Origin of the sequence: Sphingomonas sp. SORGH_AS_0870 (genome assembly GCF_031453175.1) — a bacterium.
In the GTDB taxonomy this organism is placed as follows: domain Bacteria; phylum Pseudomonadota; class Alphaproteobacteria; order Sphingomonadales; family Sphingomonadaceae; genus Sphingomonas.
Genome location: NZ_JAVIYW010000002.1, coordinates 1263591 through 1376594 on the forward strand (window position 1 = coordinate 1263591; position 113004 = coordinate 1376594).

Here is a 113004-nt window from a genome sequence, read left to right on the forward strand (position 1 = left end):
TCGCGACCAAGGGCGCCAAGCCCGCGCCGATCGCGACCGTGCGCACCGTTGCCGCCGTTGCGAAGGTCCGGCCGCAGGCGGTGGCGATGCTCGACCGCCAGCTGCTGTCCGACACGACGCTGGGCGACATTCTGAAGGGGGCCAAGTCCGAATCGCGGCGGCCGCGTTGAGCGTACTCGTCGCACGTCCCACCGGCACGCAGCGTACCGCCGGCCAGCGCCATGCGCTGGTCGCGACGACGCATATGCGGCTGATGATGCTGATGATGCTGTTCGGCGCGGCGGTGCTCGTCGTGATCGGGCGGCTGATGATGCTGGCGATCTTCGCCGGCCCGGCCGACGCGGCGGCGCGCACCGCGACGCTGGCCGCGCGCGGCGACATCGTCGACCGCAACGGCGCGCCGCTCGCGCGCACGATCGACAGCTGGACGATCGCGGTCCATCCCAAGAAGCTGATCGGCGACCCGATGGAGATCGCCGCGCGCCTCGCCGCGCTGATGCCCGATCGCGGCGATCAGGCCTGGTTCTACAACCAGCTGACCCGCAAGGCGAATTTCGTCTATCTGCAACGCCGCGCCAGCCCCGCGCTGGTTGAGCAGGTGAACGCGATCGGCGAGCCGGGGCTGGTCTTCGACCGCGAGACGCAGCGCCTCTATCCGCAATCCAACCTGGCCGCGCACGCGCTGGGCTTCCTGTCGACCGACGGGCACGGGATGAGCGGCATGGAGCGCGTCCTCGACCAGCGGCTGCTCGACCCGGCCCAGGCGGGCAAGCCGGTCGCGCTGTCGATCGACACGCGCGTCCAGGCGGCGATGGAGAGCGAGCTGGGCCGCGCCATGACGACCTTCTCGGCGCGCGGCGGCGGCGGCATCGTGCTCGACGTGGCGACGGGCGAGGTGATCGCGATGGTCTCGCTGCCCACCTTCAACCCCAACCGGGTCGGCATGGCGGGGTCCGAACAGCTGCGCAACATCACGACGCAGAGCGTGTTCGAGCTGGGTTCGACCTTCAAGCCGATCACCATGGCGACCGCGATGGAGAATGGCGTCGTCACCTCGATGGCGCGACGCTTCGACGCGACCCATCCGCTCAAGGTCGGCGGCTATACCATCCATGACGAGGCGGGCGATCCGAAGCGCTGGCTGAACATGGCCGAGACGCTGATCTATTCCTCCAACATCGCCACCGCGCGCGTCGCCGACGAGATCGGGCCGCAGCGGATGCAGGCGATGTTCAAGAAGCTGGGCTTCGATACCAAGCCCGATATCGAGCTGCGCGAAAAGGGCCGCCCGCTGCTGCCCACCTATTGGGCGCGGACGACGACGATGACGACCGCCTATGGCCATGGCATCGCGGTGACGCCGCTGCACCTCGCCTCGGCCTATGCCGCGCTGGTCAATGGCGGCATCTGGCGGCCCGCGACGCTGTTGAAGGTGGCGCCCGGCCATGCGCCCGAGGGACGCCGCGTGCTGAGCGAGGCGACGAGCGCGCGGATGCGCCAGATGCTGCGGCTGGTCGTGATGCGCGGCACGGGGCGCAAGGGCGATGCGCCGGGCTATCGCGTCGGGGGCAAGACTGGTACGGCCGAGGCGGCGGTGGCGGGCGGTTATGACCGTTCGCGCAACGTGGCGACCTTTGCGGCGGCCTTTCCGATGGATGCGCCGCGCTATGTCGTGCTGGCGATGCTCGACTCGCCAAAGGGGACGAAGGAGACGTTCGGGTGGAAGACCGCAGCCTGGAACGCCGCGCCGGTGGTCGGGCGGACGATCACGCGGGTCGGTGCGATGCTGGGCGTCGTGCCGGACGCCAACAAGGATGTGGACGTGTCGGACATTCTGCCGACCCTGTGGCAGGACCCCAAGGCGCCGCCCGTGGATGGACGATGAGGCGCGCGGCATGAAGCTGAACCAACTGGACCATGACATCACGGGCGAGGGCGGCGACGCCCTCGTCTCCGGTTTCGCGATCGACCATCGCAAGGTCGCGCCGGGCACGATCTTCGGCGCGTTCCAGGGCGCGCGGGTGAATGGCGAGGATTTCATCGCCGATGCGGTGCGCAGCGGCGCGGTGGCGGTCGTCGCCCGGCCGGGCGTGGCCGTGGAGGGAGCGGTGCACATCGCCTCCGACGAACCGCGCGCGGCCTTTGCCCGGCTGGCGGCGGCGTTCTTCGCGCCCTTCCCGGCGACCGCGGTGGCGGTGACCGGCACCAACGGCAAGACCTCGACGGTCGAGATGACGCGCCAGCTCTGGCGGATGGCGGGGCATCATGCCGCCTCGATCGGCACGCTGGGCGTGACCACCGCCGACGAGCGGACCTATACCGGCCTCACCACGCCCGACGTCGTGACCTTCCTGTCCAATGTCGCGGGGCTGGCGCGCGAGGGCGTGACCCATCTGGCGTTCGAGGCGTCGAGCCATGGCCTGACCCAGTATCGGACCGAGGGGCTGGAGGTGTCGGCGGCGGCCTTCACCAATTTGTCGCGCGACCATCTCGACTATCATGGCGACATGGGGGCCTATCTGGCGGCCAAGATGCGGCTGTTCTCCGAGGTGCTGTCGCCCGAGGGCACGGCGGTCGTGTGGGCCGATGACGTGGAAAGCGGCCGGGTGATCGACCTGGCGCGCGCGCGCGGCAACAGGCTGGTCACGGTCGGCACGCGCGGATCGACGCTGAAGCTGGTCGAGCGGCATCCGACCCTGCTGGGCCAGGGGCTGGTGATCGAGGACGAACAAGGCGCGGTGCACAAGGTGCAGCTGCCGCTGATCGGGGCCTATCAGGCGGCCAATGCGCTGGTTTCGGCTGGGCTCGTCATCGCGACCGGCGGCGACGTTGCGCGGACGGTCGCCGATCTGGCCCGATTGCAGCCGGTGCGCGGGCGGCTGGAACGCGCCGCCATCGCGCGGAGCGGCGCGCCGGTCTATGTCGACTATGCCCATACCCCCGATGCGCTGGAGGCGGCGATCGCCGCGCTCAAGCCGCATGCGGGCGGGCGCCTGATCGTGGTGTTCGGCGCGGGCGGCGACCGCGATCCGGGCAAGCGCGAGGTGATGGGACAGGTCGCCTCGCTCCATGCCGACCGGGTGATCGTGACCGACGACAATCCCCGGACCGAGGACCCCGCCGCGATCCGCGCGCAGGTGATGCGCGGTGCGACCGGCGCGATCGAGATCGGCGACCGGCGCGAGGCCATCGCCGCCGCCATCGCCGAGGCGGGCGAGCAGGACATCGTGCTGATCGCGGGCAAGGGGCATGAACAGGGCCAGATCGTCGGCGACCTCGTCCTGCCCTTCGACGATGTGTCGGTGGCGCGGGAGTGCGCGGCATGACGTCCCAGGCCCCCACCAAGACGCCGCCGGTCGACAAGACCGATTCCGTTCAGCCGGACGCGCCCGCACGCGTGCGCCCCAAGCTGTCGCTGCATTATGGTGCCAAGACGCCCGAGGAGCGCAAATGACCCTGTGGACCGCGCAGGAGATCGCGGCGGCGACCGGCGGGCAGGCATCGGGCGATTTCGCCGTGTCGGGCGTCGCCTTCGACAGTCGCGAGGTCGGGCCGGGCGACCTGTTCGTCGCGATGGCGGGTGAGGCGACCGATGGCCATCGCTTTCTGGACCAGGCCTTTGCGCAGGGCGCGGCGGGCGCGCTGGTCAGCCGGCCGACCGATCATCCGCATGTCCGCGTCGCCGACAGCTTCCACGCGCTGGAGGACCTCGCGCGCGCCAGCCGGGCCCGGACGCAGGCAACGATCATCGGCGTCACCGGCTCGGTCGGCAAGACCAGCGCCAAGGAGGCGCTCTATGCCGCGCTCGAGCGGGGCTGGCGGGGGGCGGTGCACCGTTCGGTCAAGAGCTACAACAACCATACCGGCGTTCCGCTCAGCCTGGCCCGCATGCCGCAGGGCGTCCGCGCGGGCGTGTTCGAGATGGGGATGAACCATGCGGGCGAGCTGTCCGCGCTGACCGCGATGGTCCGCCCTCACATCGCCATCGTCACCGCCATCGCGCCCGCACATACCGAATTCTTCCCCGACGAATCCGCCATCGCGGATGCCAAGGGCGAGATTTTCCAGGGGCTCCAGCCCGGCGGCACCGCCATCGTCCCCTATGACAGCCCGCATCGCGATCGCCTGATCGCGGCGGCCAAGCCCTATGCCGACCGGATCGTGACCTTCGGTTTCGATCCCGCCGCCGATGTCCGCGCGGTCGAGGCGATGCGCGGGCCCAATGGCGGCAGCTTCGTGACCGCCCGGCTGGGCGACAAGGAACTGAACTTCACCCTGTCGCAGCCGGGGCAGCATTGGGTGTCCAACGCGCTGGCGGTGCTGGCGGCGGTGGATGCGGCGGGCGGCGATCTGGGGCTAGCGGGGCTTGCGCTGGCCGAGATGGGCGGGCTGGCCGGGCGCGGCGCGCGGTTCCGCATGGCGAACGGCGCGCTGGTGATCGACGAAAGCTACAACGCCAACCCCGCCTCGATGCGCGCCACGCTGGCGGTGCTGGCCGAGGAGCCTGGACGCCACGTCGCGGTGCTGGGCGAGATGCGCGAGCTGGGCGAGGATTCGGCCGCCTATCATGCGGGCCTGGCCGAGCCGATCCTGGCCGCGCGCGTCGAACGGGCGCTGCTGGTCGGTGAATCGATGGTGCCGCTGGCCGCCGCGCTTGAGGGGCGGGTCGATTTCGTCCATGTGGCCGATGCTAAGGCCGCGCAAGCCGCGCTGGCCTCGATCATCGCGCCCGACGACGTGGTGCTGATCAAGGGTTCCAACGGGGTCGGGCTGTCGCGGGTCGTCGCCGCTCTGGGACGCGAATCTCGACTGGGCGGGGCGCAGGGTTAATGTTGTACTGGATCGCGGAGCATCTGGGTTTTCCGGGGCTTTTCAACCTTATCCGCTATCAGTCCTTTCGCACCGGCGCGACGGTGGCGACCGCGCTGTTCATCGGCCTGATCATCGGCCCGCGCTTTATCGGCTGGCTGCGCGTCCGCCAGGGCAAGGGGCAGCCGATCCGCGCCGACGGGCCGCAGACCCATCTCGCCAAGCGGGGCACACCGACCATGGGCGGGCTGATGATCCTGACCAGCATGGCGCTGGCGATCATCATCTGGATGAACGTCTTCAACCCCTATGTCTGGGCGTGCCTGTTCGTCACGCTGGGCTTCGGGGCGATTGGGTTCCTCGACGACTATGACAAGGTGCGCAAGGCCTCGACGGCGGGCGTGTCGGGGCGGACCCGGCTGCTGCTGGAATTCGCCATCGCGGGCATCGCGGCATGGATCATCATGGGGCAGAACGGGCCGCACCTCTATCTACCCTTCACCTCGCGCATGTATATCGACCTCGGCTATTTCTATCCGTTGTTCGCCGCCTTCACGATCGTGGCGTTCGGCAATGCGGTGAACCTGACCGATGGGCTCGACGGCCTCGCCACCATGCCGGTCATCATTGCCAGCGTCGCGTTCATGGTCATCGTCTATCTGGCGGGCAATGCGAAGTTCGCCGACTATCTGGGCATTCCGCATGTGCCGGGCGCGGGCGAGCTGGCGATCTTCTGCGGCGCGGTGGTCGGCGCGGGGCTGGCCTTCCTGTGGTTCAACGCCCCCCCGGCGGCGGTGTTCATGGGCGATACCGGCAGCCTGGCGCTGGGCGGGGCGCTGGGCACCATCGCGGTCGTCGCGCATCACGAGATCGTGCTGGGCATCATCGGCGGCCTGTTCGTGGTCGAGGCGATGTCGGTCATCATCCAGGTCTTCTTCTACAAGCGGACCGGCAAGCGGGTGTTCCGCATGGCGCCGATCCACCATCATTTCGAACAGCTCGGCTGGTCGGAGCCGACGGTCGTGATCCGCTTCTGGATCATCGCTTTCGTGCTGGCGCTGGCGGGCCTGTCGACGTTGAAGCTGCGATGATCGTTTCGCGGGACTGGGCGGGAAAACGTTACGCGGTGCTGGGGCTTGCACGCTCCGGCGCCGCGACCGTTTCGGCGCTGCTGGCGGGCGGGGCGAGGGTCGTGGCGTGGGATAGCGATCCTGCGAAGCGTGAAGCCTTGGCTCCCCTCCCCTTCAGGGGAGGGGCTGGGGGTGGGGCCTTGCCGCAGGATGCCGCGCTTGAGGAACCGCCCCACCCCAACCCCTCCCCTGAAGGGGAGGGGCTCACGATCGCACCGCTCGACGACCTGTCGGGCTTCGACGCGCTGGTCGTGTCGCCGGGCGTGCCGCTGAATACCCATCCGCTCGCCGCTTCCGCGCGCGCGGCGGGGGTGCCGGTCATCGGCGACATCGAGCTGTTCGCGCAGGCGCGGCACGACCTGCCGCCGCACAAGGTCGTCGGCATTACCGGGACGAACGGTAAGTCAACCACGACAGCGCTGGTCCACCACATCCTGAAGACGGCGGGCGTGCCGACCCTGATGGGCGGCAATATCGGCCTGCCGATCCTGGGGCAGGAGCCCCTACCTGCGGGCGGGGTCTATGTGCTGGAGCTGTCCAGCTATCAGATCGATCTGACGCGGAGCCTGGATTGCGACGTGGCGGTCCTGCTCAACATCACGCCCGACCATCTCGATCGCTATGACGGATTTGCGGGCTATGCCGCGTCGAAGGCCCGGCTGTTCGCGATGCAATCGGCCGGGCATGTCGCGGTGGTCGGCACGGGCGACGAGGCGTCGGCCAATATCGCGCAGGGGCTTGCCGGGCGGACCGACGATCTCGTCACCATCGCGTCGGACCCGATCGACCAGAGTCGCTGGCCCGCCTTGCAGGGGCCGCACAATGCCCAGAATGCGCGCGCCGCCATCGCGGTCGCGCGCGCCCTGGGTATTGCCGAGGATGCGATCGAGGCGGGGCTGGCCAGCTATGCCAGCCTGCCGCACCGGATGCAGCAGGTCGCGACGCGAAACGGCGTGGCCTTCGTCAATGATTCCAAGGCGACCAATCCCGAATCCACCGCGCCCGCCCTCGGGGCTTTCCCGCGCGTGCACTGGATCGTCGGCGGCAAGCGCAAGGGCGACGATCTCGACGCGTGCGCCCAGCATCTGGGCCATGTCGTCGCGGCCTATACCATCGGCGAGGCCGCGCCGCTCTTCTTCGATCTGCTGAAGGACAAGGTGCCCGTGGTCGAGCAGTCGGGCACGCTGGAGGCGGCGGTCGCGCATGCGGCGGCGGCGGCGCGGCCCGGTGACACGGTGCTGCTGTCGCCTGCCTGCGCCAGCTTCGACCAGTTTCGCGATTATGAAGCGCGGGGCGACGCCTTCCGCGCGGCGGTGGAGGCTCTGGCGTGACCGACCGCGCTCCCAAGCCAGGCCCGCGTCCCGGCCTGATCGGATCGATGAAGGGTCGGGGCGGGCGCGGCGATCGTTCGCCGCTGGGCACCTGGTTCTGGGATATCGACCGGGTGCTGCTGCTGCTCACCCTGTTCCTGATCGCCATCGGCCTGGTCGCGGTCGCGGCCGCCAGCCCGGCGACCGCGATGCGCTATTCGGGCGAGCACCGCAAATTCGCCCCGCTTTACTATTTCTGGCGACAGGTGATGTGGGTAGGCGTCTCGCTGCCCGTGCTGTTCGGCGTCTCGATGCTGCCGGTCGTCACCGCGCGGCGCATGGCGGTGCTGGGGACGGGGATCCTGATCGCGATCCTGGCGGTGACGCCCTTTATCGGGGTGGAGATCAACGGCGCGCGGCGCTGGATCGGCTTCGGCATCGCACAGTTCCAGCCGTCCGAATTCCTGAAGCCGATGTTCATCGTGACGACCGCCTGGCTGTTGTCGCTGAAGGCCAAGGAGCGCGACCTGCCCGCCACGCTCATCACCATGGGGATGACGGGACTGGTCGCGGGCCTGCTGATGCTGCAACCCGATTTCGGGCAGACCATCGTCTTCTGCCTGGTCTGGGTGGCGCTGCTGATGATTTCGGGCACGCCGCTCAAGGTGATGCTGGCGATCGGGGCGATGGCGCCGGTCGGGCTGGTCACCGCCTATATGTTCTACAGCGTGGCGCGGAACCGCATCAACGCCTTCCTCTTCCCCGATGTCGACGGCGAGGGCGCGGCCGACCATTTCCAGGTCAATGCCGCGCACAACACGCTGACCGCGGGCGGCTGGACCGGCACCGGCCCCGGCGGCGGCACGGCCAAGTTCGGGCTGCCCGAAGCGCATACCGACTATATCTTCTCGGTGATCGGCGAGGAGTTCGGGCTGATCGCCTGTTCGATCATCGCGCTGGTCTTCCTGGCGATCGTGGTGCGGGTGTTCGTGAAGCTGCTTGACGAACAGGACGAGTTCAAGCTCTACGCCGCATCGGGCCTTGCCGTGCAGTTCGGCGCGCAGGCGCTGATCTCGATGGCGGTGAATACGGGGCTGGCCCCGTCCAAGGGGATGACCCTGCCGTTCATCAGCTATGGCGGCTCGTCGATGATCGCGCTGTCGATCGGGATGGGGTTGTTGCTGGCATTCACCCGGCGCAATCCGTTCCTGACGCGCAGCCCCTATGTAGTCAGGTGGAGCGGGCAATGAGCCGTCACTTCGTCCTCGCCGCCGGGGGTACCGGCGGCCATATGGTCCCCGCCGCCGCGCTGGCGGCCGAACTGACCCGGCGCGGCCACCGTGTCGCGCTGGTATCGGATGCGCGCGGGGTGCGCTTTCCGGGGCTGTTCGAGGATATCCAGACCCATGTCCTGCCCGCCGGGCGCTTTGCGGGCGGACCGGTCGGCTGGGCCAAGGCGCTGCGCGAGATGTGGCGCGGCCGGGCGATGGCGCGCGAGCTGTACAGCACCTTCCGCCCCGCCGCCGTCATCGGCTTTGGCGGCTATCCGGCGATGCCCGCCCTGCTGGCGGCGTTCGCGGAGGGCATCCCCACCGCGATCCACGAGCAGAACGCCGTGCTGGGCCGGGTCAACCGGCTGGTCGCAGGGAAGGTCGATGCGATCGCGCTGTCCTATGAGGACACCCAGCGGCTGAGCGCCAAGCACGCGGCCAAGACCCGGCTGATCGGCAATCCGGTGCGCAACCAGGTTCTCGCGCTCCGCTCGCGGCCCTATCCGCTGCTGGAGGAGGATGGCATCTTCCGCGTCCTCGTCACCGGCGGCAGCCAGGGGGCGAGCATCCTGTCCAAGGTGGTGCCCGATGGCCTGGCCATGCTGCCCGTCACCTTCCGGCGGCGGTTGCAGGTGACGCATCAGGCGCGGATCGAGGATATCGACGCGGTGCGCGCCAAATATGCCGAGCATGAGATTCCGGCCGAACTCGCCACCTATCTGCCCGACCTGCCCGAGCAACTCGCCTGGGCGCATCTGGTGATCGCGCGGGCAGGCGCCTCGACGCTGGCCGAGCTGACGGTCGCGGGTCGTCCGGCGATCCTGGTGCCGCTACCCTCCGCGACCGACGATCACCAGACGGTGAATGCCCGCGAGATGACCAGGGCGGGCGGCGCGCGGACGATCGCGCAGAAGGATTTCACGCCGGTCGAACTGGCCAAGCAGATGCAGAAGCTGGGCCTCGACCCGGCGGCGCTGGAGAATGCGGCGGGGCGGGCGCGGGGCTGTGGCCGACCGCAAGCGGCGAGCGATCTCGCCGATCTGGTCGAAAGCCTCGACGCGCCGCGCATGGTCTTGCCGGTGGGCAAATCGCAAAGGACACGGAATTTGGCAGGGATGGGCGCATGAAGGGCGTCGCCACGGATATCGGCACGATCCACTTCGTCGGCATCGGCGGCATCGGCATGTCGGGCATTGCCGAGGTGATGAAGAATCTCGGCTACCGGGTGCAGGGCTCTGACGTGGCCGAGGGCTATGTGGTGCAGGGGCTGCGGACCAAGGGAATCCCGGTCGCGATCGGCCATGCCGCCGACAATCTGGGCGATGCGGCGGTGGTGGTGACCTCGACGGCGATCACCCGATCGAACCCCGAGGTCGAAGCCGCGCTGGAACGCCGCATCCCCGTGGTGCGCCGCGCCGAGATGCTGGCCGAGCTGATGCGGCTGAAGTCCACCGTCGCGGTGGCGGGCACGCATGGCAAGACGACGACCACCTCGATGGTCGCGGCGCTGCTCGATGCGGGCGGGGTGGACCCGACCGTCATCAATGGTGGCATCATCAACAGCTATGGCTCGAACGCGCGTCTGGGCGCCAGCGACTGGATGGTGGTCGAGGCGGACGAGAGCGACGGCAGCTTCCTGCGGCTGGACGGCACGATCGCGGTCGTGACCAATATCGATCCCGAGCATCTCGACCATTACGGCTCGTTCGACCGGGTGAAGGACGCTTTCGTCGAGTTTGTAGAAAACGTCCCCTTCTACGGCGCGGCGTTGCTTTGCCTCGACCACCCGGAGGTGCAGAACATCTTGCCGCGCGTGCGCGACCGGCGCGTCGTGACCTATGGCTTTTCGGCGCAGGCCGACGTGCGCGGCGTCAATGTCACGCCGATCCCCGGCGGCAACCGGTTCGAGGCGATCATCCGCAACCGCGACGGCTCCAGCCGCTCGATCGAGGGGATCGAGCTGCCCATGCCCGGCCGCCACAATGTCCAGAACGCGCTGGCCGCGATCGGCGTCGCGCTGGAGCTGGGCATCGAGGACGCGACCATCCAGCAGGGCTTCGGCCAGTTCGGCGGCGTGAAGCGGCGCTTCACCAAGGTCGGCGAGATCGCGGTGGACGGTGGCACCGTGACCGTCATCGACGATTACGGCCACCACCCGGTCGAGATCCGCGCGGTGCTGGCCGCCGCCCGCGAGGGCGCGCGGGGCCGTGTCATCGCGGTGGTGCAGCCGCACCGCTTCACCCGGCTCGGCAATCTGATGGAGGAGTTCCAGACCGCCTTCAACGATGCCGACCGCGTGCTGGTGACGCCGGTCTTCGCGGCGGGCGAACAGCCGATCGAGGGCGTCGACGCCTCCGCGCTGGTCGAGGGACTGAAGCGGCGCGGGCATCGTTCGACCGCGACCGTCGCCGATGCCGATGCACTGGCAGAGGAACTGGCGGGCTCGATCCGTGCGGACGACATGGTCGTCTGCCTGGGGGCGGGCGACATCACCAAATGGGCGGCGGGCCTCGCGGCAGCGGTCGAGGCGCGTCGATGAACCTGCCCGACACCGCCGGCCGATTGACCCCCGGAGCGCCGCTGGCGCCGCTGGTGTGGTTCAAGGCGGGCGGAGCGGCCGAATATCTGCTGGAGCCCAGGGACGTCGATGACCTGTCGGCGTTTCTCAGCGCGCTTGCGCCGGACGTGCCGGTAATGGCGCTGGGCCTCGGCTCCAACCTGATCGTGCGCGATGGCGGCGTTCCGGGTGTCGTGATCCGTCTGGGTAAGCCGTTCAGCTATGCGCGGGCAGGGGAGGGGCAGCGCGTCACCTGTGGCGGCGGCACGTCGGGCATCCTCGTCTCGTCCAATGCGCGCGATGCAGGCATTGGAGGGCTGGAATTCCTGCGATCGATCCCCGGCACGGTCGGCGGCTTCGTGCGGATGAACGGCGGGGCCTATGGGCGCGAGGTCGCCGACGTGCTGGTTTCCGCCACGGTCGTTCGTCGCGACGGCACGGTCGAGACGCTGGGCGTCGCGGACCTCGAATATACCTATCGCCACTCCAACCTGACCGATGGGACGGTGGTGGTCGAGGCGGTCTTCCAGGGCCATGCCGCCGAGCCGGAGGCGATCCAGGCGGAGATGGACCGCATCGCCGCCGCGCGCGAGGCGTCGCAGCCGCTGCGTTCCAAGACCGGCGGCTCGACCTTCAAAAATCCGGACGGGCACAAGGCTTGGGCGCTGGTCGATGCGGCGGGCTGTCGCGGGCTGACCCTGGGCGATGCGCAGGTGTCGGAGAAGCACTGCAACTTCCTGCTCAACCTCGGCGGCGCCACGGCGGCGGAGATCGAGGCGCTGGGCGAGGAAGTCCGGACCAGGGTGAAGGCACAATCGGGCGTTACGCTCGAATGGGAAATACAAAGAGTGGGAATCGCGAAGTGACCTATCATCTCCATATCGCGGTTCTGATGGGCGGCTGGTCGGCGGAGCGGCCGGTGTCGCTGATGTCGGGGGCGGGCGTCGCCGATGCGCTGGAGCGGAACGGCCACCGCGTCACCCGGATCGACATGGGCCGCGATGTTGCGGCGAAACTGGTCGACGCCAAGCCCGACCTCGTCTTCAACGCGCTGCACGGCTCGCCCGGCGAGGACGGCACGGTGCAGGGGATGCTCGACCTGATGGGCATTCCGTACACCCATTCGGGCCTCGCCACCTCGGTCATCGCGATCGACAAGGTGCTGACCAAGCAGGCGCTGGTCCCGCACGGCATCCCCATGCCCGGCGGCCGGATCGTGAAGTCGCAGGAACTGTTTGCGGGCGATCCCCTGCCGCGCCCCTATGTGCTGAAGCCGGTCAATGAAGGCTCGTCGGTCGGCGTCGCGATCGTCACCGACACCAGCAACCACGGCAACCCGATCGCCCGTGATGGGGCGGGGCCCTGGGCCGAGTTCGAGGAACTGTTGGCCGAGCCCTATATCCGGGGCCGCGAGCTGACCACCGCCGTGCTGGGCGGCCGCGCGCTGGGCGTGACCGAGCTGAAGCCCAAGAATGGCTGGTACGATTTCGACGCCAAATATACCGACGGCCTGACCGAGCATGTCTGCCCCGCGCAGATTCCGGACGAGATCGCCGAGGCGTGTAAGTCGCTGGCGCTGGAGGCGCACCGCATCCTGGGCTGTCGCGGGGCCTCGCGCTCCGACTTCCGCTGGGACGACGAACGCGGCGTCGACGGGCTGTTCCTGCTGGAGGTCAACACCCAGCCGGGCATGACCCCGCTCAGCCTGGTGCCCGAACAGGGCCGCCATGTCGGCATGGATTACGACGCGGTGGTCCAGGCGATCGTCGATGAGGCGGTCCACTGGTACAAGGACCAGGCGGGATGAGCCGGACGATCAAGCGCGGCACCTCGCCCCGCCGCCCGGCGCCGCGTCGTCGCCAGCCGGTCAAGCGCGCGACGCTCTCCGAACGGTTGCTGGCGAAGCTGCCGGTCAGCGAGGAGACGGTCAAGAAGGCCGTGACCTGGACGATCCTGGGCGGTGCGGGCGCGGCGGCGCTGGCGCTGGCGACCTGGGTCGGGGTGCCCGGCATGATCGGCACCGCCATCGCCGAACAGGCGGGCCATGCGGGGTTCCGCGTCCAGCAGATCGAGGTCACGGGCCTGAAGCGGATGGACCGGATGACGGTCTATGCCGTCGCGCTCGACCAGCAGAGCCGGGCCATGCCGCTCGTCAATCTGGAGGATGTCCGCGCCAAGCTGCTCCGTTACGGCTGGATCAAGGACGCGCATGTCTCGCGCCGACTGCCCGACACGCTGCTCGTCGATATCGAGGAGCGGAGTCCGGCGGCGGTGTGGCAGGACAATGGCCAGCTGACCCTGATCGATGCGGGCGGCGTGCTGCTGGAACCGGTGCGGCCCGAGGCGATGCCCGACCTGCCGCTGATCATCGGGCCGGGCGCGAATTTGCAGGAGCCGGGCTATCAGGCACTGCTGTCCGCCGCACCTGCGCTGAAGCCGCGCGTGAAGGCCGCGACCTGGATCGGCAATCGCCGCTGGGACCTGACCTTCGACAGCGGCGAGACGCTGGCCTTGCCCGAGGACGGCGCACCGGCCGCGCTGATGAAGTTCGCGGCGATGGACGGATCGCGGCCGCTGCTGGGGCGCGGCTGGTTGCGGTTCGACATGCGCGACCCTGCAAAGCTGGTTGCGCGCAGGCCCGGTTTGAATCAGAATCACGCTTTGGCCGATCCGGCGAAGGCCGGGGGCATGGCGGGCGACGTCGGACCGGGGAACGGCGCGGATGCGGCGGCGGTCGACGGGACATCACAGGGGTAACAGGGGCATGGCGAAGATCGCACCCGAGGGACTGATTACCGCACTGGACATCGGATCGTCCAAGGTGTCCGCCCTGATCGCGCGGAAGGGCGATGGCGGCGAGTTGATCGTGCTGGGCACCGGCCAGCGCGAGAGCCGGGGCGTCAAGCGCGGCTATATCGCCGATATGGGCGCGACCGAGGCGGCGGTGCGCGAGGCGGTCGAACAGGCTGAACGCATTGCGGGGCTGAATATCGAGAATGTCTGGGTCGGCTTCTCGGCCGGGGGGCTGGTGTCCGACGTGGCCGAGGTCGAGTTCGAGCTGGGCGGCCATCAGGTCGAACAGGGCGATATCGACGCGCTGCTGGCGGCCGGGCGCAACTCGATCGATCCGCAGGGGCGGATGGTGCTGCACGCGCAGCCCGCGCTCTACACGCTGGACGGGCTGACCGGGGTGAAGAAGCCGCTGGGGCTGCATGCCGACCGGCTGGGCGTGCATATCCATGTCGTCGCCGCCGACGGTTCGCCGGTGCGCAACCTCGACCTGTGCGTCCGCTCGGCGCATCTGGAGGTGAAGTCGATCATCGCCGCGCCCGGTCGCGACGGGGCTGGCCTGTCTGTCCGACGAGGAGCGCGAGCTGGGCGTTGCGCTGGTCGAGATGGGGGCGGGGATCACCAATGTCTCGCTGTTCGCGGGCGGGATGCTGGTCGGGCTCTGTTCGCTGCCGATGGGCGCCGCAGACATCACCGATGATGTGGCCTCGGCCTTCGGCACGCGCCGCCAGATGGCCGAGCGGATGAAGTGCTTCCACGGCTCGGCCAATGCCTCCCCGCGCGACAATCACGACATGATCCAGGTCACGCCGATTTCCGCCGAAGATGGCGGCGACACGATGCAGATCACCAAGGCGCAGCTGATCGGCGTGATCCGCCAGCGGCTGGAGCATCAGATGGGCGAGATCCGCAAGGCGCTCCAGCATCTGAAGTTCGAGGGGCCGGTGGGGCGCCAGGTCGTGCTGACCGGCGGCGGCGCGGAGCTGAAGGGCATCGCCGACTATGCGCAGCAGGCGCTGGGCCGCTCGGTCCGCATCGGCCGACCGCGCGGGCTGGCCGGTCTGCCCGATGCGCATGGCGGCCCGGCTTTCGCGACGCTCGCGGGTCTGGCTTTCTATGCCGCGACCGATCCGATCGACCTGCGCAGCATCGCTCCGGTCAACCAGACGGTGCACCGGCCGAGCGGCATGGGGCTGTTCCGGCGGTTAATTCAGGCGGCAAAGGCCAATTATTAACGAAAAGCCTTCCAAACTGGACGGTTTTATGTTGGCACCGGGCAGTCCTCTGGTGCACTAACGATCAATCAGGGGCCCGGTCTTAGCGTATCGACCGGGAACGGCGGAGTAATATTGGGATGAGCATCGAATTCATCGCACCCGAGGTCGACGAACTGACGCCGCGCATCGCGGTGATCGGTGTCGGCGGTGCCGGCGGCAACGCGATCGCGAACATGATGCGCGCCGAGGTGCAGGGCGTGGATTTCCTCGTCGCCAACACCGACGCGCAGGCTTTGAAGCAGTCGATCGCGCCGCAGCGTATCCAGCTGGGCGCCAAGATCACGCAAGGGTTGGGTGCCGGTAGCCGTCCCGAGATCGGCCGCGCGGCCGCCGAAGAGACGATCGACGACCTGTCGAAGCTGCTCGAGGGCAGCCATATGTGCTTCATCGCGGCGGGCATGGGCGGCGGCACCGGCACCGGTGCGGCCCCGGTCATCGCCAAGGCGGCGCGCGACATGGGCATCCTGACCGTCGGCGTGGTGACCAAGCCCTTCGCCTTCGAGGGTAATCGTCGCGCCAAGTCGGCCGATGGCGGCATCGAGGAGCTGCAGAAGTACGTCGATACGCTGATCGTCATCCCCAACCAAAATCTGTTCCTGATCGCCAATGCCAACACCACCTTCAAGGAAGCGTTCGCGATGGCGGACGAGGTGTTGCAGCAGGGTGTGCGCGGCATCACCGACCTGATGGTCATGCCGGGCCTCATCAACCTCGACTTCGCCGACGTCCGCTCGGTGATGCAGGAGATGGGCAAGGCGATGATGGGCACCGGTGAGGCGACCGGCGACAATCGCGCGATCGAGGCGGCGCAGAAGGCGATTGCCAACCCGCTGCTCGACGGCGTGTCGATGCAGGGGGCCAAGGGCGTCATCATCTCGATCACTGGCGGCGACGACATGCGCCTGCTCGAGGTCGACGAGGCCGCGAACCATATCCGCGAGCTGGTCGATCCGGACGCGAACATCATCTGGGGCTCGGCCTTCAACCCCGAGCTGGAAGGCCGCATCCGCGTGTCGGTGGTCGCCACCGGCATCGACGCCGAGGTGAAGGTCGCTCCGTCGCCCAGCGAGTCGAACCGCAGCGGCTTCAGCATGGGCGGCATGGCACGCAAGACCGACGACACGCCCAGCTATCGCCCCAGCGAACCCGCCGCCCCGGCTCCCGCGCCGCAGGCGAGCGTGACCCCGCCCGCGCCGGTCGAACCGCCCGTCGCCGCCGCGCCGCCACCCGCCCCGGTGGCACAGCCCGCCCCGGCGCCCGCCGCCGCTGCGCCTGCAGCCCCCAAGGCGACCGAGGAAGACGAACTGGTGCTGGGCGCGGACACGATGGTCCCGGCGCCGTCCGCAGCGCCCGCCACGCCCGCGACCCCGGCCGCCCCGGCGGCGGGTGGCGACGATGCCCGTCGCCGCTGGCTGGCCCCGGGCAGCGAAGCCGGCGAGGCTCCGGCCCAGCCCGCGCCGCGCGTGAAGCTGGGCGGCACGCTGTTCGAGCGCATGTCCAACGCCGCGCGGGGTGCGCAGCGTGACGAGAATGCGCAGGGCGGCGACTCGTCGCTCGACATTCCGCGTTTCCTGCATCGGCAGAACAACCAGTAATCCCGTCCCGCAAGGGATGAACGAGAGGCCCGCGCGATCCGTTCGCGCGGGCCTTTTTCGTTGGGCGGCGGTCCCACGTCGCCATTTCCATCCGTCATCCCCGTGAGGCGGGAATCTTTCCCGAACCCTGACCCCGCCGCGAAAGGCCGGGCCTTTGTCGGGGCGACGGCGCTGGGGTGTCTCGTGCCGAGTATTCGAGATGTCACGCCTCGACCCGACGCCGCAAAAGGCCCCAGCCTTGGCCGGGGCGGCGGTCGGTCGCCGCGCCTGTTGGTCGACGGCGTGGAGCGATCGGGCGCGTCGGGGGCGGGAAGGGCATTGCCGTGCACGGCAAAACGCGCTTTATGCGGATCGGTCCCATGACGTTCCCCTATCTTTCCCGCGCTTCGCTGGCGCTCGCCCTGATGCTCGCATCGGCCCCCGTTCCGCTTCTGGCACAGGCCATGGTCCAGCCGCTTCCCGGCACGACCGATGCCGACCGGCTGGGCGATGTGATGCGCCGCGTCGCGCAGAACCCGCGCGACATTGACGCGCTGATCGAGGCGGGCGAGCTGTCCATCCGCCTCGATGATCTGTCGGGCGCGGCGTCGCTGTTCGCCCGCGCCGAAAAGGTCGATGCGCGCGATCCCCGGATCAAGGCGGGGATGGGATCGATCCTGGTCCGATCCGAGCGACCGGGCGAGGCGCTGCGCTATTTCGCGCAGGCCGAGGCGGCGGGACTGGCCCCGGCGAAGTTCGCCGCCGATCGCGGTCTGGCCTATGATCTGGTCGGCGATCAGGTGCGGGCGCAGCGCGATTATCGGCTGGCCCTGGCAAGCGAGCCGAATGACGAGATCGTCCGCCGCTATGCGCTGTCGCTGGGCATTTCGGGCCAGCGCGAGCGGGCGTTGCAGGAACTCGATCCGCTGCTCCGCAAGACCGACCGCGCGGCGTGGCGCGCCCGCGCCTTCATCCTGGCGATGGCGGGCGACCTGCCCGAAGCGACGCGCATCGCGGGAACGATGATGCCCGCCCAGCTGGCGCAGGGGCTGCAACCCTTTTTCCAGCGCCTGCCGACGCTGCCCGCCACCGACCGCGCCTTCGCCGTCCATTTCGGCGAGACGCGCGCCACGCCCGAGCGGCTGGCGGACGCCCGGCTGGCCCCCAGCCTGCCGGTGCTGACCCCGGATGCGCCCGTCGCGTTGGCCTCCGCGACGGTGGCGACGCCCGCGCCAGTGCAGCAGGCGACGGCACGCGACGAGCGCCGTCGTGGCGGTCGCGGTTCGTCGCGCCGCGATCCCGGCGTTGCGACGGCGGCGCTTCCCGCTCCGGTCCGGACCGCGTCGACCGCGATGATCCAGCCCTTGCCCGACACGAACCGGGTCGTGGCCGCCGCCTCGCCGATGCGCCCGGTCCAGCCGCAGCCGGGCTTCACCTCCGCGCTGCCGACCGCGCCCGCCGCGCGCCCGGCGGAACCGGCCGCCGCGCCCACGGCCCCCGTCGCGCTGGCCGCCGCCGAGCCCGCACGGGCGATGATCCAGCCCTTGCCCGCGCCCGCCACGGCGCCGGTCGCCCCAGCACCGGTCACCACGCCGCCGGTCCAGATGGTCCAGGCGGTTCCGACCACGCCCGAGCCGACGCCCGCCGCCCCGCCGGTCCAGCTCGCCAAGGCCGAGGCCACCCCGATGGTCCAGCCGATCCCGGTCGAAACCAGCGAACCGACGCCTCCGTCGCGCCCGGCCCGCACGGCGTCGCGTCGCCCCTCGCTCGCCGCCTCGCACGCCTTGCGCGAGGATTCGGTGCTGGCACGGATCGTCGCCAATCTCTCCATCCCCGCCTCCGAGCTGGGGGTCGAAGGGCCGGAGCGTCCGGCGGTGGTCGCCGCCAACACGCCGGTATCGGGCGGGGCACAGCGCGTCCTGGCCGAAGCCCGCGCCAAGGCCGACCGCGATCACCAGGCGCGCGAAAAGGCGAGCGAGGCCGCCGAGCCCGCCGCGAAGGAAAGCAAGAGGCCGACCGCCGCCGAGCGCAAGGCTGCTGCGGCCAAGGCGGCCGCCGAGAAGAAGGCGCTCGCCGCCAAAAAGGCCGAGGCGGAGAAGAAGGCGGCCGAAGCCAAGGAAGCCGCCGAGGAAAAGAAGCGCGCCAGGGCCAATCCCGAGCGCATCTGGGTCCAGGTCGCGGGCGGCGCGAACGAGGACGATCTGCCCAAGGCCTGGGCGGCGACCAAGGCGAAGGCCCCCGAGCTGTTCGCCGCGCGCAAGGGCTACAAGACTCCGCTGCGCGCGACCCACCGGGTCCTGACCGGCCCGTTCAAGACCGAGGCGGAGGCGCGCGCCTTCGTCAACCAGCTGGCTAAGAAGGGGGTTTCGGCCTTCCCCGTGACCAGCGACGCAGGGCAGGCGGTGACGCGGCTCGACGCGAAGTGAGCCGCTTCGCCCCCTGGGCTTCTTATCCCGACCGGAGCCGGGGCCGCCGCCATGACGAGGCCAAGGGGCTGGAGCGCGGCCCGCGCGACGCGTTCCAGCGCGACCGCGACCGGATCATCCATTCGATCAGCTTCCGACGGCTGCGGCACAAGACGCAGGTGTTCATGGCGCCCGATGGCGACCATTTCCGCGTCCGCCTGACTCACAGCCTGGAAGTGGCGCAGATCGGCCGGACGATCGCGCGGACGCTGGGGCTGAACGAGGATCTGACCGAGGCGCTGTGCCTGGCGCATGACATCGGCCACCCGCCCTTCGGCCATGCGGGCGAGGATGCGCTGAAGGCGGCGCTGACCGATCATGGCGGGTTCGATCACAACGGCCACACGCTGCGCACCCTGACCGCGATCGAGCGGCCCTATCCCCGCTGGGATGGGCTGAACCTCAGCTGGGAGACGCTGGAGGGGCTGGCCAAGCATAACGGCCCGGTCCGCCACCCCGGCTGGGCGCTGCGCGAGGCGGATGCGGGCTTTCCGCTCGACCTGGACAGCCATGCCTCGTTGGAGGCGCAGGTCGCGGCGCTGGCGGACGATATCGCCTATGACAATCACGATATCGACGACGGCCTGCGCGCGGGGCTGTTGACGCTCGACCAGTTGCTGAGCGTGCCGCTGGTCGCGCGCGGGTGGGACGTGGCGCGGGCGCAGTTCCCCGATGTCGCACCCAAGAGGCTGGCGAGCGAGCTGATCCGCTCGCAGATCGGGGTGATGGTCAACGACCTCGTCGCCGAGACGCGGGTGCGCATCGCCGATAGCGGGGTGGGGGACGTCGCCGATGTCCGCGCGGCGGGCCGGGCGCTGGTCGGCTTCTCGGACGCGATGCGGGCCGAGGAGCGCGACCTGAAGCGTTTCATGTACGCCAATCTCTACCACCACCCGCGTCAGCTGGCGGCGGCGGATGCGGCGCACGGCATCGTCCAGGGCCTGTTCGCCGCCTATCGCGCCGACCCCGCGCAACTGCCTGAGGAATGGCGTGAGCGCTTGCCCGAGGACGAACCGGCGCGGAGTCGGCATATCGCCGACTTCATCGCGGGGATGACGGACCGTTATGCGGTGCGGTGCTATCGCGAGGTGATCGGCGCGATCGACCTGCCGGACGGCTTCTGACTGGAAGGCGGTGTCCGGGATTGGCGGCAATCAAGGCCCGACAAGCGCTATCGTGCCGTCATGCGGCAGCGCTCGACCAGTTGGTTGCGATCTCGAAGACCTGCACATGGTCCGGCCGCCGAAGCGAGCAGTCCAGAACCGCCGCCATTCCGGTCCGATCACGATCTCTATCGGCGGCGAATATGGATTCGCATCGCCTTCCCCTTGACGCTTCTCAGCTATGCGGGACTGTGCGATTTGGGACTGCCCCTGGTCTATGCTCCATTGGCCGTGGTCCCGGCGATCCTGGTCTACCTCATGATGAAGCTGCAGGCATGGCGTGATCGCCGAGCGGGGCGACGGTTCAGCCACTATGATGTACGCGACTTTCCCCGATAAGGGGCGCACCAGCCCGATGTGATCTAAGTAACTGAATTTAAATGGAACGTGCTGGGGTTCAGTCCTGTTCTTGATCGGTTGCACAGGAGATCGATCATGGCACAGAAGGGCGCAGGCGGTAATCCCGGAGCGGTTACGGCCAAAGGCGGAGACGGCGCGCGTGGCAGCTTGGGGACCGGGCGAGGCGGTGGCACGGGCACCGGCGCGAAGAAGACCGCTTCCGGAAAATCGGACAAGGAGGGCGGGCATTCGGGACAGAAGATCAGCGGTGCATGATCACGCCTGTCGGTCGCCCGGAATAGGAAACGGCCCGCTCTTCCCACCGGAAGAACGAGCCGTTTCTCTCAAGCCGTAAGGCGGAGATCAGCGAGCGCTGGTCTCGACGCCTGCGCCCAGTGCGCCACGGGCTTCGTCGGTCGTGAAGGCGACCTGGGTGGTGCCGGTCGTGCCGGTCACGCGGTGGCCCTTCACCACGAAGCGGAACGGCTCGCCGCCCGGATAGCGACGGCCCTGGATCACCGGATTGCCGTTTTCGGTCGACCGGGTGTAGACATAGGTCTGGCCTTCGTGAACGAAGCGCTGCTCGCCCTCGGCGGCGATCGCGCCGACGGTGGGGATGGCGGCGACGGCCGCGGCCAGGATCAGAATGGTCTTGCGCATGATCGAAACTCCCGCTTTTTGCGTTGAGCCGGATCAGGTCCTCTCGCGCTTTAACTTTCGTATACCGAGTTATTGCGGCGCAGCATGAACGGCAACTGCAAAGGGCTGGGGCATGGATGCACTGCGCGCAATCGCTCGCCGGGCCCGCCCGCCAAGCATGATTTGAAGCGCGCGCCCGATTTCGCTAGAGCGCAACGCTTTCCTACCCCCGATCGGACGATGCGATGACCCTCTACACCCGCTTTGCCGCGCATATCGATGCGGCGCTGGACACGCTGGTTGCCGCCGGCACGTTGCCCGGCGGGCTGGATCGCCGCAACGTCACGGTCGAGCCGCCGCGCGACGCGTCGCATGGCGACCTCGCCACCAACGCCGCGATGGTGCTGGCCAAGCCCGCCGGGACCAACCCGCGCACGCTGGCCGAGGCGCTGGCCGCCGAGCTGGGCAAGCTGGACGAGGTGGACAGCGTCGCGGTCGCCGGGCCGGGCTTCCTCAACATGCGGCTGACCGACGCCGCCTGGCGCGACGAGCTGGCCGCGATCCCGCAGGCGGGGGGCGATTATGGTCGCTCGGCGCGCGGGAACGGTGTGACGGTCAACATCGAATATGTCTCGGCCAATCCGACCGGCCCGATGCATATGGGCCATTGCCGGGGCGCGGTGGTGGGCGATGCGCTCGCCACGCTGCTGGAATTTGCCGGCCATAAGGTCATCCGCGAATATTATGTCAACGATGCGGGCGGCCAGGTCGACGTGCTCGCCCGCTCGGCGCATCTGCGCTACCGCGAGGCGCTGGGCGCGACGATCGAAATCCCCGAGGGGCTCTATCCGGGCGAATATCTGAAGCCCGTGGGCGAGGCGCTGGCCGCCGAGTTCGGCGACGCCTATGTCGACGCGCCCGAGGGCGAATGGCTGATCCTGTTCCGCACCCGCGCGGTGGCAGCGATGATGGCGATGATCCGCGAGGATCTGGCGCTGCTCGGCATCCATCACGACCTGTTCTCCTCCGAGGCCGAGCTGCAGGCGGCGGGCAAGCCCGAGGCGGCCGAGGCCGAGCTGCGCTCGCGCGGCCTGGTCTATGACGGCGTGCTGGAGGCCCCCAAGGGCGAGACGCCCGAGGATTGGGAGCCGGTCGAGCTGCCGCTGTTCCGCTCCAGCCAGTTCGGCGACGATCAGGATCGCCCGATCAAGAAGTCGAACGGCAGCTGGACCTATTTCGGCGCCGACCTGGCCTATCACTATCAGAAGGCGCAGTCCGCCGATCAGCTGATCGACATCTGGGGCGCCGACCATGCGGGCACCGTCAAGCGGATCGTCGCGGCGGTCGAGGCGCTGACCGGCGGCAAGACCAAGTTCGACGTCAAGCTGGTCCAGATGGTCCGCCTGCTGCGCGGTGGCGAGCCGGTGAAGATGTCGAAGCGCGCGGGCAATTTCGTCACGCTGGCCGATGTCGTACGCGAGGTCGGCAAGGACGTGGTCCGCTTCACCATGCTGACCCGCCGCGCCGATGCGCAGATGGACTTCGACTTCGCCAAGGTGGTCGAGGCGTCGAAGGACAATCCCGTCTTCTACGTCCAGTACGCCCATGCCCGCATCGCCTCGCTGAAGCGCCGCGCGGCCGAGGCGGGGATCGAGGGCGGCACCGCCGACCTGTCGCTGCTCGATACCGAGGATCTGGCGCTGGTGAAGCTGGCCGCGCAATTCCCGCGCATCGTCGAGACGGCGGCGGCGGCGCGCGAGCCGCATCGCATCGCCTTCTATCTCTATGACCTGGCGGCGGCCTTCCATGCCGCGTGGAATGTCGGCAACGACCGGGTCGATCGCCGCTTCCTGATCGCGGAGAATCCCGATGTCACGCGCGCGCGGCTTTTCCTGAGCGAAGGGATCGGGCAGATTATCCGCAACGGCCTGGCGCTGATGGGCGTCGAGGCCGTGTCGGAGATGAAGTGATGGCGAACGAGATGGACCTGCGCGGCTATGACCAACAGGAGGACGATCGTCTTCCCTGGCTGGAAACCGTCGAGGCGGACGAGCCCGAGGGCGTCGGCATCGGCAAGGTCGTGGCGCTGGTCATCCTGGGCCTCGCCATTCTCGCCTTTATCGGCTTCGCGCTGTACAAGTGGCAGGCGCACACCGCCGCCGCCGATGGCGACGGCGCGATCATTGCCGCGCCCGAGGGCGACTATAAGGTGCGTCCGGCCGATCCGGGCGGGCTGAAGGTCAAGGGCGAGGGCAATACCGCGATCGCGACCAGCGCGGGCAAGCCCGGCGGCACCGGCGCGATCGATCTGCGCGCCGTGCCCGAGGCGCCGATGAACGGCACCCGCGTCGTCCAGAAGCCTGCCGAGCCGAATGGCGGCCGCAACGCCGTGGCGCAGGTGCCCGAATCGGGCGGCAAGCTGGTCGCGCCCGCGCCCGTAGCGGCAGCGCGTCCCGCCCCCGCTGCCGCGACCGGCAGCGGGTCGATGGTCCAGCTGGGCGCCTATCCCAGCGAATCCTCGGCCAATGCCGCATGGGACCGCTTCTCCAAGCGCTTTTCCTATGTCGGCGCGCTGGGCAAGGTGGTCCAGCCGGTCGCCTCGAACGGCAAGACCCTCTACCGCCTGCGGGTGAATGCCGGGTCGGCCAACCAGGCCGCCGATATCTGCGGTCGCCTGCGCGTGGCGGGCGAGAGCTGCTTCGTCGCCAGCTGATCCATCACGCCCCTTTCCCGCCCATGCGGGGAAGGGGCCGGAGTGTGCGTTCATGATCCCCGTCATTTTCGGCCTGTCGGGCCCGGTGCTGACCCCCGACGAGCGGGCGTTCTTCGCCGCGGTCGAACCGGCGGGCTATATCCTGTTCAAGCGCAACATCGTCGACCGGGCACAGGTCCGCGCCCTAACCGACAGCTTGCGCGACTTGGCGGGGCGCGACGATCTGGCGATCCTGATCGACCAGGAAGGCGGCCGGGTCGCGCGCATGGGGCCGCCCGAATGGCCTGCTTTCCCCGCCGGGCCGGTCTTTGCCCGGTTGTACCAGACCGCGCCGATGTCGGCGATCCAGGCGATGCGCGCCAATGGCCAGGCGCTGGGCCTGATGCTGCGCGAGGTCGGGATCAGCGTCGACTGCGCGCCGCTGCTCGACGTGGTGCAGCCGGATACGACCGAGGCGATCGCCTGCCGCGCTTACGGTGCCGAGCCGATGCAGGTCGCCGCGCTCGGCCGCGCGATGCTGGAGGGGCTGGCGGCGGCGGGCGTCGTCGGCGTGGTCAAGCATATGCCCGGCCATGGCCGCGCGCTGGTCGACTCGCATCACCTCCTGCCCACCGTCACCGCGAGCGAGGCCGAGCTGGCGGTCGATCTCGAACCCTTCCGGACGCTGGCTGCCGCGCCGATGGGCATGACCAGCCATATCGTGTTCGAGGCCTGGGACGCCGAGCGCCCCGCGACGCTGTCGCCGATGGTGATCGAGCGGATCATCCGGGGGCGGATCGGGTTCGACGGGCTGCTGATGACCGACGATATCGACATGAAGGCGCTGAGCGGTACGGCGGGCGAGAAGGCGGCAGGCGCGCTGGCGGCGGGATGCGACCTCGTGCTCGATTGCTGGGCACGGATGGACGAGATGGTCGAGATTGCGGGCCGGGTGCCCGCCATCACCGACGCGGCTCGCGCTCGGCTCGACCGCGCGATGGCGAGTGTCGGTCCGGGGGAGGGCGACTTCGCCGAACTGATCGCCCGCCGCGACGCGCTGTTGGCGCTGGCGGAATAAGAGCCCCCCAATTCCTCCCCATCGAGGATGGGGAGGGGGACCGCGCCCGCAGGGCGTGGTGGAGGGGTGGCGGCGTCAGCCGCCGTCTGCGACGGCGCCCCTCCACCATCGCTACGCGATGGTCCCCCTCCCCAAGCAGGCTTGGGGAGGATCGGAGTGGTGATCGGCCGGTTTCCCAATTCCTTTTCAAGCGATGCACGGGGCCGCACTTCGCGAAAGGTGGGTGCTCGCCCCCCTTTCTCTCCGGAAAGATAAACCCCGCCCGTCTCGCCATGGCTTCGCATCGCCGCTAAGCTGGCGCATGATGACGGGGGAACAGCTGACGCTTGATCTGGACGGGTGGGAAGGGCCGCTCGACCTGTTGCTGTCGCTGGCGCGTTCGCAAAAGGTCGATCTGCGGCAGATTTCGATCCTGGCGCTGGTCGAGCAATATCTGCGTTTCATCGACCGGGCGGGGCGGATGCAGCTGGAACTGGCCGCCGATTATCTGGTGATGGCGGCATGGCTCGCCTATCTCAAATCCTCGCTGCTGCTGCCCCGCCAGCCCGAGGAGGAGCCGGACCCCGAGGATCTGGCGCTGCGGCTGCAACTCCGGCTGGAGCGGCTGGCGGCGATGCGCGAGGTGGGGGCGCGGCTGATGGCGCGCGACCGGCTGGGCCGCGACGTCTTCGCGCGCGGCGCGCCCGAGGGGCTGGCGGTGCAGCGCAAGGCGCAGTGGCAGGCCGGGCTCTATGACCTGATCGCCGCCTATGGCCGGATCAACGCGCGCACCCGCCCGGTCATGCATGTCGTCGCCGACCGGCAGGTGATGACGCTGGAGGCGGCGCTGGACCGCGTGTCGATGCTGGTCGGGAGCCGGATCGACTGGTCGGCGATCGAGACGTTCCTGCCCGACGGCAGCGAGCGGCTGCGGCGTTCGGCGCTGGCGTCCAGCTTCCTCGCGGTCCTCGAACTGGCGCGGCAGGGGAAGGTCGAGCTGCGCCAGGCCGCGCCCTTCGCGCCGCTTCTGGTACGCCAGCCGCGATGAGCGCCATCGACCCGACCGTCCGCGCGGTGGAGGCCGTGCTGTTCGCCTCGCCCGAGCCGATGAGCGTGGATTCGATCCGCGCCCATGTCGGCGTGACGAAGGGGGCGGCCGACATCCGCGCCGCGCTGGACACGCTGGAGGCGCATTATGCCGGGCGCGGGATCGCGCTGGTCCGGCGCGGCGACCGCTGGCATTTCCAGACCGCGCCCGATCTCGCCCATCTGCTGCGCCGCGACCGCGAGGAGATGCGCCGCCTGTCGCGCGCGGGCATCGAGACGCTGGCGATCATCGCCTATCACGAACCCGTCAGCCGCGCCGAGATCGAGGCGATCCGCGGCGTCGCCATTTCCAAGGGGACGCTGGACGTGCTGATGGAGGCGGGCTGGGTGCGGCCCGCGGGGCGGCGCGAGGTGCCCGGACGGCCGCTGATCTATGCGACGACGCCCGCCTTTCTCCAGCATTTCGGGCTGACCAGCCGGCGCGATCTGCCCGGCCTGGAGGATCTGCGCGCGGCCGGGCTGCTCGATCCCGTCGATCTGGCGCTGGAGCGGCTGGAGGATGAGGAGGAGGCCGCATCCGATGCGTCGCCGGAGGGCGATTGAGCTTTTCTTTGCGTCACGCCCACGTCACAATGAGGCGGCACGGCTCCTTGCTCCCCGTTCGGGGCTTTGCACGCATCGCTGAACCATTGCCGCTGGCGATGCCAAGGCCTAGATAGACCATGAATTCCCAGGAGACGTGCCATGGGCAGCTTTAGCCCGATTCACCTTCTCGTCCTCGCGATCGTCGCCATCCTTCTGCTCGGCGGCGGCCGCTTCTCCAACCTGATGGGCGATGTCGCCAAGGGTGTGAAGAACTTCAAGAAGGGCATGGCCGAAGAGGACGAAAAGCCCGCCAAGCCGTCCGCCCGGATCGAGGCGCAGAAGTCGGCCGAGCCCGCCTTCGACCGTGATGGCGAGCGCGTGCGCGACGATCGCTGATCGCGTCCGCCAGCTGATACCGGACGTCCATGTTCAATATCGACTCCAGCGAGTTCCTGCTCGTCGCCATCGTCGCGCTGGTCGTGATCGGTCCCAAGGATCTGCCCAAGGCGATGCGCGTCGTCGGCTATTGGGTCGGCAAGGCGCGCGGCGTCTCGCGCCAGTTCCGGCAGGGCTTCGACAATATGGTCCGCGAGGCCGAGCTGGAGGAAATGGAAAAGCGCTGGGCGGCGGAGAATGAGCGGATCATGCGCGAGCATGCCGCCGAGGTGCCGCCGGTCGTCGATCCCGCGCCCGATCACACGGCGCCGGATCACGCCGCGCCCGTCCCCCCCCTGGCCGACCCCGCCTTGCCCGACGCCCAGGCGCCCGCGCACGAGGATCAGAGCGATCGGCCGGTGATGGTCGAGAAGCCCGTCGTCGCCCCCGCGCCCGCCGATCCCGCCGCGCATCCGGCCCCGCGCCCTAATGAAGGGGCGGCGTCGTGACCGACCATGACGAGATCGACGCCAGCCGCGCGCCCCTGCTCGACCATCTGATCGAGCTTCGTCGTCGGCTGCTCTACTGTATCGTCGCGATCGCGCTGGGCTTCGGCGTGTCGATGTATTTCTCGGAGTCGATCTTCGGCTTCCTCGCCAAGCCGCTGCTGGCGGCCGGGCAGGGCAAGCTGGTCTATACCGAGATTTTCGAGGCGTTTTTCGTCCAGGTGAAGGTCGCCTTCTTCGCCGCGATGATGATCGCCTTTCCGGTGATCGCCAACCAGCTGTGGCAGTTCGTCGCGCCGGGCCTGTACCGCAAGGAAAAGCGCGCGCTGCTGCCTTTCCTGCTGGCGACGCCGGTGCTGTTCCTGATGGGCGCGGCGATGGCCTATTATATCGCCATCCCGATGGCGCTGCACTTCCTGCTGGGCTTTGACGGGGTCGTCGGCGGCGTGCGGCGTGAGGCCTTGCCCGCCATCGGCAATTACCTGTCCTTCATCATGCAGTTCCTGTTCGCCTTTGGCCTGGCGTTCCTGTTGCCGGTGCTGCTGATGCTGCTGGAGCGGGCGGGGATCGTGACGCGCAAGCAACTGATTGGGGCTCGGCGCTATGCGATCGTCGCGGCGACCGCGATCGCGGCGGTGCTGACCCCGCCCGACCTGATGTCGCAGGTGCTGCTCGCGGTGCCGCTCATCATCCTCTACGAACTGGCGATCATCGGCATCTGGTTCACCGAACGGAGCCGGGCCAGACAGGCGCCCGAAGAGGAAGCCGACGCGGCGGCGTGATGTCGGTGTGGATGGTTCTGGAAAGGCCTCGGTGAGAACCGGGGCCTTTTTCTTTGGTGCTCGCTTGGCCTTCGACTTCGCTCAGGCTGAACGGAGCGAGGGAAGGGCTCCAAGGCCCCAAACGCCGTTCAGCCTGAGCGAAGCCGAAGGCCACGGACTGAACCCCAACAAAAAAGGCCCCGGCGAAACCGCCAGGGCCTTTCCTGTCTTCAGCCGGGTGAAGGGCTTACTTGGCGTCGTCCGCCGTTTTGGCGACGGTGTTGCCCGCCGAGCTCACGTCGCGACCCACGCCCTCGACGGTGTTGCATGCGCTGACCAGCAACGCACCGGCGACGATTGCCAGACCCATGAGCTTACGCATTCTCAGTCTCCTTTGTGAAATCCTTGCGCGTCCAATGCGTCAACACGGCATTCGTTCCGGCCCTGTCACGGGTGGCGACACGGGCGGCGAAGCGGCGGAGTCTCGGACTGCGGAAAAGATTAAGGCCTGGAAGCGTCACCGGGGGGGGGGGAGGGTGGACGCTTCCAGGCCTATGGCTTGGATAGCGAGAGCGGGGGGGCATAAGTTCGCTATCCGAAGAGCAGAACCCTCTGCCGGGGCAAGGGTTCCCGGCTTTTTCGCAGTTGCGAATCTTTTTCGCCGATTTTTCAGTCGCACCCGACGATCGCGATGGAAATCTCATAGGCGCCGGTCAGCGGATCATGGTGCAACGGCGCACGAAGCTGCCGCGCCAGCCCCTCCATGACCCGGCCATAGCGCTTGCCGATCAGGTGGCGCAGCTCGTCGGTCTCGACCAGCGCGCGCGAAACGACGCGGACGACCGCGCGGCCTTCCTGCTCGGCGGGCTTGACCGCGACGCGGATCTGCGCGGCGGGGTCGCAATTCATCGCCAGCTCGATCGTCTCGGTGACGAGGAAGGCCACCGCGACCGCCACGTCCTGGTTGACCAGAAGCGGCGCGACGTCGAGCGAGATGCCGATCCCGGCGGCGTTCTCCGGCGCGGTGGCGCGGATGTTCGCCGCCAGCTCGCCGATCATCGTCCGCAGGTTCAGCCCGCGATTTTCCTCCAGCTCGGCGAAGTGATGGCGATGCACCACCGCCAGCGCATCGACGCGCCGCTGGATCGAGGAATAGGCGGCCATCGCCTCCGGCCCCGTCGCACCGCGCGCGTGGAAGTTGATCAGGCTGGAGATGACCTGAAGATTGTTCTTCACCCGGTGATGGACTTCGCGGGTCAGCTTGGTCTGGCGGACCAGCCCTTCTGCCAGTCCGGCCTCGTGGGTGGCGACCGTCTGGGTGATCGCCTCGAACGTATCGGCCAGGTCGCGGATCTCCTGCGCGGGCGCGGCCTCCACCTGCGAAATGTCGAGCGTCTCGCCCGGCTGATAGGCGGCGACGATCCCGCGCAGCTGGCGCAGGGGGCGGATGAGCAGGCGGTCGACGATGAACCAGCCCAGCACCACGGCGGCCAGCCACATCAGCAGCGGCAGCGCGAGCGCCACGATCAGCGAGGAGGTGATCGGCGCGCTGGGGGCCGAGGTCCGCAGCACCAGGCCGCCAATGCCCAGTTCGGTCCGGATCGACTTCATCCGCCCGAGCGCGCCCCGGCCGGGCAGGCTGGCCAGCGGCAGGGATTCGCCGTCCAGCTCGATCACCGATGCAACCGCGCTGGTGTGATTGCTCTGGTCGATCAGCGTGCGCAGGAAGGGCAGGGGGAAGAAGGCGCGCGCCTGGGTCCGGCCGTCCTGATGCACGACCGACAGGACCAGGCCCTGTCCGGCCAGGATATCGGCGCCGATCGGCGATCCGTCGGCCAGCACCGGCAATGCGGCGGGCAGCGGGTCGCCGCACAGCGTCTTGCCCGTCCGGTCGGTGATGAGGAAGCGCGCGCCGGTCATCGACTGTTGCGCGAACACGCCCTGGGCGCGGGCGCAGCTGGGCATGTCGAGCGGGTCCTGGCCCAGCGCGCGGACTGCAACGCGCAAAGCGGTCATGTCGCCGACCAGTTCGGTGGCGATGGCGCGCGCATCCTCGTTCGCGGCGATGCGCAGGCGGCCGCTCGCCTCGCTGTCGGCCAGCCGGGTCGTCTGCAACGTGGCGAAGACCGCGATGGCCGCCAGGATCAGCAGCGTGCTGCCCAGCACCAGAACGAGCTTCGCGCCCGTGGTCAGGCGCGGTGCCGGGACCGGGGGGCGTTCGACGGGGTCAGCCGGGGCGGGAATGATGGGGGCGTTGGCCATGCGGCCGGATCGTCAGTCCAGCTTGCTGAGAAGGTCAAGCATCTCGTCAGGAATCTTTTCGTCGACAGTCTTCTGATATGCCTGGCGCAGGGCCGAGCCGGCATCCTTCTCGCCACCGTTTTCGGGCGTCGAGGAAGGCGTCTTCTTGGTCTTGTTGCCCAAACTCAAAATATCCCCCTGCACGACCCACTAGCGGGGCAACCGACGCAATGGCGACCCAATCGCGCCGCCGGTCGGCGTTACGCCAGAGCCATAGTTGATGTGGCGATGAAACCAAATTCGATCTTGTTGGTTCCCGATGCGATACGAAAAAACCGGACGGACGTCCATGCGGCGCGTCGATCGGGGATTTCGGAGAAAACGGCATTGAAAACACGCGCGGTGGCCAGCACATCAGGCTTTCGCGAATACCTCAGGGAGTGATCATTACCCATGTCGCTTGGACAGCAGCTTGCGCCCCATCTTCCCTTCCTGCGGCGCTATGGCCGGGCCCTGACCGGCAGCCAGATGCACGGCGACAAATATGTCCGCGCCACGCTGGAGGCGATTGTCGCGGCCCCCGACCAGTTTCCGCGCGACGTCGATCCGCGCCTGGGCCTTTACCGCATGTTCCAGGGCATCTGGTCGTCGGCCAATTACGACGAACTGGACAATGACGGCGTCGATGCCGACGGCAATGAGGGCGTGGCGCGCGCCCGGCTGGCGCGGATGACCCCGCTGTCGCGCCAGGCGCTGCTGCTGACCGCGATGGAGGGCTTCACGCCCGAGGACGCCGCCTATCTGATCGATGTCGAGCCGAGCGAGGTCGAGAACCTCGTCTCCGAGGCGCTGGCCGAGATCGAGAAGCAGACCCGCGCCCGCGTCCTCATCATCGAGGACGAGCCGATCATCGCGATGGATATCGAGACGATCGTCCGCGACCTGGGGCATGAGGTGACCGGTGTCGCCGTGACCCGCGACGAGGCGGTGGCACTGGCGATGGAGGACCGGCCCGGCCTGGTGCTGGCCGACATCCAGCTGGCCGACGACAGCTCGGGCATCGACGCGGTCAAGGACATCCTGGCCGAGTTCGAGGTGCCGGTGATCTTCATCACCGCCTTCCCCGAGCGTCTGCTGACCGGCGAGCGGCCCGAGCCGACCTTCCTCATCACCAAGCCGTTCCAGCGGTCGACGGTGAAGGCGGCGATCAGCCAGGCGCTGTTCTTCGACCAGAGCACCGTTCCGGCCGAATAAGGCCGTCGGGACGAAAGATCATCGGTTACGGACCCAAAACGGTCGACAGGCGTTGAGGTGGACATGGCTGATCCCGAACATCCCATCCATGTCTCCAAGGAAGACGCACGGGCAGGATCGACCCCGCATGTGACGCGGTACATCCTGCCCATATCGCTGGTGCTGGTCATCGCGATCTTTGCCTGGCTGGTGCTCCGCTGATCGCGATACGGCCTTCGGGCGGGTCCATTATGGCTTTGGACCGGCTGGCAATTTTGGGCCCCCAACCCTATATTTCGAAACGGTCGCACATGCGGCCGCTTCCGACGATCGGATTTTCATGACGCAGCCACTGATGCAGGACGATATCGAGGTCGACGCCCCCGTCGAGCACGTCGCCCTGCCCGATTCCGAGTTCAAGACCGAGCTGGCGCGCGTGATTCCCCATCTTCGCGCATTCGGGCGCTCGCTGTCGGGCAGCCGCGACCTGGCCGACGATCTGGTGCAGGAAACGCTGCTCAAGGCCTGGGCGGCGCGCAAGCGGTTCCAGGCGGGCACCAATATGCGGGCCTGGACCTTCATCATCCTGCGCAATCTCTATCTCTCGCAGATGCGCCGCGCGCGCTTCAAGGGCGAGTGGGACGATCTGGTTGCCGACCGCATCCTTGCGGCCCCCGCCAGCCAGGACCGCCATGTCGAACTGGGCGATATGCAGCGTGCGCTGATGCACCTGCCGCAGCCGCAGCGCGAGGCGCTGATCCTCGTCGGCGCGGGTGGCTTCGCCTATGAGGAAGCGGCGGAAATCTGCAACGTCGCGGTCGGCACGATCAAGAGCCGGGTCGCCCGGGGGCGCGTCGCGCTGGAGGCGATCCTGAGCGAAGGCGCATTGCCCTCGCGTCGCCTGCACGAGACCGACAGCAGCAAGACCGCGCTCGACAGCATCATGGGCGATGTCGACCAGCTGAGCGGCGGCCGCTAAGCTAGCCCGACGAATTTTTCTCGGCCGCTCTGCCCGATGGGGTGGGGCGGCCGTTTTCATGACTTGGGGCCGGGCCGACATGGCATACCGGCCCGAGCATCGGGACCGGATCAGTGGCGCTGGGCGGGTTCGTCCAGTCGCGCGAGCAGGCGGACCCAATGGTCGGGCAGGCGCAGCGGATCGGAAAAGGCGGCGCGCAACGCGCAGCCGATATCGTCCACCCGCCGGGGGGCGGGGACGATATGGATAGGTCCGGTCCATGCTTCTGTGCTCGTCATGCCATCATAACGGATGAGGGCTTGACAGGTTGCAAAAATTGTGAAGCTGCTTCGTTAACCTCCGGGAAAGCCTTTTGCGGTGCGCGCGCAAGAGGGTAGAAGCGGCGGCATGAATGTCCCCGCCTGTCCGCAACTGCCCGATGCCCTCGACCGGGCGCGGCGTCATTCCCCCTTTCTGGCAATGCTGCTCGACCGCGAGCCGGAAATCGCAGCGATGGCTAGCGAAGGGCGGCTGGCTGATCTGCCGATGCTCGACCCCACGCTGCCGGTCGGCACCGCGCTGCGCCGGCGGCGGCGCGCGGTGGCGCTGACCGTCGCGCTGGGGGATTTGGCGGGCATCTATGACCTGACCGAAGTGACCCGCCGGCTGACCGACTTTGCCGACGAGGCGCTGTCTCACGCGATCCGCGCGGCGATCCTGGAGCGGACGCCGGATGCCGAGCCGGTCGGCTTCGCCGCCATCGCGCTGGGGAAACAGGGCAGCCGCGAACTCAACTATTCCTCCGATATCGACCCCATCCTGATCTTCGACCCCGAGACATTGCCCCGCCGCCCGCGCGAGGAACCCGAAGAGGCGGCGGTGCGGATCGGCAAGCGGGTGGTCGAACTGCTCCAGGCGCGCGACGGCGATGGCTATGTCCTGCGCGTCGATCTGCGGCTGCGGCCCTCGCCCGAGGCGACGCCGATCGCGATTCCCGTCGAGGGGGCGATCGCCTATTATGAAAGCCAGGCGCTGACCTGGGAGCGCGCGGCGTTCATCCGAGCGCGCGCGGCGGCGGGGGACATGGCGCTGGGCCAGCGTTTCCTCGACGCGATCCGGCCCTTCGTCTGGCGTCGCGCGCTGGATTTCGGTGCGGTGGGCGAAATCCGCGACCTGACCCGGCGGATCCGCGATCACCATGCGCAGGGACAGGCGCTGGGCCCCGGCTATGACCTGAAGCGCGGGCGCGGCGGGATTCGCGAGATCGAGTTCTTCGCGCAGATCCACCAGCTGATCCATGGCGGCCGCGACCCGTCGCTGCGCGCGCCCGCCACCCGCGACGCGCTGGCGCGGCTGGCCGAGGCGGGGCGGATCGATCCGGGCGAAGCGGCGGCGCTGTCCGACGCCTATGTCCTGCTGCGCACCATCGAACACCGGGTGCAGATGATCGACGATCGCCAGACGCACCAACTGCCCAAAGGCGAGGCGCTCGACCGGGTGGCGCATCTGCACGGGCTGGCGGACGGCGCGACGCTGGTCGCGACGCTGGCCCCGGTCACCGCGCGGGTCGGGCAATGCTATGATGCGCTGGACGCCGACGAGCGGCCGCGGCTGCCGCACGACCCGGTGCTGCTGAGCGAACGGCTGGTCGCGGCGGGCCTGCGCGATATCGAGGCGGCGGCGCGGCGGATCGCGGCCTGGCGTGGCGGCGACTATCCCGCGCTGCGCAGCCCGGCGGCGCGCGAGGCGCTCGACGCGGTGCTGCCGACCCTGGTCGAGGCGCTGGGCGAGGCGCCCGACCCGGACGCCGCGCTGCTCAAGCTCGATTCGCTGTTCGAGCGGATGACGAGCGCGATCAACATCTTCCGCCTGCTGGAGGCGCGGCCGGGGCTCGCCAGCCTGACCGTCGCGATCCTCAGCCATGCCGCGCCGCTGGCGACCGAACTGGCGCGGCGACCCGCCTTGCTCGACGGGCTGATCGACGCTTCGGCCTTCGAGCCGCTGCCGGCGATCGCGGTCCTCGAACACGCGATGCGGGGCGGCGAGGCGGGGCAGGATTATCAGGACCGGCTGGACCATGTCCGCCGCGTCGTCGGCGAGTTGCGGTTCGCGCTGGGCGCGCAGATCGTGGCGGGGCGTGCCGATCCGCTGGAGGTGGCGGGCGGCTATGCCCGCGTCGCCGAGGCGGCGGTCGGGGTGCTGGCGCAGGCGACGGTGGACGCATTCGTCGCGGCGCATGGCCGAGTGCCGGATAGCGAGCTGGTGATATTGGCGCTGGGCCGGATGGGCGGGGCGGCGCTGACCCATGCCTCGGACCTCGACCTCGTCTATCTGTTCACCGGCGATTTCGCGGCCGAGTCCGACGGTCCCAAGCCGCTGGGCGCGACGCTCTATTACAACCGGCTGGCGCAGCGGGTGACGGCGGCCCTGTCGGTGCCGACCCAGGCGGGGCCGCTCTATCCGGTCGACACCCGGCTGCGTCCCTCGGGCACGCAGGGACCGCTGGTCGTCTCGGTCGACAGTTTCGCGCGTTACCAGAGCGAAGATGCCTGGACCTGGGAGCATATGGCGCTGACCCGCGCGCGGCCGATCTTCGGATCGGCCGCGGCGCGCGCGCATGTCGCGGCGATCATCGCCGACGTGCTGGGCGGCCACCGCCCGCCGCGCGACGTGCAGGCCGAGGCGGGCGAGATGCGCCGCGAGATGGCGCGGCACAAGCCGCCGCAGGGTCCTTTCGACGTGAAGCTGCTGCCCGGCGGTCTGGTCGATCTGGAGTTCGCGGTGCATCGGACCCAGCTGGCCGAGCGGACCGGCTTTGCCCCCGATCTTGCGCAGGCGATCGCGGCGCTGGTTGGGCAGGGGCTGATGCCGCCCGCCATGGCGCAGGCGCATGACGTGCTGACCCGCGCGCTGGTCGCCTTCCGCCTGCTGGTCCCCGATGGGCAGGAGCCGCCCGTCGCCACCCGCCCGCTGATCGCGCGCGCCATGGGGCTGGCCGATTGGGCGGCGGTGGTTGCCACGCTGGAGGCGACGCGGCAGGAGGTGCTCCACGTCTGGCAAGGAGAATGAGGCGATGGACAAGGGCGATCCGATTCCGGGGGTCACGGTGACCACGGCCGAGGGACAGCCGCTGGCGCTGGGCGAGGTGGCGGGGCCGCTGGTCGTCTATTTCTACCCCAAAGACGATACGAGCGGCTGCACCCGTGAGGCGCAGGACTTCACCGCGCTGGCCGAGGCTTTCCGGGCGGCGGGCGTGCGGGTGATCGGCATCTCCAAGGACAGCCCCGCCAAGCATCAGAAATTCGCGGCGAAATACGAGCTGGCCGTCGAACTCGCCAGCGACGAGGACGGCACCGCGTGCGAGGCGTTCGGCGTGTGGGGCGAGAAGAAGCTGTACGGCAAGACCTATATGGGGATCGAGCGCGCGACCTTCCTGTTCGACCGCGAGGGGCGGCTGGCGACCAGCTGGCGCAAGGTAAAGGTGCCCGGACATGCCGAGGCCGTGCTGGAGGCGGCGCGCGCGCTTTGACCATGACCAGCCTGGCCGATGCGTGCGCAGCGGTGCTGCGCGAGAGCGACCCGCTGACCAAGGTGCGGCTGGCCCGTGCGGCGGCGCGCGCGTGGCGGCGCGGCGATCTGGCGCATCGGTTCGACGCGGCAATGCCCGACGCGCCGGGGCGGCCCGCGCGTCCCGAATTGCTGCCGCCCAACCGCATGCCCAAGCGCGGGCGCGGCGGATCGGAAAAGGGGCGGATCGCGCTGCTCCATGCGCTGGCGCATATCGAGTTCGCGGCGATCGACCTGGCCTTCGATGCGGCGGGTCGCTTCGGCGCGCAGTTTCCGCGCAGCTTCGCCGACGACTGGATCTCGGTCGGCGCGGACGAAGCGATGCACTTCGCGGTGCTGTATCGGCGGCTGCGGGCGCTGGGCTCGGGTTATGGCGAGCTGCCCGCCCATGCCGGATTGTGGGAGGCGGCGGAGGAGACCGCGCATGACGCGATGGCGCGGCTGGCGGTCGTGCCGCTGGTGCTGGAGGCGCGCGGGCTGGACGTCACGCCGGAGACGGTCGCGCGGGTTCGCGCCGGGGGCGACGAGGTGTCCGCGCGCATCCTCCAGCGCATCTATACCGACGAGATCCGCCATGTCGGATTCGGTGCCAAATGGTTCGGCTATCTCGCCGCGAACCATGACATCGCGCCCGCCGAGCATTGGCGGATGCTGGTCCGCCGCCACTTTCGCGGGGTCGTTAAGCCACCGTTCAACGACTCGGCGCGCGCCGCTGCCGGTCTGACGCGCGACTTCTATGCGCCCCTTGCGGACGAGGAACCTTCGACGGCACAAGCTGACCGTCTGTAACGCGGTGGGGCTGCGAAACAGCATTGGATGGACGAAAGCCGGGCGATCCCGACAATGGGTGCGCTCGGCCGGAAAATTGCCGGGGTTCGATGAAGCAGCGTCATACGTGGGGTAAATCGATTGCGGCACTCGTCGGAATCCTGACTGTCACCCTTTCCGGCCAGGGCGCCATCGCCGCCACCGGCCGTGCCGCCGCCACCCACAGCCCCGCAGGCCATGCCGCTCCCGCCAAGGCGGTCGGCGGCGAGTATATCCCCGCCAACAGCGCCGAAGCCTCCGCCGACCTGCGCACCGACCAGCAGTTCCGCACCCTGTTCCAGACCTGGAAGAAGATGGACTCGGTCCAGAAGGGCGTGATCGCCATTCCGTCGGTCCAGCCGGTCGAACAGCTCAAGTTCACCAGCAATTTCGGCATCCGTTCCGACCCGTTCCGTGGCACCGCCGCGATGCATGCCGGGGTCGATATTCCTGGCCCGGTCGGCACCCCCATCTATGCCACCGCCGACGGCATCGTCGATCATGCCGGTTGGCAGGGCGGCTATGGCAATCTGGTCGAGATCAACCATGGCAAGGGTATCGCCACCCGCTATGGCCATTTGTCCAAGATCCTGGTCGCCGACGGCGCGCGGGTGACCCGCGGCCAGCTGATCGCGCTGATGGGCTCGACCGGCCGCTCGACCGGCCCGCACCTCCATTATGAAGTCCGCATGGACGGCCATGCGGTCAACCCGGTGCCCTTCCTGACCACCGGCGACTATCTGATGGCGTCGCAGGATCATGCGATCCACCAGATTCCGGTGTCGACCGACGGTCCCGCCGCGCAGGACTGATCGATATTCCTTCCTCGCAAGGGGAGGGGGACCATGCTCGACATGGTGGAGGGGTGTCTCGCTGGCCGGGACACCCCTTCGTCAGTCCTAAGGACGGCCACCTTCCCTTGCAGGGGAGGAATAGTGCGATCGGGATTGTTCACCCGGCCCCCTGCGCCTATCTGATCCCCATGGCCACCCAGATTTCCGACATCGCGCTGACTCCGTCCGCCGCCGCCCGCGTCGCGGCGATCGCCGAGCGGCAGAACAAGCCCGCCATCCTGCGCCTTTCGGTCGAAGGGGGCGGCTGTTCGGGCTTCCAGTACAAGTTCGGGCTGGCCGACAGCCCGGCCGAGGACGACACGGTCGCCGAGACGAACGGCGTCCGGCTGGTCGTCGACAGCATCAGCCTGGACCTCGTGCGCGGGGCGGAGGTCGATTATGTCGAATCGCTGGGCGGCGCGGCGTTTCGCGTGACCAATCCCAACGCGGCTTCGGGCTGCGGCTGCGGCACCAGCTTCGCGGTCTGACGTGAAGATCACCACCTACAATATCAACGGGATCAAAGCCCGTTTGCCCCGCCTGCTCGAATATCTGGCCGAGGCGGACGCCGATATCGTCTGTCTTCAGGAGCTGAAGACCAGCGACGAGACCTTTCCCGCCGCGGAGATCGAGGCGGCGGGGTACGGCGCGGTCTGGCACGGGCAGAAGAGCTGGAACGGCGTCGCAGTGCTGGCGCGCGGCACCCAGCCGGTCGAGCGGCAGCGCGGGCTGGCGGGCGAGCCCGAGGACGAGCATAGCCGCTATCTGGAATGCCAGGTCGGCGATCTGGTCGTCGCCTCGCTCTATCTGCCCAACGGCAATCCGCAGCCGGGGCCGAAATTCGATTACAAGCTGCGCTGGATGGAGCGGCTGGCCGCGCGCGCTCGGGCCCTGCTGGCCGAGGAAGTGCCTGCGGTGCTGGCGGGGGATTACAACGTCATCCCGAATGACGACGACACCTTCTCGGTGCCCGCCATGGCCAGCGATGCGCTGATGCAGCCGGAGAGCCGCGCGGCCTATCGCCGGTTGCTGGCGCAGGGCTGGACCGACTCGCTGCGCACCCGCGCGCCCAAGGGCGGGGTGTGGACCTTCTGGGACTATCAGGCCGGGTCGTGGCAGCGCGATGCGGGTTTCCGCATCGACCATCTGCTGCTCAGCCCGCAGGCGGCGGACCGGCTGGTCGATGCCGGGGTCGACAAAAGCTATCGCGGCCGGGAAAAGGCCAGCGACCACGCCCCGACCTGGGTGCGGCTGCGCGGCGACTGACGCCGGGCCGGGCCATCCCGGCAAAGGCTGGCCCCCTGCGCGCCGTCCCCGTTTCCAAGGTCTCCGGCATTTGCCGGGGCCATTGGATCTGGGGCCTATCGATAGTCAGCGATGCCCTTCCTTCCCTCGCCCCTCGCAGAGGGGAGAGGGTTGCGCAGACTTGGCCTTTGCGAAAGCAAAGGCTTAGTCGGAGCTGGGTGAGGGGTGGGCGCTCGCGAAGCGAGCGCGCGAGCCCTTGGGCTCGCTCAACCCCTCACCCAAGCTGCGCTAGCCAGCAGGCTGGCAAGCTTCGCTAACCCTCTCCCCTGTCCAGGGGAGAGGGAATAAGAGGCAATAGGCCGGGCGCGTCGGTGAAGTTTGCCAACTCTATTGGTATAAGTCCCCGGCATTTGGCGGTTTATGCCATATCCGAAAATGAAAAATCCGGGTTTTTCAACGTTTCCACTGTATGGCACGCATAATGCAGTAACTCACCCGTCGGAGCCGATCCGACGCCAAAGGGAGTTACCACCATGTTCGCTTCGCTGCTGATCGCCTCCGCCCTCTCCGCCGCCCCTGCACCGGCCGCGACGCCGTCGCCCTCCTCGGCCCGGACGGCGGTGTCGGACACCACCCGCTATTGCATCATCGCGAACATCACCGGCTCGCGCATCCCTCGCAAGATCTGCCGCACTGCGGCCGACTGGATCGCGGTCGAGGGCGAGGTCCCCGGCGTCCCGGTCAAGACCCGCTGATCGCCGCCCCGAGGAACGGAGAGAAACGATGCTGTTCGCCCTGATCGCCGCTGCCGCCGCCAGCCTGACCGCAGTCCCCTCGCACGAGGCCGAGGTCAAGCCCGTGCCCGTCGCGGCGGCCGTCCCGCCCGCCCAGGCGCCCGGCCTGGCCCCGGCCAAGACGGTTCGCTACTGCTTCCGCAACGTGCAGGAAGACCATATCGTCGTCGGCAAGCTCTGCCGCACCCGTGCCCAGTGGATGTGGCACGGCGTCGACCCGCTCGACTATATCGGCCGACGCAAGTGACCGTGAAGGGCAGGGGCCGCCGCGACCGGGCGGCCCCGCCCGCCGCGATCAGCCCAGATCGCGGGCATAGACATTGTAGGTCTTGTTCACCCGGCTGTTGATCGTCTCGGCGATCGAGCGCATCCCCTGATTGTCGTCGAGGATCCAGCCGATCTCGCCTCGCGAGGCGCCATATTTCGTCACCGAGGCGCGGCGGATATATTCGATCATCATGAAAGCCAGCTGGCTCGCCATGCGCGACGACTGAAGCTCCTTGACCACTCCCATCAACGGCACGCGCATCGTCCGCACCCTGGGCGCGCGCAGCCACAGCAGCAGCTTGGCCCAGCCGAAGGGCAGCAGGCTGCCCTTGAGCGGCTTGATCGCCTCGTTCAGGTCGGGGAGGGTGATCATGAAGGCGACCGGCTTGCCGTCCAGTTCGGCGATGCGGATCAGGTCGTTGAACACGATCGGCTTCAGCTTGACGCCGACATCCTTGATCTCGGGCGGGGTCAGCGGGATGAAGCCCCAATTGTCCGACCATGCATCGTTCAGGATGCTCAGGATGATCGCGGCCTCTTCCTCGAACCTGGCCTTGTTCACCTCGCGGACGCGGATGCGCTCGTTTTTCTCGCCCGACTTGATGATCCGCTGGACGATCGGCGGAAATTCCTGCGTAATGTCCAGCTCATAGGTGAAGAGCTGCTTGATCGTCGTGTAACCCGCCGCCTCGATCCAGCCCTGATATTCGGGGCGGGCATGGCCCATCATGATCGTCGGGTCCTGGTCGAAACCCTGGACCAGCAGGCCCGGCTCTTCCCAGACCGACTGCGACACGGGGCCGATCGCGCGAGTCATGCCCTGTTCGCGCAGCCAGCCCTCGGCCGTGGCCAGCAGCGCGGTGAACACCTCCTGCCGCTCGGCATCCATCAGGCCCCAGAAGCCGGTGCCCGGCCCGAACCCCTTGGACGGATCCATCTCGAGCGCCAGCGTGTCGAGATGCGCGGAGATGCGTCCGACGACGCGGCCATTCTCTTCCGCCAGGAACAGCTGTGCCTTGGCATGGCTGTACCACCCGTTCTTCTCCGGGGTGATCAGGCCCAGCGCCTCGCCCTTCAGCGGCGGCACCCAGTGCGGATCGTTCGCGTACAGACCGAAGGGAAAGTCCACGAAGGTCTTGCGGTCGCGCTTGGTGGCGACGGGGCGGATCGAAAGGGCCATGTCTGATCGGGTCCAGCGGAAACGGGAAAACCATGTCCTAACCGTCTGGTTCGATCATGGCGAGTGAGGATTCCGTCATTGCCGGACGTGGGAATGCCACCGTGTCGCCACTATGTGGGGGCAAAGGATAGAGCTATGGAATCGACGCTTTCTTTCGAACGGGCCGTCTCCGCCGCTGCGGCGACGCCCGCCGCGCGTGTCCCGATCGCGGACGACAAGGCGATGCTGCGCGCCGCCGCCGAACTGACCCGCGACCTGATCGCGCCGCGTCCCCGGCTCTATTGGGCCGACATGGTGGGCAGCGCGCTGGTCGGTTATGCCGCGCTGGCGGTGGCGGTCACCGCCTCGTCGACCGGGGTGATCGTCGCGGCATCGGTCGTGTCGGTGCTGGCGCTGTACCGCGCGCTGCTGTTCATCCACGAAGTCAGCCATATGAAGCACTCGGCGCTGCCGCGTTTTCGCGAGGGCTGGAACGCGCTGGTCGGCGTGCCGCTGCTGACGCCCGCCTTCATGTATGAGGGCGTGCACAATCTGCACCATGCCAAGACCCGCTATGGCACGGCCGACGATCCCGAATATCTGCCGCTGGCGCTGATGAAGCCGTGGACGCTGCCGATGTTCGTCCTGGTGTCCGCGCTGGCGCCGCTGGGGTTGCTGATCCGTTTCGCGATCCTGTCGCCCTTGTCCTGGGTCGTGCCGGGGCTCCGCCGGATCGTGGTCGAGCGTTATTCGGCGCTGGCGATCAATCCGCAGTTCCGCCGTCGCATGCCCGAGGGTGAGGCGCTGGTCCGCTTCAACCGGACCGATGCGGCGGCCTCGATCTGGGCGATCGCGCTGGTGGCGCTGGTCGCGACGGGGGTGATCCCGGTGCGCGGCTTTGCGATCGGTTTCGCGATCGGCTCGGCGGTGGCGGTGCTGAACCAGGTCCGGACGCTCGTCGCCCATCTTTGGGAGAATGAGGGCGAGCCGATGACCGTGACCGCGCAATATCTGGACTCGGTCAACGTGCCGCCGCCCGCCTTGCTGCCCGGCCTGTGGGCGCCGGTGGGGCTGCGCTATCACGCGCTGCACCACCTGCTGCCGTCGCTGCCCTATCATGCGCTGGGCGAGGCGCATCGCCGGATCAGCGCGGCGCTGGAGCCGAACTCGCCCTATCACAAGGCCAGCTACAAGGGCCTGCCGGGGCTGGTCGCGAAGATTGGCCTAAGCACCTTCCACCGGGGGAAGTGAGCGAAAGGTGCCGGGCGAGGGATGGGGCGTGCGCTTAGACTTGGCTCGGCGCGAACGGCCTTCCCGGTAATCCCATCATCCGTTCAGCCTGAGCACAGTCGAAGGCCAAGGGAAATCCCTGTCCAGCTGCTATCCCTAGCCCGCGCTTCTGACGAAGCTGGGTTGGATCAACATTCAGTATTGCTTCTTCTTCCCTCTCCCCTCTGCGAGGGGCAAGGGAAGGAAAGGCATGGCCGAATGTCGATCCTATCTGGCCCCTATTCCTCGGTCCGGAACAGGACCGCTTCGCCGATCAGCAGGAACAACAGGATCGGCGCCCATGCCGCGAGGAAGGGCGGGTACGCCCCCAGGTCGCCCATCGCCATCGAGAAATTGTCCGCCACGAAATAGGCGAAGCCCAGCGCCATGCCGATCACCGCGCGGACGAACAGCTTGCCCGAGCGTGCGATGCCGAAGGCGGCGACCGCGCCCAGCAGCGGCATCAGCATGGCCGACATCGGCGCGGACAGCTTATGCCACAGCGATCCCTCCAGCGAGGTGGTCGGCCGTCCCGCTTCGCGCAGATCGTCGATCGCGCTCGACAATGCGTCGAAGGACATGTTGTCGGCGCTGACGCTGGCCAGGGTCAGCTGTTCGGGCGTCACGCCCCGGCCGACGATCAGCGAGGGGAAGGTGGTGACCTTGCCCGACGCCACCTGGAACCGGGTAGCGGGGCCGATCCGCCAGCCATCGCCGTCACGCTGCCCGCGTGGCGCACGCACGATCGCCACCAGGCTGCCGCCCGTCCGGTCATAGAGCGTCACGCCGCCCAGCTGGGTCCTGGCGCCGCGCCCCTGGATCAGATCGACCGAGATCAGGTCGTCGCCGTCGCGCACCCAGACATTGGACCGGTCGCCGCTGTCGATGGGCAGCGGGCCATATTGGACCTTCTGCCAGGCGCTGAGCGTCGCGCTGGCGCGCGGTACGATGCGGTCGTTGAACACGAAGCTGACCACCGCCACGCCCGCGCTGGCGATCAGCAGCGGGGCAAGCACCTGATGCGCCGACATGCCCGCCGCCTTCAGCGCAATGACTTCCGAATTCTGGTTCATCGTGAAGAAGGTCAGGATGGTGCCGAGCAGCACCGAGAAGGGCAGCAGGAACGAGATGATCTGCGGCGCACGCAGCGACACGTAACGCCACACCTGCGCCTGGCCGTTGCCGGGCGCGGCCAGCACCGCGCCGGACTCGCTCAGCACGTCCAGCGTCTGGAGCACCAGCGCCACCGCGAACAGGATGGCGAAGGTGCGGATCAGGAACATCTTCGCCATGTAGATGGCGATCGTCCTGGACGGGAAAATGTTGGACAGGCTCATGCCGTATAGGCCTTTTTCCGGCGGCGGCCGGGCAGCCAGCGGCCGATCGCCTTGGCGATCTTGGCCACGCCGCGCTCCAGCGCCCCGATCGGCTGGCCGCCTGGGACATAGGCGGTCACATAATACATCCAGAGGACCAGCCCCGCAAAGACCGCGAACGGCCCCCATAGCGCCAGCAGCGGATCGACCTTGCCCAGCGCGCCGATATCGGCGGCATATTGGTTCACCTTGAAATAGGTGACGAGCATGACGATCGACAGGAAGACGCCCAGCGCCGAGGTCGATCGCTTGGGCGGAATGCCCAGCGACACCGCGAGCAGCGGCAACAGGAACATCGTCACCACCTCGACCACGCGGAAATGGAATTCCGCCCGGCTACCCGCGCGCGCCTCGGCGCTTTGGGCATCCTGGCCGTGGCGGGCCAGTTCGGGAAGGGTGAACTCCAAGTCGCGGCCGCCGCGCTGGCGGAAATTGTCGAACTTGGGCAGGTCGATCGGCAGGTCGTGGCTGGAGAAGCTCAGCACGCGCGGCGCCTTGAACTCGGGCCGGTTGTGGATCAGCGTGCCGTTGGTCAGCCGGAAGATGATGACATTGGGATCGTCGGTCGCCAGGAACCGCCCGCGCTGCGCCGTCACGCCGATCCAGTCGCCCTTGGAGGTGTTGGCGTGGACGAAGATGCCCGACAGGTCGCGGCCATTTTCGCGGCTCTCCTCGATGCGCAGCGTCATGCGGTCGCCCAGATGGGTGAACTCGCCGACCTTGATCGAGGCGCCCAGCGCGCCGGTGCGCAGCTCGTAGCGCAGCCCCTCATAATAATAGCGCGCGATCGGCTGGATATAGCCGACGATCGCCAGGTTCAGCGCGGCGAGCACGATCGCGTACATATAGGGGACGCGCAGCAGCCGGGTATAGCTCATGCCGACGCCGCGCATCACGTCCAGCTCGGACGAGGTGGCCAGGCGACGAAAGGCCAGCAGGATGCCCAGCATCAGCCCGATCGGAATGCCCAGCCCCAGATATTCGGGCAGCAGGTTGGCGAGCATCCGCCACACCACGCTGATCGGCCCGCCTTCGGTCGCGACGAATTCGAACAGGCGGCGGATGCGATCGAGCACCAGCAGCATCGCCGAGATGATCAGCGTCGCGAACAGCGGCAACGCGATCAGCCGGGCCATGTAGCGATCGATGGACTTCATGCGGGGGACATCACTCGCGCGATAAAACGGCCATGGCTATACGATCGGGGGAAGGGCGCGTCACCCCTTGTTTGCGATGGATCGGCGTGGCCTTCGACTTCGCCCGGACCGAACCGAGGTCGTATGCGGGACGGGGCAGCAAAAGTCGTTCAGTCCGAGTGACATCGAGGGCCATGCCTCGACCCCGGCTCAAGCCGCCGCGCTGACCGACCCGTCCCCGACATTGCGCGCCAGCGCCGCCGCCACCGCCCGCTCCAGTCCTACCAGGGTAAAGGGCTTGCGCAGCACCTCATAGCCCTCGAACCCGGTCGCCTGCGCATCGCCCGCAAAGCCGGTGACGAACAATACCGCGACCTCGGGGTAGCGGGGGCGGAGCGCGGCGATCATCTCCGGTCCGGTCTGGTGCGGCATCAGCACGTCCGACACGATCAGCCTGATGTCGGCCTGGCGCGCCAGCATCCCCTCGGCCTCGCGCGGATCGCCGCAGGGCAGGGGATCGTGCCCCAGCTCGGTCAGCGCGGCCATCGTCGCCGACAGCACGCGCGGATCGTCCTCGACCACCAGGATGCGCATGCCGCCGGTGTCCTCGGCGTCCGGCGCGGGGGCGACCGGCTCGGCCACGGGGGCGGGGGCGGTCGCGGCGTGGTGGCGCGGGAAATAGAGATGGACCGTGGTCCCCGCACCGGGCGCGGTGCGGATGGTGACGTCGCCGTCCATCTGGCCGACCAGCCCGAAAATCTGGCTGAGCCCCAGTCCGGTGCCCTTGCCCGCGGGCTTGGTGGTGAAGAAGGGCTCGAACACCCGCTCGGCGACCTCGGGCGACATGCCCGCGCCGGTGTCGGTCACCGACAACAGGATATAGTCACCCGCCGCCGCGCGCGGCAGCTCGTTTGCCATCACATGCGCCTCGGCGGTGCGGATGGTCAGCTCGCCGCGCCCGTCCATCGCGTCGCGGGCATTCACCGCGAGGTTCAGGATCGCATTCTCCATCTGCGTCCGGTCGCCGAACAGCATCCAGCCGGTCGTCCGGTCCTCGACCGTCACCTTCACCCCGTCGCCCAGCGTCCGGTCGAGCAGGTCGCGCATCCCCGCCACCAGTTGCCGGGGCACGAGCGGCTCGGGGGTCAGCGCCTCCTCGCGGCTGAACATCAGCAATCGCCGGGTCAGCGCGGCGGCGCGGTGCGCGCCCTCGGTCGCGCTGTCGAGATGGCGGCGGACATCCTCCACCCCGTCCGCCCGGCGCGCCAGTTCCAGTCCGCCCAGAACGACTGCCAGCATATTGTTGAAATCATGCGCGATCCCGCCGGTCAGCTGGCCCAGCGCGTCCATCTTCTGCACCTGGCGCAGCTTGGCTTCCTGGAGCTTCAGCTCCTCGGTCGCGGCATCGACCGCGTCCGCCAGTTCCTCGGCACGGGCGCGTTCGGCATGCGCCTCGGCGCGCGCCTCCGCCCGCTCGCCGACGGCATGGACGATCATCCAAGCCAGCAGGATCGCGCCGAGCGCCAGCGCCAGCCCGAACAGGCCCAGCCCGCTGGCGATCCTGTTGGAATGCAGCACCGTGTCGCGCGCTGCGGCGGTGCGTTGTTCGAGCAGGCGGCGCTCGCCCGCGATCAGGACGTTGAGCGTCCGGTTGATCTGCAACAGCGCCTCGGCCCGCCGCGCCTGGTGATAGAGCGCATAGGCCTGGCGATCGCGGTGATAGGTGGTCGACAGGGCGATGGCCGACAGCTCGCGCCCGCGTGCCTCATAGGCGGCGCGCAGCTGGTCGACCAGCCGCTGCTGCCGGGAATCCTCGACCAGCATGTCCAGCCGGTCGAGCTGCGCCGCCGCCAGCGACCATTCTTCCGAATAGATCTGCCCGATCTTGTTGTCGCCCGAGATGACGTACCGCCCGAGCGACGCCTCCGACCGGGCGATCGTGCCCTCCACGGTGCGGGCCAGGATCATCACGTCATAGCTGCGGCTTTGCAGGTCGAGCGCGCGGTCCCGCTCGCGATTGGCATGGCCCAGCGTGACGATGAGCAGGACCAGCGTCGCCGCGCCGGTCAGCGCCATGGCGATCAGCGCAAAGGTCCGCCACCGGCCGACCCTTCCCTGGTCCTCCTGTTCGATCACGGTCGCCACGCTATCGCAAGCATGGGATATTGCAAAGCCGCCAGGGGCATAGGCCGATCAGGCGAGAACGCCGACCGCCTGCCCCGCCGCCCGGAACATGCCCAGCACCGTTTCGATCTGTTCGGGCGTATGCTCGGCGCAGATCGAGCAGCGCAGCAGGAAGGTCCCCGCCGGGGTCGCGGGCGGGCGCGCCATGTTGACGTAGAGACCGCCGTCGAGCAGCGCCTGCCACATGATGACCGCCTGTTCCTGGTCGTCCAGGATCACCGCGACGATCGCGCTGTCGCAGTTTTCGGTGCCCAGGCGGAACCCCATCGCCTTCAGCCCGCCATGCAGCGCGCGCGCGTTCGACCACAGCCGCTCGCGCTTTTCGTGCGCAGTCATCAGCTTGCGGATCGAGGTCGTCGCGGTCGCCACCACCGAGGGAGGCAGCGAGGCGGTGAAGATATAGGGGCGGCAGGCCAGGCGCACCGCCTCGAACTTCGGATGGTTGGACACGACGAAGCCGCCGACCGTGCCGACCGACTTGGAGAAGGTGCCGACGACGAAATCGACCTGGCCTTCCAGTCCCTGCGCCTCGTACACGCCGCGCCCGTTGGGGCCGAAAAAGCCCATCGAATGCGCCTCGTCGACCAGCACCATGCAGCCGTGCTTCTTGGCGACCGCGACCATTTCCTTCAGCGGGGCGATGTCGCCCAGCATCGAATAGACGCCCTCCAGCACGACCAGCTTGGCGGGCTCCTTGGGCAGTCGGCCCAGCCGCTTGTCGAGATCCTCGACCGAATTGTGGCGGAAGCGGACGATCTCGGCATTGCCCTGCTGGCAGCCGTCATAGATCGAGGCATGGCTGTCGGCGTCGAGGATGACATATTCCCCCTTGCCCGCCAGCGTCGAGATGATGCCGAGGTTCGCCATATAGCCGGTCGAGAAGACGATCGCGCCGGTCGTGCCGTAGAAATCGCGAAGCGCCTGTTCGACTTCCATATGGTCGTGGAAGGTGCCGTTGAGCATCCGGCTGCCGTTCGTGCCCGAGCCGAACTGTTCGAGCGCCGTCTTGCCCGCCGCGATCACGTCCGCGTCGAAGGTCATGCCCATATAATTATAGGTGCCGAGCAGGATCGTGTCCTTGCCCCGGATCACGGCCTCGGTGGGCGACTTCACCTGTTCCATCACGATCGCGAAGGGATCGGTGACGCCCGAGTCGAGCAGCTTCTGCCGCTCGGCGATCAGGCCGTCGAACTTGGACAGCAGGTCATGCTCGGGGGCGACCGTCTCGGGGTCGGCGGGCAGGGCGTGGGGCTGGGCGGCGGCTTCGGTCATGTCGGTGTCCGTTTGGAGGCGATCAGGCTTGCTTCAGCTTTTCGACCGCGTCGACCAGCTGGCCGACATTCTCGATCTCGGCCTGCATGTTCATCGTGATGATGATGTCGAATTCGTCCTCGATCGCGGCGACGAAATCCATCACCGTCAGGCTGTCCCACTCCAGGTCGCCCTGGAAGGTCGTCGCCTCGGTCAGTTCGACACCCTTTTTGTTGAAGGGCGCGATCTGGGCCGCGACGGTGTCGAAAATGGCTTGGCGGTCGCTCATGATGATCCTTTCGAGGGGGCCAGTGGCACCCAAATGCGGCGGCTTTTCGACCGCGTGATGGCGTTCGCTATAGCAAGCCGTTGGCGCGATACCACCGTGCCGTATCCGCCAGCCCCTTGGAAAGCGCGATGGCCGGTTCCCAAAGTGCGGGGTCGGGGCGGCGCGCGGGGTCGGCGGTCCAGTCGGGATGGCAGAGATAGCCGACCCGGTCGGGGGTCAGCTTGGCGCCATTGCCGCGCAGCTTGCGGTCGATCTTCGCGCCCAGGCTCAGCAAGGTCTTGGGCAGATGGAAGGTCATCACACGCTGCCCCACCGCCGCCCCGATCGCGGCGGCCAGGTCGGCATGGGTCAGGACCTGTCCGTCATCCACCTCCAGCACCGCGCGCGGGCCGTCGGTGGCGATCAAGGTGGTCAACAGTCGCGCGAAATCCTCGACCGCGATCAGCGACAGCTTGCCCGGCGGCGGCATCAGCGCGAGGCCCAGCCTGGCGGCGCGGAACATGTCGCGCATCTCCATGTCGCCGGGGCCATAGATGCCGCTCGGCCGGACGATGGTCCAGTCGAGGCCGCTATCCGTCACCACATCCTCGGCCTGGCGCTTGGACCAGCCATAGACCGACAGGTCGGGCTCGCGCGCCGACAGCGAGGATACATGGACGAAGCGCTTGATGCCCGCCGCCTTGGCCGCCTCGACCATCGCGCGGGTGCCGTCGATATTGCCCGCCACAAAGCCCTCGCGGTTGGGCGCGTTGACCACGCCCGCAATGTGCAGCACTGCGTCGGCGCCCTCGACCAGCGTGGCGAGACTCTCCGGCTTGTCGAGCGCGCCTGCGATCCAGGTGATGCCGGCGCGCGACGGCTGGGCGCGCCGGGTCAGCGCGCGCAGGGACAGCCCCGAACCGGCGGCGCGATCCACCACCGCGCGACCGACGAAACCGGTCGCTCCCGTCACCGCGACGATCATAGCAGCGCGAGGTGGTTGCGATGGATCAGCGCGGCGCGCGGGGCATGGCCCAATATCCGCGCCTGCTGGTCCGACCGCGTGCCGATCAGCGCGCGCGCCTCGGTCGAATCATATTCGCTGAGGCCCCGCGCGATGGTGCCGCCCGGCCCCTCGACGGTCACGAGATCGCCGCGCGCGAAATGGCCCTGCACCCCGGTCGCGCCCGCCGCGAGCAGGCTGCCGCCCTCGGTCAACGCCCTGGCCGCACCCGCATCGACGATGATGGCCCCGCGCGCGGTCAGCCCGCCCGCCAGCCACGCCTTGCGCGCGGGCGCGCTCTTCTCGGCGACGAAGATGGTGTGGCGCGCAGGGGTCGACAGCGGATGCTCGATCCGCCCCGAGGCGATGGCGAGGTGGGCACCCGCGCTGACCGCGATGCGCGCGGCGGCGATCTTGGACACCATGCCGCCCGAGCCCATGCCCGAGGCGGAGCCGCCATCGGCCATGCCGCTGACCGCGTCGATCCGATCGACCCGTTCGATATGGCGTGCCTCCGGATTGGTGTGCGGATTGCTGTCGTACAGCCCGTCCACGTCGGAGAGCAGCAGCACGCCGTTGGCCCCCGCCGCCTGACCTACCCGCGCGGCGAGCCGGTCATTGTCGCCGAACCGGATTTCCTCGGTCGCGACGCTGTCATTCTCGTTGATGACCGGCACCACACCCAGCCCGAGCAACCTCCCCAGCGTCGCGGCCGCATTCAGATAGCGGCGGCGATCCTCCAGATCGTCCAGCGTCACCAGCATCTGGGCGGCGGTCAGCCCTTGCGCCTGGAGCAGCTCGGCCCAGGCCTGGCTGAGCGCGATCTGCCCGGTCGCGGCGGCGGCCTGCGCATCCTCCAGGCTGGCGCGGCCGCCCTTGGGCAGGCCGAGGCGGCGTGCGCCAAGCGCGATCGCGCCCGAGGAGACGATCGCGATCTGCTGGCCTGCACGGACGCGCACGGCGATGTCGGCGACCAGCCCGGTCAGCCAGTCGCGACGGACTTCGCCCTCTGGCGTGACGAGCAGCGCGGAGCCAACCTTGACGATCAGCCGCTGGCAGGTGGTGGGGGGGAAGATCATGGGAACGTCAGGCCCCGCCGCACGCGGCCCTCCCCCATCCCCTCCCGCTTGCGGGAGGGGCGTGCTTTGGGAAAGCCTTGGCGACAATCGCGAAGGTTGATCTCTGGGCAAACCGATATGGAGGATATTACCCAGCTGCCAAGCAACCTCTCCCCTCCCGCAAGCGGGAGGGGATGGGGGAGGGCAGGGTGTCTCACCGAGCCAGCCGCCCGCACCGTCAGGCCAGCGGCGACCACGTGATCTCGTCCTCGCCTTCGTCGCCCTCCGGCACCGAATCGGGCCCCGGCCCGATCGCCTCGAGCAGCTTGTCGAGCACCCAGTCGACGCCGATCCCGGCCGCGCCCGACAAGGGGATCACGTCCGCGCCGCTCGCCTCGGCCAGTTCGGCCGACAGCGCCTCGATCAGCTCGTCGTCCAGCGTGTCGATCTTGTTGAGCGCGATGATGTGCGGCTTTTCCGCAAGCCCGCCGCCATAGGCTTCCAGCTCGTCGCGGACGATGCGATAGCTTTGCGCGACATCCGCGTCATTGGCGTCGACCAGATGCAGCAGCACGCGGCACCGCTCGATATGGCCCAGGAAGCGGTCGCCGATCCCGGCGCCGTCCGCCGCGCCTTCGATCAGGCCGGGAATATCGGCGACGACGAACTCGCGCTGGTGATGCCGCACCACGCCCAGCTGCGGCCGGGTGGTGGTGAAGGCATAGGCGCCGACCTTGGCCTGCGCGTTCGTCACCGCGTTGATAAAGGTCGACTTGCCCGCATTGGGCATGCCCACCAGACCCGCATCGGCCAGCAGCTTCAGCCGCAGCCAGACCCATGCCTCCTCGGACGGCCAGCCGGTGCCGTGCTGGCGCGGCGCGCGGTTGGTCGAGGTCTTGTAGCTGGCATTGCCGCGTCCGCCGTCGCCGCCGCGCAGGAACACCTCGCGCTGGCCGACCTTGGTGAAGTCGAGCAGCACCTCGTCCTTGTCCTCGGACAGGACCTGGGTGCCGACCGGCACCTTGATGACCAGATCGTCGCCGCCGCCGCCGGTGCGGTTCGACCCCGACCCGCCATGGCCGCGCGGCGCGCGGAAATGCTGGGTATAGCGGAAGTCGATCAGCGTGTTCAGTCCGGCGACCGCCTCGAAGATGATGTCGCCGCCCTTGCCGCCATTGCCGCCATCGGGGCCGCCATATTCCATGAACTTCTCGCGCCGGAAGGAAACGGCGCCGGGGCCGCCCGCGCCGGAGCGGACGAAGATTTTGGCCTGATCGAGAAAATGCATGGCTGCGCTCTTAGTCCGGGCCGCGCCAAGAGGCCAGCCCGCCCGTCATCCTGCCCGCCATTCAGGCCACCAGCACGGCCCCGCCGCACCGCACGCCGTTGATCGTCACATCGGCCTGCCCGACATGCAGGCCCATCAGGTCGCTCAGATTGCCGATCAGCAGGTCCAGCGTCGGGGCGACCGGCAACAGCGCCGCGCCGACCGCGCCGGTCAGTCCGCCCAGCCCGATCGGGATGCCCAGCGGCACCAGTTGCAGGTCGACCTGCCGGATCAGCGACTGGGCGATGCCACGGACCGCCGAATTGGCGGTGACCGTCCTGGTCGTTGCATTGGCGATATCGGTCTGATCGAAACGGATATGCTGCCACGCGGTGTCGCTGGCCAGGTCGATCCGCGCATGGCCCATGACCTTGGCGAGCGGAATCTGGAGCAGGGTCGCCGCGCCGGTGATCGGCGCGCGGTTCATGTCGTCGAACAGCGTCCGGTCGACCTGCGCGACCGCCAGCGTGCCGGGCGAGGGGAGGCTGTCGACCGTCACCGCCGGGGTCGTGCCCGTGCAGCGCACCGCGTTCAGCCGCGCCTGGGCCGAGGCGGTCTCGACGAACAGCGGCAGCTGGATATTGGCGAGAAACGGCACCCCGATCTGGGTGTCTACCAGCAAACGCTGCTGCGCGGTGCGGACGGTCGTCGACCCGTCGCGCGTCACCGCCAGCCACGGCGAGGCGGCGGGCCGCTCGCCGATCGCCAGCAGCACCCTGGTCGACACCAGTCCGGGCACCGACGCGCCCAGGTCCAGCGCGACCTGCCGCCGTCCATTGGCGATGGCCAGCGATTCGCGCAGCATCGAATAGGCGTCGACCCCGATCAGGTCGCGCGACGTCGCCGATGTCGCATCGCCCAGCGGCCCCAGGTCGATCAGCCGGGTCAGCGGCACCGGCGATCCCGGCACCCGCAAGGCCAGGCGGCGCAGCAGCGTGGCCGTGCCCGCCTGGCCCGCCGTGTCGGCCATGGCGTTCAACAAGGCGGGCAGGGTGACGTCGGCGGCCAGTATCTCGTTATAGCTGGCGCCGGTCAGGTTCAGCCGCGTGCCGAGCGCCTTGATCATGGGCAGCAGCTCGATTCGCGTATCGACCAGCGCCCGATAATCGAGCAGCGACAGCGACAGGTTGCTGCCCGCCAAGCCGCTGAGCAGCGCGCCGGGCAGCCCGTCCTGAACCTGCGCCAGCCGGGTGCCGAGCGAGAAGGCGGCAAGATCGACTCGCCGCGCCACCGCGCTGGCCGCGACGGGGCGCTCGGCATCGCCGGTCAGCACCCGCCCGAAGAACAGCCGCACCGGCTGGCGCAGCACGACCCGGATCGCCCCGCCATCCGCGCCCGTCGCGAAGCGGTTTTCCGGCGCGATCGAGCGGTCGGCGCGATAGGTGCCGATCGCCAGCGTGCTCGACACATGGACCAGGCCGTTCGCCGCGAGCAGGCGCTGCACCGCCTCGGCGCGCCGCTCGGGGCTGGAGGCGACGGCGGCGAGCGCGGCCTGGTCCGCCACCCCCTGCAATTTGCGCTGCGACAGGGTCAGCATGCCGATATCGACGCCCAGTGCCGCACAGCCGATCAGCGCCATGGCGGAAATCGCGGTCAGGATACTGACGCCGCCCCGCCGGTCGTCGCGGAGCCGTGCCCTCACAGGCCGCCGATCATCGCCACGCCCCGGGCCGACAGCATGCGCCCGGGCGTCGGCACGAAGGGAAGGTTCAGCAGAGGATCGTCATGCGCATCATAGCGGATCGAGACGGTCAGGATATTATTCTGCTCGACCGCGATGATCTCGCCCCGTTCGGGCCGAAGCGTGCCCGCCGCGCCGAGCAGCCGCCGGGCGGTATCGACCGCGATCGTCCGGCGCTCGCCCGCATCGATCCCGGCCAGCGCGGCGCGGGCGGCGTCATTGGCGGCCTGCTGCACCATATGCGCGGTCAGGAAATAGTCGGCAAAGCTGACGATCCCCATCAACAGCCCCAACAGGATGGGCAGCACCAGCGCCAGTTCCACCACCGCCACGCCCCGACGATCGCGGCCGAGCGAAGAGATCGGGAGAGAGAGCCTAAATCGAAGCGCCCAGGGTAAGGGCTGCGAACGGGCAATATGGACCATCGATTTCCCCCTGACGGCTGATGGATATATCACATCAGGGGCGTTGATCCTTATCAATCGCCTAAATCTATCCTACTGACCCCGTGAATTTTTGGACGTGCTCGCAGATGCGACCAGAACGGACAGGAATCGCGTCGTTGCATGCAGACAACGTGTTCAAAGCGAGAATGGTTAACGCGCGCGGCCGCTCGCATGGAGGACATGGCCCATCCCCCGAGTCGCGGTGATTCGGGCGGGGCCCGGCTTCGCCTTTCCGGTGATGGAAAGGCGAAGAGGTTCAGGCGGCGAGGGGCATGGACGCCCGTCGGTCGTCATCCAGGTCGAGCGCGTAGTGGATGCTGGGCGACAATGTCGCGCGCGCGGCGGAGGCGCGGGCCATGCGCTGTCCGCTCGGGCGGAATCCCAGCTTCGTCAGCACCTGCCCCGAGGCGGGGTTGTCGGCGAAGTGCCAGGCGCCCAGCCGCCGGATCGGCAGGGCATGGCGCGCCATCTCGACGACCGCGCGGCCCGCCTCGGTCGCATAGCCGCGCCCCCAGGCCGCCGGGGTCAGCCAATAGCCGAGCTCATGCCCGGTATCGCCCGTGATGATCGCGATGCCGCCGATCAGTTCGGGCGCGCCACCGCGATCCAGCGCGGTGATCAGGAAGCGCGGCTCGGTCGCGCCGCAGGGCAGGGCCAGCCAGCGCTCGGCATCGGCCTGCGCATAGGGATAGGGAACGCGCGCCGCCATCCGGGCGACGGCTTCATGGCCGATCGCCCGCGTCAGGGCACCGGCATCTTCCGGCCAGGCTGGCCGCAACAACAATCTTGGGGTCCGCGCGAACATCACTCGACAACTCCTCGTCACGCCCGGCGCCTGTGGCACGTCCCGATGACGGGACGGAGACAGGCGAGGGGGCGGTGGAGGGAGCATGAAAAAAAGGGAGCCGGGGTGACCCGTCTCCCTTTTTTGCTGGTTCCTGCGCGGAACCCGGGTCACCCTGGTGGGCAACCCGGCGCGGTTGCCCGATTATTCGGCCGCTGCGGCCAGTTCGACCGAGCAGAATTTACGGCCCAGCTTGCCCTCGTGGAACGAGACGCGGCCATCGACGAGCGCAAACAGGGTATGGTCCTTGCCCATGCCCACGTTGCGACCCGGATAGAACTTGGTCCCGCGCTGACGCACGAGGATGTTGCCGGCGATGGCTTCCTGGCCGCCGAACTTCTTCACGCCAAGGCGACGGCCGGCCGAATCACGACCGTTACGCGACGAACCGCCTGCTTTCTTATGTGCCATTGCGAACTACTCCTGGATTTCGTTGGGTGGCGCGGCTGAGATTCAGGCGCCGACCGACACGATCTTCAGGATCGTGTGCTGCTGACGGTGGCCGTTGCGACGACGATAGTTGTGGCGACGACGCTTCTTGAAGACGATGACCTTGTCGGCCTTCGCCTGTGCGATGATTTCGGCAGCAACGGTGATGCCGTCGACGGCCTTCAGCTCCGAGCCTTCGCCCGCCAGCAGAACGTCACCCAGCGTCACCGACGCGCCGGCTTCGCCCTCGATCTTCTCGACGACGATCTTATCTCCGGCGGCGACGCGATACTGCTTGCCGCCCGTGCGCACGACTGCGAACATGGCTCTTATCACTTCCCAAATGCATGGCTCCCGCGCGGGAATGCCCGTCGGGAAAGAAGGGTCAGCTAGGCAAAGGTGGCCCGATTGTCAACCAAGGATTGCAGCTTTTGATGCCGGGTCAGGGGTTGCGCGCACCCCAAATCCTCGATGCCGCAGGCGACTCAGTGGCGATGTTCGCGCCGCAGCAGATACCGCCCATCGGCATAGCCGGTGAACAGGCCGGGAATCGCGGGATGCTCGATCGGTTCGTCGCTGTCGTCGTGCAACAGATTCTGTTGGCTGACATAGGCGACATAGCTCGATTCGGCGTTTTCGGCGAGCAGGTGATAGAAGGGCTGGTCCTTGGCGGGCCGGATCTGCTCGGGAATGGCGTCATACCATTCGTCGCTGTTGGCGAAGACGGGGTCGACGTCGAAGATGACGCCGCGAATGTCGAACATGCGGTGGCGCACGACATCCCCGATCGCGAAGCGCGCGGTCGCGATCATCGGCGCGTCCACATCCAGGCGCGAGGTCAGGGGCATCATGTCGGTGGCGTCCATATCGCCCGATTTAATGTCTTTATCGCGCCGCACAAGTTTAGGCGCTTGCAATGCGCAAAAAGCTGATCTAACAGCGCGCCTCCAATCGATCAGCCCCGAAGGCCAACCGGCCTTTTTCGGATCGTCCTCGCGGAGAGGTGGCAGAGTGGTCGAATGCACCGCACTCGAAATGCGGCGTGCCGGCAACGGTACCGAGGGTTCGAATCCCTCCCTCTCCGCCATGATCCTTTGTAATAATTGGGTTTTTTTGGAGGTTGCGCCTCGCAACCCAAGTTTCAACCCAAGTTGAGCGGCGGATCGGTACGAACCGTTGTGACTTTGCGCGGACCCCGCATGGGTTGCGCTGCGGCATGTGCACTGTCGTATTGATCCTTGAGTCGTCGCCGCCTCGATGCTGGCCAAACCCGTTTCAGACGGATCGAACAGTTTACTTGCGAGCCCGCTCAACTCTTGGGCAGCATGAGACTCGAGGTAACTTTAATTCGTTGTCACTTCGCCCCTGTTCCGCCTGGGCGTCGCGTTGAAGGCACACGCTCTGGTCGTCCAGATAGTTTTAATGGATCGCGTCCTTCGCCGCTGGATTTCCGTCTTGAGGAGGCCGCCCGACCGCTCTGGACCAGACCCAGTCTTCCGCGTTCGCTGCGGCAAACGTCTGGTCCCGACAATACCTGCCGTTCGCCCTGGAAAAGGCCAGCGACCGAAACATCCCAAATGGATGACGGTCTGCGTCGTCTTCAAACCTTGTGCCGCGAACCGACGCGTCGGAACTCTGGCGATCGAGCGGCCCATCGGCTTCGCCTGCCGATCAGATTATGTATCGGAAGGGCGTTCATGGTGGAAGCACGAACCCGCTGCGCGGGAGGGGCGTGCGGGGCGCGGTTGAGGTGATGTAACGGGCGCCGTGCGGCGGTTGAGCGTTTCGGGCGGCAGGCAGAGCATCGTGGCTCCACGAAAGGAGCCTTGCCATGACTACGCTCATCCCGGTCGTTGCCGTCAGCCCGTTACGCCAGCGTCTCATCGACGAAATGGATATACGGCGCTTCGGCCCTGAAACACAGCGCAACTACATCCGCGACGTCGGACGGTTTGCGACGTTCCTGGGGCGTCCGCCTGACACGGCAACGGCGGAGGATGTGCGGCGCTTCCAGATCGAGCAGTGTGACTTGGCCGTGCCGGCGCCGACCATGAACGCCATCGTGTCGGCTCTGCGGTTCTTCTTCATCCAGACGCTCGACCGGCCGGATCTGGCGCGCAAGCTGGTCCGCATGGGGTACGAGCGCAAGCTGCCGGTGGTGCTGAGCCAGGACGAGGTGGCGCGGCTGCTGGAGGCGACCACGTGCCTGAAGCATCAGGCGGCGCTGTCGGTCGCCTATGGTGCAGGTCTGCGCGCGGCTGAGGTCGCCGCCCTCAAGGTGCGCGACATCGACAGCGAGCGCATGCTGCTGCGGGTCGAGCGGGGCAAGGGCGGGCGGTATCGCAACGCCATGCTTCCGGTCGGGCTGCTGGCGCTGCTGCGGGAATGGTGGCGGGTCGGCCGGCGGGAGGGCGTGTTGCACGTCGATGGCTGGCTGTTTCCCGGCCAGCACTACCTCAAGCCGCTCAGCACGCGGCAGATCTACCGGGTGGTGGTCGAGGCGGGGCAAGCGGCGGGCATCGGCAAGCGGGTTGGACCGCACACGCTACGGCACTGTTTCGCCACCCAGACCTCACGCCCAGCCAGAAGGCCGTTGTCGCGAAGGACTTCGGCATGGTCGGCGGCGAGGCGGTGCTCAAGCTGCTCGACAGCCAGGCGCTGAGGCGGGACGTAGAGCAGCCCCCGTTCCAGGAACTCGCATATCCGCTCGACTGGCGCCGTCGCCCGGCGAGAGAGGCGGTGCTCCGCGAAGCGCAGCCAGATGGACGCGAGCAGCCCTGCCACGGACGAGAAGAACTTGGCGCCGGCGACCGTCAGCAGGTCGGTCAGGGCGAGCTGTGCGTTCGCGACCCCACCGCCCGCCATGCCCTTCGCGGCGGTGTTAAGTGCCACGATGAGGCCGACGAACGTCAGGATGAGGCCGACGCCGACGAAGACGTTCGATGCGAAGGTGAGCGTCGTCTGTCGGGGAACGACGCGCATGAAGAAGGCGCTGGGGCGATTGGTGTTGCGGATCGGATCGCCGTTCTCGTCGACGATCGTCTCCTGGAACTCACGCCAGGCCTGGACGAGCGCGTCGGCACCTTTCGCCTCGGCTCCCATCGCCTGCGAGACGGTCAGGTAGTTGCGTGCGAAGGATGAACGCTCCGCAGCGGGCTCGGCGTCCTCGCCTAAGGCCGACTCAAGCTGATTCGCGCGGCTCCTGGCCGCGGCGATGAACGGGCGCGTGCTGCGCTCGGCGCGGTAGTGGAGCCAGCCCGCCACCGCGAGCATCAGCGGCAGTATCACAAACGGCACGAACCACGAGTGATAGTAGATCAACCCCAGCAGGCCGAGCAGCTGGTCTAGCAGCGTGTCCAAAACACTCTCCCCCAGCGACCACCCCACGGTCGCGAGTCGCAACTATGCGACGGTGTACAACTTACTCGACATGCCTCGTTCGCCAAGACGAACAGCAGTTAGTGCGAATTAATCAGGATCATCGCGTTCGCTGGGTGTCAAGAGCGCCTCAGTTCGTATGACTGTTTTGAAGGTGTGACGGCATCTTGCCGATCACGAGGACGCCATCCTCATCATCCCAATGATAGTAGATGCGCGCCTGGCTGGAATTGTTGTAGCCATTGCCGTTCTTGAAGTGGTCGTACAGCACGGTCTTCCGTCCCTTGTAGACGACCGAATAGCCGGGCCACTTGCTCGCATCATCCCTTGTGGCGAAGCACGGCGTGTCCTCGAAGCCGAGACGCTGCAGGCTGGCATCGGCGGCGACCCGTTCCTCACGCACCTTCGAGCGGCGCGCCGGGACGTACTCGTTCTTCAGGACCAGCAGGACTGACTCGAGCCGGCGCAGCATGTTGTCGCTGCCGTTCTTCCGGCAGTCTCGGAGCGCCGGCGGCATGACGACGACGCTTCCCGTCAGAACCTCCTCGGCCCAGTCAGAAAGATCGTCGTAGGAATCCAGGCTTCTTGCCGGGCTTTCCTCCCCAGATTCCTCAGCTCCACGCGCGCTGAGCGCAGCGGTAAGACGGCGCTTTAGGAGCTCGACTTCGTTCTTCAGCGCCTCCTCACGGGCCTCCACGTCCAAGCGCAGCTGAACCTCGTCGTCGTTCAGGGCGTCCGCGGACTGAAGATCCAACATCAGCGCGTCGACCCGTTGGCTCAGATTCGCATTGGCGAGCTCGAGATCGGAGATGCGCTCGGCCTGACCCACGCCCGTCCGCATCGGCATTGCGGCTGCGGCCGCGCGGACCTCCGAGAACCGCAGGAACGGCCGTTCGTGCGCTGCATCGCGCAGGGTGAGGGGAAGGAGCCTGCTCGCCAGCATGTTGAGGAACTGAGCCGGGCGCATGGGCAGGGGGTGGAGAAAAAGGGGATGCCGGAACCGCTCTTCATCCTCGGTCGTCAGACCCGGCATGTAGATGCGAAGCGCGCCGCCAAACACCGACATCTGCTTGCCGACGCTCTTCGTCAGCTCCCAGGAGGCGTCGGCATCCAGCTGGACCACGTGCGCCGTCCCTGCGAGGCGACGTGCGACATGCAGAGGGTTCAGGAGGTGGCCGCCCTCGGCATGCTCCGAGAGCGCGATGATGGGGAGGCGACGCTTGGGGGAGTAGAGCAGCGCCTCGAAGTCGTCGATGTCGGCTGCGCCAATCGACGTCGCCGTCTCCTGCATCGGCTGGCCGTCGGCCTCCGCGGACAGCAATTCCAGGACGTCCAGGACCAGCCTTGGACGCGTGAGGTCGAAGCCTCGATCCTCAGGGCGGCCAAGGAAGGAGAGCTGAGCACCGAACCTCACCATCTCGCCGGCGTGGCGCTCCACGAACAGCTCGGTGATCCAGTTGCGGGGAGGAGATCCGTCCGTCGAACCATCGCTGAACTCGCTGAGCCAAGCGGCCCAGACCGCACCATCGGGAACATCAAGCCGGACCGCACGGCAGGGATTTGCTTGATACTGTCCGACGAGGTCGAACGGTTCACCTTTGATCGCGTTAGTGGGCAACTTTCCACCGGCACGAGGCGCGATCCACCTGACACATGCCTCCACCGCCTTCTCGAACGCGGCGGTGTCGGTGAGATTGAAGCTGCACCGCGAGATCTGTCTGACGACGCGGGATGGTGCGCCAGGCCTGCCGATATCGAACGTGGAAGCCGGATTCGTCAGCATTGTCACCATTTCAACCTCTTAACCGAGCGTCTTCGAACTATCCGGACCCAGAGTCTGGCCGCTCAGCCACTCCGCTTCAGCGGTGCCTGGAAGTGTCGAATGTCGTGCTGACGCAGTAACGCCGCGATCTCGCCGGGAAGCTCGGTCTCCGTCACCAGGTAAGCCTCCACAGGCACCTCGATGCGAACGTCCATCGCCGTCTTCACCGCTCGATACTTGATGCATTGAAAGACGCCACGTCTAAGATCGACTTCGTTTGAGATGCGCGACTTTACCTCAAGAACAATCGTACGATCCGGGAGGTGGTACACGGCGTCAATCCGATCGCCGGAATCGAGGTTGAACTCGGTTTCGGTACGCGCGCGGAAAAATCCCCTTCCGACCTTCCCAGGGTTTTCGAAAACCCACATGCGTAGCGCCTTGTGGTGCTCGCCTTCCCCTCCGGCGCCATATTTGTCGGCTCCCGTTCCGAAGTCGTCCTCGTTGCCTGACTGACGCTTGTCGCGCTCCGTCTCGATCGTCTTCTGCGTGAGGGGCGCATCGAACGTCCGCTCGTAGAGGTCGGCCCAAGCCTCCAGAGAGTAGGCGTAGACCTCAGCGACCGCACGTTCGAAGTATTCGCGCCACTTGCCCGGATAGAGTGTCTTGTAGTTCCTGGCATTGAGCCGGGGGTTCTTGAACCTCGTCGCCATGAACGAACCGGCGCCCTTGCTCGGCAGGCCGTCCGTCTGGTTCACCACCAGAACGTTTATCAAAGGTGCGTTCTGGTCGACCTCCTGGATACGGTTCATGAGCTCGCCAGCCACCAAGCCGATCCGGGTGGCGAAGATTGTCGAGAAGCCTTCCTCCGCCTCCAGGCGCCGTTTCACCTGACCGTAGGTCATCGTGGCACCATCGAGCGCGGTAGCAATGAGCCAGCGCATCGTCGGAGCGAGCGCATGCTCGCGCAGCGCGTCATTCGTTGCGGCGTGCCGCGTCACACCTTTTGGCAATGGTCCCCCCGAGAATCGTTCATTCTCCAACTCTCACGTAACATCCATCCGGTCGCAAGACCTTCAAGTAGGACCAGAATGGTCCACAATGGGGTCATTGAGTGCTGGCGGTCGGAAGAGCGCCTAAGCAGGGCGAGTTCTCCCGGAAAATCTCACGGACGCGGATCAAAGTGAATTGCGCCTTATTAGTAACCGGCTGCGATGTGATACCGCTCGCCATCTACCGAGCGGCTGCTTTACGTCCGCAAGTCACCAAGACCTGCCAGTCAGCAACCGGCCCAGTTCCAGCCGCCCGGCGCGCGTGAACGAACGACCTCTGTGGACGCCCCTTCGGATGCAAGCGGTAAATCGGGGTAGATCGGCACGTAGTCGGATGCTGTCATCTGTCCGGCCTCGATGAGCAGCGCCATAGCTGCGGGCCAGTATGGGAGTTCGCGGACCGGAACCACATCAGCTTTCCGCGCTTGGGTAGCGCTCGGCCATTCCCTGGTTCTTCCGGCCCCGTCTCGCCGACCGTTGTGCCATACCCTCCTTCGACCGCCTACGTCCCCGACGCCTCTGGCCGCTGTCCCGGGTTACGCCGCGACCGCTGCCGGAGCCCTGTAATCCTCGTTTTTGGTCATGACCGCCCAGGCGATGCGCGCCATCTTGTTGGCCAGCGTCACCGAGACGAGCATGCGCGGTTTGCGTGCCAGCATCCGCTCCAGCCAGGACCCTGCCGGCGCGCCGCGCACGGTTGCCTGCCTGACGATCGAGCTGCCGCCGATGATGAGCAACCGCCGGATGGTGCGTTCTCCCATCTTCGAGATCCGGCCAAGCTTCTGCCGGCCGCCCGTCGAGTGCTGGAGCGGCGCAAGGCCGAGCCAGGCGGCGAAATCGCGGCCCTTGGTGAAGGTCTCGACCGGCGGCGCGAGAGCGACGATTGCGGTGGCGGCAATCGGGCCGATGCCGGGGATGGTCATCAGACGGCGCGCTACCTCATCCTCGTGGGCACGCTTGGCGATCTCCTTGTCGAGGTCAGCGATACGGTCATCGAGTCCGGCAAGCATGTCGGCCATGACGCGCAGCATGGCCAGCGCCGCCTCGGGTAGCGACGATGCCATCTCCTCCTCGTCGAGAAGGTCGGCGAGCATGGTGACCTGCGCCAAGCCGCGCGGTGCAACCCAGCCGAATTCAGCGAGGTGGCCACGCAATGCGTTGACCAGTTGCGTGCGCTGCCGAACCACGAGGTCGCGGGTCCGGAACACCATGCCGGCCGCCTGCTGCTCCTCGCTCTTGATCGCCACGAAGCGCATGCCCGGACGCTGCACCGCTTCGCAGATCGCCTCGGCATCGACCGCGTCGTTCTTGTGCCGCTTCACGAACGGCTTCACGTAAGCTGGCGGGATCAGTCGCACCTCATGGCCCATCTGTGGACGCCCCTTCGGATGCAAGCGGTAAATCGGGGTAGATCGGCACGTAGTCGGATGCTGTCATCTGTCCGGCCTCGATGAGCAGCGCCATAGCTGCGGGCCAGTATGGGAGTTCGCGGACCGGAACCAATGAACCGCGCCGGGTTTGTCGGAGGCCCCAACTCCTGAGAGGAAGGGGCTATGACGAGCAAGACGACGAACAAGTTTTCGCCTGAGGTGCGCGCGCGTGCGGTGCGGATGGTGCTGGACCATGAGAAGGATCACCCGTCGCGCTGGGCAGCGGTGGTATCGATCGCGGCGAAGATCGGATGTGCAGGCCAGACGCTGCACGAGTGGGTGAAGAAGGCCGAGATCGACAGTGGCGCCCGCGCCGGGGTGCCGAGCGATGTTGCCGCCCGGATGAAGGCGCTGGAACGCGAGAACCGCGAGCTGCGCCAGGCCAACGAGATCCTGCGTAAGGCGTCGGCGTATTTTGCGATGGCGGAGCTCGACCGCCGAGTGAAGTGATGGTGTCGTTCATCGACGCGCATCGCAAGGCGTACGGGGTCGAGCCGATCTGCCGGGTCCTGCCGATCGCCCCGTCCACCTATCATGCTCATGCAGCCAGGAGGATTGAGCCGACCAGACGGTCGGCTCGGGTTCGGCGTGACGATGCGCTCGGACCGGAGGTGCGCCGCGTGTTCGAGGAGAACTTCCGCGTCTACGGCGTGCGCAAGGTCTGGCGGCAACTGCGACGCGAAGGGTTCGACGTCGCTCGCTGCACTGTTGCCCGCCTGATGCGGGCGATGGGTCTGGCCGGCGTGATGCGCGGCAAGCCGGTGCGCACCACTGTCGGCGACAGGACGGCCCTATGCCCGCTCGACCGGGTGAACCGGCAGTTCCGCGCGCCAGCACCGAACATGCTGTGGGTATCGGACTTCACCTACGTCGCGACCTGGGCGGGGTTCGTCTACGTGGCGTTCGTCATCGACACCTACGCCCGCCGGATCGTTGGCTGGCGCGCCAGTCGGAGCGCACATGCCGGCTTCGTCTTGGATGCGCTCGAGCAGGCGCTACATGACCGACGGCCGATGCGGGGTGGCGGCCTCGTCCACCATTCCGACCGCGGCAGCCAGTACGTGTCCATCAAGTACACCGAGCGCCTGGCCGAAGCGGGCATCGAGCCGTCAGTCGGCAGCGTCGGCGACAGCTATGACAACGCTTTGGCGGAAACCATCAACGGCCTCTACAAGGCCGAGGTGATCTACCGCCGCGGGCCGTGGCGAAGCTTCGAGGCGGTCGAGTACGCCACGCTGGAATGGGTGGACTGGTTCAATCATCGCCGGCTGCTCGAGCCTATCGGCAACATTCCGCCCGCCGAGGCCGAAGAGCAATACTATGCTGCCGCGAACATCGTCGATATGTCAGCGTGACTCACATCCAACGGCCTCCGGCAAACCCGGCGCGGTTCACACCCGCCGCTTCAAGAACGCGTTGCGACGTCGATAAGCGCGCCGGACTTCGCTGCCTACCTGATGGGCCAATGACTGTTCGATTAGTGCGTCGGGGAAATCGGTCATGTCGCCCATATAATCGCTGAACGCGCTTCGCATCCCATGTACGGTGAAATGGCCGAGTTCCATCCGCCTCAGCACCATGGTCATCGCCATCTGTGACAGTGGCATGTCCTTCTTCTCTCCCGGAAAGACATACTGACCTGATACTGGGTTGTTCGAACCGGCCATCGCCTTCAATAAATCGATCGCGGTCGTTGATAGGGGAATGGCATGCTCAACCTCCATCTTCATGCGCTCCTTGGGGATCGTCCAAGTTCCAGTGTCGAGATCGACTTCACCCCATGTCATCTTGAGCGTTTCGTTCGTCCGCGTGGCGCAGAGGATCGTGAGTTCGAGGGCGCGTGCCGCGACTGCGTTCCGAGTGCGCAATTGAGCGTAGAAAGACGGAAGGTCCTCAAACGGCATCGCCGCATGATGCTTCACTCTCGACTTGCGGCGCTGCGCCGGCAGGCGGTGAATGAGATTGCCACGCCAACGAGCCGGATTCTCCCAAGGGCCAGGAATGTGCTTGGCTGCCTTTGCAGCATCAAGGATGGTTTCGATCCGGCTACGTACCCGGCTCGCGGTTTCTGGCTTTTCCTGCCAGATCGGTAACAATATGCTCGCCACGTCGTCTGCGATTATCTCATTGACAGGCATGCCGAGAATATTGCCTGCATAAGTGTTGATGCTGTTGCGTCATTGCTGGCGGTGCTTTGCATTCTTCCAACCGCTTTCGTGAATATTGATGTAGTTCGATGCGAATTCCTTGAACGTCGGCACAGTCGATGCCTCGGAATTGCGCTTGGCCTGAGCATCGGTCGTACCGTCCGGTTCTGCGGTGTTATCGACTTCGGATGTTGTCCGGGCGGCGATTGGATCAAGGCCCTGCGCAATCAGCGTCCGCGCCTTCTCAGCTTCTTGGCGGGCCTGAGCGAGAGGCACGTCGGCAACAGAGCCGAGGCCCATCTCCCGGGTCCGCTTATCTCGCTGCCAGATGAGAACCCAACGGCGGGAGCCGTCCTTGCAGACGCGTAGCCATAGGCCGCCGCCATCGCCATATTTGCCGGGCTCTTTGACTGTCTCGACGCGACGTGCCGAGAGCTTGTGAATCGCGCGGCCCATTCGAATCCTCCATTCTCCGCCGAACTCCCGCAACCCAAGTTGCAACCCAAGTTTGGCGCCGGATCGAGGCGAATGACCGTGGACCAATCAGAACCGCGACGGAAAGCGCTACACAAAAACCCGCGTGTTCATAAGGGTTTCATACCATTTTTCGGCTGTCCGCTCAAATGCTAAGAATGGGCAATACGAATCCCTGCCTCTCCGCCATATCTCGCTGATTTCAACCAAGGCGTTGAAACCCGGGCCCCCCGCTCACATCGATGGCCATTCCTGATCCGGTTCTCATCGACCGATCGTGAACGCTCTCGCGAACTGGCCGATGATGCCCTCGCCAGCGCGGCAGAGGCTGACGGCCATCGAACCGCCGAAATTCCGTTAAGCGCGACGCGGCCGCTCGCCCGGAAGGGCTTTGGCGTTGCAAGGTGCAGTCAAGCCGGTGCAATGCTTTCCGATCAGATAGTTAGCGGGGGGCGTCAATGGTGAGGGTGATAGGCTTGGCGCTGAGTGCGGCGGTCCTGACGATGGGGGCTCCCGCCCTTGCCGAAGACGAACCGCGCTTCTGCCCCACCAGGCCGAACCTTGGCGGATCGAGTTGCACGACCGAGCCGGGGCGCGTCCATGTCGAGCTGTCGGCGCTGGACTGGCAGCGCGACGACCCGGCGGATCAGCGCGAGGACCGTATCGTCACGGCGGACATCCTGGCCCGTCTGGGTATCGGGAAGAATAGCGAGGTGCAGCTCGACTGGGTCGGCTATGGCCGGAATCGGACGCGCGACAAGGCGGCGGGCACGGTGGATACCGTCACGGGCATCGGTGATGTGACCTTCGCGATCCGCCAGCATCTGGCCGGGGACAAGCAAAAGCCCTTCTCGGCGGGCGTGCAGGCGTTCGTGACCGCCGCGACGGGGCGTTATCCGGTCGGTGCGGGCGCCTGGTCGACGGGTATCATCGTCCCCGTCCAATATGAGCTGACCAAGAAGGTCGCGATCGCCGTGACGGCCGAGGCCGATGCCGCGGCGAACCAGTCCGGCATGGGACGGCATTTGGCCTATAGCGAGATTGCCGGCCTGCGCTACAAGTTCACCGAGCGGGTCACCGCGACCGCGGAACTGTCGCTGGAACGCGACGACGAACCCGATGGGCACGAGACGCTGGCGCTGGCCGCCCTGTCGGCCGCGTGGCGTCCGACCAAGGTCGTGCAGCTCGACATTCTGGCATCGGCGGGCCTGAACCATGCCGCGCCGGGCTTGCGCCTCGTAACCGGCGGCGCGATCCTCTTTTGAGCGGCGCGGGCCGAGGCTGTGGCCTGTTTCGCGCCGATGTCAGGGGCGCGCGCCGTCGATCAGGCACGCAATGAGCTTGTCACTGGCGGGCTTTACATTCTCCTGATGGAGCGTCCTGGCGCAGACGGAGCCCAGCGAAATGACCATGAAGGCCTGGGCCAGCGTGTAATGCTCGCTCTTGACCGAGTCGCTGCCCATCAGGCCCGCAAAGGCGCGGCTGATATTCTCCGACGCGCGCTCGCGCACGTCGAGGAAGATGGCCCTGATCCGATCGTTCCGCGCCGCTTCCGCCGCGATCTCGAGGAACAGCCGGTCTCCGGCTTCGTCCTTGCGGGACGGTGTCCCCACCAGCCACGCGATGATCCCGTCGCGGTCCTTCGTCGCCAGCGCCCTGTTCAGCGTCTTCTGGTCGGCGAACCGTTCGCAGTCGGCCGCCACGATGGCCGCGATGATGTCCTCCTTCGACGGAAAGTCGCGGTACAGCTGTTGAACTGCGACGCCCGATTCCTTGGCGATCGCGGCGATTCCCGTGGCGTGAAAGCCATTTTCGACGAACAGGCGACGCGCCACCTCCTTGATATTGTGCCGGCGCAATTCGGCACGGGTGGGAGGTGGGCACTGGGTATTCAACACGTTGGGACCTCTCTTAAGGATGTTGACGCACTCGACCGGCGGGTCTAACGACACCGTTTGTGAGTGATCGCTCTCATACAATTTAGCAAGCGGGAAATGATATGTCCTCCAATCGGCTGATGGGTCGTGTGTTGGCATCCGGAGCCTTGCTCGCACTGGCCGCTTGCGGTGCCGGTAGCAAGCAACAGCAGCAGCAGGCTGCCCAGGGACCGGCGCCGGTCGGTTATGTGGTGGCGAGCGAGCAGCCTGTCACCCTGACGACCGAGTTGCCCGGTCGAACCACCGCATTCGAAACCTCGGATGTCCGCCCCCAGGTCAACGGCCTGATCACCCAGAGGCTGTTCGTCGAGGGCGACATGGTCCGTCAGGGCCAGCCGCTCTACCGTATCGACCCGGCGCCCTATCAGGCCCAGGTGGCCAGCGCGCGTGCCGCGCTGACCCGTGCACGCGCAGGGATCGCGTCCAGCGCCGCGCTGGCCCGCCGCTATGGCGAGCTGGTCAAGATCAACGCGATCGCCCGCCAGGAGTTCGAGAACGCCCAGACGAGCGCGGCGCAGGCTCAGGCCGATGTCGCCGCGCAACAGGCCGCGCTGCGCACCGCGGAGATCGACCTGGCCCGTACCACCATCCGGGCGCCGATCACCGGGAGGATCGGCCGTTCGGTGTTCACCACCGGCGCGCTGGTGTCCGCATCACAGGCCAATGCGCTGGCCACCATCCAGCGGCTCGACCCGATCTATGTCGATATCCAGGAGCCGAGCGCCGAACTGCTGAAGCTGCGGCAGCAGATCATGAGCGGCCAGCTGACCCGCGACGGCAATGCCCGCGTCAAGCTGACGCTGGAGGACGGCAGCGAATATGGTCCCCAGGGCACGCTGCGCTTCGCCGACGTCACCGTCGACCCGACGACGGGCTCGCAGGTGATCCGCGCGCTGTTCCCCAACCCCAACGGCCTGTTGCTGCCCGGCATGTTCGTGCGTGCGTCGCTGGTCGAGGGAACGCGGTCGAACGCCTTCCTGGTGCCGCAACGCGCCGTCAGCCGCGACGAAAAGGGGCAGGCGACGGTGATGGTGATCGGCGCGGGCAACAAGGTCGAGGTGCGGACGCTCCAGACCGGCCGCTCGATCGGCGACAACTGGCTGGTCAACAGCGGGCTGAAGGCCGGGGACAAGATCATCGTCGAAGGCGGCATGCTGCTGCGGCCGGGCATGCCCGTCCAGGGCAAGCCATGGAACCCCAATGCCAAGCCCGCCGGCGCGCCGTCGCCAGCGGGCCAGGCACAGGCACAGGCGAAGTAAACGGCCATGGCACGCTATTTCATCGATCGCCCGATCTTCGCCTATGTGCTGGCGGTGATGGTCGTCATCGCCGGCTTCCTGTCGCTGCGCACGCTGCCCATTTCCCAGTTCCCGGCGATCGCGCCGCCTGCGGTGTCGATCACGGCCAATTATCCGGGCGCCGACGCCCAGACGCTGGAGAACACGACCACCCAGATCATCGAGCAGCAGATGAAGGGGATCGATCACCTTCGCTACTTCTCGTCCTCCTCGTCCTCGGCGGGCAGCGTGACGATCACGCTGACCTTCGAACAGGGGACCGATCCCGACATCGCGCAGGTGCAGGTCCAGAACAAGCTGCAGGCGGCGACCCCGCTTCTGCCGCAGGAGGTCCAGCGCCAGGGCATCATCGTCGCCAAGGCGACGCAGAACTTCCTGTTGTTCGTCAGCCTCTATTCGGAAAACGGCAAGCACAACGCGGACGACCTGTCCGATATCGTCGCCTCGCGGATCGCCGATCCGCTGTCGCGCGTCACGGGTGTCGGCGATACGATGATCCTGGGATCGCAATATGCGATGCGCATCTGGGTCGATCCGATCAAGCTGAACAATTATGCGCTGACCATGGCGGACGTGACCAATGCGGTCACGGCGCAGAACGCGCAGGTCTCGGCGGGCCAGATCGGCGCGCAGCCCGCGCCCAAGGAACAGATGCTCAACGCGACCGTGTCGGTCTCGTCGCGGCTGACCACCCCTGAGCAGTTCGCGAAGATCCGCCTGAAGAGCAACACCGACGGTTCGATCGTCCGGCTGGGCGACGTCGCGCGTGTCGAGATCGGCGCGGAAAACTACGCCTTCTCGTCGCAGTGGAACGGCAAGCCCGCCTCTGGCATCGGCATCAAGCTGGCGCCCGGCGCCAATGCGCTCGACACCGTCGCGGCAGTCAAGGCGCGGGTGAACGAACTGGCCAAGCAGTTCCCGCCCGACGTCAAGGTCATCTACCCCTATGACACGTCGCCCTTCGTGCGGCTGTCGATCGAGCAGGTGATCGAGACGCTGGTCGAGGCGGTCGTGCTCGTCTTCCTCGTGATGTTCCTCTTCCTCCAGAATTTCCGCGCCACGCTGATCCCGACGATCGCGGTGCCGGTCGTGCTGATGGGCACGTTCGGGGTGCTGGCGGCGTTCGGTTATTCGATCAACACGCTGACCCTGTTCGGTATGGTGCTGGCCATCGGCCTGCTGGTCGACGACGCGATCGTCGTCGTCGAGAATGTCGAACGCCTGATCACCACCGAGCATCTGTCGCCCAAGGAGGCGGCGCGCAAATCGATGGACGAGATCACCGGCGCGCTGATCGGCATCGCGGCGGTGCTGTCCGCCGTGTTCCTGCCGATGGCGTTCTTCGGCGGATCGACGGGGGTCATTTATCGCCAGTTCTCGATCACGATCGTGTCGGCGATGGCGCTGTCGGTCGCGGTCGCGCTGATCCTGACGCCCGCGCTGTGCGCCACGATCCTGAAGCCGCATGACCCGAACAAGGGGCAGGGGAACGGCCCGCTGGCGCGCTTCTTCCGCTGGTTCAACGACCGGTTCGACCGTGGTCGCGACCGCTATGAAAAGGGCGCACGCTCGACCGCGCGGCGCTGGGGCCGGTCGCTGATCGCCTATGCGCTGATCGTCGCGGGCATGGCTTTCCTGTTCATGCGGTTGCCGAGCGGCTTCCTTCCCGACGAGGATCAGGGCGTGATGATCGCGTTGGTCCAGGGGCCTCCGGGGGCGACCAGCGCGCGGACCCAGAAGGGGCTCGACCTTGTTCGCGACCATTTCCTGAGCGATGCGGGCAGCGCCATTCGCGGTGTCTACACGATCAACGGGTTCAGCTTTGCGGGACAGGGCCAGAATAGCGGCATCGCCTTCATCCCGATGAAGGAATGGAAGGACCGCCCCGGCGCCGAGAACAAGGCGCAGGCGATCATTGGCCGTGCGATGGGGGCCTTCTCGCGTTACAGCGACGGCCTGATCTTCGCGGTCATCCCGCCCGCGGTGCAGGAACTGGGCAACGCCACCGGCTTCGACATGCAGTTGGTGGACGAAGGCGGCATCGGGCACGAAAGGCTGCTGGCGGCGCGCAACCAGCTGCTGGGCATGGCGTCGCAGAACAAGCTGCTGGTCGGCGTGCGCCCCAACGCGCTCGACGATGCGCCGCAGCTCAAGGTCAATGTCGACCAGGACAAGGCGGGTGCGCTGGGTCTCGACCTGTCGACCGTCAACAACACGATCGCCACGGCCTGGGGTGGTGCCTATGTGAACGACTTCATCGACCGGGGCCGCGTGAAGCGCGTCTATATCCAGGCCGATTCCGCCTATCGCATGGCGCCCGAGGATATCGGCGACCTCTATGTGCGGGGGGCCACGGGTACGATGGCGCCGTTCACCGCCTTCTCCACCGTCGCATGGCATCAGGGGCCGATGCAGCTCACCCGCTATAACGGCCAGCCCTCGATGGAAATCCTGGGCCAGGCCGCGCCGGGCGTGTCGTCGGGCGCCGCGATCAAGGCGATGGAGGAGATGCAGGCCAAGCTGCCGCCGGGCACCCGGCTCGACTGGACGGGCCTCAGCTATGAGGAGCAGTTGTCCGGCGGCCAGGCGCCTGCGCTCTACGGGCTGTCGCTGCTGATCGTCTTCCTGTGCCTTGCGGCGCTCTATGAAAGCTGGTCGGTGCCGATCTCGGTCATGCTGGTCGTGCCGCTGGGCGTGGTCGGTGCGCTGCTCGCCGCGCTGATCACCGGCCTGAACAACGACATCTATCTGCAGGTCGGCCTGATCACCACGATCGGCGTGTCGGCGAAGAACGCGATCCTGATCGTCGAGTTCGCCGAGGAGAAGATGCGGGAGGGGCTGAATGCGTTCGACGCGGCGATCGAAGCCGCCAAGCTGCGCCTGCGTCCGATCCTGATGACCAGCCTGGCCTTCATCTTCGGCGTGTTCCCGCTGGCGATCGCCGACGGCGCGGGCGCGGGCGGTCAGAACGCCATCGGTCGCGCGGTGGTCGGCGGCATGCTGTCGGCGACGGTCCTGGCGATCTTCTTCGTGCCGATGTTCTTCGTCGTCGTCATGCGGCTGTTCGATCGCAAGAAGGGCGAAATGCCGCCGGGCGATGCGCAGCCGCACGAAGGCGGCAGGCCCCATGATGGCGAGCAGAACCCGCCGACCGTGCCGCAGGGAGTTTGAATCGTGATCCATTCCAAGTTCGCGCTGGCCCTGCTGGCGGCCACGACGCTGGCCGGGTGCAATCTCGCCCCCAAATATGTCCGCCCCGTGGGAGCCGTCCCGGCGACGCTCCCCCAGGACGGCATCTATCCGGCGGCGGCATCCGACGCGCCCGACGTCACCCGGATCGGGTGGCGGGACTTCTTCACCGACGACCGGCTGCGCCAAACCATCGCGCTGGGGCTGGAGAATAATCGCGACCTGCGGATCGCCGCCGCCAACGTGCTCCAGGCCAGGGCGCAGTATCGTATCCAGCGTGCCGATCTGGTGCCGTCGACGACCCTCTCCGCCTCGGGGACCTATACCAACAACATCCAGGGCGCCTCGGGCGCGCTGGGCGGGGCGGCCGGTGGTGGAACCGGCACGGGCACAGGGTCGGGCACGGGTACCGGGACCGGCGCGGGTTCCGGCGGCACCGGACTGGGCGCCGGGGTGGGGACATCCTCGTCCAACCTCGAATTCTATTCGGTCAATGCCGGTTTCTCCGCCTTCGAACTTGATCTGTTCGGTCGTGTCCGCAACCTCAACCGGGCGGCGCTGGAGCAGTATTTCGCGACCGAGGAAGCCCAGCGCTCGACACGCATCAGCCTGATCGCCGAGATCGCGACGGCTTGGCTGACCTATGCGTCGGATCAGGATCAGCTGCGCATCTCTCAGGAGTCGCTGAAATCCTTCGAGCAATCGCTGGAACTGACGCGGGCGCAATTCCGTATCGGCGTCGCCTCGGAGCTGGAGGCGCGGCAGGCCGAGACGACCTATCAGGGCGCGCGCAATGATATCGCGGTGCTCAAGACGCGGGTGGCGCAGGACAAGAACGCGCTCGACCTGCTGGTCGGCGCGCCCGTGGCCGGCGAGCTGCTGCCGCAGGGGCTGGGCGATGCGAACGCGGCGTTGCAGGTTCTGCCCACCGGCTTGTCGTCGGACATATTGCTGCGCCGCCCCGACGTGTTGCAGGCCGAGCACCAGCTGATCGCGCAAAACGCCAATATCGGCGCGGCGCGCGCGGCGATGTTCCCCCGCATCTCGTTGACCGCGACGCTGGGCACGATCAGCACCGCGCTCAGCGGTCTCTTCGCGGGGGGCAGCTTCACCTATACCGGCGCGCCGTCGGTATCGCTGCCGCTGTTCGACGGGGGACGGCTCCGCGGCAATCTGGATGTCGCGCGGGCGCAGCAGCAGGCTGCCGTCTCGACCTATGAGAAAACCGTCCAGACCGCCTTTCGCGAGGTAGCGGATTCCCTGGCGCAGCGCGGCACCATCGACGAACAGATCGCGGCGCAGACCGCCCGCGTCGAGGCGGCCAATGTCGCGCTGAAGATTTCGGACGCGCGTTATCGGACGGGGGTCGAATCCTTCCTGACGACGCTCGATTCCCAGCGTACCGCCTATTCGGCGCAGCAGCTGCTCGTCACCACGCGCCTCAACCGGGCGAGCAACATGGTGGAACTGTATCGCTCGCTGGGCGGCGGGCTGAACTAAGCCCGATCGCCCTTCGCCTTCATCCCTTCCCCGCAAGGGGAGGAGTTGGGGCGCGGGGCGATGCCGCCACAATCGCCTGCGCCTGTTCCTGCACCCTTTGCCAGATCGCCCGTTCCTCGACCGCGTCGGCAAGGGCGCGGTGGGCGGGTGTGGTGTCCTTGGTCGCGTTGGCCCATGCGACGAGGTGCGTGACCTGCGCCTCGAGTCGATCGGGGGCCACGCTGTCGCGCAGAATCCGGATCGCCGCATCGCGCAGGGCGATGTCGGTGTCCTGCAGGCGCAGCGTGTGGCGAGGGAAGCCCGCCGCGCGGAGCAGCGCGCTCAGCCATTTGCCGTCCCAGGACGGTGCGCTGGCGAACAGCGCATGGCCGGACAGCTGCTCGACCATCTGCCGCGCGACGAAATCATGCGCCGCGCCGTCGCGGACCAGCGTCTCGCGCGACAGGCCGTGGATCCGCTCGGCGGCGGCATCCCAGTCGGTCCAGCCCGGTGCGGGCGCGATCAGATGGCTTTGCGAGCGGCCGTCCTCGAACACCCAGGCCACTTCGATGGGGTGGCTCTTGTCCGAGAGCGAGGATGCCTCGAAATCCAGGAAGACGTTCATCGCTGCGGCGCCCCCTCGGCATACCATTCGGCATAGCCGGTATTGCGGATCAAGTGGCGGTTGAGGTCGGGCGTCCCATCGTCCCACCATACCGGCCCGCGCTCACCCAGCGCGACCTTGGCGGCCTGGACCTGCGCCCGTGCGTGGCGGAGCCCGGCCTCGTCCGCCTGCGCCATTGCAGCCCGTATCGCGCGCCGGGCGTGCATCAGCGCGTCGACCAGCGCCTGCCGCTCGTCGGGGGCCAAAGCGGGGTTGGCCTTTCGCCACAACCGGCCCCGGACGACGATGTAGCGGCCGTCCGGCGTGGTCACGACGTCGCGCCCTCGGCCTCCGTCGCCGCTGGAGGCGTCGGCGACGACGACGCGCCGGGCCGGTCTGGTGCTGGTCACGCTCGCTGCCTCGACTAAAAGGTACAGGATACAGACGATCACCGGCACGGGTCGTTCCGGACGGTCGGCCCGATGATGCTTGCGGGTGGCGGCGAAAGGATTAGGCTGATCGCATGGCCGCTTTCGACGACAGCTCCGATGCCGATCTCGGCGCAGCGTGCAACCGCCTGGCGGCCTGGGTGGAGGGCTTGCCCGCAGGCGTGCTGATCGATCCGGCGTCCGAGCTGACCGAAGACGATCTGGCGCTCATCCTGCGGCGTCTCTACGCGATGCGGCATATCGGGTCGGACCCGTCGCCGGTGGAGCATGGTCCGGCCGCGAGCGCGCGGGTCTCGGTGCCGGTGACGGCGAAAAGCTGACGGCGCGGCCCGGGGCGGCGACTCCCCGGCGATTTTCCTGATCGGCGGACGGCTCCGATGGCGTGCGGGGGCGTTCTGTGACGGGGGCGACGAGATCATGTCGGCCGCCTCCGTGGAGCCGTCATGTCCGATCACCCCCAATCCTCGCCTGCGCCGCATGCCGTCCCGCCCGTCGAGCAGGCGGGGGAGGACGGAGCGCCCGTCCGTTCGGACCCGACTCCACCGGACGAGAAACCGCTGCCGGACTGCACGGACGACGAGGCCGCCGCGCTCGGCGACCTCGCCTGACCGAAGCTGTCCGGCGCACGTGCCCTTTGCTTTACAATCGGGAGTCCCCAACATGGATGATGAACGCCTCTGGAGCTTCGAGGAAAGCCTGTGGACCCAGGGCCCGGACAATTACCGGGAAAAGGTCGATGCCGAGGTCGTCATGGTGCTGCCCCGGCCGCCCTTCGTGCTGACCGGCGAGGCGGCGGTGTCGGCGGTGGCGGACACCCCCGTCTGGGACAGCGCCGAGCTGATCGAGCGGCAGGTGTCGCGTCCGCAGGAGGGGTTGATCGTCATCGGCTATCACGTCGCGGCCAGCCGGGGCGAGGAAGCCTATGAGGCCTATTGCACCTCGGTCATCCGGCGGCTCGAACATGAGGTCTGGCGCGTCGTGCAGCACCAGCAGACCCCGAAACTGAGCAAGCCGCTGGCCGAAGCCTAACGGCGATACCGGCCCGTCCGATCGCGGGGTCGCTCCTGCGATCGGACGGGCCCCGCCGTCATTCCCGGATAGGTGGCCGGTCCGGATCGGGCTCAAGCCATCGTCGCACCAGACCGATTGCGGCGTCGCTCGCCCGCTCGGCGATCAGGCCGATGGCGATCCCGGCGACGACATCCCCGGCATAATGCGTGCCGCGCGGCACCTGCACGACGGCCACCGACAAGGCCGCGCCACGCGCGCCGACCGCATGGTCGGGATAGGCCCGCGCCAGCGCCTCACCGACCGCCACCGCGCCTGCGCTATGACCGGAAGGAAAGGAATTGTCCTCGTGACGGTCGCTGTCGCCGGGGCATAGCCGAGGGTCGTCGCCGTCCTTCGGGCGCCTACGGTCGATCACGGCCTTGATCCCGCTCTTGCCCCAGGTGGCGATGGTGTGGGCGGCCAGCATCCGCAGCCCGGTCTCGGCGAGGTGCCGGTCGCGCCGGGCGAGACCTAGCAGGACCGTCGCGGCGCAGATCGTCCGCATCTGCGGCTGATCCCCGATCTCGCTGGCCGTGCCGATCACCCGCATGGGCCACGCATCGCGCTGGCCGTTGACCTTCGCCGTGATCCGGCGGTCGGCCTGTTCGACCGCCGTGACTTCGTGTTTCGCGCCCATGGTCGATCCAACACATGGATCAGTCCTTTGGCTCCGCATGCCCGCCGATCGGGCCGATGGGCGCGCAAGGACGGGAATGGTCAGAAGGCGATCTGCGCCCGGCCGATCAGGGTTCGTCCGTGATCCGACGCCCCGGCATTCTGCGCCGGATTGGCGACCGTCCAGTCGATCGCGTTCAGCTGGAGCCGGACGAAATTGTTGAGATACCAGTTGACCCCCAGCGTCAGCGCGGTGCCGCGCCCGGCGGTGGGGTTGTCGCTGTAATCCAGTTCCTCATAGCGGGTGGCCAGCTCGATCGCGCCGCGCCCGCCCGAGGTGAAGGGGTGCAGCACCTTGGGGCGGCTCCACACGCCGCCGCGCGTCAGATAGGGCGGGGTCTCGCCGGTCAGGAACCAGCCCGCCTGCACCGCCCAGGCCGACTGGTCGGTCGCCGCACCCGTGCGGCTTTCGATCCGCCGCCGGCCATATTCGCCATAAGCCCATAGCGACTTGTGGAACGTCCCCAGTTCCAGGCCATAGCCGGTGCCCGACCGCGCGCCGGTGAAGGTGCCCGGCGCGATCCGCAGATTGTCGTTGAAGAAGCCGCCGACCGCGATGCTGCGCGTCGGGCGGCTGGCATCGGCGGCGATGCGCTCGCGAAAGCCCCAGGCGCCCAGATGGACCAGCCAGTCGGCGGTCTTGACCGGGTTCCAGTGCGCCCGCGCGCCGATGGTCAGGCCATCGCTCTCGGTCCCCGGATTGTTGATGTCGTCGCCCGACAGCTGGACCCCGACATGCCAGCCATCGCCGTAAACGCGCGCCGCCGCGCCCAGCCCGAAGAAGCCGCGCACCGGGATGATCCCCTGGCCGACGAAGTTGCGCTCCAGAAAGGGGACGGAGATGGTGCCGCTCGACCCGTCCAGCCCGCGATCGTTCAGGCGGTTGCCCAGCGCGAATTCGGTCTGCTGGCCCAGGAAGCGCGTCGTCCAGGCGAGATAGGCGGATTTGATCGCCACGTCATTGTCGGCGAAATCCCCCTCCAGCAGATAGGACAAGTGGCGGCCGATCGATCCCTCGAAACCGACGCGCAGCGAGCGGGCGGTGGTCCCGGTGACGTTGCGCGCGGGCAGGCTGCTGCCGCCGGTGGTGGCCGCGTCCACCAGGATACGGCCGCGCGGGCGGAACGAGAATTTGCCGTCCGCGCTGGTGAATTCGGGCGTCCCCTTCGACCAGTCGACCTGGACGCCCTGTTTCTGCGCCTGTTCGATCCGCGCCAGCCGCGCGTCGAGCGAGGGGGGATGCGCGTCGGAGGGGAGCGACTGGCCCAGCGGCGCGGGCTGGCGGATCTGGGGCCGGGGCGGCGATGGCGAGGCGAGCTGCGGCGGCGCGGCCGGATGGGCGTCGGAGGGCAGGGGCTGGCCCAAAGGCGCGGGGCCCGGCGCGGGGCCCGTTGCTGGGTTGGCCGCGGTGGCCACCGCCCTGGGCTCCTGGGCCTCGATCGCGGCCAGCCGGGCCTCCAGCCGCGCGATCTGCGCCTGTTGCTGCTCGACCAGGCGGGTCAGGCGGGCGACATTGTCTGCGGCTCGCGCGGGAGCGTCGGGGGCTTGCGCGGGGGCGGCCTGCGCGGCGACGGGCACGGGCGCGCACAGGCCCATGGCGAGCATGGCGGCTCGGTGCATGACGGACATCCTCTCGGGGTGGGCGAGAGGCTCCGTGGCCGCCGCCTCGATGATCGCGAACGAGGGCCGCCGCGCCGCCGGGGGCGTGCGGCGGCCGAACGGGTCAGGGGGCGGTGCGGCGGCTCAGGCGCGATCCGATCAGCAGGGCGAGCAGCGAGAGCAGCGCGGCGGCGGCGCACCACGCGCCGGGGATCGCCTTGTCGCCGGTCGCGCCGATCAGCGCGGTGCTGATCGCGGGGGTGAAGCCGCCGAAGATCGCGGTGGCCAAGCTATAGGCCAGGCTGAAGCCGACGGTGCGGACATGCGCCGGGATCGCCTCGGTCAGATAGACGATGAATGCGCCGTTATAGGTGGCATAGATGGCCGCGAGCAGCAGCTCGACCGTCAGCAGCCGCCCGAAGCTGGGCGCGGCGACCAGCCAGCCCATCAGCGGATAGGCGAGCAGCGCGCCGAGCAGCGTCGCGGTGATCAGCAAGGGCTTGCGTCCGATCCGGTCGGACAGCGCGCCCATGACGGGGAGCAGGACGAAGTTGGTCACGCCGACGCACGCCGTGACGAACAGCGCGGCCCCCGGCGTCAGCGACAGCACCTTGTTGCCGAAGGTCGGGGTATAGGCGGTGATCATATAAAAGAAGACGGTCGTCATCACCGCCATCAGCGCCCCCTGCAGCACCACGCCCCAATTGCCGCCGATGGTCCGCATGATCTGCGACAGCGGCGGATGCTCTTTGCGCTTCAGGAAGACCTCGGTCTCCTCCATGTGGCGGCGGATGACGAACAGGAAGGGGATCATCACGCACCCGATGATGAACGGAATACGCCAGCCCCAGGCCTGCATCGTGACGGGATCGAGGCTGGTCGACACGATCAGGCCGATCAGCGCGGCGAAGACCACCGCCGCCTGCTGGCTGGCCGATTGCCACGAACAGAAGAAGCCCTTGCGGTTCGGCGGCGCGATCTCGTTGAGATAGACCGACACGCCGCCGACCTCGACGCCCGCCGACAGGCCCTGGACCAGTCGGCCGATCAGGATGATGACCGGGGCGGCCACGCCGATCTGCGCATAGGTGGGGGTGATGGCGATGGCGAGCGTGCCGAGCGCCATCAGGCCCAGCGTCAGGAGCAGGCCCTGGCGACGCCCATGCCGGTCGATATAGGCGCCCAGCACCAGCGCGCCGACCGGCCGCATCAGAAAGCCCGCGCCGAAGGTCATCAGCGTCAGCATCAGCGAGGCGAAGTCGCTGCCCGTGGGGAAGAACGCCTTGGAGATATAGGTGGCGTAATAGCCGAACACCATGAAGTCGAACATCTCCAGGAAGTTGCCGCTGGCAACGATGAAGATCGACTTGAACGCCGAACGGCGACGCTCGGGCGATATCGGCTCGGCCGCAGCGGCGGCGGCGGGGAAGGGGAGGGATGCGTGGGTGGAGGCGGAGGTCATGGCTTGGCCTTTTGCGACGCGGGTTCCAATCCGCTTTCGCGGATGATCGGATAGGCTTTGGGGGAGGCAAGATAGGCGATCAGCGCGCGCGCCTCCGCCTGATGCGGCGAATAGGCGACGACCCCGGCGGAGAAGGGCGTCACCTTTTGCAGCGATTCGGGGATCAGGCCGACGATGCGGATGCCCTTGACCGGCTTCAATTCGCTCAACTGCTGAAAGCCGATCTCGGCCTGGCCCTCGGCGACGATCCGGCCGACCGGGGTGGCGGGGATCATCCGGCCCTTCGGCCGGACCTGATCGGCGACGCCCAGCCGGTCGAGCAGCGTCGACTGGATATAGACGCCCGAGGCGCTGTCCGACCAGGCGACCGATCTGGCGTGGACCAGAGTCGCGCGCAGCGCGTCGGGGGTGGCGATGTCGGGGGCGGGGGCACCCGCCTTCACCGCCATCGCGATCCGGGACAAGCCCAAATCGGTGACGGTCCCGCTGGTCACGGTCCCGGCCTGTGCCAGCTTGTCGAGCCCGCTGCGGGCGAGGATCACGACATCGGCATCCTCGTGCCGCGCCAGCCGGTTGGGGATCGCCTGGGGCGTGTCGCCCATCGAGGGGCCGTGCTCGGTGACGATATGGACGCCGGTGTCGCGTTCATATTTCGCCGCCAGCGCCTGGAAGGCGGCGGTGAAGCCCCCCGAGGTCACGACATGGAGTTCGCGGACCGTCGCGGCCTTGGTCTCGCGCGCGGCGGCGGGCTGGCCCAGCGTGCCCAGACCCAGCAGCAGCGCGAGGCCCAGCGCGCCGCGCCGGGGCATCACGGTTCCTAACCTTGCAAATGGCGCTTTCATCATACCTCTCTCGGTCGGGCCCGCTCGGTTGCGGGTTCTTGTTGCGCGGCAGAGGCTTGAGCCATCATGCCTTACCCGGCACTAGGCATCAGGAGCGGTGCTTCGATCAAATGCAATGATCGGTCCGCTTGATGCGTTTTGCGCATATATCGGGAGTGGGTCGACCTTGCGCGCCTTGCGGCACCTCTATGTCCAGATGCTGATCGGCATATTTGCGGGGACCGCGATCGGCGTCCTGGCCCCGGCCTTCGGGCGCGATCTGGGGCCGCTGGGCATCGCCTTCGTCAAGGCGATGCGGATGATGGTGCCGCCGGTGCTGTTCTGCACCATCGTCGAGGGGATCGTGCGCCACGGCCGCCGCGCGCGACACCGGCGCGACGGTGTTGCGCAGCCTGATCGTCTTTCTGGGCATCACGGTCGCCGCGCTCGCCATCGGATTGGGCGTCGCGGCGCTGATGCAGCCGGGACGCGGCCTGCCGCTGCCGCCTTATGGCGAGGCGATGGCCGAGGTGGAGCGCCAGCTGGCCGGGCATCATATCACGGGGGCGGGGGATTTCCTGGTCCGCATCGTGCCCGACACGCTGTTTTCCGCCTTTACCGCCGGGGACGTCCTGCCGGTGCTGTTCGTCGCCGGGCTGGTCGGTTTCGGCTTGCTGCGCATCGGCGAGGCGGGCGCACCGATCGTCCGCGCGGTCGAGGCGCTGACCCGGCTGCAATTCGCGATCTTCGGCTTTCTGATCCGCGCCGCGCCGGTGGGGGCGTTCGGCGCGATCGCGTACACGGTCGGGACGTATGGCGTGGGCTTCATCGGCTCGCTGGGGCTGCTGGTCGCGACGCTGGCGCTGGCCTGCGCCCTGTTGATCGCCGGGCTGGCCGTGTTGCTATGGCTGACGACCGGCCTGGGCGGCGGCGCGTTGCTGCGGATGTTCCGCGACGAGATCCTGATCGTCCTCGGCACCTCCTCGACCGAGGTGGTGTTGCCGCGCCTGATCCAGAAGCTGGAGGCGCTGGGCTGCCCGCGCAGCGTGGCGGGCCTGACCGTGCCGCTGGGCTATTCGCTCAACCTGGCGGGGACGGCGGTCTATCTGGTCGTCGCCACGCTGTTCCTGGGCGAGGCGCTGGGGATCGCGCTGACCCCGACGCGGGTGGCGGTCTATCTGGGCATCATGCTGGTCACGTCGAAAGCGGCGGCGGGGGTGACGGGCAGCGGCTTTTCGGCCCTGCTCCTCACTTTGTCGCTGCTGCCCGATATTCCGGTCGGGGCGGCGGCCATGCTGATCGCGGTCGACCGCTTCCTGTCCGAACTCCGCGCGCTGACCAGCGCCACCGCCAATGTCTCGGCGTCCCTACTCGTCGCGCGCTGGGGCGGGGCGCGGCTGGGCCTGCCGGTTGGCCCAGGCGTCGGTGAGCAGCCCCATCAGCCGACCAGCGGCGGGTGACAGGGTGGCGGAGCCGCGCCGCAGCACGCCGATGGTGCGCGTCACCGTCGCCCCGCGCAACGGCCGCCACAACAGGTCGCGCGCATCCGGCCCCTCGCACGCCAGGCGGGGCAGGACCGAGGGACCCAGCCCCGCCTGCACCAGCGCCAGCGCCGAGGTGAGCCGCGTCACCTCATAGAACCAGCGCAGCTCGATCCCCGCGCGGGCCAGCCCGGCGTCGAGCGCGGTGCGGTTGCCGCTGCCCGGATGCACCGTGACCAGCCGCAGCCCGGCCAGGTCGCTCCACGCCGGATCGACCAGTTCGGCCAGCGGATCGTCGGCGCGACAGACCAGCCCATAAGGGTCGTCGGTCAGCGGCTCATAGGTCAGGTCGCTGTCCGCCGAGACGGGCAGGGTAATGGCGAACTCCGCCTCGCCGGTCCGCACCGCCTCGGCGCATTCGGTGGCGGTCAGGTCGAGCACGCGCACCCGCACATTGCGATAGTCGCGGCCCAGCGCCTCCAGCACGTCGGGCAGGAACCGCACCGTCGCACTGGGGATGCTGGCGACGGTCAGCCGCCCCGCCTGCCGCTCGCCCAGCGCCATCATGCCGAGCATCGATTCGTCCAGCTCGCCCAGAAGCCGACGGAGCAGCGGCACGATCTCCTGCCCCGCCGGGGTCAGGCGGACCGTCCGCGTGGTCCGCTCCAGCAAGGGGGTGCCGATGGTCGCCTCCAGCTTCTGGACCCGGCGGCTGATCGCGGGTTGCGACAGGTTCAGCTGGCGGGCGGCGTGCAGGAAGCTCCTGCCGTCCGCGATCGCCACGAACACCCTTATGTCCAGAAGCTCGAAATTCAGAGAGGCCATGGCCGACGATAGCAGGGGCGGCGGCGACTAAGCCAGTCGGCCCCCGCGCCCCCGCCGTCCCTCCTCACGGGATCAGCCGTTCGCGCCGCAGCTGGGCGAAGAGCGCGAAGAAGGCGTCGTCGGTCGGCTGATAATCGGTGAAGCCCAGCCGTCGGCTCTTGCTCATATCGGTCACCACCTCGATCGGGCGGCCGAGATCGGCATCGCTATGCCAGGGCGAGGCCAGCCGCCTTATGTCCGTCTCGACCAGCTTCTCGCGTTCGGCGATGTCGCGCCATGTCGGGGCGGAGTCGGCCATCTGCTGCTCCAGCGGCCGGACGGTGCCGTCGAACGGGGCGGCCTCGACCCCGAACCAGTCGGCGATGCGGCCCCACATCCATTGCCAGCGAAAGACGTCGCCGTTCACCACGTTGAACGCCTGGTCATGCGCCGCCTCGGTCTCGGTCGCCCAGAGCAGGTGGCGCGCCAGTTGCCCCGCATCGGTCATGTCGGTCAGCCCAGACCATTGCGCCGCCGATCCGGGAAAGACCATCGGCCGCCCCGCCTCGCGGCACAGCGTCGCATAGACGGCCAGCGTCGTGCCCATGTTCATCGCATTGCCGACCGCGCGCCCGATCACGGTGTGCGGCCGGTGGACGCTCCAGCTGAAGCCGTCGCGTGCGGCCGCCGCAAAGACCTCGTCCTCCTGGGCATAATAGAAATTCTCGACGTCGAGCCGACCCTGCTCCTCGCGAAACGGGGTCTGGGGCAGCGTACCCTTCCCATAGGCCTCGAACGGGCCGAGATAATGTTTCAGCCCGGTGACCAGCGCGACGTGGCGCGGGCCGGTCGGGCTGGGGAGGCCGGACAGAAGGTTGCGGACCATCGCCGCATTGACTCGGATATTCTCCGCCTCGCTGTCCTGGCGCAGCCATGTCGTGATGAACACCGCATCGGGGTTCACGTCGCGCAGCGCGGCGGCGGTCGCCTCCGCGTCCTGCAGGTCGGCCGCGACCGGCGCCACGCCCGGTTGCGCCACGGGACGCCGCGCCAGGCCATGGACCGTCCAGCCCCGTTCCACGAGCAGCGTCGCGGTCGCGCCGCCGACGATCCCGCTTGCGCCCACTACCAATGCCGTCTTCGTCATCCACGCCTCCTTGTCGCCGCCCCAGCTAGGCATGGCCTTGCGCGGCTTCCAGACGGCACCATCTGGGCCTCCAGGCACGGAAAGGTAACCATATGCAGCCCGGAACACCCGACGAGGAATGGCGCGAGGATTGCGCGCCCCGCCGCGTGCTGGAGCTGTTCGCTACCAAATGGACCAGCATGGTGCTTCACACGCTGCACGCGCGTCATGGCGGCGTCGCCCGCACCGGCGTGCTCCAGCGCAGCCTGCCGGGCATCTCGAAGAAGATGCTGACCCAGACGGTGCGCGACATGGAGGGGAGCGGCCTGATCAGCCGCCATGTGCGCAGCGCCATGCCGCCCGAGGTCGAATATCGCCTGACCAATCTCGGCCGACGCTTCGTCGAGCCGGTCGAACTCCTTTATGGCTGGGGGCGCGACAATGCCGATGCGCTGGACCAGCTGGCGCCGCGCCCGCATTCCCGCCGCGCCTAGACCATGGGGGACATGGGATCGCGGCACATCTCGCCTGACGGGGAGGGGCCTGCGTCGATCCAACGCAATATCGTGGTGACCCAGTCGGTTGGCAGGGTCGCATGTGCCGTTAACCAGGCATGTTAACCTCTAAATTTGTAGTCAAATTTAACATATGATTATATCGCGTCCGTCCTGGAGGGACCGATGCGCTTTCTGACCTGTCTGACGCATGACCATGATCTGCGACTGGTGTTGCTCGCCGCGATATTCTGCCTGACCGGCTCGGCGATCACGATAAGGCTTCTTCAGCGTCTGCGCGCCGCCGATCCCGGCACCCGGCTGGCCTGGACGTTCATGGGGGGCGTATCCACCGGCGCGACGATCTGGTGCACCCATTTCATCGCCATGATCGCCTATCAGCCGGGCGTGACGGTGGTCTACGACCCGTTGCTGACCGGAGTGTCGCTGCTGATCGCGATCGTCGGCAGCTCGATCGCGCTGGACGTGGCGGTGCGGCGCGGGGCGTTCGCGCCGACGCTGGGCGGTGCGCTGTTCGGACTGGCGGTCACCGCCATGCACTATACCGGCATGATGGCCTTCGCCGCCCGCGGGCTGGTGTCGTGGTCGAGCGCCTATGTGGCGGCCTCGGTCCTGTTCTCGGTCCTGTTCGGCGCGCTGGCGTTCGGCCGCGCGCTATCGACGGGCAAGCGGGACACGCTGTGGCCTGCGACCACGCTGATGGTGACGAGCATCGTCCTGCTCCACTTCACCGGCATGGCGGCGCTCGCGATCGTCCCGGTCGAACCGGGGCTGGGCCAGCCCGACAGCCAGGGCGCGACGATGATCATGGCCTGGGCGGTCGCGGTGGTGGGGATGCTGGTGCTCGGCACCGGCTTTGCCACCTATGTCCTCGACATATCGGCCCGTGTCGCCTCGCAGCGTCGGCTGGAACAGGTGATGGAGGGCAGCGTCGATGCCATGATCGTCGAGAGCGACGGCGTCATCATCGAGGCGAACCACGCATTCGCCGATCTGCTGGGCATCGACGGCGGCGAGGTGCCGGGCCAGTCGCTCGGCCGCTGGGTCTCGGACATCGCATCGATCCAGCCGGGCGTGCTGACCCAGCGCAATATCGAGGCCGCCGACGGCTCCGCCATACCGATCGAGATCGCCTTGCGGGTCGACCGGGACCATGGCAGCTCGTACATGATCTATGCGCTTCGCGACGTGCGCCAGCGGCTGGCGCAGGAGCGGCGGATCGCGCATCTGGCGCGCAACGACGGCCTGACCGGCCTGCCCAACCGCGCCTCGTTCCTGGAATGGTCGCATCGTCAGACCGCGGCCGACGGACCGGGACGCCGCCTGGCGCTGCTGTCGATCGATCTCGACCGGTTCAAGGACGTCAACGACACGCACGGCCATGCGGCGGGCGACCATCTGCTGACCACCATCGGGGCGCGGATGAAGCAGATGGCGCGCCCCGGCGAGTTCCTGGCCCGGCTGGGCGGGGACGAGTTCGTGGCGCTGACCGCCATCGAGGACCATGAGGATGCGATCGACCTGATCGACCGCCTGCGCGGCGCCATCACCCGGCCGGTCGACTATGACCGCTCGTCGCTGAGCTGCGGCATGAGCGTGGGCGTCGCGCTGTGGCCGCAAGATGCCGAAGAGATATCGGCGCTGATCAACAATGCCGATCTGGCCATGTACCGCGCCAAGTCGAGCATCGCGACCGACTTCTGCTTTTACGAAGAGGATATGGATCAGGCGGTCCGGGCCCGTCGCCGCATCGCCACCGAGCTGCGCGACGCGCTGGACCAGGAACAATTCGCGATCCACTGGCAGGTCCAGGCCTCGGTCGAGACGGGCGAGACCACCGGCTATGAGGCGCTGCTGCGCTGGACCAAGCCCGACGGCACCAGCGTGTCGCCGTTCGAGTTCATCGCGATCGCCGAGCAGACCGGGCTGATCCTGCCGATCGGCGAATGGGTCCTGCGGCGCGCCTGCCGGGAGGCGGCGGCCTGGCCGGTCCCCTGGAAGATCGCGGTGAACCTGTCGCCGGTCCAGCTCGGCCATGTCGACCTGCCCCGGCTGGTCCATCATATCCTGATCGAAACCGGTATGTCGCCCGCGCGGCTGGAACTGGAGATCACCGAGTCCGCGATGATCGCCGACCCCGAGCGGACCACGCATGTCCTGCGCCAGTTGAAGGCGCTCGGCGTGTCGATCGCGATGGACGATTTCGGCACCGGCTATTCGTCGCTGTCGACGCTGCGGTCCTTCCCCTTCGACAAGATCAAGCTCGACCGCTCGTTCATGAGCGAACTCGACTTCGCCCCGCAATCGGCGGCGATCATCCGCGCGGTGCTGGCGCTGGGCGAAAGCCTGTCGATCCCGATCCTGGCCGAAGGCGTGGAAACCGCCTCGCAGCTCGACTTCCTCCGGGCCGAGGGATGCAACGAAGCGCAGGGCTATCTGCTGGGCCGTCCCGGACTGATCGTCACGGACGGACGGGTGGAGGCCGCCGGACACGCCGCCTAGCGCGGATCACCAGTCCTGCGCCATGCCGGGTATGCGCTCGACCAGGAAGTCGATCCAGGCGCGGACGCGCGCGGACAGGCGGCGGCGGCTGTGCGTCACCGAATGGACCGCGCCCAGCGCCATGTAATCGGCATCGAGCGTCACCTCGACCAGCTCGCCCCGCCGGATCGCGTCGGCAGCGATGAAGCGGGGGCCATAGACCAGTCCCTGTCCCGCGATCGCCGCGCGGACCAGCGCCTCGCCGTTATTGGCGTGCAGCGATCCCCGGACCGGCACCAGGCGGCTGCCGTCGCGGCCAAAGCCCCACATCGTCGCGCCCGGCTGGGACATCAGGGTATAGCCCAGGCAGTCATGGTCGCGCAGATCGTCCAGCGTGCGCGGCAGGCCCCGTTCGGCCAGATAGGCCGGGGCGGCGCAGATGGCGAGGCGGACGGGCGCCAGGCGGCGCGCGACCAGCGCGCTGTCGCTCAGCCGACCGATGCGGATCGCCATGTCCCACCGCTCCTCCAGCAGGTCGACATAGCGGTCGTCCAGCCCCAGCTCGATCGTGACGCCGGGATGGCGACGATGGAATTCGGCGGCCAGCCCGGCGACATGCATCACGCCGAAGGTCGCGGGCGCGCTGACGCGGAGCAGCCCCTCGACCGCGCGCGACTGGGCCGAGGCATCGGCATCGGCTTCGGCGATTTCGGCCAGCACCCGCTCGGCGCGGTCGAGATAGGCCGCCCCCGCATCGGTCAGCGCCAGCCGCCGCGTCGAACGCTGGACCAGCAGGGTGCCGAGCCGCGCCTCCAGCGCGTCGAGATGCCGTGCCGCCATGGTCGGCGACATGCCCATCGCCCGCCCGGCGGCGGACAGTCCGCCCAGCCGGATCGCGCGGACGAACACCTCCATCCCGGTCAGCCGATCCGCCATTTGATACTCCTGGTTGAAGGTCATTCTATCAGAACGCCGATTATCACGGATGCGGGGCCATTCCATATCGGTCGGCGAAAGGATGTCCCATGCGCCAACCCAGCCTCTTCATTCCCCATGGCGGCGGTCCCTGTTTCTTCATGGACGACCCGCGCGGCATCTGGACCGGGATGGGCGCGTTCCTGCGGGCTTTGCCGGGCACGCTGGCGGAGCGGCCGCGCGCGGTGCTGGTCGTGTCGGGGCATTGGGAGACGGACGGCTTCGCCTTCACCGGCGCCGAGCGGCCCGCGCTGATCTATGACTATTATGGCTTCCCGGCGCACACCTATGCGCTGCGCTACGACGCGCCGGGGGCTCCGGCGGTGGCGGCACGCGCTGCCACGCTGCTGCGCGAGGCGGGGCTGGTCGCCTCGGTCGATCCGAGCCGTGGTCTCGATCACGGCGTCTTCGTGCCGATGAAGGTGGCGTGGCCCGAGGCGGAGATTCCCGTCGTCGTGATGTCGGTCGATCGCGGGCTCGACCCCGAACGGCATGTCGCGGCGGGCCGGGCGCTGGCGGCCTTGCGCGACGAGGGCGTGCTGATCCTGGCGTCGGGCATGAGCTTTCACAATCTGCGCCTGTTCGGCAGCCCGCGCGCCGCCGAGCCGAGCGCCGCCTTCGACGCCTGGCTGACCCATACGGCGACGCAAACCGGCGCGGCGCGGGCCGAGGCGCTGATCCGCTGGGAAACCGCCCCGGCCGCGCGGCTGGCCCATCCCCAGGCCGAGCATCTCCTGCCGCTGATGGTCGCCGCCGGGGCGGCCGAGGGCGCGGGCGAGCGCATCTATTCGGAGACGGTCGCGGGTGCGGCCATCTCCGCCTTCCGATTCCATTGATCACGCACAAGGAGCGAATGTCATGACCATTGCCGTTACCGGCGCCACCGGCCAGCTCGGCCGCCTCGTCATCCGCCACCTGAAGGCGATGGGCGCCGCCGAGCCGATCGTCGCGCTCGCCCGCTCGCCCGACAAGGCTGCCGATCTGGGCGTGGAGGTGCGGGCCTTCGACTATGCGCAGGCCGACCGGCTTGCCCCGGCAATCGCCGGGGTCGACACGCTGCTGCTGATCTCGTCGAGCGAGGTGGGGCAGCGGGTGGCGCAGCATCGCGCCGTGATCGCGGCGGCGGTCCAGGCCGGGGTGGGGCGGATCGTCTATACCAGCCTGCTCCACGCCGACCGCTCGCCGCTCGACCTGGCGGCCGAGCATCTGGCGACCGAGGCCGCGCTGGCCGAGGCGGGCATCCCCGCGACGATCCTGCGCAACGGCTGGTATAGCGAGAATTACACAGGCTCGCTCCCCGGCGCGCTAGCGGCCGGGGCGCTGATCGGCAGCGCGGGCGACGCGAAGATATCCTCCGCCGCGCGTGCCGATTATGCCGAGGCGGCGGCCATCGTGCTGACCGATGCAGCGTATGCAGGCCGGACCTATGAACTGGCGGGCGACACTGCCTGGACCCTGCCGGACCTGGCGGCGGAACTCTCGCACCAGACCGGCCGGGATATCGCGTACCGGGACATGCCCGCCGCCGACTATGCCGCCGCGCTGACCGGCTTCGGACTGCCCGAAGGACTGGCGCACGCGATCGCGGGATGGGATGTCGCCGCCTCGCAAGGCGCGCTGTTCGATGACGGGCGCCAGCTGTCGCGCCTGATCGGCCGCCCGACCACCCCGCTGGCCGAGACGGTGAAAGCCGCCATCGCCTGACCCTCCCTGCCGGGGCGCCGTGTACAGGCGCTCCGGCCCTATATGAAAGATTGCGCCATGTCCGTCTGGGCTCCCCGCATCCTCAGCCTTCTGCGCATCGTCGCCGCGCTGCTCTTCATGGAGCATGGGGTGATGAAGCTGTTCCATTTTCCGATCCCCCAGCCCGGCGTGCCCGATCCGCTGCCGACCCTGCTCGTCGTCGCGGCGGTGCTTGAGATCGGGCTCGGTATCCTGCTGACCCTCGGCCTGTTCACGCGGATCGCGGCCTTCATCGCCTCGGGCGAGATGGCGGTCGCCTATTTCACCGCGCATCTACCCTCCAGCATCTGGCCCGGCGTCAATGGCGGCAGCGAGGCGATCCTCTATTGCTTCGTCTTCTTCTACCTGGCCTTTGTCGGCGGCGGCGCGTGGAGCATCGATGCCCGCCGCCGCCAGCCGTCATAGCGGGGGACGCCATTTCCCCTTTTGGCGCGGACAGGGCATGATGGCGGGGATATGCCAGATCGCGAGGGACCGATGCCCCAGCCCATGCCCAGATTGCAGGTGAGCCCCGAACTGCTCCAGGCGACCATGGACGCCTCGACCGACATGATCCAGGTGTTCGAGGCGATCCGTGACGAAGCGGGGCGGATCGTCGATTTCCGCTGGGTGCTCAACAACCATACCTCGGAAAGCAAATATGGCGAGGTGCGGGGCGAGAGCCTGCTCGAGCGCAATCCGGGCGTCGTGCAGGAGGGCATCTTCGACACCTTCTGCCGGGTCACCGAAACCGGCGTGGCCGAACAGGACGAACGCTATTACGCGCATGAGCAGTTTGACGGCTGGTTCTTCCAGACGGTGGTGAAACTGGGCGACGGCATCGCCACCACGACCCGCGACATCACCGAATGGAAACGCTCGCAGGCGGAGATCGTGCGGCTTCGCGAGGAGGTCGTGCAGATCAAGCTGGCCGAAACCGAGGGACAGCTCGCCGCGATCTTCGCCACCGCGCCGGTCGGGCTGTCGGTCATCACCTCGGACGGGTGTTTCGTCCGCGTGAACGAGGAATTGTGCCGGATATTGGGCCGACCGCGCGAGGACGTGCTGGCGCTGAACGTCGCCAAGGTCACCCATCCCGACTATCTCGCGCCCAGCCTGAAGGCGATTGCCAACGCGGCCGAAACCGGGATGCCGAGCAGCCTCGACAAACGCTATTGCCGCCCCGACGGAACGGAAGTGTGGGCGAGCAGTATCATATCGCTGCTGCCCGACAGCGGCGGGCACGGGAATCGCTTCCTCGTCGTCACCACCGACCTGACCGAGCGGCGACGGGCCGACCAGGAACTGCGCAAGAGCGAGGCGCTGCAACGCGTGCTGATCGCCGAGTTGCAGCATCGGACCAGCAACCTGATGGGGATCGTCCGATCCATCGCGGACCACAGCACGCGCACCAGCCGCGACTTGCCCGAATTCCGCGCCCATTTCGATGATCGGCTGGCGGCGCTGTCGCGGGTGCAGGCGATGCTGTCGCGACTGGGGGAGCATGACCGCGTCGCGTTCGACGACCTGATCCGCACCGAGCTGATGGCGATGGACGGCGGCGCCGATCGCGTCACGCTGGAGGGCCCGGCGGGTGTGCGGCTCCGCTCCTCGACCGTGCACACGCTGGCCATGGCGCTGCACGAACTGGCGACCAATGCCGTCAAATATGGCGCGCTGCGTCAGTCGGGCGGCCATTTGGCGATCCGCTGGGCGCTGCGCCCCGGCGGCACCGAGGGCAAGCCGTGGCTGCATATCGACTGGCGCGAAAGCGGGGTCGACATGGCGCCGGCGGGCACCTGGCCCGGCAGGGGGCAGGGCCGCGAGCTGATCGAACGCGCGCTGCCCTATCAGCTGGGCGCCAGGACCACCTATGAGCTGGGGGCCGAAGGGGTCCATTGCACCATCGCCATTCCCGTCTCCAGCACGCTCGATGTCGAGGAGTCGCTGGGGGCGGACGCCGTCTGACCGGCTGTCACATCACCGACGCGGATATGTCATAAAAGTTTCTTTGAAACTGCATCTTGGCGTCATCTGCCGCGCCTAACGCCCGTGTCATGATCGATGGGGGGACGTGTCCCGGATCGGTCGGCGGGCGGCTCTTCGCCCGATAGAGCAATGACAAGATCGGGAGTGTTTCGGCGATGGCGAGCATCAAGCGGTTCGGCCTTCTTCTCATGACGAGCGCGGCCTGCGCCTCGCTGGCCGCGTGCGGCGGCGCGGACAGCGTGGCGTCGCCGGGCGCGGGCAGCGTGGTGATCGTGCAGCCCACCCCGACGCCGAGCGCCTCGCCGACCCCGACGCCCACCGCCAACATCACCGCCGCGCAATTCGCCGCCGTGACGGCGGTCAACGGCGTCTCGGTCACCGCCGACGAACAGCTTGCGATCGTCAATGCGGGCAGCAACAACAACGTCAACGGCACCGGGGCGACGCTGAACGGCATCTATCCCGCCAGCAGCACCTCGCTGACCACCGCCGCCGATCCGTCGATCATCAACGGCTTCTTCACCTCGACCAATTATGTCGGCGCGCTCAACGGCCCGTCCGACACCGCCTTCCAGGGCTGGACCTGCAGCTCGACCTCGGCGGAGTTCGGCGGCTCGGGCGCGCGGTGTACGGCGGTGCCGTCGATCGGCACCTATGCCGCCGCCACCTCGGTCTGCCCGACCGGCACGATCGATGACGGCACCAACAGTTCGTCCTCGCCCAGCCTGCGCTTCTGCCGCCTGCCGCAGACCATCTCCGCCGACCTGTCGCTGCCCAAGATCGCGGGCGTCGTCTATCGCCTGCGCGGCCAGACCGAGGTCGGCAGCGACCTGGGTTCCAGCGGTGGTTCGGGCGTGACGCTGACCATCGCGCCCGGCGTCGTGATCGCGGCGGACTCGACCGAGGCGACCAACGACCTGCTGCTGGTCAATCGCGGCTCGAAGATTTCGGCGGTCGGCACCCGCGACGCGCCGATCATCTTCACCTCGCAGCAGAATCTGGTCAGCAACGGCGTGTCCGACGCGACCCAGGGGCAGTGGGGCGGCATCATCCTGCTTGGCCGCGCGCCGACCGCGGTCTGCGTGTCGGGCACCGGCCCGAACAACGCCTCCGGTTCGTCGACCACCTGCCAACTGGCGATCGAGGGCGTGACCGGCCGCTTCTATGGCGGTGCGAACCAGGCCGACTCGTCGGGCCAGATGTCCTATGTCCAGATCCGCTATTCGGGCATCGCCATCTCGGACGGCAACGAGCTTCAGGGGCTGACGCTGGGCGGCACCGGCTCGGGCACGGTGCTGGACCATATCCAGAGCCACAATTCGGCCGATGACGGGATCGAGATCTTCGGCGGCACGTCGAACCTGAAATATATCGCGATCACCGGCGCGGACGATGACGGCTTCGACATCGACAATGGCTATCGCGGCTTCATGCAGTTCCTGATCGCGGCGCAGCGCACGATCGGCGCGACCGCCGACAGCTTCTCGACCGAGATCGACTCGAACAACGCCGAGGAACTGCTGCCGCGCACCTTCGGCCGCTATGCCAACTTCACCTTCCTCCAGACCGCGCTCGCGCCCGCCGCGATCCGTCTGCGCGGCGGGGCCGATATGACCTTCATCAACGGCATCGTGAAGTCGACCAATTCCGGCGTCGCCTGCGTCAACATCGTGGCCGGTGCGGGTTCGGGTTCGGACCGCACGACGATCCGCGCCGCCGGTGTCGGCCCGACCGACAATGGCGGCCCGCAGGAAGCCGGTCCGCCCGTCTTCACCTCGGTCTATTTCAGCTGCAACGGCCGCTAAGGCCCCGCTGACCATGCGCCCAGGGCTCGACCGGGCGCTCTCGGCAAGCCGGGGTGGCGGATCATCGCCGCCCCGGCTTTCCTCCATATATCTGATCGGATGACCCGGCCATGCAGCGACGCCTCGCTTATGCCTCCCTCCTTCTGCTGACGTCCCAGCTCGTCGCGCCCGCCCTGCTCGCGCAGACGGTGGGTGCGCCCGCACCGACCAGCACCACCGCGACCAGCCCCGACGGGCAGGCGACCCCGCAGAGCCAGACCCCGACCGGGCAGGACGGCCAGTCGACGGACGAGCCGGTCGAGATCTCGGCCCCCGGCGTCGACGCCTCGGCCAGCAACGAGATCGTCGTCGTCGGCCGCAACATCCCCAACACGATCCGCTCCACGCCGCAGATCGTCTCGGTCCTGTCCGCCGCCGATATCGCGCGCACGGGCGAGGGCGACATTGCGGGCGCGCTGACCCGCGTCACCGGCCTGTCGGTCGTCGGCGGCGGCTTCGTCTATGTCCGGGGCCTCGGCGACCGCTATTCCTCGTCGCTGCTCAACGGATCGCCGCTGCCCAGTCCCGAGCCGCTGCGTCGCTCGGTCCCGCTCGACATCTTCCCGACCACCATCGTCGGCTCGGCGCTGGTCCAGAAGACCTATTCGGTCAACTATCCCGGCGAGTTCGGCGGCGGCGTCATCAACCTGACGACCAAGGCGATCCCGGCGAAGAACTTCATTTCGGGCGGGTTCACGGTCGCGGCCGACGATGTGACCACCAGCGAGCTGGGCTATACCTATGCGGGCGGCAAGGCCGACTGGCTGGGCTATGACGACGGGACGCGCGCCGTGCCGCAGTTCGTGCGCGACGTGCAGGCGGGGCGCGGATCGGGCATCGTGCCCGCCGCGCAGGTGGCGCAGCTCTCCAATGCCTCGACCACGCTGCTCCAGCGCAACAACCATCTGCCCGCCAATTTGTCGGGCGAGATTTCGGCGGGGTCGGTGTTCGACATCGGCAGCGACCGGCTGGGCGTGATCTCGTCGCTCAGCCTGTCCAACACCTTCCGCACCCGCTCGGCGATCCAGCAGGATTCGGTGTCGACCGATGGCACGATCCGCAATGATTTCCGCACGCTGCTGACCGACAACCGCATCGTCGCCAATGCGCTGGTCGGGCTGGGTTACGAGTTCGGCGACAACACGGTGCGCTGGACCAACGTCTATATCCACGACACGCTGAAACAGGGGCGCGGCTCGGCGGCGGAGGTCTATAACAATGCCAGCGGGCTCCGCTTCCAGCAGAACACCAACTGGTTCGAGCGCCAGCTGATCGAAAGCCAGCTGGTCGGTGAGTTCAAGCTGACCGACGCGCTGAAATTCGATGCGCGCGGCGCCTTCGCCAATTCCAAGCGCAATGCGCCCTATGAGCGCCAGTTCGACTATCTCTGCTCGAACCGTACCACCACGGGCCTGCCGATCAGCTATGACGGCGGCAATGGCGCGGGCGGGTTCCAGTGCAACGGCGCCTATCAGGTGACGCAGCGCTTCACGCCGTTCGCCTCGATCATCTTCTCGGAACTCAACGAGAATCTGTGGACCGGCCAGGCCGATCTTTCCTACAGGATCGACGGCGAACGGCCGATCACGCTGAGCAGCGGCTATTTCTATCAGGGCACGGACCGCTATTCGAGCCGTATCCAGTTCAACTACCAGACCAGCGACGGCGCAGGGACCGCACCGGGCTTTCCCTATAATCTCTATCGCCCCGACTATCTGCTGAGCCCCGACGTCATCAACAATGCCTGTCCGCTGCGCGGGCAGGGGGCGTGTACGCTCCAGCTGGGTTCGCCGCAGCAGCTGGGCGCCTATGCCTATGACGCCAGGCTGGACGTCCATGCCGGTTACGTTCAGGCCGAGGCCGAGGTGATGGACGGGCTGCGCGCGGTGGCGGGTATCCGCTACGAGACCGCGGTCGAGACGGTGACGCCGGTGCAGAGCGCGACGACGCGGCTGAAGAACGATTATTTCCTTCCCGCTGGCACGCTGACCTGGAATTTCGCCGCCGACATGCAGCTGCGCGCGAGCGGCGCCAAGACCATCTCGCGCCCGCAATTCCGCGAGCTGGCGCCGCAGCAGTTCCGCGACCCGGATTCGGACCGCCTGTTCTTCGGCAACCCGAACCTGCGCGACAGCGAGCTGTGGAATCTCGAGGCGCGCTACGAATGGTTCTATGCGCGCGACCAGCGTTTCACCGTCGCGGGCTTCTACAAGCGGATCAAGAACCCGATCGAGCAGGTCGGCTTCTATACCGGCGCGGACGATCGGTTGCAGACGGGCTTCACCTATCTGCCCTCGGCCAATCTGTATGGCGGCGAGTTCGAGTTGCAGAAATATGTGCCGCTCGCCGGGCTGGGCGGCGACTTCTTCGCCACCCGCCGCCTCGTCGCGATCGCCAACTATACCTATACCAAGTCGAAGATCCGCGCGGACGCGACCTGCGTGCCCAACCCGGCGGCGGCGCAAGGATCGCCGGGGCTGGCGGGCTGCGCCTCGGGCTTTGGCCCGGCGCGGCTGCTGTTCCGCGACGGCGCGTCGCTGACCGGCCAGTCGGACCATCTGGTCAACCTGCAACTCGGCATGGAGGACACCGCCGCGCTGTCGCAGGTCACGCTGCTGTTCAACTATGCCAGCAACCGCGTGACCAATCGCGGGCCGTCCAACCTGTCGGGCGACGGTTTCCAGCCCGACATCATCGAGGTGCCGGGCATCCGCCTCGACCTCGTGGCGCGGCAGGGCTTCGAGCTGGCGGGCGGCAAGTTCGAGCTGAAGGCCGAGGCCCGCAACCTGACCCGCACGCGCTATAACGAGCGGCAGGATTTCGGGAATGGCCGGTTCGTCTATCTGAACCGATATAATCTGGGCCGGATCTTCTCGCTGGGGATCAGCACGACCTTCTGATCCCGGCATGAGGCCGTCGTCCGGAGTGATCCGGGCGGCGGCCTTTTCGGTTCGGCGGAGAGGGTGGGGCGTGGGCTTCGACTTCGCTCAGCCTGAACGGATGTTAGGCTAAAAACGAAGCCCCCCCTCCGTTCAGCCTGAGCGAAGTCGAAGGCCAAGGGATTCGCTTCGCCAAGCCGCAACCGCCTCAGCATGCCCTTCGACGTCGATCAGGGCGAACGGAGGTCCGTCTCTACCCCCGCCACGGCAGCTCCCGATACCATTTGGTGATGACGTATTTCACCCCCGCGCGCACCTTCATCGCCTGGTGCAGCGTGGCCGGATTGGGTGAGCCGTCCGCGCGGCGGTTGCTCCACGCGACCAGCTTGCCGGGTTCGGGCTGGATCATCTTGTCCACCGCCTTGAACCGGGTCGCGCCGCCGGCCTCGGGCGTGTTCAGGTACAGCATCACCGTCCAGGTCCGGTTGCCCGACAGCGCGCAATAGCGGTGATAGTCGAGGCCCGACGGCTCGAAATAATCGGTATGCTGCTTGAACTCCTGCCCGACGGCATAGCGCTGGCCCTGGATCGGTTCGCCGAACGCGGCCGACAGCCCGGTCAGCATCGCGATGCGGCGTTCGGTCTCGATCACCGCCGGGTCGTCGCCGGGCAGGTCGCCCGTCTCGCTGGTCCGATAGCTGGCGTCGCCATTTGCGTCGGCGATGGTCGAGGGACGGCGCACCTCGTCGATTCGCGTCATCAACGCCTGGCAGAGTTCGAGCGGCAGGACGTCGCGCTTCACGAAGAGCGTCAGCTTGGGGCTTGGCAGCCGCTGCACCCCCGGCGTGGCGGCCAGTCGGGCGATAATCGGTGTCGGATCAAGGCCGTTGCCCAGTTCTGGCGGGTCGGTCGGGATAGGGTTCATCGCAATGTCCATGTGAAACCCATATGACGAACATGTTTCGGGGCTTTGACGCAAACATGTAACATGCCATGCCTAGTGCCCGGAAAAGCGGATGGGGTCTGATTTCATGCGGTTGAGGCTCGACGCGCGCGGGCGCCGATGGTTGCGGCGGCTGCCGGTCGTGAATGTCTATTCGGTGGCCGAACTGGCGCTGATGGCGGTCCTCGCCGTTCAGGGCGCGCGGCTGCTATGGGTGCTCGTGACGCCGGTCTCGCCGCTGGGCGAGTGGCGCCCGGTCGCGCCCAGCGTCGTCGGATCGACCGCCGCGATCCTCGACGGCTTCGACCCCTTCTTCCGCCTGCAAGGACAGCAGGCCGCGCCCTCGGCGGTGACCAGCCTGCAACTCACCCTGTTCGGCACGCGCATCGACGAGGCGTCGGGGCGCGGCTCGGCGATCGTGGCGGGGCCTGACGGCGTCCAGCGCCCGGTCTCGGTCGGCGAGGAGATCCAGCCGGGCGTGACGCTGAAGTCGGTGGCGTTCGATCACATCACCATCGATCGCGGCGGCGCGACCGAGGACCTGTATCTCGACCAGTCGGACGCGCCCCCCGCCGCGCCCGGCGCGCCCGTGCCCGGCATCGCCGCTCCCCCGGCTGCCGGGCAGGGCGGCATCGCCATCGCGCAGCTGCGCAGTGATATCGGCTTCATCCCCCGGCTCGATGGCGGGCGCGTCTCCGGCCTCGTCGTCCGGCCGATGGGCGCGGGCACGGCGTTCCGCGCGGCGGGGTTGCGCGAGGGCGATATCGTCACCGCGCTCGGCGGCCGCCCCGTGACCGGCCCCGGCGACCTTGACCGCCTGGCGAGCGATTTCGCACAGGGCGGCTCTCTTTCCATCACGGTCGAGCGGGGCGATCAGACGCTGCCGCTCTCCCTCCAGATTGCGGCACCACGGCCATGAAGAAGCTCGTCCTCGGTTCGGTTCTGGCGCTCGCCCTGGCGGCGGGGGTGCAGGCGCAGACCACGCTCAACGTCCGCGACGCCGATATCCGCGCCTTCATCGCCGATGCCGCCAAGGTGACGGGGCGGACCTTCATCATCGACAGCCGGGTCAACGGCAAGGTGACGGTGGTGACCGACCGGCCGCTGTCCAAGTCCGAATATTTCGAGATCTTCCTGTCGACGCTGCGCTCCAACGGATTGGTCGCGGTGCCCAGCGCGGGCGGGGCGTTCCGGGTGCAGCCGATCGACAATGCCGCGTCGCAGCCCAGCCGGATCGGATCGTCGGGCGCGAACCGCAATTCCTATGTCACCGAGATCATCCGCCTGCGCGCGATCGACGCGCCGAGCGCGCTGGAGACGGTGCGCCCGCTGGTCAGCGCGCAAGGGTCGGTGACCGCCAACCGCGCGGGCAACAGCCTGGTCGTGGTCGACTTCGCCGACAATATCCGCCGCATCCGCGAGGTGGTCCGGCGGATCGACGCCGACAATGCCTCGACCCGCGTCATCGCGCTGCGGAATGCTGGCGCGCGCGAGATCGCGACCGCGCTCCAGACGCTGGCGGGCAATGGCGGCGGCGGGCAGGGCGGCGCCCCCGCGCAAGGATCGACCGGCGTGTCGGTGGTCGCCATCGACAGCTCCAATTCGATCGCGCTGCGCGGCGATCCGTCGAGCGTCGCGCGCTTCGCCCAGATCGCGCTGGACCTTGACAACAAGGCCAAGAGCGGCACCGAGATCCGCGTCGTCTTCCTGCAAAATGCCGATGCCGAGCAGCTTCTGCCGGTGCTCCAGCAGCTGGTCGGCCAGACGCCCGATCCGGTCCAGGAAACCACCCTGTCGCGCGGCAGCTTTACCCAGACCAACAGCCAGTCGGGATCGGCGGCGGGCACCGCCATCGCGCAGCGCGTCCAGCCGGTCGCCCAGCCCCAGGCGGCGAGCGCGCCCGGCGCGGGCGGCCAGACCGGCCAGCAACCCGCGATCAGCACGCAGGGCGGCCGCACCGCGGCGGTCGTCACCCGCTTCGTCGGCGCCAATGCCATCGTGATCGCCGGGCCCGCCGATATCCAGCGCCAGATCGGCGAGGTGATCCGCCAGCTGGACGTGCGCCGCGAACAGGTGCTGATCGAGGCGATCATCGCCGAGGTCTCCGACCAGACCGCACGGCGGCTGGGCGCGCAGTTCCTACTGGGTAGCCTGACGGGCGGGGCGTTCGCCGCGTCGACCTATGGCAACACCGCGCCCAACATCCTCCAGATCGCGGGCGCGGTCGGGGCGAACACGATCGGCGGCACCACGACCACGGTGGTTGCGCCCGACGGCACGCGGACCACGACCAACGTCCCCAACCAGGCCTATAGCCAGCTGACCCAGTCGGCGGTGCAGTCGATCCTGGGCACCACCGGTGGCTTTGCCGGCTGGGGCGGGAAGGTCGGCAACACCGTGTTCGGCGCGATCATCAATGCGGTGAAGAGCGACACCACCTCCAACCTGTTGCAGGTCCCGCACATCATCACGCTGGACAATCAACAGGCGCACAGCCTGGTCGGGCAGGAAATTCCGGTCACGACCGGCCAGGCGCTGTCCAATGATTTCAACAACACCTTCCGCACCGTGCAGCGGCAGAATGTCGGCATCCAGCTGGACGTGAAGCCGCAGGTCAATGCGGGCGGCTCGCTGAAACTCTATGTCCGCCTGGAGGTCAGCTCGATCGCGGGGCCGGTGTCGAGCAACAACAGCGAACTGATCCTCAACAAGCGCGCGTTCGAGAATGTGTTCACCCCCGATGACGGCCAGATCACGGTCATCGGCGGACTGCTCGACGACAATGAGCGGCGGACGATCGAGAAGATCCCGTTCCTGGGCGACATTCCGGGCCTGGGCGCGCTGTTCCGATCCAAGGCGCGCAGCCGGTCCAAGACCAATTTGATGGTCTTCATCCGCCCGACCATCCTGCGCACCCCCGAGGACAGCCGCCGCGTCACTGAACAGCGTTACGGCTATCTGCGCCAGCTCCAGGGCTATGCCCAGCCCGGCGTCGAGCCGTCGATCGACGAGCTGGTCCGCGATTACATGAACGCCGCGCCGCCGATCCCGCACGCGCCGATGCCCGGCAATATCGAGGACCCGCGTATCGCGGTCCCCGTCGCCAAGCCGGTCGAACCGATCAAGCGCCGTGACTGACACGCCGGAACCCCTCCCCACGGGTGATATGGTCCCTCTGCCACCGGGCACGCCCTTCCCGCAGGCGGGAGGGGATGGGGGAGGGCCACCCGCTCTCCCGCTCCCCATGCCCGACGAAGCGCTGGAGCTGGTCGCCCCGCTGACCATTCCCTACGCCTTCGCGCGCAAGTTCGGCACGGTGGTCCAGAGCGCCGACCCGCTGACCGTCGCGTTGCGCGAAGGCGCGGACCCGCGCGCGCTGATCGAGCTCCGCCGCCATATCGGCCGCCCCTTCGCTATCGCCCGGGTCGAGGGACCGGCCTTCGACCGGCTGCTGTCCGACGCCTATGCGATGGACGGACAGGCGACGGCGATCGCGGCCGTCGGCATGGGCGACGAGCTGGACATGCTGGCCGACGGAATTCCCACCGCCGAGGATCTGCTCGACACCGCCGACGACGCGCCCGCCATCCGCCTGATCAACGGCATCATCGCCGATGCCGCGCGCAACGGCGTGTCGGACATCCATATCGAGCCCTATGAGACCGGCCTGGTCGTCCGGATGCGGATCGACGGCGTGCTGCGCGAGACGCTGCGCATGCCGCCGCATGTCGCGCCCGTGGTGGTCAGCCGCATCAAGGTCATGGCGCGGCTCGACATCGCCGAGCGGCGGGTGCCGCAGGACGGGCGCATGGCGCTGACGCTGGGCGGCAAGCTGCTCGACGTGCGCGTCTCGACCCTGCCCAGCCGTGCGGGCGAGCGGGTGGTGCTGCGTATCCTCGACAAGGAGAATGCCGGGATCGACCTCGACGCGCTGGGGATGAACCCGGCCATGTATGCGCTGCTGCGCGAGGCGCTGAGCGAGCCCAACGGCATCATCCTGGTCACCGGCCCCACGGGTTCGGGCAAGACGACCAGCCTTTACGCCGCGCTGCGCCTGCTGAACGATGGCAGCCGCAACATCCTGACCGTCGAGGACCCGGTCGAATATGCGGTGGAAGGGGTGGGGCAGACCCAGGTCAACGCCAAGGTCGGGCTGACCTTCGCGGCGGGCTTGCGCGCGATCCTACGCCAGGACCCGGATGTGGTGATGGTCGGCGAAATCCGCGACCGCGAGACCGCCGAGATCGCGGTGCAGGCGTCGCTGACCGGGCATCTGGTGCTGTCGACCGTCCACACCAACGATGCGGTCGGCGCGATCACCCGGATGCGCGACATGAAGGTCGAGCCCTTCCTGCTCGCCTCGACGCTGCGTGCCGTCATCGCGCAGCGGCTGGTGCGGCGGCTCTGTCCCGCCTGCAAGCGTCCGGTCGCGGCCCGGGACACGGTTGCGCCGCTGCTCGGCATCGACCCGCAGGCGACGGTGTACGAAGCGGTCGGCTGTCCCCAGTGCAACGGCAGCGGCTATAAGGGCCGGACCGGCGTCTATGAGGCGGTGCGGGTCGACGACACCATCCGGCGGCTGATCAACGAAGGCGGCGACGAACAGGCGATCGCCGCGCACGCCTTTGCCCGGCAACAGCCGCTGGCCAGCGCCGCGCGGACGCTGGTGCTGGACGGCGTGACGACGGCGGAGGAAGCCATCCGCGTGTCCCGCCGAGACTCCGACGCGGGGTGAGGGGGATGTGCGCTCGCCCCACCTACCGCTCCACCCCGGCTAAGGCCGGAGTCCAGTCGCCGTGCGTCGTGCATTCGCGTTCACGCGGAGACGCGGAGACGCGGAGAGCAAAGCTGTGTTCACGCGAAGGCGCGAAGCCGCGAAGAAGAAAGGTGTGTTCGCGCAGAGGCGCAGAGGACGCAGAGATGTCGTTCTCGCCGCGCCAGCGGCCCTCCTGCTTTGGCTGCTTGAAAAAGCTGTGCGCTGCCGCGCACGAGTCGTCTCTGCGTCCTCTGCGCCTCTGCGCGAACCAATCTTCTCTCCGCGTCTCCGCGTCTCCGCGTGAGATAGGATTTCCATCCGAAACCCCGCGTCTGCACCGGCATCGCGACTGGACCCCGGCCTTCGCCGGGGTGGTGCATGGGGTAAGGCGCTGACATGGCCGGGTTCGACTATGTCGCCATCGACACCAAGGGCGCCGAAAAGCGGGGTTTCATCCCCGCCGAGACTGCCGACGCCGCGCGTGCCGCGCTGGAGAAACAGCGTCTCTATGTCGTCTCGGTCAAGCCGGGCAGCGGCGACACTGCCGAGCGCCGCCCGCTGTTCGGGCTGAAGCTCGGCCGCGCGCGCATGTCGGTCAAGCAGCTGACGCTCTTCACCCGCCAGCTCGCCACGCTCAACCGCGTCTCGCCGCTGGAGGAGTCCTTGCGCACCATCACCCGCCAGACCGAGCAGGAGCGGGTGCGCGCCATCGTCGCGACGGTGCATCAGGGCGTGACCGAAGGCCGCCGTCTTGCCGATGCGATGGCGCGCGAGCCCAAGAGCTTCCCCCCGCTCTACCGCGCGATGGTCGCGGCGGGGGAGAGTTCGGGCACCTTGCCGACGATCCTGGAACGGCTCGCGGCCCTTCTGGAGCGGCAGGCGGAGATTCGGGGCAAGCTGATCACCGCGCTCGCCTATCCGACGATCCTGGCGGTGGTGGCGATGGGTGTCGTCACCGCGCTGATGATGTTCGTCGTGCCGCAGGTGGTCGAGCAGTTCGACACGGTCGGGCAGGAACTGCCCTTCCTGACCCGCATGGTCATCGGCGTGTCGGACCTGCTGGTCGGCTGGTGGTGGCTGATGGCGGGCGTCGCGGTGCTGGGCGGCGTCGCATTCTGGCGCGCGTTGAAGGTGCCGTCGATCCGGCTGTCCTTCGATAGCTGGCTGCTCAGGCTGCCGCTGCTCGGCCGGTTGCTGCGCGACCTGCACGCCGCGCGGATGGCGCGCACATTGGGGACGATGGTCGCCAGCCGCCTGCCGCTGCTCGAAGGGCTGACCCTGACGGCGGGTACCATCCACAACCGGCGGCTGCGGGTCGCCTCCGACGCGATCGTCGATGCGATCCGGGGCGGCGGGAGTCTCTCGGCGGCGATGCGGCGGGCGGGGGTGTTTCCGCCGCTGCTGACCTATCTGGCCGCCAGCGGCGAGGCGGCGGGGCGGCTGGACGAGATGCTGGAGCGCGCCGCCGACTATCTGGAGCGCGAGTTCGACCGCTTCACCGCCACCGCGCTCTCGTTGCTCGAACCCGCGATCATCGTCGTGATGGGCGGCGTGGTCGCGACGATCGTGTTATCCATCCTGCTGCCGATCCTCCAGCTCAACACGCTGGCGGGACAATGAGTCGAGAGGACAAGTCGATGCGTAACCCCACCCAACGGCCGACCCGCCGCAAGCGCCGCGAGGACGGCTTCACCCTTGTCGAGCTGATGGTCGTCATCGTCATCATCGGCCTGCTGGCGACGATCGTGGCGCTGAACGTGCTGCCCTCGGGCGACACCGCGCGGGTGCAGAAGGCCAAGGCCGACATCGCGCAGATCGAGGGCGGGCTGGAGATGTACAAGCTCCAGAACCTGACCTTCCCGACGACCGCGCAGGGCTTGCAGGCGCTGGTGTCGATGCCCGCCGGTCTCGCCGATCCGTCGCGCTATCAGAAGGGCGGCTATCTGAAGAAGCTGCCCGACGATCCCTGGGGCCGCCCCTATCTCTATGCCGCGCCCGGCCAGCATGGCGAGGCGGATGTCTGGACTTACGGCGCCGACGGCAAGGAAGGCGGCGAGGGGATCAACGCGGATATCGGCAACTGGGATAAGTGATGACGCGGCCCCGCCTGGATGCCGGGGACGGCGGCGGGTGGGGGGCGTGGCCTTCGACTTCGCTCAGGCTGAACGGAGCGGAGGAACTGGCCTCGACCTCCGTTCGCACTGAGCGAAGTCGAAGTGCACGGGCAAACGGCTTCACCCTGGTCGAACTGATGATCGTCATCACCGTCATCGGCCTGGCCTCCGCCATCGCGGTCTGGTCGTTGCCCGACCGGCGCGGGCGGCTGACCGACGAGGCGTTGCGCTTCGCCGCGCGCGTCCGCGCCGCGCATGACGTGGCGGTGGTGGAGGCGTCGCCGGTCAGCATCTGGGTCACGCGCGGCGGCTATGGCTTCGACCGGCGCGCGGACGGCGCGTGGAGCCCGATGACCGCCAAGCCGCTGCGCGTCGCGCAATGGGAGGACGGGACACAGGCCGCGATCCCCGACAGCAGCGGGCGGGTGCGGATCACCTTCGACGTGACGGGGCTGGCCGACCGTCCGGTCGAACTGCGCCTGACGCGCGACCGGGCCAGCAGCATCGTGCGGATCGGCGCGGACGGCACGGTGCGGGTCGATGGGTGAGGTGGCCCCAATTCCTCCCCTGCAAGGGGAGGTGGCACGGTGCAGCCGGGACGGAGGGGTGTCGCCGCTCGCGATTCACTCCCTCGCTGGCGGTTACGCCCCCTCGTCAGGCCTTCGGCCTGCCACCTCCCCTCGCAGGGGAGGAAGAGAAGGCGGCTTCACCCTGATCGAGATCATGGTCGCGCTGGCAGTGTTCAGCCTGGCGGCGATGGCGATCGTCCGGCTGGAGAGTGCGACGATCCGGGGTGCCTCGATCCTCGACGAGACGCTGGTCGCGCAGATGGTCGCGCGCAACATCGCGATCGCCGCCGTCACCGATCCCCAGGCGCCCGCGCTCGGCCGGACGTCGGGGGCGGAGGTGAATGGCGGGCGCAGCTGGAAATGGACGCGGATCGTCAGTGGGACGGGCGATGTGCGCGTGGTGCGGATCGATGTCGCGGTGACCAATAGCGCGGGAAGCGTCGTGGGACGGATGACGATGGTCCGCCCGCCATGGCCCGCGCCGCCGGTCGGGGTGGTGACGTCGTGATGGTCGGCTCGGCCGACCCGGTCGAAGGCCGGAATGGAGGCGAAGCCAACGGCTTCACCCTAGTCGAGGTCATGGTGGCGTTGCTCGTCTTCTCGATGCTGGCCGCCGCCGCCGTGGCGATCCTGTCGCTGAGCGTGCGGACCCAGGCGGTCACGGGGCAGAAGCTGGACGCGATGGCGGCGGTCAGCCGGACGACCGCGATCCTGTCCGCCGACCTGGCCCAGGCGGTCGACCGTCCGACCCGCGACGAGGGCGCGGTGCTGACCCCCGCGATGGTCGCCGGGCCCGATGCGATGCGGCTGGTCCGCGCCGGGTGGAGCAACCTGGACGGTGCGCAGCGCCCGTCCCTGCAAAAGGTCGCTTACCGCCTGAACGGCGATGTGCTGGAGCGGGTGGCGTGGCCGCTGCTCGACGGCGCGGCCCCGATGGAGCCCGCCGCGCTGATGGACCATGTCCGCGAGCTGCACCTGCGCTATCGCTTCAACGGCGCATGGCTCGACCAGTGGCAGGGGCCGCCCGGCATCGCCCTGCCGCAGGCGGCCGAGGTGACGATCGTGCGCGACGACGGCATGATCTTTCGCCAGCTGTTCCTGGTCGGCACCGGCTATATCGGCGACGCCGCGGCGGCTCCGGCGCCCACCCCCACACCGACGCCTGCACCGACACCCAATGGCTAGGCGTCCGCCCCCCTCCGGCGAGCGCGGCGCGGCGTTGCTCACCGTGCTGATCCTGGTCGCGGTGATCGCGGTGATGGCCGCGACCGCGCTGGAGAAGCTGCGGCTGTCGACCCGGCTGGGCGGCAATTCGGTCGCGATCGAGCAGGCGCGCGGCTTTGCCTATGCGGCCGAGGCGCTGGCGATCATCCGCATCGGCGATCTGCTCCAGCGGTCGCAGGGGCGGGTGTCGCTGCTCGGCGGGTGGAGCGACCGGCCCTTCGCGCTGCCGCTGGGCGATGTCGCGGGCGGGGCGATCGCGACCGCGCGGGTCACCGATGGCGGGAACTGCTTCAACCTCAACGGCCTGGCACAGCGCGCGCCCGGCCAGCCCGGTATGCTGATCGGCAATGCCGTCGAGACGGCGCATTTCGCCAAGCTGATGCGGCTGATCGGCGTGCCGGGGCAGGTGGCCGAACAGGTCGCGGCCGCCACCGCCGACTGGATCGACAGCGACCAGAACCCGCAAGGCGGCGGGGCGGAGGATGCGCTCTATCTGGGCCGCGATCCGCCTTACCGGACCGGCGGCACGCTGATGGCCGATGTCAGCGAGATGCGGATGGTCAACGGCGTCACGCCCGAACTCTATGCCCGGCTGCGCCCCTGGCTCTGCACGCTGCCCGATGCCAGCCCGACCATGGTCAATATCAATACGCTCGCCCCCGAACAGGCGCCGCTGGTGGCGATGGCGCAGGTCGATACGATTTCGCCCGGTGCCATCGCCCAGGCCCTTTTGCGTCGCCCGCCGCAAGGCTATGCGGACGCAAGCGCCTTTTGGGCGCAGGTGCCGGGGGCGACGGGTGCGGGGGGCGTGGCGGTGACGACCCGCTGGTTCGCCCTGCGCATCGACGTGACGCTGGGCGGCGTGGCGGTGCAGGAGCGCGCGCTGGTCGATGCCAGGCGGGTGCCGCCGCAACTGGTGGCGCGGATATGGGGGGAAGAGTGATGAGTGCGACCAACCTCCTGTTCCTGCCGCCGGGCGAGGGCGGCGACTATCGCTGGATGCGGATCGAGGATGCGCGCGTCGCGGCGGCGGGCGAGGGCCTGCCGCAGGGCGATGGCGAGGTGATCGCGGTCGCGCCCGCCGATGCGGTGTCGCTCCACTGGGCGGAGATCCCCGCCCGCTCGACCGCGCAGGCCGCCGCCGCCGCACGGCTGCTGGCCGCGGAGGTCAGCGCCGCGCCGATGGACGAGCTGCACGTCGCGGTGGGCGAGGATGACGCGGGCAGCCGGGCCATCGGCATCGTCAATCGCGGCGCGATGGCGGGCTGGCTCAATCGGCTGGCGGGGATGGGCGTCGATCCGGTGGCGGTGGTGCCCGCGCCGCTCCTGCTGCCGCGCCCCGACCAGGGCTATGTGCGGGGCAGCCTTGCCGGACAGGGGGTGGTGCGCGGACGCGCCTCGGGCTTTGCCGACGAGCCCGGCTTTACCGAGATCGTGACGGGCGACGATCCGCTGGCCGATCTGGATGCCGACACGCTGGCGGACACGCTGGGTGCGGCGGCGGCGGCACCCGCGCTCGACCTGCGGCAGGGGCCGTTCGCGCGGCGCCGGTCCTTCGCGATCGACTGGCGGCTGGTGCGGCGGCTCGGCTGGCTGGGGCTGGCGATCGTCGCGGTGACGCTGGCGATCGATCTGGTGCGCTGGACCAAATACAGCTTCGCCGCCGACGCGACCGAGGCCAGGATCGAGCAGGTCGCGCGCACCGCATTGCCGCGCGGAGAAACGCTGGTCGATGCCGATCGCCAACTGGCCGAGCGGCTGTCGGCGGTGCGCGGGCCGGGCCAGGGGTTCAGCCGGACGGCGGCGGCGGTCTTCTCGGCGGTGCGCAGCGTGCCCGGTTCCGAGCTGACCGCGATGGATTTCCAGCCGAGCGGCGACATAAGGCTTGGCGTGGCGGTCGACCGCGAGGCGCTGGCCACCGACCTGAAGCGCGCGATCGAGGCGCAGGGCTTCACCGTCCAGGCGAGCACCTTCGTCGCGGCGGGCGGGCGGATCACGGGAGAATTCACGGTGCGCGGACGATGACCTCGCTCAAGCTCTGGTTCGACGGCCGCTCGACCCGCGAGAAGCGGTTGTTGCTGGTCATGGCCGCGCTGATGGTCGTCACGCTCCTCTGGGGCGGCATCCTGCGTCCGCTGGGCGACGGCCTGTCGAGCGCGCGCGAGCGCCATGCCGATGCGGTGATCCGGCTGGGCGAGGCGCAGGCCATCGCCGACGAACTGCGCCAGCGCCGCCGCCGCCCCGCGCTATCGGGGACGCTGGCCGACACCATCCGCCTGTCGGCCGAGCAGGCGGGCTTCACCCTGTCCGGCCTGACCGAGGACGGCCCCGGCCGGGTGCGCGCGCAGATCGCCTCGGCACGCGCCGCCGCGCTGACCCCCTGGCTGGCGCGGCTGGAGCGCGGCGGGGTGCTGGTCGAGCAGGCGACGCTGACCGACAATGGCGACCGGACGCTGGGCGTCGCGCTCGTCCTGCGGTCGCGGGTGTCGTGATGCGGTTGCGGCTCGCCACCCGTCCGCCGGTGCTGTTCGCCGCGATGCTGGTCGTGGCGCTGATCGTCTTCCTGCCGATGCGGCTGGCGCTGGGGGCTACGGGGCTGGCCGATCAGGGGCTGAGCGCGCGGCGGGTCGGCGGGACGATCTGGGGCGGCAGCATGCTGGAGGCGCGGTTCGGCGACGTGGCGCTGGGTGACCTGCGCGTGTCGCTGTCGCCGCTGGCGCTGCTGGTCGGGCGGGCGAAGCTGGCGTTCGAGGGGGCGGGGGCCGATGGCCGCCCGATCCTGGGCGTGGCGACGATCAGCCGCCATGCGATGGGGATTGACGGCGTGACCGCCAGCCTGCCTGCCGCCACGCTGTTCGCGCCGCTGCCCGTCACGACGCTGGCGCTGGAGGATGTGACCGTGCGGTTCCGCGACGGCGTGTGCGAGGAAGCGGGCGGGCGGGTGCGGGCGACCGTCGCGGGCGAGGCGGGCGGCCTGCCGCTGCCGCCGGTGATGACGGGCAATGCCCGGTGCGAGGCGGGGGCGCTGCTGCTGCCGATGACGGGACAGGGGGGAAGCGAGGCGGTGAACCTGCGCATCCGTCCCGATGGCCGTTATACCGCCGACCTGGTCCTGACGCCGGGCGACCCGGCGGCGGCGGCGCGGCTGGAGCAGCTGGGCTTCGTCGCCGGATCGGGCGGCGGATACCGGCTTTCCGCGCAGGGGCGTTTTTGACGGAGAGGTAATTTTTGACGGGGACGGTTTTGGGCGCTTGACGAGACCGGGTGATCCCGTTTAGGGGCGCAAGCCTTCGCGGCGACCGTAGTTCAATTGGTTAGAGCGCCGGCTTGTGATGCCGGAAGTTGCGGGTTCAAGTCCCGTCGGTCGCCCCATTCTTTCCGGCCACTCGCTGGCCACGGCACCGGCCCCTTTCAGGCCCGTGTCCCCCCAATATCCTCGCCGATCTGGGTGGCCGGGTCAGAAGCCTCGGTCCGGTACCGCTTTAGTCGGACCGAAGGACGAGCATGACGAACTGGGGCTTTCCCGATTTCGACGCGCATGAAGGCGTGCATCTGTTCACCGATCCCGCATCGGGGTTGCAGGCGGTCATCGCGGTGCATTCCACTCATCTGGGCCCGGCGGCGGGTGGTGCGCGCTTCTGGCATTATGCCACGCCCGCGCTCGCCATCACCGACGCGCTGCGCCTGTCGCGCGGCATGAGCTACAAGAATGCGATGGCGGGCCTGGCGCTGGGCGGCGGCAAGGGCGTGGTCCTGGCGGCCAAGCCGGGCGACGTCATCACCACCGCACAGCTCGAGGCATTCGGCCGCGCGGTCGAATCGCTGGGCGGCCGTTACGTCACCGCCGAGGATGTCGGCATGTCGGAAGAGCGGATGAAGGTCATCGCGACCCAGACGCGCTATGTCTCCGGCCTGCCGGTCGCGAGCGGCGCGGCGGGCGGCGATCCCGGCCCCTATACCGCACACGGCGTCTATCTGGGCGTCAAGGCGGCCGCCAAGCGCGGGCTGGGCGCGACCGACATGAAGGGCGTGCGCGTCGCGATCCAGGGTGTCGGCTCGGTCGGCGGCGGTCTGGCCAAGCTGTTGGCCAAGGACGGCGCGGTGCTGACCATCGCCGACGTCGACCAGGCGCGGGCGGAAGCCATGGCGGCGGAACTGGGCGCCAGCGTTGCCCCGGCCGACGAGATCCTGTTCGCCGACGTCGATCTGGTCAGCCCCAATGCGCTGGGCGCGGTGCTGACCGCCGATTCGATCCAGCGGCTGAAGGCCAAGGTCGTCGCGGGCGGCGCCAACAACCAGCTGGCGACCCGCGAGGACGGCGCGCGTGTGGCGGAAGCGGGCATCCTCTATGCCCCCGATTATGTCATCAATGCGGGCGGCATCATCAATGTCGGTCTGGAATATCTGGGTCAGGGCGACGAGGCAGAGGTCATGGCGCGCATCGCCAAGATCCCCGAGCGCCTGGAACAGGTGTGGCAGCGCTCGGCCGAGACGGGCCATCCCGCCTCGGACGTGGCGGACGAGATCGCGCAAGGCCTGATCGGGCGGTAACCCAACACCGCTGAGTCTCACGCCCCTCCCGCAAGCGGGAGGGGATGGGGGAGGGCAAGGAGTCTCACCGAGACCATCGCCTGGGGCGTGCCCTCCCCAAACCCCTCCCGTTTACGGGAGGGGCTTTAGAAGAAGAGTGAGGCATCCTCACTCACACCCATCGAAATTCCCGCACGCGAAACCCGGTTGACGAACCGTCCCCTCGCGCCCATTTGCCAATCGGACCAAATCCATCCGATTGGAGATCATGCGCCTTTCCAGCCTAGCCGATTATGCGGTCGTGATGATGACCGCCGCCGCGCGCGAGGGTGCCGGTGGGCGGAGCAATGCGACTCTGCTGGCGGGGCAGACGGGCGTGCCGCTGCCCACCGCGCAGAAGCTGGTCAGCCGTCTGGCCACCGCCGGGCTGATCGAGAGCACGCGCGGCACCGGCGGCGGCATCCGTCTGGCGCGCGACGCGGATGCGATCAGCCTGGCCGATATCGTCGAGGCGGTGGACGGGCCGATCGCGCTGACCGCGTGCGTCGAGGGGGCTGCGCATGAATGCGGCCTGGAAATGCAATGTCGCGTCCGGCCGCATTGGCATGTCGTCAATCAGGCGGTACGCGCCGCCTTTTCCGGGGTGACGCTCGCGACGCTCGCCGCCGATCCTGTTGAATCGCAAGTGATGGGCGCGGAGCTGCGTCCGGGGGTATTCGCCTGATGGCCACGAAGAATGCAGAGGCGCTCGCCGCCGCCAACAAGAAATATGAGTGGGGCTTCGCCACCGAGATCGAGCAGGACTTCGCGCCCAAGGGGCTGAGCGAGGATACGGTCCGCTATATCTCGGCCAAGAAGAACGAGCCCGAGTGGATGCTCGACTGGCGGCTGAAGGCGTTCCGGCTGTGGCAGACGCTGGAGACGCCGGACTGGGCCAAGCTGAATATCCCGCCGATCGACTATCAGGACGCGTATTACTACGCCGAGCCCAAGCAGAAGAAGACGATCGCGTCGCTGGACGAGCTCGATCCCGAAATCCGGCGGACCTACGAAAAGCTGGGCATCCCGATCGCCGAGCAGGAAGTGCTCGCGGGCGTCGAGGGTGCGCGCAAGGTTGCGGTCGACGCTGTTTTCGACAGCGTCTCGGTTGCGACCACCTTTCGCAAGGAACTGGAAGCGGCGGGCGTCATCTTCCGCTCGATCTCCGAGGCGATCCGCGAATATCCCGATCTGGTCCGCAAGTGGCTGGGCAAGGTCGTGCCGCAGCGGGATAATTATTTCGCGACGCTCAACTCGGCGGTCTTCTCGGACGGCACCTTCGTCTACATTCCCGAGGGCGTTCGTTGCCCGATGGAACTGTCGACCTATTTCCGCATCAATGCGGAGAATACCGGCCAGTTCGAGCGCACGCTGATCGTCGCGGACAAGGGGGCCTATGTCTCCTATCTCGAAGGTTGCACCGCACCGATGCGCGACGAGAACCAGCTGCACGCGGCGGTGGTCGAGTTGGTCGCGCTGGACGATGCCGAGATCAAATATTCGACCGTCCAGAACTGGTATCCGGGCGACGAGAATGGCGTCGGCGGCATCTACAACTTCGTCACCAAGCGTGCGCTCTGCCAGGGCAAGAACAGCAAGGTGTCGTGGACGCAGGTCGAAACCGGTTCGGCGGTGACGTGGAAATATCCGTCCTGCGTGTTGGCGGGCGACGGCTCGGTCGGCGAGTTCTACTCGGTCGCGGTGACGAACAACCGCCAGCAGGCCGATACCGGCACCAAGATGATCCATCTGGGCAAGAACACCCGCTCGACCATCGTGTCGAAAGGGATTTCGGCCGGGCGGTCGGACAATACCTATCGCGGGCTCGTCCGCGTGGCGGCGACCGCCGAGAATGTCCGCAACTTCACCCAGTGTGACAGCCTGCTGCTGGGCGACCAGTGCGGCGCGCATACCGTGCCCTATATCGAGGTGAAGAACCCCAGCGCGCAGATCGAGCATGAGGCGACGACCAGCAAGATCAGTGAGGACCAGCTCTTCTACGCGATGAGCCGTGGTTTGGACCAGGAGGCGGCAGTCGCGCTGATCGTTAACGGCTTCGCGCGGGAAGTGCTGCAGCAGCTTCCGATGGAGTTCGCGGTCGAGGCGCAGAAGCTGCTGGGGATTTCGCTGGAGGGTTCGGTTGGATAGCCCATTCTTCTTTGAAGGAACGAAATATCGGTCGCGGGGTGATGAGGCATCTCATTTCCTTTGGATGGAACAGATTGCCTGCATACGCAGCGTGAAAGGCGTCGGGCGCCGTGTCTTTATGGACATTGACCAATCCACCGTCACGGTGACCGATCTCGAAGAATTAATTGCCATTTATCACCGCTACGGCGGCGATCTTACCCAACTTACAGCGCTTTCAGAGGGCGGTCATGCTCAAGATTGAAAACCTCCACGCCGAGATTGACGGCAAGCCGATCCTCAAGGGCCTGACGCTCGAGGTGAATGCGGGCGAAGTCCACGCGATCATGGGCCCCA

Annotated in this window: 107 protein-coding genes, 2 tRNA genes, 2 pseudogenes and 1 other annotated feature (2 of these 112 running past the window's edge); of the genes and pseudogenes, 75 read left to right on the forward strand and 36 right to left on the reverse strand. The window is 68.0% G+C overall.

Features of this window, described 5'->3' with window-relative positions; all coding sequences use genetic code 11:
- The 17 genes and pseudogenes from QE363_RS06495 to QE363_RS06575 all read left to right on the forward strand — a co-directional run.
- Window positions 1–170, forward strand: partial view of a hypothetical protein gene (locus tag QE363_RS06495; RefSeq protein WP_309693346.1) — the 3' portion only. 493 nt of this gene lie to the left of the window's left edge; only the last 170 of its 663 coding nucleotides appear in the window; the start codon falls outside the window, past its left edge; it ends in the stop codon at window positions 168–170.
- The gene (locus tag QE363_RS06500) at window positions 167–1885 is read left to right on the forward strand and encodes a penicillin-binding protein 2 (protein ID WP_309693349.1); all 1719 of its coding nucleotides are present in this window, start codon (window positions 167–169) and stop codon (window positions 1883–1885) included. The genes QE363_RS06495 and QE363_RS06500 overlap by 4 nt, the downstream gene beginning before the upstream one ends.
- Window positions 1886–1895: 10 nt before the next feature.
- The gene (locus tag QE363_RS06505) at window positions 1896–3326 is read left to right on the forward strand and encodes a UDP-N-acetylmuramoyl-L-alanyl-D-glutamate--2,6-diaminopimelate ligase (RefSeq protein ID WP_309693352.1); all 1431 of its coding nucleotides are present in this window, start codon (window positions 1896–1898) and stop codon (window positions 3324–3326) included.
- Window positions 3323–3454 carry a hypothetical protein gene (locus QE363_RS06510; protein ID WP_309693354.1) on the forward strand — a complete coding sequence of 44 codons (132 nt, stop codon included), beginning with the start codon at window positions 3323–3325 and terminating at the stop codon, window positions 3452–3454. Before QE363_RS06505 ends, QE363_RS06510 begins: the two co-directional genes overlap by 4 nt.
- Window positions 3451–4830 carry a UDP-N-acetylmuramoyl-tripeptide--D-alanyl-D-alanine ligase gene (gene murF / locus QE363_RS06515; RefSeq protein WP_309693358.1) on the forward strand — a complete coding sequence of 460 codons (1380 nt, stop codon included), beginning with the start codon at window positions 3451–3453 and terminating at the stop codon, window positions 4828–4830. The genes QE363_RS06510 and murF overlap by 4 nt, the downstream gene beginning before the upstream one ends.
- Window positions 4830–5900: a phospho-N-acetylmuramoyl-pentapeptide-transferase gene (gene mraY, locus QE363_RS06520; protein ID WP_307103386.1), complete on the forward strand. Its 1071-nt coding sequence runs from the start codon at window positions 4830–4832 to the stop codon at window positions 5898–5900. The genes murF and mraY overlap by 1 nt, the downstream gene beginning before the upstream one ends.
- Window positions 5897–7270, forward strand: coding sequence for a UDP-N-acetylmuramoyl-L-alanine--D-glutamate ligase (murD, locus tag QE363_RS06525; RefSeq protein ID WP_309693363.1), 1374 nt, complete (start codon window positions 5897–5899; stop codon window positions 7268–7270). Before mraY ends, murD begins: the two co-directional genes overlap by 4 nt.
- 47 nt (window positions 7271–7317) lie before the next feature.
- Window positions 7318–8499, forward strand: coding sequence for an FtsW/RodA/SpoVE family cell cycle protein (locus QE363_RS06530; RefSeq protein WP_307104767.1), 1182 nt, complete (start codon window positions 7318–7320; stop codon window positions 8497–8499).
- Window positions 8496–9647, forward strand: a complete 1152-nt coding sequence (gene murG, locus QE363_RS06535) for an undecaprenyldiphospho-muramoylpentapeptide beta-N-acetylglucosaminyltransferase (protein ID WP_309693366.1) — start codon at window positions 8496–8498, stop codon at window positions 9645–9647. Before QE363_RS06530 ends, murG begins: the two co-directional genes overlap by 4 nt.
- Complete coding sequence (gene murC / locus QE363_RS06540) at window positions 9644–11059, forward strand: UDP-N-acetylmuramate--L-alanine ligase (RefSeq protein ID WP_309693368.1); 1416 nt, start codon at window positions 9644–9646, stop codon at window positions 11057–11059. Before murG ends, murC begins: the two co-directional genes overlap by 4 nt.
- Entirely contained in the window at window positions 11056–11943 is an 888-nt protein-coding gene (murB, locus tag QE363_RS06545) for a UDP-N-acetylmuramate dehydrogenase (RefSeq protein ID WP_309693371.1), read from the forward strand. Before murC ends, murB begins: the two co-directional genes overlap by 4 nt.
- Window positions 11910–12884: a D-alanine--D-alanine ligase gene (locus QE363_RS06550; protein WP_309693373.1), complete on the forward strand. Its 975-nt coding sequence runs from the start codon at window positions 11910–11912 to the stop codon at window positions 12882–12884. Before murB ends, QE363_RS06550 begins: the two co-directional genes overlap by 34 nt.
- Window positions 12881–13834 (forward strand): cell division protein FtsQ/DivIB, encoded by a 954-nt coding sequence (locus tag QE363_RS06555; RefSeq protein ID WP_307103399.1) that lies wholly within the window; start codon window positions 12881–12883, stop codon window positions 13832–13834. The genes QE363_RS06550 and QE363_RS06555 overlap by 4 nt, the downstream gene beginning before the upstream one ends.
- A 7-nt stretch (window positions 13835–13841) precedes the next feature.
- A pseudogene (gene ftsA, locus QE363_RS06560) lies at window positions 13842–15102 on the forward strand (cell division protein FtsA).
- Window positions 15103–15221: 119 nt separating this feature from the next.
- A complete protein-coding gene (gene ftsZ, locus QE363_RS06565) occupies window positions 15222–16739 on the forward strand; it encodes a cell division protein FtsZ (protein ID WP_309693376.1) in 1518 nt (505 codons plus the stop codon).
- 359 nt (window positions 16740–17098) lie between these two features.
- On the forward strand, window positions 17099–19144 hold the full coding sequence (locus QE363_RS06570; protein WP_309693379.1) for an SPOR domain-containing protein: 2046 nt from the start codon (window positions 17099–17101) through the stop codon (window positions 19142–19144).
- The gene (locus QE363_RS06575; protein WP_309693381.1) at window positions 19141–20307 is read left to right on the forward strand and encodes a deoxyguanosinetriphosphate triphosphohydrolase; all 1167 of its coding nucleotides are present in this window, start codon (window positions 19141–19143) and stop codon (window positions 20305–20307) included. Before QE363_RS06570 ends, QE363_RS06575 begins: the two co-directional genes overlap by 4 nt.
- A 741-nt stretch (window positions 20308–21048) precedes the next feature.
- Here QE363_RS06575 and QE363_RS06580 read toward each other — a convergent pair.
- A complete protein-coding gene (locus QE363_RS06580; RefSeq protein ID WP_307103408.1) occupies window positions 21049–21345 on the reverse strand; it encodes a hypothetical protein in 297 nt (98 codons plus the stop codon).
- A gap of 224 nt (window positions 21346–21569) precedes the next feature.
- Between QE363_RS06580 and argS the strand changes: the two genes are divergently transcribed.
- The 8 genes from argS (at window position 21570) to tatC (ending at window position 28368) form a co-directional block, all read left to right on the forward strand.
- The gene (gene argS, locus QE363_RS06585) at window positions 21570–23294 is read left to right on the forward strand and encodes an arginine--tRNA ligase (RefSeq protein WP_309693383.1); all 1725 of its coding nucleotides are present in this window, start codon (window positions 21570–21572) and stop codon (window positions 23292–23294) included.
- Window positions 23294–24037, forward strand: coding sequence for an SPOR domain-containing protein (locus tag QE363_RS06590; RefSeq protein WP_309693386.1), 744 nt, complete (start codon window positions 23294–23296; stop codon window positions 24035–24037). The genes argS and QE363_RS06590 overlap by 1 nt, the downstream gene beginning before the upstream one ends.
- Window positions 24038–24089: 52 nt before the next feature.
- Entirely contained in the window at window positions 24090–25094 is a 1005-nt protein-coding gene (locus tag QE363_RS06595) for a glycoside hydrolase family 3 N-terminal domain-containing protein (protein ID WP_309693389.1), read from the forward strand.
- Between the two features lie 301 nt (window positions 25095–25395).
- Window positions 25396–26121 (forward strand): ScpA family protein, encoded by a 726-nt coding sequence (locus tag QE363_RS06600; RefSeq protein ID WP_307103417.1) that lies wholly within the window; start codon window positions 25396–25398, stop codon window positions 26119–26121.
- A complete protein-coding gene (gene scpB, locus QE363_RS06605) occupies window positions 26118–26723 on the forward strand; it encodes an SMC-Scp complex subunit ScpB (protein ID WP_309693391.1) in 606 nt (201 codons plus the stop codon). Before QE363_RS06600 ends, scpB begins: the two co-directional genes overlap by 4 nt.
- 141 nt (window positions 26724–26864) lie before the next feature.
- Complete coding sequence (locus tag QE363_RS06610; protein ID WP_007405493.1) at window positions 26865–27101, forward strand: Sec-independent protein translocase subunit TatA; 237 nt, start codon at window positions 26865–26867, stop codon at window positions 27099–27101.
- A 29-nt stretch (window positions 27102–27130) separates the two neighbouring features.
- Window positions 27131–27589, forward strand: a complete 459-nt coding sequence (gene tatB, locus QE363_RS06615; protein WP_309693403.1) for a Sec-independent protein translocase protein TatB — start codon at window positions 27131–27133, stop codon at window positions 27587–27589.
- Window positions 27586–28368 carry a twin-arginine translocase subunit TatC gene (gene tatC / locus QE363_RS06620; protein WP_307103423.1) on the forward strand — a complete coding sequence of 261 codons (783 nt, stop codon included), beginning with the start codon at window positions 27586–27588 and terminating at the stop codon, window positions 28366–28368. The genes tatB and tatC overlap by 4 nt, the downstream gene beginning before the upstream one ends.
- A gap of 226 nt (window positions 28369–28594) precedes the next feature.
- On the opposite strand, the gene QE363_RS06625 is transcribed toward tatC, so the two are convergent.
- From QE363_RS06625 to QE363_RS06635, 3 genes are all read right to left on the reverse strand, one after another.
- Window positions 28595–28729 (reverse strand): entericidin A/B family lipoprotein, encoded by a 135-nt coding sequence (locus tag QE363_RS06625; protein WP_007405456.1) that lies wholly within the window; start codon window positions 28727–28729, stop codon window positions 28595–28597.
- Between the two features lie 287 nt (window positions 28730–29016).
- Window positions 29017–30609 carry a histidine kinase dimerization/phosphoacceptor domain -containing protein gene (locus QE363_RS06630; RefSeq protein WP_309693408.1) on the reverse strand — a complete coding sequence of 531 codons (1593 nt, stop codon included), beginning with the start codon at window positions 30607–30609 and terminating at the stop codon, window positions 29017–29019.
- A 12-nt stretch (window positions 30610–30621) separates the two neighbouring features.
- Complete coding sequence (locus QE363_RS06635) at window positions 30622–30771, reverse strand: NepR family anti-sigma factor (RefSeq protein WP_307103427.1); 150 nt, start codon at window positions 30769–30771, stop codon at window positions 30622–30624.
- A gap of 270 nt (window positions 30772–31041) precedes the next feature.
- Here QE363_RS06635 and QE363_RS06640 point away from each other — a divergent pair, with 270 nt between their 5' ends.
- From QE363_RS06640 to QE363_RS06650, 3 genes are all read left to right on the forward strand, one after another.
- The gene (locus tag QE363_RS06640; RefSeq protein WP_183951702.1) at window positions 31042–31842 is read left to right on the forward strand and encodes a response regulator; all 801 of its coding nucleotides are present in this window, start codon (window positions 31042–31044) and stop codon (window positions 31840–31842) included.
- Between the two features lie 63 nt (window positions 31843–31905).
- Window positions 31906–32043, forward strand: coding sequence for a hypothetical protein (locus QE363_RS06645; RefSeq protein WP_307103430.1), 138 nt, complete (start codon window positions 31906–31908; stop codon window positions 32041–32043).
- A 118-nt stretch (window positions 32044–32161) separates the two neighbouring features.
- The gene (locus QE363_RS06650) at window positions 32162–32800 is read left to right on the forward strand and encodes a sigma-70 family RNA polymerase sigma factor (RefSeq protein WP_307103431.1); all 639 of its coding nucleotides are present in this window, start codon (window positions 32162–32164) and stop codon (window positions 32798–32800) included.
- 110 nt (window positions 32801–32910) lie between these two features.
- On the opposite strand, the gene QE363_RS06655 is transcribed toward QE363_RS06650, so the two are convergent.
- Window positions 32911–33078 (reverse strand): hypothetical protein, encoded by a 168-nt coding sequence (locus QE363_RS06655; RefSeq protein WP_309693416.1) that lies wholly within the window; start codon window positions 33076–33078, stop codon window positions 32911–32913.
- A 109-nt stretch (window positions 33079–33187) separates the two neighbouring features.
- Here QE363_RS06655 and QE363_RS06660 point away from each other — a divergent pair, with 109 nt between their 5' ends.
- The 8 genes from QE363_RS06660 to QE363_RS06695 all read left to right on the forward strand — a co-directional run bounded on the left by QE363_RS06660 (window position 33188) and on the right by QE363_RS06695 (window position 40272).
- Entirely contained in the window at window positions 33188–35848 is a 2661-nt protein-coding gene (locus QE363_RS06660) for a bifunctional [glutamine synthetase] adenylyltransferase/[glutamine synthetase]-adenylyl-L-tyrosine phosphorylase (protein ID WP_309693419.1), read from the forward strand.
- Between the two features lie 4 nt (window positions 35849–35852).
- Window positions 35853–36308 carry a peroxiredoxin gene (locus QE363_RS06665; protein WP_309693422.1) on the forward strand — a complete coding sequence of 152 codons (456 nt, stop codon included), beginning with the start codon at window positions 35853–35855 and terminating at the stop codon, window positions 36306–36308.
- A gap of 2 nt (window positions 36309–36310) precedes the next feature.
- Window positions 36311–37135: a ferritin-like domain-containing protein gene (locus QE363_RS06670; RefSeq protein ID WP_309698117.1), complete on the forward strand. Its 825-nt coding sequence runs from the start codon at window positions 36311–36313 to the stop codon at window positions 37133–37135.
- A gap of 89 nt (window positions 37136–37224) precedes the next feature.
- Window positions 37225–37965, forward strand: a complete 741-nt coding sequence (locus tag QE363_RS06675; RefSeq protein WP_309693425.1) for a M23 family metallopeptidase — start codon at window positions 37225–37227, stop codon at window positions 37963–37965.
- A 170-nt stretch (window positions 37966–38135) separates the two neighbouring features.
- On the forward strand, window positions 38136–38474 hold the full coding sequence (gene erpA / locus QE363_RS06680) for an iron-sulfur cluster insertion protein ErpA (RefSeq protein ID WP_307103440.1): 339 nt from the start codon (window positions 38136–38138) through the stop codon (window positions 38472–38474).
- A 1-nt stretch (window position 38475) separates the two neighbouring features.
- Entirely contained in the window at window positions 38476–39252 is a 777-nt protein-coding gene (xth, locus tag QE363_RS06685; RefSeq protein ID WP_309693432.1) for an exodeoxyribonuclease III, read from the forward strand.
- 512 nt (window positions 39253–39764) lie between these two features.
- On the forward strand, window positions 39765–39986 hold the full coding sequence (locus QE363_RS06690; protein ID WP_307103444.1) for a hypothetical protein: 222 nt from the start codon (window positions 39765–39767) through the stop codon (window positions 39984–39986).
- 28 nt (window positions 39987–40014) lie between these two features.
- Window positions 40015–40272 (forward strand): hypothetical protein, encoded by a 258-nt coding sequence (locus QE363_RS06695; RefSeq protein WP_309693435.1) that lies wholly within the window; start codon window positions 40015–40017, stop codon window positions 40270–40272.
- 48 nt (window positions 40273–40320) lie between these two features.
- Here the strand turns inward: QE363_RS06695 and QE363_RS06700 are convergent, their stop codons facing one another.
- Entirely contained in the window at window positions 40321–41472 is a 1152-nt protein-coding gene (locus QE363_RS06700) for an N-acetyltransferase (RefSeq protein WP_309693438.1), read from the reverse strand.
- Window positions 41473–41607: 135 nt separating this feature from the next.
- On the opposite strand from QE363_RS06700, the gene QE363_RS06705 reads away from it, so the two are divergent.
- Complete coding sequence (locus tag QE363_RS06705) at window positions 41608–42702, forward strand: fatty acid desaturase (protein WP_309693441.1); 1095 nt, start codon at window positions 41608–41610, stop codon at window positions 42700–42702.
- 257 nt (window positions 42703–42959) lie between these two features.
- On the opposite strand, the gene lptG is transcribed toward QE363_RS06705, so the two are convergent.
- The 14 genes from lptG to hspQ all read right to left on the reverse strand — a co-directional run bounded on the left by lptG (window position 42960) and on the right by hspQ (window position 56574).
- On the reverse strand, window positions 42960–44057 hold the full coding sequence (gene lptG / locus QE363_RS06710; RefSeq protein ID WP_307103452.1) for an LPS export ABC transporter permease LptG: 1098 nt from the start codon (window positions 44055–44057) through the stop codon (window positions 42960–42962).
- Window positions 44054–45253 carry an LPS export ABC transporter permease LptF gene (gene lptF / locus QE363_RS06715; RefSeq protein WP_307103453.1) on the reverse strand — a complete coding sequence of 400 codons (1200 nt, stop codon included), beginning with the start codon at window positions 45251–45253 and terminating at the stop codon, window positions 44054–44056. The genes lptG and lptF overlap by 4 nt, the downstream gene beginning before the upstream one ends.
- Window positions 45254–45442: 189 nt before the next feature.
- Complete coding sequence (locus QE363_RS06720; protein ID WP_373424728.1) at window positions 45443–47308, reverse strand: ATP-binding protein; 1866 nt, start codon at window positions 47306–47308, stop codon at window positions 45443–45445.
- Between the two features lie 117 nt (window positions 47309–47425).
- The gene (spt, locus tag QE363_RS06725; protein WP_309693447.1) at window positions 47426–48688 is read right to left on the reverse strand and encodes a serine palmitoyltransferase; all 1263 of its coding nucleotides are present in this window, start codon (window positions 48686–48688) and stop codon (window positions 47426–47428) included.
- 22 nt (window positions 48689–48710) lie between these two features.
- Window positions 48711–48956: an acyl carrier protein gene (locus QE363_RS06730; RefSeq protein ID WP_294272475.1), complete on the reverse strand. Its 246-nt coding sequence runs from the start codon at window positions 48954–48956 to the stop codon at window positions 48711–48713.
- A 67-nt stretch (window positions 48957–49023) separates the two neighbouring features.
- Window positions 49024–49920: an NAD(P)-dependent oxidoreductase gene (locus QE363_RS06735; protein WP_309693449.1), complete on the reverse strand. Its 897-nt coding sequence runs from the start codon at window positions 49918–49920 to the stop codon at window positions 49024–49026.
- Entirely contained in the window at window positions 49917–51017 is a 1101-nt protein-coding gene (gene proB / locus QE363_RS06740) for a glutamate 5-kinase (protein WP_309693451.1), read from the reverse strand. Before proB ends, QE363_RS06735 begins: the two co-directional genes overlap by 4 nt.
- A 217-nt stretch (window positions 51018–51234) precedes the next feature.
- Window positions 51235–52284, reverse strand: a complete 1050-nt coding sequence (obgE, locus tag QE363_RS06745; RefSeq protein WP_307103463.1) for a GTPase ObgE — start codon at window positions 52282–52284, stop codon at window positions 51235–51237.
- Between the two features lie 61 nt (window positions 52285–52345).
- Window positions 52346–53965 carry a pilus assembly protein TadG-related protein gene (locus QE363_RS06750; RefSeq protein WP_309693454.1) on the reverse strand — a complete coding sequence of 540 codons (1620 nt, stop codon included), beginning with the start codon at window positions 53963–53965 and terminating at the stop codon, window positions 52346–52348.
- Window positions 53962–54336, reverse strand: coding sequence for a TadE/TadG family type IV pilus assembly protein (locus QE363_RS06755; protein ID WP_307103467.1), 375 nt, complete (start codon window positions 54334–54336; stop codon window positions 53962–53964). The genes QE363_RS06750 and QE363_RS06755 overlap by 4 nt, the downstream gene beginning before the upstream one ends.
- Before the next feature lie 370 nt (window positions 54337–54706).
- Window positions 54707–55255 (reverse strand): GNAT family N-acetyltransferase, encoded by a 549-nt coding sequence (locus QE363_RS06760; RefSeq protein WP_309693459.1) that lies wholly within the window; start codon window positions 55253–55255, stop codon window positions 54707–54709.
- 183 nt (window positions 55256–55438) lie between these two features.
- Window positions 55439–55705 carry a 50S ribosomal protein L27 gene (gene rpmA, locus QE363_RS06765; protein WP_183951678.1) on the reverse strand — a complete coding sequence of 89 codons (267 nt, stop codon included), beginning with the start codon at window positions 55703–55705 and terminating at the stop codon, window positions 55439–55441.
- Between the two features lie 42 nt (window positions 55706–55747).
- Complete coding sequence (gene rplU, locus QE363_RS06770; protein WP_007405484.1) at window positions 55748–56047, reverse strand: 50S ribosomal protein L21; 300 nt, start codon at window positions 56045–56047, stop codon at window positions 55748–55750.
- A gap of 161 nt (window positions 56048–56208) precedes the next feature.
- The gene (gene hspQ / locus QE363_RS06775) at window positions 56209–56574 is read right to left on the reverse strand and encodes a heat shock protein HspQ (RefSeq protein WP_373424686.1); all 366 of its coding nucleotides are present in this window, start codon (window positions 56572–56574) and stop codon (window positions 56209–56211) included.
- A 146-nt stretch (window positions 56575–56720) separates the two neighbouring features.
- On the opposite strand from hspQ, the gene QE363_RS06780 reads away from it, so the two are divergent.
- Window positions 56721–56810: transfer RNA gene (locus tag QE363_RS06780), tRNA-Ser, on the forward strand.
- Window positions 56811–57554: 744 nt separating this feature from the next.
- Complete coding sequence (locus tag QE363_RS06785; RefSeq protein WP_309693469.1) at window positions 57555–58385, forward strand: tyrosine-type recombinase/integrase; 831 nt, start codon at window positions 57555–57557, stop codon at window positions 58383–58385.
- A gap of 846 nt (window positions 58386–59231) precedes the next feature.
- On the opposite strand, the gene QE363_RS06790 is transcribed toward QE363_RS06785, so the two are convergent.
- The 3 genes from QE363_RS06790 to QE363_RS06800 form a co-directional block, all read right to left on the reverse strand.
- Window positions 59232–60884, reverse strand: a complete 1653-nt coding sequence (locus tag QE363_RS06790) for a hypothetical protein (RefSeq protein ID WP_309693472.1) — start codon at window positions 60882–60884, stop codon at window positions 59232–59234.
- 62 nt (window positions 60885–60946) lie between these two features.
- On the reverse strand, window positions 60947–61864 hold the full coding sequence (locus QE363_RS06795; protein WP_309693474.1) for a hypothetical protein: 918 nt from the start codon (window positions 61862–61864) through the stop codon (window positions 60947–60949).
- 587 nt (window positions 61865–62451) lie between these two features.
- The gene (locus QE363_RS06800) at window positions 62452–63318 is read right to left on the reverse strand and encodes an IS110 family transposase (RefSeq protein ID WP_309698120.1); all 867 of its coding nucleotides are present in this window, start codon (window positions 63316–63318) and stop codon (window positions 62452–62454) included.
- A gap of 150 nt (window positions 63319–63468) precedes the next feature.
- Between QE363_RS06800 and QE363_RS06805 the strand changes: the two genes are divergently transcribed.
- A protein-coding gene (locus QE363_RS06805; protein ID WP_309690612.1) for an IS3 family transposase occupies window positions 63469–64700 on the forward strand; the annotation gives its coding sequence in 2 pieces (ribosomal slippage) (window positions 63469–63760 and window positions 63760–64700; 1233 coding nt in all).
- Window positions 63753–63869 (forward strand) — a sequence feature (AL1L pseudoknot). It overlaps the preceding gene by 117 nt.
- A 36-nt stretch (window positions 64701–64736) precedes the next feature.
- Here QE363_RS06805 and QE363_RS06810 read toward each other — a convergent pair.
- Window positions 64737–65513 carry a tyrosine-type recombinase/integrase gene (locus QE363_RS06810; protein WP_405053212.1) on the reverse strand — a complete coding sequence of 259 codons (777 nt, stop codon included), beginning with the start codon at window positions 65511–65513 and terminating at the stop codon, window positions 64737–64739.
- 9 nt (window positions 65514–65522) lie between these two features.
- Window positions 65523–65948, reverse strand: a complete 426-nt coding sequence (locus tag QE363_RS06815) for an Arm DNA-binding domain-containing protein (RefSeq protein ID WP_309693480.1) — start codon at window positions 65946–65948, stop codon at window positions 65523–65525.
- 476 nt (window positions 65949–66424) lie between these two features.
- Here QE363_RS06815 and QE363_RS06820 point away from each other — a divergent pair, with 476 nt between their 5' ends.
- Window positions 66425–67231 (forward strand): transporter, encoded by an 807-nt coding sequence (locus QE363_RS06820; protein WP_309693482.1) that lies wholly within the window; start codon window positions 66425–66427, stop codon window positions 67229–67231.
- Window positions 67232–67270: 39 nt separating this feature from the next.
- On the opposite strand, the gene QE363_RS06825 is transcribed toward QE363_RS06820, so the two are convergent.
- A complete protein-coding gene (locus QE363_RS06825) occupies window positions 67271–67864 on the reverse strand; it encodes a TetR/AcrR family transcriptional regulator (RefSeq protein WP_309693485.1) in 594 nt (197 codons plus the stop codon).
- Window positions 67865–67965: 101 nt separating this feature from the next.
- Between QE363_RS06825 and QE363_RS06830 the strand changes: the two genes are divergently transcribed.
- Genes QE363_RS06830 through QE363_RS06840 form a run of 3 tightly spaced genes read left to right on the forward strand, consistent with a single transcriptional unit; the run spans window position 67966 to window position 73890 of the window.
- Window positions 67966–69162: an efflux RND transporter periplasmic adaptor subunit gene (locus QE363_RS06830; protein ID WP_307103829.1), complete on the forward strand. Its 1197-nt coding sequence runs from the start codon at window positions 67966–67968 to the stop codon at window positions 69160–69162.
- Between the two features lie 6 nt (window positions 69163–69168).
- Complete coding sequence (locus tag QE363_RS06835) at window positions 69169–72372, forward strand: efflux RND transporter permease subunit (protein WP_309693489.1); 3204 nt, start codon at window positions 69169–69171, stop codon at window positions 72370–72372.
- A gap of 3 nt (window positions 72373–72375) precedes the next feature.
- Window positions 72376–73890 carry an efflux transporter outer membrane subunit gene (locus QE363_RS06840; protein ID WP_405053167.1) on the forward strand — a complete coding sequence of 505 codons (1515 nt, stop codon included), beginning with the start codon at window positions 72376–72378 and terminating at the stop codon, window positions 73888–73890.
- 19 nt (window positions 73891–73909) lie between these two features.
- Here QE363_RS06840 and QE363_RS06845 read toward each other — a convergent pair whose 3' ends face one another.
- A complete protein-coding gene (locus QE363_RS06845; protein ID WP_309693492.1) occupies window positions 73910–74494 on the reverse strand; it encodes a transcriptional regulator in 585 nt (194 codons plus the stop codon).
- Window positions 74491–74883, reverse strand: a complete 393-nt coding sequence (locus QE363_RS06850; RefSeq protein ID WP_309693495.1) for a hypothetical protein — start codon at window positions 74881–74883, stop codon at window positions 74491–74493. Before QE363_RS06850 ends, QE363_RS06845 begins: the two co-directional genes overlap by 4 nt.
- 113 nt (window positions 74884–74996) lie before the next feature.
- Between QE363_RS06850 and QE363_RS06855 the strand changes: the two genes are divergently transcribed.
- The 3 genes from QE363_RS06855 (at window position 74997) to QE363_RS06865 (ending at window position 75951) form a co-directional block, all read left to right on the forward strand.
- A complete protein-coding gene (locus tag QE363_RS06855) occupies window positions 74997–75242 on the forward strand; it encodes a hypothetical protein (protein ID WP_309693498.1) in 246 nt (81 codons plus the stop codon).
- A 123-nt stretch (window positions 75243–75365) separates the two neighbouring features.
- Window positions 75366–75530, forward strand: a complete 165-nt coding sequence (locus tag QE363_RS06860) for a hypothetical protein (RefSeq protein WP_309693501.1) — start codon at window positions 75366–75368, stop codon at window positions 75528–75530.
- Between the two features lie 52 nt (window positions 75531–75582).
- Window positions 75583–75951, forward strand: coding sequence for a DUF4440 domain-containing protein (locus tag QE363_RS06865; protein WP_309693504.1), 369 nt, complete (start codon window positions 75583–75585; stop codon window positions 75949–75951).
- 58 nt (window positions 75952–76009) lie between these two features.
- Here the strand turns inward: QE363_RS06865 and QE363_RS06870 are convergent, their stop codons facing one another.
- From QE363_RS06870 to QE363_RS06885, 4 genes are all read right to left on the reverse strand, one after another.
- Window positions 76010–76609 carry a phosphatase PAP2 family protein gene (locus QE363_RS06870; RefSeq protein WP_309693507.1) on the reverse strand — a complete coding sequence of 200 codons (600 nt, stop codon included), beginning with the start codon at window positions 76607–76609 and terminating at the stop codon, window positions 76010–76012.
- A gap of 80 nt (window positions 76610–76689) precedes the next feature.
- Entirely contained in the window at window positions 76690–78267 is a 1578-nt protein-coding gene (locus QE363_RS06875) for a porin (protein WP_309693509.1), read from the reverse strand.
- Between the two features lie 103 nt (window positions 78268–78370).
- Complete coding sequence (locus QE363_RS06880; RefSeq protein WP_309693511.1) at window positions 78371–79708, reverse strand: MFS transporter; 1338 nt, start codon at window positions 79706–79708, stop codon at window positions 78371–78373.
- The gene (locus tag QE363_RS06885) at window positions 79705–80517 is read right to left on the reverse strand and encodes a substrate-binding domain-containing protein (RefSeq protein ID WP_309693514.1); all 813 of its coding nucleotides are present in this window, start codon (window positions 80515–80517) and stop codon (window positions 79705–79707) included. The genes QE363_RS06880 and QE363_RS06885 overlap by 4 nt, the downstream gene beginning before the upstream one ends.
- 229 nt (window positions 80518–80746) lie before the next feature.
- Between QE363_RS06885 and QE363_RS19695 the strand changes: the two are divergent.
- Together QE363_RS19695 and QE363_RS06895 are read left to right on the forward strand one after the other, a co-directional pair.
- Window positions 80747–80842 (forward strand): annotated as a pseudogene (locus tag QE363_RS19695) (hypothetical protein); the annotation flags it as partial.
- 88 nt (window positions 80843–80930) lie between these two features.
- Window positions 80931–81989 (forward strand): cation:dicarboxylate symporter family transporter, encoded by a 1059-nt coding sequence (locus QE363_RS06895; protein WP_309693520.1) that lies wholly within the window; start codon window positions 80931–80933, stop codon window positions 81987–81989.
- On the opposite strand, the gene QE363_RS06900 is transcribed toward QE363_RS06895, so the two are convergent.
- A complete protein-coding gene (locus QE363_RS06900) occupies window positions 81897–82835 on the reverse strand; it encodes a LysR family transcriptional regulator (protein WP_309693523.1) in 939 nt (312 codons plus the stop codon). The two genes, QE363_RS06895 and QE363_RS06900, sit on opposite strands and share 93 nt — an antisense overlap.
- A 64-nt stretch (window positions 82836–82899) precedes the next feature.
- Window positions 82900–83961 carry an SDR family oxidoreductase gene (locus QE363_RS06905; RefSeq protein ID WP_309693526.1) on the reverse strand — a complete coding sequence of 354 codons (1062 nt, stop codon included), beginning with the start codon at window positions 83959–83961 and terminating at the stop codon, window positions 82900–82902.
- A gap of 92 nt (window positions 83962–84053) precedes the next feature.
- Between QE363_RS06905 and QE363_RS06910 the strand changes: the two genes are divergently transcribed.
- A complete protein-coding gene (locus QE363_RS06910; RefSeq protein WP_309693527.1) occupies window positions 84054–84434 on the forward strand; it encodes a helix-turn-helix domain-containing protein in 381 nt (126 codons plus the stop codon).
- A 186-nt stretch (window positions 84435–84620) separates the two neighbouring features.
- Complete coding sequence (locus tag QE363_RS06915; protein ID WP_309693529.1) at window positions 84621–86957, forward strand: EAL domain-containing protein; 2337 nt, start codon at window positions 84621–84623, stop codon at window positions 86955–86957.
- A gap of 6 nt (window positions 86958–86963) precedes the next feature.
- On the opposite strand, the gene QE363_RS06920 is transcribed toward QE363_RS06915, so the two are convergent.
- On the reverse strand, window positions 86964–87896 hold the full coding sequence (locus tag QE363_RS06920; RefSeq protein ID WP_309693532.1) for a LysR family transcriptional regulator: 933 nt from the start codon (window positions 87894–87896) through the stop codon (window positions 86964–86966).
- 65 nt (window positions 87897–87961) lie between these two features.
- Here QE363_RS06920 and QE363_RS06925 point away from each other — a divergent pair, with 65 nt between their 5' ends.
- The 6 genes from QE363_RS06925 to QE363_RS06950 all read left to right on the forward strand — a co-directional run bounded on the left by QE363_RS06925 (window position 87962) and on the right by QE363_RS06950 (window position 96366).
- A complete protein-coding gene (locus QE363_RS06925; protein ID WP_309693535.1) occupies window positions 87962–88747 on the forward strand; it encodes a class III extradiol ring-cleavage dioxygenase in 786 nt (261 codons plus the stop codon).
- Window positions 88748–88769: 22 nt separating this feature from the next.
- Window positions 88770–89615, forward strand: a complete 846-nt coding sequence (locus QE363_RS06930; RefSeq protein WP_309693540.1) for an SDR family oxidoreductase — start codon at window positions 88770–88772, stop codon at window positions 89613–89615.
- A gap of 57 nt (window positions 89616–89672) precedes the next feature.
- Entirely contained in the window at window positions 89673–90059 is a 387-nt protein-coding gene (locus QE363_RS06935; RefSeq protein ID WP_373424693.1) for a DoxX family protein, read from the forward strand.
- 72 nt (window positions 90060–90131) lie between these two features.
- A complete protein-coding gene (locus QE363_RS06940; protein ID WP_309693545.1) occupies window positions 90132–91601 on the forward strand; it encodes a PAS domain S-box protein in 1470 nt (489 codons plus the stop codon).
- 176 nt (window positions 91602–91777) lie between these two features.
- Window positions 91778–93427 (forward strand): hypothetical protein, encoded by a 1650-nt coding sequence (locus QE363_RS06945; protein ID WP_309693548.1) that lies wholly within the window; start codon window positions 91778–91780, stop codon window positions 93425–93427.
- 110 nt (window positions 93428–93537) lie between these two features.
- Window positions 93538–96366, forward strand: coding sequence for a TonB-dependent receptor domain-containing protein (locus QE363_RS06950; RefSeq protein ID WP_309693550.1), 2829 nt, complete (start codon window positions 93538–93540; stop codon window positions 96364–96366).
- A gap of 232 nt (window positions 96367–96598) precedes the next feature.
- Here the strand turns inward: QE363_RS06950 and QE363_RS06955 are convergent, their stop codons facing one another.
- Window positions 96599–97270: a 2OG-Fe(II) oxygenase gene (locus QE363_RS06955; RefSeq protein ID WP_309693553.1), complete on the reverse strand. Its 672-nt coding sequence runs from the start codon at window positions 97268–97270 to the stop codon at window positions 96599–96601.
- Between the two features lie 106 nt (window positions 97271–97376).
- Between QE363_RS06955 and QE363_RS06960 the strand changes: the two genes are divergently transcribed.
- The 18 genes from QE363_RS06960 to sufC all read left to right on the forward strand — a co-directional run.
- Window positions 97377–98207 carry a type II secretion system protein N gene (locus QE363_RS06960; RefSeq protein WP_309693556.1) on the forward strand — a complete coding sequence of 277 codons (831 nt, stop codon included), beginning with the start codon at window positions 97377–97379 and terminating at the stop codon, window positions 98205–98207.
- Window positions 98204–100426, forward strand: a complete 2223-nt coding sequence (gspD, locus tag QE363_RS06965; protein ID WP_309693559.1) for a type II secretion system secretin GspD — start codon at window positions 98204–98206, stop codon at window positions 100424–100426. Before QE363_RS06960 ends, gspD begins: the two co-directional genes overlap by 4 nt.
- Before the next feature lie 106 nt (window positions 100427–100532).
- Complete coding sequence (gene gspE, locus QE363_RS06970; RefSeq protein WP_309693565.1) at window positions 100533–102023, forward strand: type II secretion system ATPase GspE; 1491 nt, start codon at window positions 100533–100535, stop codon at window positions 102021–102023.
- 417 nt (window positions 102024–102440) lie between these two features.
- Window positions 102441–103664 carry a type II secretion system inner membrane protein GspF gene (gene gspF / locus QE363_RS06975; protein ID WP_309693568.1) on the forward strand — a complete coding sequence of 408 codons (1224 nt, stop codon included), beginning with the start codon at window positions 102441–102443 and terminating at the stop codon, window positions 103662–103664.
- Window positions 103665–103681: 17 nt separating this feature from the next.
- On the forward strand, window positions 103682–104137 hold the full coding sequence (gspG, locus tag QE363_RS06980) for a type II secretion system major pseudopilin GspG (RefSeq protein WP_307103881.1): 456 nt from the start codon (window positions 103682–103684) through the stop codon (window positions 104135–104137).
- Window positions 104137–104706 carry a GspH/FimT family pseudopilin gene (locus QE363_RS06985; protein WP_309693572.1) on the forward strand — a complete coding sequence of 190 codons (570 nt, stop codon included), beginning with the start codon at window positions 104137–104139 and terminating at the stop codon, window positions 104704–104706. Before gspG ends, QE363_RS06985 begins: the two co-directional genes overlap by 1 nt.
- A gap of 73 nt (window positions 104707–104779) precedes the next feature.
- Window positions 104780–105235 (forward strand): type II secretion system minor pseudopilin GspI, encoded by a 456-nt coding sequence (gspI, locus tag QE363_RS06990; RefSeq protein ID WP_405053213.1) that lies wholly within the window; start codon window positions 104780–104782, stop codon window positions 105233–105235.
- Window positions 105199–105912: a type II secretion system minor pseudopilin GspJ gene (gene gspJ, locus QE363_RS06995; protein WP_309693578.1), complete on the forward strand. Its 714-nt coding sequence runs from the start codon at window positions 105199–105201 to the stop codon at window positions 105910–105912. The genes gspI and gspJ overlap by 37 nt, the downstream gene beginning before the upstream one ends.
- The gene (gspK, locus tag QE363_RS07000) at window positions 105905–106894 is read left to right on the forward strand and encodes a type II secretion system minor pseudopilin GspK (protein ID WP_309693581.1); all 990 of its coding nucleotides are present in this window, start codon (window positions 105905–105907) and stop codon (window positions 106892–106894) included. The genes gspJ and gspK overlap by 8 nt, the downstream gene beginning before the upstream one ends.
- Window positions 106894–107976: a type II secretion system protein GspL gene (gspL, locus tag QE363_RS07005; protein WP_309693584.1), complete on the forward strand. Its 1083-nt coding sequence runs from the start codon at window positions 106894–106896 to the stop codon at window positions 107974–107976. The genes gspK and gspL overlap by 1 nt, the downstream gene beginning before the upstream one ends.
- Window positions 107973–108443 carry a type II secretion system protein GspM gene (gspM, locus tag QE363_RS07010; protein WP_309693586.1) on the forward strand — a complete coding sequence of 157 codons (471 nt, stop codon included), beginning with the start codon at window positions 107973–107975 and terminating at the stop codon, window positions 108441–108443. The genes gspL and gspM overlap by 4 nt, the downstream gene beginning before the upstream one ends.
- Window positions 108443–109165, forward strand: a complete 723-nt coding sequence (locus tag QE363_RS07015; RefSeq protein ID WP_309693589.1) for a type II secretion system protein N — start codon at window positions 108443–108445, stop codon at window positions 109163–109165. Before gspM ends, QE363_RS07015 begins: the two co-directional genes overlap by 1 nt.
- Window positions 109166–109246: 81 nt before the next feature.
- A tRNA-His gene (locus QE363_RS07020) sits at window positions 109247–109323 on the forward strand.
- Between the two features lie 132 nt (window positions 109324–109455).
- Window positions 109456–110502 carry a Glu/Leu/Phe/Val dehydrogenase dimerization domain-containing protein gene (locus tag QE363_RS07025; protein WP_309693593.1) on the forward strand — a complete coding sequence of 349 codons (1047 nt, stop codon included), beginning with the start codon at window positions 109456–109458 and terminating at the stop codon, window positions 110500–110502.
- Window positions 110503–110749: 247 nt separating this feature from the next.
- Complete coding sequence (locus QE363_RS07030) at window positions 110750–111205, forward strand: SUF system Fe-S cluster assembly regulator (RefSeq protein WP_307103900.1); 456 nt, start codon at window positions 110750–110752, stop codon at window positions 111203–111205.
- Window positions 111205–112668, forward strand: coding sequence for a Fe-S cluster assembly protein SufB (sufB, locus tag QE363_RS07035; protein WP_309693596.1), 1464 nt, complete (start codon window positions 111205–111207; stop codon window positions 112666–112668). Before QE363_RS07030 ends, sufB begins: the two co-directional genes overlap by 1 nt.
- Window positions 112669–112732: 64 nt before the next feature.
- Window positions 112733–112912, forward strand: a complete 180-nt coding sequence (locus QE363_RS07040) for a hypothetical protein (protein ID WP_309693598.1) — start codon at window positions 112733–112735, stop codon at window positions 112910–112912.
- Window positions 112899–113004 carry the 5' end (the start) of a Fe-S cluster assembly ATPase SufC gene (gene sufC, locus QE363_RS07045; RefSeq protein ID WP_309693600.1) on the forward strand. Its footprint extends 647 nt past the window's final position, so the window shows 106 of its 753 coding nt (coding positions 1–106); the start codon lies at window positions 112899–112901; its stop codon lies off the right edge, out of view. The genes QE363_RS07040 and sufC overlap by 14 nt, the downstream gene beginning before the upstream one ends.

What these genes read in the sequence shown, in the direction of transcription:
- gspJ (WP_309693578.1), top strand. Translation starts at nt 105,199, where the DNA reads ATGGCCCGCGCCGCCGGTCGGGGTGGTGACGTCGTGATGGTCGGCTCG.
- QE363_RS06915 (WP_309693529.1), top strand. Translation starts at nt 84,621, where the DNA reads ATGCGCTTTCTGACCTGTCTGACGCATGACCATGATCTGCGACTGGTG.
- QE363_RS06880 (WP_309693511.1), bottom strand. Translation starts at nt 79,708, where the DNA reads ATGACCTCCGCCTCCACCCACGCATCCCTCCCCTTCCCCGCCGCCGCC.
- QE363_RS06760 (WP_309693459.1), bottom strand. Translation starts at nt 55,255, where the DNA reads ATGTTCGCGCGGACCCCAAGATTGTTGTTGCGGCCAGCCTGGCCGGAA.
- QE363_RS06785 (WP_309693469.1), top strand. Translation starts at nt 57,555, where the DNA reads ATGACTACGCTCATCCCGGTCGTTGCCGTCAGCCCGTTACGCCAGCGT.
- QE363_RS06960 (WP_309693556.1), top strand. Translation starts at nt 97,377, where the DNA reads ATGCGGTTGAGGCTCGACGCGCGCGGGCGCCGATGGTTGCGGCGGCTG.
- lptG (WP_307103452.1), bottom strand. Translation starts at nt 44,057, where the DNA reads ATGAGCCTGTCCAACATTTTCCCGTCCAGGACGATCGCCATCTACATG.
- QE363_RS06835 (WP_309693489.1), top strand. Translation starts at nt 69,169, where the DNA reads ATGGCACGCTATTTCATCGATCGCCCGATCTTCGCCTATGTGCTGGCG.
- erpA (WP_307103440.1), top strand. Translation starts at nt 38,136, where the DNA reads ATGGCCACCCAGATTTCCGACATCGCGCTGACTCCGTCCGCCGCCGCC.
- QE363_RS06665 (WP_309693422.1), top strand. Translation starts at nt 35,853, where the DNA reads ATGGACAAGGGCGATCCGATTCCGGGGGTCACGGTGACCACGGCCGAG.
- QE363_RS06735 (WP_309693449.1), bottom strand. Translation starts at nt 49,920, where the DNA reads ATGATCGTCGCGGTGACGGGAGCGACCGGTTTCGTCGGTCGCGCGGTG.
- QE363_RS07025 (WP_309693593.1), top strand. Translation starts at nt 109,456, where the DNA reads ATGACGAACTGGGGCTTTCCCGATTTCGACGCGCATGAAGGCGTGCAT.
- tatB (WP_309693403.1), top strand. Translation starts at nt 27,131, where the DNA reads ATGTTCAATATCGACTCCAGCGAGTTCCTGCTCGTCGCCATCGTCGCG.
- QE363_RS07015 (WP_309693589.1), top strand. Translation starts at nt 108,443, where the DNA reads ATGCGGTTGCGGCTCGCCACCCGTCCGCCGGTGCTGTTCGCCGCGATG.
- QE363_RS06830 (WP_307103829.1), top strand. Translation starts at nt 67,966, where the DNA reads ATGTCCTCCAATCGGCTGATGGGTCGTGTGTTGGCATCCGGAGCCTTG.
- QE363_RS06985 (WP_309693572.1), top strand. Translation starts at nt 104,137, where the DNA reads ATGACGCGGCCCCGCCTGGATGCCGGGGACGGCGGCGGGTGGGGGGCG.
- scpB (WP_309693391.1), top strand. Translation starts at nt 26,118, where the DNA reads ATGAGCGCCATCGACCCGACCGTCCGCGCGGTGGAGGCCGTGCTGTTC.
- QE363_RS06720 (WP_373424728.1), bottom strand. Translation starts at nt 47,308, where the DNA reads ATGGCGCTGACCGGCGCGGCGACGCTGGTCCTGCTCATCGTCACGCTG.
- QE363_RS06650 (WP_307103431.1), top strand. Translation starts at nt 32,162, where the DNA reads ATGACGCAGCCACTGATGCAGGACGATATCGAGGTCGACGCCCCCGTC.
- QE363_RS07040 (WP_309693598.1), top strand. Translation starts at nt 112,733, where the DNA reads ATGGAACAGATTGCCTGCATACGCAGCGTGAAAGGCGTCGGGCGCCGT.
- QE363_RS06695 (WP_309693435.1), top strand. Translation starts at nt 40,015, where the DNA reads ATGCTGTTCGCCCTGATCGCCGCTGCCGCCGCCAGCCTGACCGCAGTC.
- QE363_RS06870 (WP_309693507.1), bottom strand. Translation starts at nt 76,609, where the DNA reads ATGGGCGCGAAACACGAAGTCACGGCGGTCGAACAGGCCGACCGCCGG.
- QE363_RS06655 (WP_309693416.1), bottom strand. Translation starts at nt 33,078, where the DNA reads ATGACGAGCACAGAAGCATGGACCGGACCTATCCATATCGTCCCCGCC.
- gspM (WP_309693586.1), top strand. Translation starts at nt 107,973, where the DNA reads ATGACCTCGCTCAAGCTCTGGTTCGACGGCCGCTCGACCCGCGAGAAG.
- QE363_RS06675 (WP_309693425.1), top strand. Translation starts at nt 37,225, where the DNA reads ATGAAGCAGCGTCATACGTGGGGTAAATCGATTGCGGCACTCGTCGGA.
- QE363_RS06630 (WP_309693408.1), bottom strand. Translation starts at nt 30,609, where the DNA reads ATGGCCAACGCCCCCATCATTCCCGCCCCGGCTGACCCCGTCGAACGC.
- rpmA (WP_183951678.1), bottom strand. Translation starts at nt 55,705, where the DNA reads ATGGCACATAAGAAAGCAGGCGGTTCGTCGCGTAACGGTCGTGATTCG.
- QE363_RS06670 (WP_309698117.1), top strand. Translation starts at nt 36,311, where the DNA reads ATGACCAGCCTGGCCGATGCGTGCGCAGCGGTGCTGCGCGAGAGCGAC.
- QE363_RS06690 (WP_307103444.1), top strand. Translation starts at nt 39,765, where the DNA reads ATGTTCGCTTCGCTGCTGATCGCCTCCGCCCTCTCCGCCGCCCCTGCA.
- QE363_RS06645 (WP_307103430.1), top strand. Translation starts at nt 31,906, where the DNA reads ATGGCTGATCCCGAACATCCCATCCATGTCTCCAAGGAAGACGCACGG.
- QE363_RS06550 (WP_309693373.1), top strand. Translation starts at nt 11,910, where the DNA reads ATGGGAAATACAAAGAGTGGGAATCGCGAAGTGACCTATCATCTCCAT.
- lptF (WP_307103453.1), bottom strand. Translation starts at nt 45,253, where the DNA reads ATGAAGTCCATCGATCGCTACATGGCCCGGCTGATCGCGTTGCCGCTG.
- QE363_RS06885 (WP_309693514.1), bottom strand. Translation starts at nt 80,517, where the DNA reads ATGCCCCGGCGCGGCGCGCTGGGCCTCGCGCTGCTGCTGGGTCTGGGC.
- QE363_RS06640 (WP_183951702.1), top strand. Translation starts at nt 31,042, where the DNA reads ATGTCGCTTGGACAGCAGCTTGCGCCCCATCTTCCCTTCCTGCGGCGC.
- obgE (WP_307103463.1), bottom strand. Translation starts at nt 52,284, where the DNA reads ATGCATTTTCTCGATCAGGCCAAAATCTTCGTCCGCTCCGGCGCGGGC.
- QE363_RS06865 (WP_309693504.1), top strand. Translation starts at nt 75,583, where the DNA reads ATGGATGATGAACGCCTCTGGAGCTTCGAGGAAAGCCTGTGGACCCAG.
- QE363_RS06700 (WP_309693438.1), bottom strand. Translation starts at nt 41,472, where the DNA reads ATGGCCCTTTCGATCCGCCCCGTCGCCACCAAGCGCGACCGCAAGACC.
- QE363_RS06570 (WP_309693379.1), top strand. Translation starts at nt 17,099, where the DNA reads ATGACGTTCCCCTATCTTTCCCGCGCTTCGCTGGCGCTCGCCCTGATG.
- hspQ (WP_373424686.1), bottom strand. Translation starts at nt 56,574, where the DNA reads ATGATGCCCCTGACCTCGCGCCTGGATGTGGACGCGCCGATGATCGCG.
- QE363_RS06600 (WP_307103417.1), top strand. Translation starts at nt 25,396, where the DNA reads ATGATGACGGGGGAACAGCTGACGCTTGATCTGGACGGGTGGGAAGGG.
- gspD (WP_309693559.1), top strand. Translation starts at nt 98,204, where the DNA reads ATGAAGAAGCTCGTCCTCGGTTCGGTTCTGGCGCTCGCCCTGGCGGCG.
- QE363_RS06510 (WP_309693354.1), top strand. Translation starts at nt 3,323, where the DNA reads ATGACGTCCCAGGCCCCCACCAAGACGCCGCCGGTCGACAAGACCGAT.
- gspK (WP_309693581.1), top strand. Translation starts at nt 105,905, where the DNA reads ATGGCTAGGCGTCCGCCCCCCTCCGGCGAGCGCGGCGCGGCGTTGCTC.
- QE363_RS06580 (WP_307103408.1), bottom strand. Translation starts at nt 21,345, where the DNA reads ATGCGCAAGACCATTCTGATCCTGGCCGCGGCCGTCGCCGCCATCCCC.
- QE363_RS06920 (WP_309693532.1), bottom strand. Translation starts at nt 87,896, where the DNA reads ATGACCTTCAACCAGGAGTATCAAATGGCGGATCGGCTGACCGGGATG.
- QE363_RS06875 (WP_309693509.1), bottom strand. Translation starts at nt 78,267, where the DNA reads ATGCACCGAGCCGCCATGCTCGCCATGGGCCTGTGCGCGCCCGTGCCC.
- QE363_RS06945 (WP_309693548.1), top strand. Translation starts at nt 91,778, where the DNA reads ATGGCGAGCATCAAGCGGTTCGGCCTTCTTCTCATGACGAGCGCGGCC.
- gspF (WP_309693568.1), top strand. Translation starts at nt 102,441, where the DNA reads ATGGCCGGGTTCGACTATGTCGCCATCGACACCAAGGGCGCCGAAAAG.
- rplU (WP_007405484.1), bottom strand. Translation starts at nt 56,047, where the DNA reads ATGTTCGCAGTCGTGCGCACGGGCGGCAAGCAGTATCGCGTCGCCGCC.
- QE363_RS06950 (WP_309693550.1), top strand. Translation starts at nt 93,538, where the DNA reads ATGCAGCGACGCCTCGCTTATGCCTCCCTCCTTCTGCTGACGTCCCAG.
- spt (WP_309693447.1), bottom strand. Translation starts at nt 48,688, where the DNA reads ATGACCGAAGCCGCCGCCCAGCCCCACGCCCTGCCCGCCGACCCCGAG.
- QE363_RS06530 (WP_307104767.1), top strand. Translation starts at nt 7,318, where the DNA reads ATGAAGGGTCGGGGCGGGCGCGGCGATCGTTCGCCGCTGGGCACCTGG.
- mraY (WP_307103386.1), top strand. Translation starts at nt 4,830, where the DNA reads ATGTTGTACTGGATCGCGGAGCATCTGGGTTTTCCGGGGCTTTTCAAC.
- QE363_RS06940 (WP_309693545.1), top strand. Translation starts at nt 90,132, where the DNA reads ATGCCCCAGCCCATGCCCAGATTGCAGGTGAGCCCCGAACTGCTCCAG.
- gspE (WP_309693565.1), top strand. Translation starts at nt 100,533, where the DNA reads ATGCCCGACGAAGCGCTGGAGCTGGTCGCCCCGCTGACCATTCCCTAC.
- QE363_RS06590 (WP_309693386.1), top strand. Translation starts at nt 23,294, where the DNA reads ATGGCGAACGAGATGGACCTGCGCGGCTATGACCAACAGGAGGACGAT.
- QE363_RS06610 (WP_007405493.1), top strand. Translation starts at nt 26,865, where the DNA reads ATGGGCAGCTTTAGCCCGATTCACCTTCTCGTCCTCGCGATCGTCGCC.
- sufB (WP_309693596.1), top strand. Translation starts at nt 111,205, where the DNA reads ATGGCCACGAAGAATGCAGAGGCGCTCGCCGCCGCCAACAAGAAATAT.
- QE363_RS06705 (WP_309693441.1), top strand. Translation starts at nt 41,608, where the DNA reads ATGGAATCGACGCTTTCTTTCGAACGGGCCGTCTCCGCCGCTGCGGCG.
- QE363_RS06910 (WP_309693527.1), top strand. Translation starts at nt 84,054, where the DNA reads ATGCAGCCCGGAACACCCGACGAGGAATGGCGCGAGGATTGCGCGCCC.
- gspG (WP_307103881.1), top strand. Translation starts at nt 103,682, where the DNA reads ATGCGTAACCCCACCCAACGGCCGACCCGCCGCAAGCGCCGCGAGGAC.
- QE363_RS06845 (WP_309693492.1), bottom strand. Translation starts at nt 74,494, where the DNA reads ATGAACGTCTTCCTGGATTTCGAGGCATCCTCGCTCTCGGACAAGAGC.
- ftsZ (WP_309693376.1), top strand. Translation starts at nt 15,222, where the DNA reads ATGAGCATCGAATTCATCGCACCCGAGGTCGACGAACTGACGCCGCGC.
- QE363_RS06860 (WP_309693501.1), top strand. Translation starts at nt 75,366, where the DNA reads ATGTCCGATCACCCCCAATCCTCGCCTGCGCCGCATGCCGTCCCGCCC.
- murF (WP_309693358.1), top strand. Translation starts at nt 3,451, where the DNA reads ATGACCCTGTGGACCGCGCAGGAGATCGCGGCGGCGACCGGCGGGCAG.
- QE363_RS06790 (WP_309693472.1), bottom strand. Translation starts at nt 60,884, where the DNA reads ATGCTGACGAATCCGGCTTCCACGTTCGATATCGGCAGGCCTGGCGCA.
- QE363_RS06660 (WP_309693419.1), top strand. Translation starts at nt 33,188, where the DNA reads ATGAATGTCCCCGCCTGTCCGCAACTGCCCGATGCCCTCGACCGGGCG.
- QE363_RS06595 (WP_309693389.1), top strand. Translation starts at nt 24,090, where the DNA reads ATGATCCCCGTCATTTTCGGCCTGTCGGGCCCGGTGCTGACCCCCGAC.
- QE363_RS06505 (WP_309693352.1), top strand. Translation starts at nt 1,896, where the DNA reads ATGAAGCTGAACCAACTGGACCATGACATCACGGGCGAGGGCGGCGAC.
- QE363_RS06925 (WP_309693535.1), top strand. Translation starts at nt 87,962, where the DNA reads ATGCGCCAACCCAGCCTCTTCATTCCCCATGGCGGCGGTCCCTGTTTC.
- QE363_RS06815 (WP_309693480.1), bottom strand. Translation starts at nt 65,948, where the DNA reads ATGGGCCGCGCGATTCACAAGCTCTCGGCACGTCGCGTCGAGACAGTC.
- argS (WP_309693383.1), top strand. Translation starts at nt 21,570, where the DNA reads ATGACCCTCTACACCCGCTTTGCCGCGCATATCGATGCGGCGCTGGAC.
- QE363_RS06820 (WP_309693482.1), top strand. Translation starts at nt 66,425, where the DNA reads ATGGTGAGGGTGATAGGCTTGGCGCTGAGTGCGGCGGTCCTGACGATG.
- QE363_RS06855 (WP_309693498.1), top strand. Translation starts at nt 74,997, where the DNA reads ATGGCCGCTTTCGACGACAGCTCCGATGCCGATCTCGGCGCAGCGTGC.
- murB (WP_309693371.1), top strand. Translation starts at nt 11,056, where the DNA reads ATGAACCTGCCCGACACCGCCGGCCGATTGACCCCCGGAGCGCCGCTG.
- gspL (WP_309693584.1), top strand. Translation starts at nt 106,894, where the DNA reads ATGAGTGCGACCAACCTCCTGTTCCTGCCGCCGGGCGAGGGCGGCGAC.
- QE363_RS06930 (WP_309693540.1), top strand. Translation starts at nt 88,770, where the DNA reads ATGACCATTGCCGTTACCGGCGCCACCGGCCAGCTCGGCCGCCTCGTC.
- QE363_RS06905 (WP_309693526.1), bottom strand. Translation starts at nt 83,961, where the DNA reads ATGACGAAGACGGCATTGGTAGTGGGCGCAAGCGGGATCGTCGGCGGC.
- QE363_RS06900 (WP_309693523.1), bottom strand. Translation starts at nt 82,835, where the DNA reads ATGGCCTCTCTGAATTTCGAGCTTCTGGACATAAGGGTGTTCGTGGCG.
- QE363_RS06935 (WP_373424693.1), top strand. Translation starts at nt 89,673, where the DNA reads ATGTCCGTCTGGGCTCCCCGCATCCTCAGCCTTCTGCGCATCGTCGCC.
- murD (WP_309693363.1), top strand. Translation starts at nt 5,897, where the DNA reads ATGATCGTTTCGCGGGACTGGGCGGGAAAACGTTACGCGGTGCTGGGG.
- murC (WP_309693368.1), top strand. Translation starts at nt 9,644, where the DNA reads ATGAAGGGCGTCGCCACGGATATCGGCACGATCCACTTCGTCGGCATC.
- QE363_RS07030 (WP_307103900.1), top strand. Translation starts at nt 110,750, where the DNA reads ATGCGCCTTTCCAGCCTAGCCGATTATGCGGTCGTGATGATGACCGCC.
- proB (WP_309693451.1), bottom strand. Translation starts at nt 51,017, where the DNA reads ATGATCTTCCCCCCCACCACCTGCCAGCGGCTGATCGTCAAGGTTGGC.
- QE363_RS06730 (WP_294272475.1), bottom strand. Translation starts at nt 48,956, where the DNA reads ATGAGCGACCGCCAAGCCATTTTCGACACCGTCGCGGCCCAGATCGCG.
- QE363_RS06955 (WP_309693553.1), bottom strand. Translation starts at nt 97,270, where the DNA reads ATGAACCCTATCCCGACCGACCCGCCAGAACTGGGCAACGGCCTTGAT.
- QE363_RS06555 (WP_307103399.1), top strand. Translation starts at nt 12,881, where the DNA reads ATGAGCCGGACGATCAAGCGCGGCACCTCGCCCCGCCGCCCGGCGCCG.
- murG (WP_309693366.1), top strand. Translation starts at nt 8,496, where the DNA reads ATGAGCCGTCACTTCGTCCTCGCCGCCGGGGGTACCGGCGGCCATATG.
- QE363_RS06625 (WP_007405456.1), bottom strand. Translation starts at nt 28,729, where the DNA reads ATGCGTAAGCTCATGGGTCTGGCAATCGTCGCCGGTGCGTTGCTGGTC.